Below are 113,036 nucleotides of genomic sequence, written 5' to 3'. Positions count from 1 at the left end.
AAAGAACATTAGCGAGGTAGGGTAGCCAGGCCTATCCCGTCGGGCTCATAACCCGAAGATCGGACGTTCAAATCGTCCCCTCGCTACCATTTTTACTAAATAGAAATACAAAGAATAACATAGAAATAAACAATAAAATAAAATAATACGAAATATAATACAAAAGAACATTAGCGAGGTAGGGTAGCCAGGCCTATCCCGTCGGGCTCATAACCCGAAGATCGGACGTTCAAATCGTCCCCTCGCTACCATTTTTATTTTAGGCAACTTAATTTGTACATTTCAATATATTAATATATTATTATATTATTTTAACACCAAAAATATGATTATATCAAAATATTATTTTTAAACTCTTAATATCTATATATTTAAATAAAACAATATAAAAAAGTAAAATAAAAAAAGTGGGAAAAATCCCACTTTTAATATTGGTTGAAAAATTATAGTTTGAATAATTCAAATTATAACATTTCGATTAATGCGTTAGCAGCTTCTGCTGTTGCAGCTCTGTCGCCACCAGCTACTACTAATACATCGTTACCGTTTGCAGCACCAGCTACTACAGCTAATGTTGCAGGTGATTCAACTGTCATTTCTATTTTTCCAGCGTCAGCTAATTCTTTTGTTAAAGCGTTAGCTACAGGACCACCAACTAAGATTAATTTTTTGTTAGCAGCATCTAATGATACTTCTGTATCTAATACAGCTAATGGTGCTTTGAATGCTACAGGAGCTTTAGCGTCAGCCATTACTTCTGATAAGGTAATGTCTGAGTTTAATACTGTAACTTTTTGACCAGCAGCTAATGTTGCTTCTTTGGTTTCATCCATTGAGAAGAACAAGTTTAATTTTGTATCTTCTTTGTCTTCATCATCTAATTCAAGTTCAGCGTATTTTGCAATTTTGATTGCTTTTCCTGATTTGAAGTTATCTTCTTCGTCACCAACATATTGTAAACCAATACCGTATGTATTATCTTTTGTGATTTTATCGTCAGAGAGTGTCATTTTTGAATCTTTGGTGTTATCTGTAGTTGTGTCTTTTTCAATTGTAACAACTTCCCAGTCTGGTATGTATTCTTCACCAAGTTCTAAAGCAATAACATCTTTTGTGATTAAGGTGCTTCCGTAACCATAGTCTTGACCAACGTTTTCCCATGCTTCGTTAACTACAATACCAATGTTTCCTGGTGTGTATATCATTTTCAATGCGCTTGTTGCACTAACTTTATCGAATTTTTCAGCAACTACTTTTCCATCTTTCATTAATTGTAAGCTGATTTTGTATTCGTCACCAGATTTTAAGATAGCTACAACTTTTAATTCGTAACCGTCACCGATGTTGTAGGTGTCGCCTTCTTTTAAAACTCCATCGAATACTTCTTTACCTAAGTATACAATGTCGTCATCTGTATCTAATTTAACTAAAGCGTATTCTTCACCTAAGAATGGTAATCTGTTACCTTCTTTTAAAACTTGTGTAGCTCTTTGGAAGTCTTCGTTATCGTCATCGTATGCAATTGAAGCATATAATACACCATCTTCATCAACGGTTAATGATTTACCGTCATCGTTTGAAGCAACTGTAGCCATTAACATCTCTACTGCGTCACCATCTTGGTCGTAGTAGTCTTTGGTTGCTACGTCTGCAGCTTTATTTTTATCAGCGTACCAGTCTGATGGGTCAATGTCTTTAACAACTGATAATGTGCTTAAGTCTCCTAATGAAACAGCAGCAGCTAATTTTGCCTGGTCGTATAATACGTTATCAGCAATGTTTGCAAATCCTGTTGTTGCGTTTATTAAAGCATCTGAATAATCACTATCAGCAGCAGCAACTACAAATGCTTCTTTACCTGCATCTAATTCCGTAAAGTCGTTTGTACCGTTTGTCAATAAGCTTTTTAAGTTAGCATCGTCTGATTCTGCTGATGCTTTAACTGTTAATTTTGCTGAACCTGAAGCAGCTTCTCCTTCTTTGAACATCATTGAGCCAACTTTTGCAGCTACGTTTGCAGCTGAAACAACGTCAGCAGCAGCAGCTGTTGAACCTACTACGATATCTGCGGTTGGTTCACCGTTGTCTATTACTTTAAATCCTTCTACGTCACCGATTTTTTCTACAGCGAAAACGCCTGTAGCTAATGCTGAAGCTACCATAGCGCTACCTGCAGCAATTGCACCGATTTTTTTTAAGCTCATTGCCATTGTAATGCACCTTTTGTTTTTATTTTTGTATTATTTTTTAGGTTTTGTATTTCCGGTAGTAATCAATAAGTTGTTAAACTTTTAAATTGTAATTAGTATTTAATTTAAAATTACTACCATAATACTAAATTTTTAGTATTTTTCTATATTTATAGTTATTTGTTGGTAACATACTCGAAAGTATATCTTCTTAAACGAGTAGTCAATACTCGTATAAATAATATATGATATTATTTTTATTACTTTCGAAATTGTTCTACCACTTTACAAACATATGGTATAAATATAGTCACAAATTGATAATTAATTTGATAAATTTATTAATAATTATAAATATAATCTATGTCATCGATAATGACTATTTTTGAAACTTTATACTTTTTGAAAGTAATTTAATAACTTACTTACAATTTTATAAGTTACAAGTTCACAAGTCACCACGTCTTCTGACAAATAGTACTATGCCTATCTTGATATATATACCTTACCATTTAATACGGTCTCTGAAACCGTTTCACGACGTATAAAACCCAAAAAAAACTAATTTTTAAAAAAGAGCGATAAAAAAAAGATTAGAACTATTAAAAAAAGGTTGCAAATTTTTGCAACTTTTTTAAACGATTTTAAAGATACATTGATTTATCCAAATATTTATAAAATTTTATAAAAATTTATAATATTCAATAATTAATTAAAGTTATTTTTAATAATTTTAATAATTAGTTTAATAACTTTTTAACATTTTCATAAATTTTTTACATAAATTGGTCGAGTTTAAACTGCTTACCTGAATTTTTCAATTCATCTTCCGAAATTCCCAAAGACTCCATAATCCTAATAACGGGTGGTAAAACCTGATTGTCAATGTAGTAATTAATATCATAATCGCCAGCATACTCTAATAGTTCAGCTCTTTCACTAATTGAACGGCTACCTTTGACAATTATATAACTTATAACATCCCCTACTCGGACTGAATCACCACGCTGCTTTATTTTTTTAGCTACTTCAATATGTGGTGCAGTTGACTTATATTCCTCAATATTTTTAGTTAATTGAGTATGTATAAGCAAATCATTTTTATCAATATTTCCTTTTTTCAAATTATCAATCGTATTTTTAATAATTTTTTTAGCTAAATTAACGTCACCATCTTCCAATAGTGCTCTAATAACGGCTTGTTGAGTATCTTTAGCAATGTTTGACCAATCTCGTCTTACAACTTCCAAACCTTTTACTACAATATGCCCGTCATCTTCGATTAACGCATATTTCTTTTTTGTAACGAATAACCCTCTTTTAAAATGTCCTTCAAATTCTAATTCCATACCTTCTGGTAATTCTTCATTAATTCCTTTTAAGAACTTTTTAGTTAATATTATCAATTCTTCTTTTGATAATTTAGGTAAATTAGATAATTTATCAGATTTATCATTTTCTTCTTTTTTACCTTTTTGAAGTTTATCATAATCCCATTTTGCATAAAAACCATCGGTATCTGCATAAATTACCTTAAATCCAAATTCTTCTGCTTTTTCAATGGTTTCTTGAATATATTTTCTACCAAGTCCTGTAACCATTTCCGCACATTTATCCGAGTACCAGCGAGCCATCGGGAATGCTAAATAACCATAATGGCTATTTGCAAGCACTTTAATGGATTTTTGCTCATGTTCTAATCTACTATATTCTTCATCAAACTCATTTTTTTGAATTTTATCTTTTAATAGCATTTTAATATGTTTTCTTCGACTTAATAATTCATTAAGGGTTTTAGGAATTATCCCAAGCTCCATATTTTCTCGTTCTTTTTCCTCGTAAATGACCGTTTCAGGGCTTATATTATGGCTTATCAATATTGAAGGATATAGACTCATAAAGTCAAGTGAAACGATATCTTCTTGAATACCTTTTAGTGGTTCTCTAACATAACCACCTTCGTAAGAGAATTTGGCACGTTCTCTGTAACTTGAACTTGAAGGACGGTTTGGAGAAATCATATTTTGTTCAAAAGACCGTTTAAGTAATAAAAATTCCACCATTTGGCTACTATTCATTCTACTAGTATCATACAAGGGCTGATTAACTATTCTAGAGAACATTATTTCAAGTGGTAAGAAGTAATTCCCCATTTTATAGGTATATAGTGCATCTTCATAGGCATATCTCAGCAATGTAGTATCTTCGGTTTCCCACATTTTTGGAATATCGCCATAATCGACAGCTTCTTTGTTTATTTTAAATAATTCCTGTACTACATTCTCTAATTTATATTTGGTAAGATTTAATAATTTTCTAGCTATTGGGTAGAGGTCAATGTGGATAATTCCTGGAATTTTACTCTTTCTATTGATTCCCCCTTTTGAAATTTTTATGATTTGAGGTTGTTGAGAATTCGAAGCATTGTCAAAATCTAATTCAATTTCATAAATGTTTGCTCTTTTCTTTAAATATGGGAAATCAAAATTATCTCCATTATACGTATATATTACGTCATATTGTTTCAAAATTTCAATTGTTTTTTGAATCAATTCTTTTTCATCTTTTACGTAATCCACACATCCATTATATTCCGAATTTTCAAATTTTTTATAGGTAATTACTTTTTGGTAGTCTTTAGAGAATAAATTAACCATTATAATAGGGTCTTTCTTTGCATTTGGTTCTTTTTTACAATATAGTTCCATATCAAAGGCGATACAATTTAATTCTGGAATACTGTTGTCTATCTTATTATCTTCGGAATATTTTGCCGATGGTACAATATCTTGGTCAATCATATATCTCCTTAAAAAAGGAATGTCAAATTCATAGGACTTTCCAAATTCTTTAAAGTATTCTCTTATTATTTTCACGTGATTAGGATATTTTACATAGACTTTACATATTTTTCGTTCTTTTTTATTTTTAAAATCACTTACTTCTGAAATATCCTTTCCATTCAAAATATAATCAGAATAAACAATTTTTTCAATAATTTCTATGTTTGTTATTAAATCCTGAACTTTTAAGGATGTATTATTTTCAAATTCAGGTTCTAATTTTTTTAAATCAATTTCTTGATTTAGGCCATCTAAATAATCGTAAATTTCTTTTGGTTCTGATGTATCTACATAGAAATAAGGTTTAAACTCACATTCTTTTTGTAAATTTATTTCGGGTTTTTTTAGTCCACAATTTTTGTAATACATATCAATACAAAGGTCTTTGGAATTATAATCTAAATCCATAAGTATTTTTTTAGATAATGTTTCTATTTCTTTTTCCATAAATTCACCAATAAATAAGATAATAAACAATAATAAACAATATACGCTGTAATAATGTGATAAACACAGCACGTATGTTAATTTGACAAGTCACAATTACAATAAATTTGCTACTTTTAACAATATTAATTATTAATAGTAGGAATTCATATTTTAGTATCAAAAATTAAAATTAAAATTAAAATCATAATTAACATAATAAAATCATATTATAATTATGCTTACAATCCTAATACAAATATACTAATTTATAATATCATGATAAATTATATTATTCTTACTTCTTTATTAATTGCTTATGTTCAATTTTGAACAAGATAACAATTAGTATTTGTATATATTATTACGCTCTAGTTTAGCACATATTTAGCACATATATTGTCAATAAACTAAATAACTAAATCATTAATTTCTAAATGTTTATTTTGGTGATTCTATGGAAAAAAATAGCACGTATAACAAACTTAAAAGCCAAAAAATAGAAGAATTATACGCTAATGGTTTACCTTCAAAGATAAGTGGGAAAGCACACATTTTTGGAGACGATGTCGATACCGACGCAATTATACCAGGCGCTTATTTAAGAACAACAGACCTCTACGAGTTGGCATTGCATTGCATGGCAGGTATTGATGAGGATTTTCCAAATAAAACCGCTAACGGTGATGTAATTATCGCAGGCGACAATTTTGGTTGCGGAAGTTCAAGAGAGCAAGCCCCTGTTGCAATAAAGTACTGTGGTATCCAAGCAATAATCGCAGAGAGTTTTGCAAGAATTTTCTATAGAAATTGTATAAATTTGGGAATAATTCCAATAGAATGCAAAGGAATTAAAAAAATCATGGACACTATAACTAATTTAAAAAAATCTAAAAACGAAAACGAAAGCCAAAAAGAAAATTCAAAAATGGATATATCAGTGGAAGTAGATTTTGAGAATAAAAAAATATATATAAATAATAAAGATATTGAAGAATATCCTATAAAAAACGAAGACTTTACGAAAGTAACTTGTATCTTTCCAAAAGGTAAAACAATGGATATATTGAGCAAAGGTGGACTTGTAGGTTACGCTAAATCTCAATAAATTAAAATAAATATCAAATTAAGTATTATTCTTTTATTAGTTTAATATAATTGAATATAATTTGATTTTAATACTTATCAAAGATTTTATGATTATAATTATAAACATAATCATAATTACAATGTAACTTAAAATGAACTATTATTTCATTATTATCATTATTATCATTATTATCATTATTATGGTGATTATATGTCAAGACTAGCGATATTAGATTATGATAGATGTCAACCAAGACGTTGTTCTATGGAATGTATGAAATACTGTCCAGGCGTTAGAATGGAAGAAGAAACTATCGTTATAGATGACGATACGGGAAAACCGGTAATTTCTGAACAATTGTGTAGCGGTTGTGGTATATGTACAAAGAGATGCCCATTTGGTTCGATTAAAATAATTGGTTTACCTGAAGAACTCTCAGACGATAAGATTATACACTCGTACGGTCAAAATAGATTTAGATTATACGGTTTAATCTCTCCAAGAAATGGTGTAACAGGTATTTTAGGACCTAACGGGGTAGGTAAATCTACCATCATAAAAATATTAAACGGCGAGATTGTACCTAATTTAAATGATTTGGAGAATCCTGCAAGCCTCGAAGATGTAGTTAAACATTTTTCGGGCACCGAATTGCAAAATTACTTCGAAAAACTCAAGGAAAAAAATATAAAACCAATTCACAAGCCACAATACGTCGATATATTGCCTAAAGTAGTTAAAGGTAAAGTAGGCGATATGTTAAGAAAAGTTGACGAAAAAGGTAAATTTGATGAATTAACCAAAGAATTAGAACTTACCAATTTGTTAAACAGAGAATTTACTCAATTAAGTGGTGGGGAGCTTCAAAGAGTGGCTATTGCTGCAGCTTGCTTAAGAGATGGTAGTATATACTATTTCGATGAACCTACATCTTGGTTAGATGTTAAGCAACGTTTTAGCGCTGCAAAAGTTATAAGGAAAGTTAGCGAAGACAAGAAAGTAGTAGCTGTTGAGCACGATTTAATCGTTTTGGATTACTTATCAGATAACATACACATTATGTATGGTGTACCGTCAGCTTACGGGGTTGTTACACACCCAAGAGGTACAAGAGTAGGTATTAACGCTTACCTAGATGGATTCTTAAAAGAAGAAAACATACGATTTAGGAAAAATTCCATTATCTTCGAAAAAAGACCACCTGCAGATAACTCAAACAGACCTATGCTCTTAGATTACACAGATATTGGTGTAAACTTAGGTGATTTCAAATTAAATGTTGAAGGTGGCGAAATATACCAAGGGGAAGTTGTAGGTATCTTAGGACCTAATGGTATTGGTAAAACAACTTTTGTAAAGGCATTAGCGGGAGTTATGAAACCAAACAGTGGTGAAATAAATGGCGATATTAAAGTAGCTTACAAACCACAGTATATATTAACAGACTTTGAAGGAACCGTAGAAGATTTATTAATGGGAATAACTGCGATACACACTTCATTCTATAAATCAGAGATTATAAAACCTTTAGCTCTTGAAAATTTAATGGAATCAAATGTAAAAGACCTTTCCGGTGGGGAGCTTCAAAGAGTTTCAATTGCAGCTTGTTTAAGTCACGACGCAGATTTATATCTTATTGACGAACCTTCAGCTTTCTTGGATGTAGAGCAAAGATTAAACGCTTCAAGAGTTATAAGACGTATGGCTGATGAAAAAGACGCGGCAATGTTTGTTGTTGACCACGATATATTATTCCAGGATTACATATCCGATAGATTTATCGTATTCGACGGTGAAGCTGGAATGAATGGTCAGGGTAGTGCGCCATTGAAAAAGAGAGACGGCGCAAACAAGTTTTTAAAACAAATGGGTATTACATTTAGAAGAGACCCTGAAACAGGCAGACCAAGAGTTAACAAAGAAGGAAGCCAAAGAGACATATATCAAAAAGAAATTGGAGAATATTATTACGTAGATGAATAATATTCCTAATTACATTAATTATTATTTTATTTTACATTTTTCTTTATTTTTAATTTTTATCGAATTTACCAAGTTTTTCGCCTTTCATTCCAATAATATGGCAATTAAATTTTATTTTATCCCATCTATATTCTAATCTTTCAACTACTCTTTTGCAAATTTCAGTATACACTGTTTCGAGAATTCCTATTTCTTTTAAATATCCATTTATTTCTTCAGTAGTATTTGCATATAAGATTTTACGAATAAGGGATTTATCTTCTATATATTGAGCAGAATAGGCCGTTAAAATTTCGTTTCTAGCATCAGAAACCTTAGAATGTGTATTGTAGATACCACCGGCTAATTTAACGATTTTACCCGAGTGACCATATATGGTTATTTCTTCAATACCTTTTTCAAGTGCCTTATCTAACATAAAATCCCAAAAATTAGACACTTCTATCACTTTATCTTCATCAAAGCCATTTTTGAAGTATTTATCGTAAATGTTAACGTCTGTATCCTTTTTCGCGTATTTGGTTCCGATATTACCTGCAACAAATATTACGCGCTTGTAATTTTTAGACAATGCAACATCGATTTGAGGAACAAGTGAATTTTTGTACGCATCGTTTGACATCGGTCTTACTATCCCGGTAGTTCCAAGAATTGATATGCCATCTATAATACCTAATTTTGGATTTAATGTTTTTTTAGCTAATTCTAGTCCATTAGGTACAGAAACAGTTACTTTAACTTTTTCAACGGGTTTTTGGCTTTTTTCATCTTTGTTTAATAATTTTAGGCAATTTTCTATTATCATTTCCCTAGGTTTTGGGTTTATTGCATAATCTCCAACCTGAATTTGTAATCCTTCTTTTGTTACAAACCCTACGCCCTTACCGCCAGTTATAATTATAAATTCGTTTTCATATTCTTTAATAGTGGAAACATCGTCCTTTTTTAAATTATCAAACTTATCAAACTTATCTGAATCATCATTTTTTAAAAGTTTTACATCTATTTCTATAAATTCTCCATTTGTAACATCGATATCTTCACCGGAAAATTTTTTTACAACGACCTTAACAGAATTAGCATTTTTTGAGTCAATTATAATTTTTTCAATTGGGATTATTAAAATTTCCCCATTGGGATTTTCAATTTCAACAAAATCTAAAATTTCCCCATTTTTTAGATAGTAAAGTCCAGAATAGGCGCCGGCACAAGCACAAGAACCAGTAGTATATCCGAGACTTTTTTCAGCCCTAAAGTCATATTTCATACGTACACCAAATAATTATAATTTTTATTATTTTTTATTATTTTTATCTTTTCAATTATTTTTAATATTATCTAGGACTTATAAAAAAGTAATGAATTGATTTGAATCTAAAATATATTAAAAATAATAATAATTATAATTATAATTATAATACTAAAAAAGTAATATTTAATTAAATCAACAAACAAGCACCTACACAGCAGGTAATTTGTGGTTCCTCTGATACATGCAATTTTTTGCCTATTTTAGTTTCAAATACTTCTCTAAGGACGGGATTTTTAGCAACCCCCCCACTAAATGCAATTTCATTTATTTTTAATCTATGAACCATGGGGATAGTTCTATTTGCAATACTTTCGTAAACTCCCATTAATATGTCTTCTTTAGGTGTTTTTTTAGATAATAACGATATTATCTCTGTTTCTGCAAAAACTGCACACATAGAAGATATTTTAGCCACATGCTCTGATTTGTATTTGTATAAGTCTTCGCTTTTATCAATTTTTAGTATGTCAAGTGATTTTTCTAGGAATTTTCCTGTTCCTGCAGCACATTTATCCGATAATATGAAATCAACTACTTTTCCATCTTTTCCTAATTTAATAACTTTACTATCCTGCCCACCTATATCAATAAGCCCATCTACGTTTGGGAAAAAATAATTAGCCCCTTTTCCAAGTGCAATTACTTCGGGTACTACTTTATCTACGCAGGATAATTTATGGCGCCCATAACCTGTAGCAACTATATTATCAACTGAATAATTTTTCTCATATTTTTTAACATAGTCCATAATCATTTCTTCTTCAATTATTACACCAATGTTATCGATACTATAATCAATAATTTTATTGTTATTTTCATCCATTAAAACAGTTTTAGTGGTTGTAGAACCAATATCAATTCCTAAAATCATAATCGCACCTAGTTTTATAAATACATACTAAAACATCATACTAGTGTATTTATTATCCTTATTAGATATTATAATATCTATTTTATAATATACAATAATTATACTATAAAATAACATCGATGTAATTTTGAAAAATATGATATATGCACAATTACGAAAATATGTTAAAAACTTAAAAAATCTTTAAAATCTATATGCATCTTAAATTGTTTTTAAAAAAATAAAAAAAGGGATAATTGGTATTAGCTTAATTAAATTAATAGTAAATATATCCTATTATATTATTAGTATGAAGTTATTTAACTTATTTAGTAAGCAATAATTTATAAATTATCAACTATCTTATTCTGGTTTTTCCATTAATTTTGATTTGTTTAAGATAGCACCAGCACCTGCGTGTGGTTTTCTGCTTACTGCATCTGTTGCTTTTTCTAATTCTCTAGCTTCGTCTACTAATTTAGCAGCGCATCTGATGGTTTCGTGTGCTGAAGCAACGATAGGGATGTATTTGTCCATTTCTTTGGTCATAAAGCATCCTTTTACGTCAATGTCAGCTACTTTTTCAGCCATTACGAAAGCAGCCATAGCTTTTGCTTTTGCGTATGGGTTTGAGAATTCAGCAGCAGCAACAGCTTTTGCATCTGTAACAATGATTTTTGGAAGTTCGATTTCTTTTCCTTCTTCAACTGCGTAAATCATAGCATCAACAGCGTTCTGAACTACTCTAGCAGCACCAGTTCCAGCTAATACTCTAACAACATCAGCGTTAAACATTGACATTTCAACAGGGTCTAAAAACTGTCTTCTTGCACCAATCATTGGGTCACATTTAATTAAAATGTATCCTAATCCTTGTTCTGCCATAGCGTCTTTGTCTTTAATACCTGGTGCATCACCAATGATTACAGCAGGGATGTCAGCAGCGCTTAATAATTCTCTTGCAACTTTTGGCCCAGGAGCAGCTGGGTTTGGTCCGATGTATAAAACAAAGTCTGGTTTTATATCTTCAATCATTTTTTTAGTAACTTCTTCAACTTGTTCAGGGCCCATTTTAGCCCCACTACCTATAACTCTCACGTCTATGTCGTTTCTGTCAGCTCTTTCATCGAGGCTAAGGTCGATTAAAGGGGACATTCCTATGTTACCACATTTTATGATACCTACTTTTACTACCATAATATCACCAGTTTGTTATTATGTTATTTAATATATTACCAATTTATTATATACTACCGTATTATCTTTAATGGTATTTTATATATATGAATTCCTATTTTAAAACCTTATTACGTATATTAATTATTCTAATATAGCATGTGTTAAAAATATCTTTTTAAACTAAGTTAAACTAAGTTAAACTGCAATAAATTTATTAAAATAGATTATGGCTCAAAAAATAAATAAAATAAGTTTTTAAAAGGTATTTAAGGACATAATATCATTTTTTAAATATTATTTAATCCTGTAAGTTTCTTTTTTTGATTTTTTTAGATTTTCATCTATATAGTAATATTCCATAATTTTTGAGACGTCAGGTTTATATATAATCACTGTTCCTTTTAATTTTTCCAAATCGTCGGCAGTATCTACATTATCATAACTATATTTTGCATTATTGGTGATAAATACCGCGGGATTTTGGAAGATGGCAGGTAAATTCCCAACAGCATTCCAATTTAAAATACCTTTATTGTTAGGATATGAGGGATTTGAAATACCTAGCATATTGTCATAAGGTGGTTTAGATAAGTTTTCAAGATGATTTTCCAATATCCTACTCCAAGAGTTGTTTGAGCCTGCATTATTCTTTGAATAAATAAGTTCAGAACCACTTAAAATACCGCTTTTGTTTATTTCATCAATTAAAGCATCTTTATTTGATTCCAGTGTTTTCTGTATTTCTGTAAGGTTTGTATTATTCAAGGCATCCTCTAATGTAATATTGGGTTTTGGAATATATGATTTAGGGTCAAAATCTAGCTCATCTAGAGGTTTAGCATAAGCGTCCCCTACATTTTTAATTCCATTTATATATCCAATCCCCACTATCGCAGATACTGCAAGTACTAATGCTATAAATATACCCAATTCTAGTGAAACTTGTCCTTTTTTTCTATTTTTTAATTTTAACATAAATATACCTTTTAAATTTGAATTATACTGATATAAAAGTGTATTAATTAAATAAGTAACTATACGATTGGTAAATATTTGGTAAGTAAACAAGTAATTAAATAGTTATATAAAGTTGCGTAATTTCTAACAATAATATTTGCCATTATATTTTTATTAGTTTTCTTTAAATATATATTTTTTTATAAATATTAATATACTATAAAAGTGATATTTATATTATTAATTAGTTTTAATATGTCATTTGATAAAAAATAAAAATTTGAGAGGGGTTTAATATGGCAGACGCTGAAAACCTTATAAATGCACTAGCTGACAAAGAGCTTGTAATTAGAATAGATTTAAAACAAGATATTAGATTAATTAAATTTAAAATAGGCTCTATGGATATAAATGGTGAGTTAGGAATTAGCTTTAAGTCACTTTCAAAAAATGCTGACATAGACGCTGAACCAGCAATAATAGCTGAAGAATATGTTACAGTTCCAGAAGATGACGAAAAGGAGCTTATTGAAGAGCCAATTAAAGAAGTATTTGAATAATTACTTAAAAATAATAAAATAACACTAAAATAACAATAAAATAGTAATAAAATAATAATAAATTAAAATAAAAATTATAAAATTTACAAATAAACTAATATTTTTCTATTTTTAATCTTTAGGTGTTAATTTAGCTTTTTTAACATAATATGTGCCACTAATACCGTCCCATTCAATTTCAGATTCAATTACTTCGATTTTTTCTTTAAAGAAGGGTGCATCAAAAACGAAAGTTTCAGCTTCTCCACCTTCGAAGGCTTTATTTATTTGATATTTGCTCATAATTTTAAGTAATTGTTCGATATTGCTAGCATCTATCTTTTTACCGAGCCATTCTTTACCAAGTCCATAGGCATAAACGCCAACTATTCTAACGTCAAACAATTTGGCAGTATCTCGTAATATAGTTTCTTGTTCAATATGCCAAAGTGGTGCTATTGATTCAATACCAAGTTCCTTACAAATTCTGTCAACACGTTCTTTTTGGTATTCACTGGCAAGTGCACCGCAAACTACTCCATCGATATCTAAGTTAGATAAGGCTTCTTTTAAATCTTCAACTTCTTTTTCTTTTTCGCCTTCTGTAAATACTTCTACAAGCGGAATACCTGTAGTTTCAGAAACTAGGCTAGTTAATTCCACATTTGGAATGTGAAACATATAACTTTCCTTATTTTTTGATTTTACATTTACTAAATATTTAACGTCATGACCATTTTGTAGTGCCCAATATAACGCATAGGTTGAGTCCTTTCCACCGGAATAAAGAGATGCAAGTTTCATAAGTTTCAATTCCATTATTTTTTATATAAAATATATTTTATGTTTTATTTTATTTTTAAAGTAAAAATATGCTTTATTCATTCATATAAATACATTATATAAAAATTTAATCACAAAATATCTATTTTTAAATAATATTATATAATCTCAAATAAAGTTACGTAACTTTAAATAATTCATTAGACGTCATAATATAATTGTTATTTATTTAGCTTATTAATTTATCTAATAGATATGTTTATAAAATATAAATATTAATATAGTTATTAATTTAATGAATAACTATCCTAATCTTAAATAAAATATTACCTAAAAATACTTCAAATATTCCAAAACTAACATTCTCATAAAATACTAATGTATCAATATATTAAAATCAAATATTACGAATATTAAACTAACTTTGGTGACAAAATGAATGAATTAAAATCAGTTGCAAAGTTAAATGAAGCTTTTGCAAACAGAAAAGATGAATTATACGCAGAAAAAGACGCCGGTAAAAAAGTATTCGGTTTATTCTGTACTTTTGTACCTACGGAATTAATACACGCATCAGGTAGCGTACCAGTTGGTTTATGTGGGGGTAAAGACTCAACAATCCCATCAGCTGAAGAAGATTTACCAAGAAACTTATGTCCATTAATCAAATCATCATACGGCTTTAAAAAAGATAAAGCTTGCCCTTACTTTGAAGCAGCAGACATCGTTGTAGGTGAAACAACTTGCGATGGTAAAAAGAAAATGTTCGAAAAAATGGAAGAAATGGCAAGAATGCACGTTATGCACTTACCTCATTTCAGAGATGAAGCTTCTAGAAAATTATGGGTCGATGAAGTTATTAAATTTAAGGAATTAATTGAAGAATTCACCGGTAACGAAATTACAGACGAAAAATTAGCTGAAGCTATTGCTTTAGAAAACAAAGAAAGAGAATTATTCTACAAAATTTACGAATTAAGAGCAAACGACCCAACCCCTATATCAGGTAAAGATGCTTTATCATTCTTCCAAAAATCATTCTTATTAAGCATACAGGACAGAATAGAAATTTTAACAGAATTGGTAGCGGAATTAGAAGAAAGAGTATCAAAAGGCGAAGGATATACAGGAAAAAGAATCTTAATCGCAGGTTGTCCAATGACCGCAGGAAATACCAAAATTGTAGACCTTGTTGAAGAAGTTGGCGGTATCGTTGTAGGGGAAGAAACCTGTACGGGTACAAGAAAATTCGAAAACTACGTTGAAGGTAACACAATTGAAGACGTAGCAAACAGATACTTCAAAATAAACTGTGCTGTAGCTTACAAAAATGATAAAAGAATAGATAGAATTAAAGAATTAGTAAAAGAACAAAAAGTAGATGGTGTAGTGTACTATACATTACAATTCTGCCACGACTTTAACATTGAAGGCGTTTTGGTTGAAGATGCACTTAAGGAAGCAGGAATTCCTATCATAAGGGTAGAAACAGACTACTCCGAAAGCGACAAAGAACAAATAAAAACAAGATTAGAAGCATTCGTTGAAATGATTTAATTCTAATCTAAATTAATTTATTTTTAATTTATCAATATTTTATTTTTATAATTTATAATTTATTTTTCTATTACCCTATTATTTCCAAACAATTTCATTACTGTCTTTTTTATATTTTTTATTCGAATTTTTTTTATATTTTTTATTTGTACCGCCTTTATTAATTCTTTTTTTAACCATCTTCCTAACTAGTTCACTTCCGCAAACTTCACATGTTTCACTTCCGCAATTTACATTATAAAGCTTTTTACAGCCTTTGCACATCTTACGCCAAATAAATTCCTTTTTAATTCCTTCCATACTGATGTTTTTAATTTTTGTTTCAAATTTTTTTGCAACATTTTGAATACCGTAGTCATCGGTGTAAAGTACGCCAGAAAGCTGAATTGCAAGGGCTAAAATTTCCATATCATTGTCTGAAACAGCATCACCTGTTTTTAAAGCTGTTTCTCTAACAATGTTTAGTATTTCGGTACTGGGTTCCATTACTTTAACACGGTTAGACTCTAAAGCCAAAAAAACAACATCTTCTTTTGTTTTTACTTCTTCAACAATGTTATTTGTAGCAAAATGCTCTCCGTCCTCTAACATTGGATTATACCCGTGTATAAAAGCTGAAGCATCAAGAATTTTTAAATTTTCATTAAAATTTTGTTTGTAATTTTCAATAATTTTATATAATTCTGAAGAATAATTTTCCATAATATCACACATAACATGTTATCTACACTATTCCTAAAATGTATTGTTTTTAATATATATTTTTCAATATATTTTAATATTAAATAATACTATATCTAATTTAAAACTTAGCGTATATAGTTATGTAATAATTTAAACAAGAAATCCATCAAGAATTTGAATTACTTAAGGGTTAATTATGGCAAAAGATAATAAAAAAAGGAAAAATAACAAACACGACGAAAATTTATCTACGGAAGCACCTCATATTTTAGATTTTTCAAATTATAAAATGATTACAAGTATTGAAGATAAAGCTGAAAATAAAAAATTTGAAATGTTAAAAATTGGCATAAATAAATATTATGAAGTAGAAATCCCAAAAAATGTTAAAAAATACGGTAATATAACAATACCTAATAATAGCGAAGACAAAGATGAAAAAGATGAAAAAGATGAAAGTTTCAATAAAAAGATAATTTTGGATGACTTTAAAGATGAAATGAGTAAATATGCTTTAAAGAATATAAATAATATTAAAAGTGATATATTAACTAATATATCTATGAATTTAGCATCAAATCTCAAAAATAAAGTTACAGGACGTAAAACAATATATGTAACTGAAAATATCCCCTTAATGGGACATACGGCTTTTGGAGTAATCGATAGGGGCACAAATATTATTCAAGTTAGGGGACATAGCGGTTGCAATATACGATGTCCATTCTGTTCTGTAGATGAAGGAACACCGTCCAAATCAAGAATAAACGATTATTATGTAGATATAGACCATTTAATAAATACTTTTGAACGTGTTGTAGGATATAAGGGAAATAATAAACTTGAAGCACACTTGGATGGTCAAGGTGAACCTATGTTATATCATCCGTTACCCGAGTTAGTAGAACGATTGAACGACGTTGTTAGTAAAGGAAGTGGAATTGTTTCAATTCAATCAAATGGGGTTAATTTATCTTACAAGTTAATTGATGAGTTAGAAGAAGCAGGTTTGCATAGAATAAATTTGTCAATAAACGCAATGGATGAAAAATTTTCAAAAGGTCTTTCGGGTAAAAAAACTTACAACATCGAAAAAATAAAAGAAATGGCAGAATACGTAAAGAATTCAAAAATTCACCTTTTAATAGCCCCTTTACTACTTCCTGGTTATAACGATGAAGAATTTAGAAAAGTAATCGATTATGCGGTTGATTTACAGAATAGGATTCCTCAAAATACAATAAACCCAATTACAAATAAGTTAAATCCAATTTTGGGCGTACAATTATGCTTAACATATCAATTTGGTAGAAAAGTACCAAATATGAAAATTTGGGACTTTAAGAAATTTTATGAATTACTAAATACCCTTGAAAATGAATATACGAAACAAGGATTTGACGTTCATTTAAAAACTCCTTTAAAATACTATGGTTCTAGACCTATGAGGCGGATACCGTGCCCATTTTCACTAAATGAGACTGTTGAAAATGTAAAAGTGGTGGCTGAAGGACGTATATTTGGAGAAGTTATCGGAATTGCTCGAGATAGGGTAATTCAGATAATAAACTGTAAAAATACGGAGAAATTACTTGGAAATACTGTAAATGTGAAAATTCACAGAGTAAAAGATAACGTAATTGTTGCTACGCTATGCTAATATTTAATTTTAACATGATAATATAACGTTATAACATAACTTTTTTTATTATTCTAATTTTATTTTTATTTTATTCGTTTTTCTTTCTTAATTTCCCAAAAATACACATAATAATATATACAAAAACATAATTTATTATGTATTAAGTTTACCAAAATTAAAATTATATTTTAACATATATATGTCTCATTTACATATACAAAGGTGTAAAAATGGTTGATACGAACGATTTGAAGTTTATTGAAGAGCAATTGGGCAGAAAGCCAAATGATGTAGAAATAGCAATGTTTGAAAACTTATGGAGTGAACATTGTGCATACAGAAGCTCTAAAAACCTTTTAAAAATGTTTGGAAGAACTGTAAAGGAAAACCCAAATATGATTGTAGGTCCTGGAGATGATGCAGCAATTATAAGACTAGATAAAGACATATGCGTAGCTATGGCAATGGAAAGCCACAACCACCCGTCATATATCGACCCATACAACGGCTCAGCAACAGGAGTTGGGGGAATTATAAGAGATATCATCTCAATGAATTCAAAGCCAATAGCTTTATTAGATGCACTTAGATTTGGTGACATCAAAGGAAATGAAAAAGATAAGGTAAAATGGCTCGTAGATGGAGTTATGAGCGGTATTGGTGACTATGGTAACAGAATCGGTGTCCCAACAGTTGGTGGAGAATGCGAATTCGATTCATCATATGACTACAATAACCTTGTAAATGTTGTGGCTATTGGTTTAGTCCACGAAGATGAAATTATTGAAGGTAAGGCAAAAGAAGAAGGCTTATCTATAATTTTAGTGGGCGATACTGGAAAAGATGGTATTGGGGGGGCTTCATTTGCTTCAAAAGACTTAACCAGTGAAAGTGAAGGCGACAGGCCAAGTGTTCAAATCGGCGACGCATTCAAAGAAAAGAAATTAATCGACGCAACATTAGAAGCTTGTAAAACCGGCAATGTAAAAGCAATGAAGGATTTAGGGGCAGCAGGTATAACCTCATCATGTTCCGAAATGTGCTTTAGTGGTGGCGTAGGTGCAGAATTACACCTTGAAAACGTATTTTTAAGGGAGCAAGGAATGACTCCTTACGAAATAATGATTTCAGAAAGTCAAGAGAGAAATTTATTTGCTGTTAAAGCAGGCTCTGAAGAAGAATTACTCAGTATTTTCGAAAAATATGAATTACCTTGCGCAGTAATCGGTAAGACAACAGATACCAAAAGATTAATTGCTTACCACAATGATGAATTAGTAGTTGATTTACCGCTCGAGTTATTATGTGAAGCTCCATTGTATGATTTGCCTGAAAAAGAAGATATAAAAGAAAAAGCAGAAGATACAGAGAAATTGGAAGCAGACGCAAAAACTCCAAAAACTAAGGAAGAGCACAACGAAACACTTAAAACTATGCTAGAAAGTCCAAACATATGTTCAAAATCAAACATATATGAAAGATACGACCACGAAGTTCAATTAAGAACCGTTGTAAAACCAGGAAAGGATGCAGCAGCTTTAAAAGTACAAGATATTTACCCAATGGGTGTAGCTTTAACAGCTGACTGTAACTCTACATTCTCAAAATTAAACCCTTACGAAGCAGCTAAAACCTTAGTATGTGAAAGCGTAAGAAATTTAGCGACTGTAGGTGCTAGACCTATTGGAATGTTGGACAACTTAAACTTTGGAAATCCTGAAAAGCCTGAAAGATACTGGCAACTTAAAAAGTCAATCGAAGGATTAACAGACGCAGCAGAGTTTTTAAACGTTCCTGTTGTGGGTGGAAACGTAAGTTTATACAACGAAACAATCATTGAAGGTAAAGATTACCCTATAAACCCAACACCTACAATAAGCATCATCGGAAAAATTAAAGACATCGAGTTAATACCTAATGTATTAGTGAAACCAAAAGAAAACGATGTTTTATTATTAATCGGTGAAACTAAGGAAGAAATGGGCGGTAGCGAATACCACAAAGTAATTCATAACACTGAAGATGGATTTATCCCAAAAGCGGACTTGAAAAAAGAAATGAATACATACAATATATTAGTTGATTTAATCGAAAATGGATTAATTAACGAAGCTGTTGACCTTTCGAGAGGAGGAATGGCTATTGCATTAAGCAAAATGGTAATGAATACTGATTTGGGTGTGGATATTGCTATCAACAGCAATTTATCAAATATAACAAATCTTTACTCTGAATCATCAGGTAGAATCTTAGTTGCAGTAACCCCTGAAATTATGGAGTACGTAATTTCAAAATTCAGTAGTAACGAGATATTTGCAACAAAATTGGGCAATTTAACAGCCGAAAAACAATTAAAAGTTGAATTAAACGGTCAAGAAATTGTAAACATTTCATCAGAAGAAATAAAAGAAAGTTATTATAATGGATTCCCTAAATTAATGGGAGAATTATAATACCAATATATTAATTATATATTATTTTTTTATATTATTATTTTACTATTTTATTTTACTTATTTTTCCTTTATATTCTAATTAAAAGTCAATTTCAATATTATAGCATTTTTCAACGTTATTTTTATGAATATTATAGCACATTTCCTCAGTCATTAAACCGTTTTGCAGGAGTTTCCTTGTACGTCTCGGAACGGTTTTTATACCTAATACCACACCAGGGCGCTTTAAATCATCTATATAGTCCGTTTCCATTAAAAAACGGTCAGATATAGCTATAGCTTCGTCACAAGGTGAAGATGCCACAATTGAAGGCATAATTCCATATTTGATACCTTCATTAACCCGATTATCACAATGATGTTTAATTACTTTTTCAGGATTTAAGCCCACCGATTTTGCCATTTCTGAAAATTCTTTAAACTGTGCATCTGAAGCACTTTCAGCATGTATTTGGATGGCACAATCAGCATCTTTTGCAAGTGCCATGCTATAAGTAAACAATTCGTTTGATGTAGCCCATAGTATTTCTGCATCATCGCCAGTTAATTCAAAATGTGGTCTACCAATTTCCCCAATCCCTACAATATTGTCATTTTCCATTACAATCTTTTGGCAATAGTCCAGTGCTTGAATAACTCTATTTTTGGCTTCTTCAATGCTCATACCATTTCTAACGAAGTTAATAAATTCTACCGGATGTACTCCCGCCATACCGAAAGCCTTTACATTTGTTTCCTCTTCAATTCTTTGTAATGACAAAAGTAATTCATCAATTGGTTTTTCCAATTCTAAACTAAAAGCAGGTTTATTGGGGATTATCATAGTTTTACCGCCTGCTTTTTCAAATACTTGGGCAACTTTTACCGAACCCATACCATTTTTTTCATCAATATGTATATGGTTATCAGTTATCGGAAGGTTCTTTAAAATTTCCATATTTTCACAATTTTATAAATTAAAATTTATTTTATTATTTTATTATTTTATTATTATTTTATTTACATCCATATTTATCGTAACTTTCAACTTTTTCGCCATATTTTTCAAAATTTAAAGAATTAGCGGATACTTTAATATCAATTAAAGGAGTTTCATCAAAAGCATCAATTTCCTCTTCAATATAAATTATACCTTTTTCAAAATCAATTTTTGATATGTTAACATCATATAAAGCGATAGGATTAGGTCTAACTGGGGAGTGAGTACCAAAAACTCCTCTTATTGGTATTTTCACATTTCCACGTGGGTGAACTTTCATAATACTTCTTTTTTCTTCGTTATCTGATTTATCAAACCAAAATAAAAGCATGATTTTGTTACCAACTGCTAAGCCTTCCATACAAGGAATGTATTCCTCATAGATTACAACGTGATTTTTATCCTCTGGCTTTTGACCTTTAAAATATTTTCCAATTTCGTAAATATTATATTTTTTTAAATTAGTATTACTCATAACCATCCCTCGTTAGTTTTGAAATAATTTTAGACTATATTAAAATAAGATATGAATTAAAAAATTAAATAAAATTATTTAGCAATTATTTGACATATCAAATATGATTAAGTTTTACAGTTAAGCCCTGTATTTAATTTAAATATTTTGATATTATCAAAGCACCAAATACTATAACAAAAGCACCAAACATTAAAAGTTGACTTCTTAACATTTTTTTTCTTCTTTTAGCATATTCTTCCTTACACTTTGTAGAACAAAAGTCTTCTTCTGGAGGTACTGATAATCCACAGTTTATACAATGTTTATGTTTTTCCATATTTTACACCCTAGTATGCTATATTTAATCATATAGTTTAATCATATATTTTAATTATTTTCTATTATTATATATTATCAAATTGTTATTTTTAAAATATATAGTTATGTAATAAATTTGTATATAACTCAATGTAATAAAATAATAATGTTAATAGTTTAAAATCGTTATCGTTAGTTAAAATAGTTAAAATAGTTAAAATAAAATAAATAATGATTATGGTAATATTGTGGTACCGTCGTGATTATCATTAATTGAACCAATGATTTCAGATGGAGTTCCTTTAACCACAATTGTTTTTAATTTTGCTCTATCGATTATTTTAGATGCTAATGGGTCCACAACACTTGAGGAACCTGCCGAAATTGAACAATTACCTGTAATTTCCAATAATTCTGAAATTGTCATTTCTTTTAGTTTTTTAGCGTTTGAATCGATACGTGGGTCGTTTGTATATACGCCATCCACATTTGTAGCAATTACTAATAAATCAGCATCTAAAAACTCCGCCAATGAAGCAGAAACCGCATCGGTTGTGTGTGCAGGATGAGTACCGCCCATAACGACAATTTTGTTTAAATTCAAAATAGTTTCAGCTTCTTTAAAGCTTGTAGGAACATTTTTGACAGCGTAATTACCTAACGCAGATATTAAAAGCATACTATTTAATCGAGTCGACATAATCCCTATTTCATCACAAAAGGCATCATTTGTAAATTCTCTTGCGATTGAAATGTATTGTCTAGCCGTGTTTCCTCCGCCAATGATAACGGAAATTTCGTGACCTTCATCTTTTAGTTTTTTGAAGGTTTCGGCATAAGATGCAATATTTTCTTTTGAAGCCCCTTCTTTGGGCATTAATACAGAACCGCCTAACGCAAATACAACTCTCATTTCAAAACCTCTTATTCTCGTATATCTTATTATTTTATACCATATTTGACATTTAATTTTAATTTCAATTTTAAATTTCAATTTTGGAAATTATTTACCATTCTATGTTATTCTTAAATTTCTTTTAATTTCTTTTAATTTCTTTTAAATTTACTTTTACTATTATTAAAATTAATCTAGCGAACTATTATAGTTCAGACTTTATGAATAAATTATTGGTAAAGTTACGGATAAAAATTCCTAAATATTATATTCATTCACTATATAAAAGTATAGCCCGAAATCCATATAAATACCGAAAATTAAAATGCAATTTTCACAATTTTTAGATATTTATACAATATATTAGGATACTAACTATATGTACAAAATAACACTGACAAGTATAACATAATAATACTAAAATAATCAACGATTCAACATGTCGATATAATAATTCAAAAATAGCAATTTAATAGCAATTCGAAAGTGGTATACTTTTATCATTTTATTAATTAAAAATGATAAAAATATTATAAATAAAAGTATATTGTAAATCAATACAGTGTTTTATAATATTTTTAAAAGTAATTAACAATATTTAAAACGAAAATATAAAGAATAACCGTTAAATTATCTTTTTAAAACCATTTTGATGTCTTCTACTTTAACGGTTTTTCTACCAGCATGTCTTGATAATTCTGCTGCTTCTTTTGCAATATCCATTGCAATTGATTCTAATTCTTCTACGAATAATTTTGCTGCACCTTCACTTACTCTTTCAGCGCCTGCTTTTTTTAATATTCTCACTACTGGAGCTACTGGAATTTCTGCCATGAAATCACCTCTGTCTTTTACATTTTTAACTTTGCAATTCAAACTATATAAATCTTTCGGAAATATCGCCGTATATGTATGCTATAGGCTATATGGATTATGGTTAATTTTAAAATAATGATTAGTAATATATATGAACTATGAATATAATATTAAAATGTAATAAGCAATTATATTAAATATTAATGGAGATGGTATTATTACTAAAAAATCCACTCGCAATAAAACCAACAATAAAGGTAATAATACATTTGAGATATCTGATTTGGATAATAAAGATAATAATCATAAGAAACCTAATAAAAATACTGAAACAAATAAAAAAAATAAAAAAATCAGTAGAAGTATTTTAGAATTTGTAATTTTCGTAGTACTGTTCTTTTTAATCTGGACACATGTTAATGTAGTTGTTTCCAATAGTATGTATCCAATAATGGAACGAGGGGACTTTGTTTTAGTTGAAAACGCCGGTTTTGAATTTGATTTAAACAATGTAAAGACTGGGGATGTAGTTATTTACGATGCGCACTGGGTTCCCGAATTGGGGAATTATCCTAACCAGTTAATAGTATATGAAAATTATAAGTATGGAATATACCCTGATAACGGAAATATTAGGCCTGTAATTCATAGGATTATTGGAAATTACACTGATAAAAATGGTAATATCTACTATATCATCAAAGGGGATAATAATCAGGATAGGGACCCCGAACTTGTCAAACCAGAGCAAATTAAGAAAAGAGCTTTATCTTGGAATGATAATTTATTTGTAATTCCTAAAGTGGGTTATTTATCAATATTTGTAAAAGAAAACGTTTTATTAGTTATATTCATTATTGGATTGTTATTTATTTACGAATATAGGAAAAGCATATTTAAAATGTTTAGTAAATAATAATATAATAAAATAATAAAATAATCAACAAAAAATAATTTAAAAAATAAATTAGACTAATTTAAATTAATTTAATTTTTATAATATCTCTTTTAAGTATTTCAATAATGACGGTGACTTTTTAACTGCCTTTAATGCTATTTTTGGAACATTCACATCATCTAAATCCCCTTCTATAGAATCTCCTATGGCGTTTAATTCTGTATCAGTTAATTGTTGAAGGATACTTTTATATTTTAAGTCATTATTGAGTAAATGTAAATATTTTTCGTGCCAAATTGTTTCATACTCTTTGATAGCTTCTTCGGACCAATTGTTCTGTTTAATACATTTTGCAGCTACTTCTCCAGCAATTAAACCGCAATCCATAGAAAGTGATATTCCACCACCAGTTAATGGACTAATCTGACCCGCAGCATCACCCACAACAATGAAACCTTCAGCATACGTTTTTTCAATAGGTCCTCCAACAGGTGCACCACCGCATTTAAATTCAACAGGTGTGGCATTTTCTAATCTTCCTTCAAGTATAGGATTAGTTATAAAATCATCTAAATACTCTAATGCACTCTTTTTACCCCCGATAATACCTAAACCTACGTTTACAGTATCTCCTTTTGGGAATATCCAGGCATAACCTTGTGGTGCAACGCCTCCAAAGTATAGCTCGAGCATTTTATCGTCAATACATTTTCCGTTTATCATTTCATATTCCGCACAAGAACATACTTCTTTAACATTCTTTTTAGATTTTAAACCAACCATCTCGGCCATGGAGCTTTCAACACCATCTGCAGCAATAACTATTTTGGTTCTTACTTTGTATTCTTCGCCCATATGATTGATAGTTATAACATATCCACTTCCTTCTTTTTCGATATTTGTAACTCTACTTTTTACGGCGATTTTAGTGCCTTGGTTTGCACTTCTGATTGCGAGGTGTTTATCGAATATTTTTCTTTCAACAACGTATCCATCAGTTTTTCCACCCCTAATTGCTATTACTTTACCGTTTGGTGCTATTATGTAACCACCGTCTAATGTGGTACGTACAAAACTTGGGTCTGCAGGTATCCCATATAATTCATCAATTTTAGGAACTGCTTCAGCACAACGTACTGGTTCACCTATTTCTTGTGATTTTTCTATTAATAGTGTTTTAGCTCCCATCTTTGAAGCATTATACGAAGCCATACTCCCCGCAGGTCCTGCGCCGATAACTACGACGTCGTAACTGTTAATTAGTGCCCTCATATTTATTCCTCCAAAGCATTTACTGGACATATTTCTTTACAAAGTTTACAACCTTTACACTTTTCGTTGTCGATTTCTATTTTATTTTCAATAAGTTCTATTGCATTCCTCGGACATATGCCAACGCATGCCCCACAGTAGCCACATTTTAAATTATTTACTTTCACAATATCCTCTCCCAATGTGAAAACAAAAATAACACATTATATATTAAATTAGATTATTATCGGTATTTAAGCTTATTCATATTTTTTCAATTTTCAATTTTCAATTTTCGTATTTTTTAATCTTAGTTTTTAAAAATGATAAATTGACACGAATACCCTGTTAGCTAAGCCAAGCAATATGTTGATGTAGTGAATTCAATAATACCTATTATTAAATGTCCTATATAATGTTTTATTTTTAATTTGAGTACTAATAAATTATAAATTTTATAAAATTTGTAGAATTCTTTAAATTACTTTTATATATTTATCCAACCTATGTTTTTATGCTTTTCTATTTTATTTAATAATTTAACCATTTAATTATATTTTATTTGTTAGAATATCCAAAATAATCTATTGTTTGTGGTTATAAGTGAAAATAAAAAAATAAAAAAATAAATCCTAATTAAAACAGTATTATAAATATAATTTAGAATTTAGTGGTCATATTCTGCGCTAATCTTGGTACTAACGCCATAGTAATGGCTTGCTTACATAAATCTTTCCTAACGATGTTTTCATCAGTAAGACGTCCTATTAAACCTATATTTTTACCTATTTCTGGATTATTGTATATTTTTCCTGCAATTTCTCCACATTCAACACCTTTTTCAATCCCTGAAAGTATTTCCTGAGGTATTTGAAATCCTGAAGATGTACCCACAGTATGTCTAAAACTATCGTAAATTACGCAAATATGGATGTCCAACTTTTTTTCACCAATTTCAACAATACCTGCTTCTAAACCTATACCATACATCGAAGAAGCTTTATCGTACGCTTCTTTTGCCCTATTGTACGCACCTTTAAATGTTTCATCGAATCCGATAGGCTGGTCAGATACTTTACTATCTGCATCTACTGAAGTTATCAAAACACTACCTACGGCACGACTTACGGCCTCCTGAGCTGCGCTAATTTTAACCGGATTCAAGGTACCTATAGAAGCCACTCTTAGCTGATGTCCTGCAGGACCTCCTCGTTGACTCATCGCCTTATTAAGGCATTCCTCATTTTCGCAGATTATAGCTCCAAATCGATATGTTTTTGCAGGTTTTCCACAAATTTCACAAACTTTATCCTCAAATGGACTTTTATTTTCTTCGTTTTTGTTCATTTTATCCCTCATACCTTGAATTATTAAATTATTATATTTTATAGGTATATCCTTATTATTTGACGTATTATTTGACATTTTATTTTAAATTTAGTTATGCTAATTATTATATAATAGTAATTAAAAAGGATATCGATAATAATATTGGATTATTTATATTTACTAATATTAGTATTCTAAAATTAGTGCCCTAAATATATTGTATTCTAAATAAATTAACTATTTATACTATTAAACAATGTAAAAATATGTATAATATATCAAAATATATAGAATATAGTTAAAATATAATAAAATAATTTATAAATAATTCCAAATAATAAACTAAAAAATAAAACAACAATATCCTCGAGGGATTTGATGAAATTGAATACTGAAAAGTTATTAATGATACCTGGACCTACAATGGTTCCAAACGAAGTTTTAAACACAATGTCCTTACCTATTATTGGGCATAGAACCGCAGATTATGGGGCACTTTTGGAAGATACAGTGGACAAAATGAAAAAAGTTTTCCAAACAAAACATGACGCTCACTTAATAACAGGTTCAGGAACTGCAGCAATGGATATGGCAATTTCAAACACCGTGGACAAAGGGGATAAAGTACTAAACATAGTAAATGGAAACTTTGGAGACAGGTTTTACAAAATTGCAAATACCTATAAAGCAAACACAATAAAGCTCGATAATGAATGGGGAGACATGGCAGATGTAGAAAAGGTTAAAGAAACACTCGAAGAAAACCCTGATACAAAAGTAGTTACCATCGTTCACAACGAGACATCAACGGGTGTAAAAAACCCTATCGAAGAGATTGGAAAAATAGTGAAAAAACACGACGCAATCTACATTGTAGATACAGTTTCTTCATTAGGTGGCGATTACGTAGATGTGGATAAATTTAACATCGACATTTGTGTAACAGGCTCCCAAAAATGTATTGCTGCACCTCCTGGAATGGCAGCTATCTCAGTAAATGACAAAGCTTGGGACGTTATCAATAATACCGAGACTAAATCATTCTATTTGGATATCAAAGCTTACCAGAAAAAATGGGACAGTAGTAAAGAAACACCTTACACACCATCAGTATCAATGACCTATTCAATGAATAAAGCTTTAGAGCTTGTACTTGACGAAGGTTTGGACAACAGATTCAAAAGACACGATAAATTCGCAGAAGCTACAAGAGCAGGTTTAGAAGCAATGGGTCTTGAATTATTCGCAAAAGAAAGAGCAAGGTCTGTAACAGTTACATCTGCTTTATACCCTGAAGGAATAAGTGACAAGGATTTCAGAGGAACTTTAAACAAAGATTACGACGTTTTAGTTGCAGGTGGTCAAGCTCACTTAAAAGGTAAAATCTTTAGAGTAGGACACATGGGTAGTGTAAAAGAGCACCATATATTAGGTACTTTAGCATTAATTGAAGCAGGTCTTAAAAAACTTGGATACAACGCAGGATGTGGCGTTGACGTAGCTAAAGATTACTTATTATAATAAATAAAATGATATGACCAATATATTAATTTATAAAAAAATAGAATTTAATTTTATTTTTTATTATATTATATTATATTATTTTTTTATTTCTTATTTTATTTTTATTTTATATTTACTTTTATTTTTATTTCTATTTTTAAATTAATTCTACAAAGTTTTCAATCATTTTTAAGCCGGATTTTCCACTTTTTTCAGGGTGAAACTGTGTAGCATATATATTATCTTTATTAACTGCACAGGTAAACTTTGTACCGTAATCACAAATACCTGCAATTATTTTTTCGTCAAAAGTTTTTACATAATATGAGTGGACAAAATAAAAGTAGTCATTGTCTTTTATTCCTTCAAATAATGGTATATCTTTGATTTGTTTGACGTTATTCCAACCCATATGTGGTATTTTTGGAACATTGGTAAATTTAACTACTTCTCCATTAAATACGCCTAATCCTGCTCCTTCACTTTCTTCACTTTTTTCAAATAATAACTGCATTCCAACACAGACGCCTAAAAAAGGTACTTTTCCAATATCTTGGGTAATTAACTCTTTTAAGTTTGAACAATTTGTATTTATTTTGTCACATACTTTTTCATCAAATTTAACAGCTTCTATATTCTTTACTGAATCTCCAAAGTTTCCTACGCCAGGTAATACAATTTTATCTGCGGATAATATAATTTCTGGGTCATTTGTAACTTTTACGTCCCTTTCGTAAATTGAAAATGCTTTTTCAATGCTTCTTAAGTTTCCTGCGTTATAATCGATAATGGCAATCATAATTTCACATGCACCTGTATAATTAGTTACTATATAATTTTCTAATAAATCAATAAAATAATGGACTTAACCTAAATTAAAATTAAATTACATAAAAAGTACACAATTATAGTATATATACATATTTTAATATCTCCCAATAATTGTTATTGTATTGATTTAATATGATGAAAATAAAAATTATTTAAAAAATATGCTGTAAAAATAAAAATATACAATTAGTAGTATGTTTTAAAAATGGATAAAATAGGTAATATGTATTAATATTTATTAGTAAAATTCTTCTTCAAGCTCTTTTAATGTAGTCAATATTTTGTTAAATGCAATATATGCGTCTTCAAATTTCTTCAAACCTGTTATAACAACTTTACCGCTACCAAATATTAATACTACAACTTTTGGGTCGCTTAATCTGTATACTAAACCCGGGAATTGCTCTGGTTCGTATTCAGTACATTCTAATGTCGAAATATCATCTAAGTTAGGTTCCATGCCCAATTCGGTTGTAGCAACCATGTTTTGAACGTTAACTTCTGGATTTTCAATTAATTCCATACCTGCTTCTTTAAGCTCTGCAATTATCTTTTTAATAGCTATTACTGCTTCTTCCTTATTTTTAGCACCAGTACAGTTTAATTTACCGCTTCTAAATATTAATAATGCAACTTTTGGGTCGCTTAATCTACAAACTAAACCCGGGAATTGCTCTGGCTCATATTCTGCGTTGTCTAAAACATCTGCAGCATATTCTAAGTCTATATCTGTTCCTATCTGTGTTGAAACTACCACATTAACAATTTTTATTTCAGGTTCCATAGCTCTCACCTATATTACATATAATATAAGTTTTATTTATATAGTATATAAAGGTATTTATATACTTTTTATAATTTATTAAATATAAGTCCCAATTATATTATATTATATTACACCCTATTCTATTATATTCTATTAAATATGCAGAAAATAGTTACTAAATATGTGATATATAACTATATTTAAATTTATAAATATATTTTTATATTAATATATATAATTATAATCTGTAAGATGATATAAAAAATAGTTTAATAATATTAAATGTTCCAAATTAACAAGTTTTATCATATGATTTATTAAAAAGAATAAGAGTATTCGGATTTAATTTAATTATCCGAATAAAGCGCCTAAACCAGCTGCTGCTGCAGCACCGTTGTCTTCTTTTTTCTCTTCTTTTTTCTCTTCTTTAGGAGCTTCAGCTGCTGCAGGAGCTGCTGCAACTGCAACAGGAGCTGCTGCTGCTTTTGCAATAGCTTCTTCAATGTCTACTCCTTCTAAAGCAGCAACTAATGCTTTAACTCTTGCATCGTCTGCTTCTACACCAGCAGCGGTTAAAACTGCTTTAACTGCATCTTCTGTGATTTCTTTATCTGCTGAGTTTAATAATAAAGCTGCGTATATGTATTCCATAAAGTACACCTCAAATACTAATAATTTACTTAGTTTTGTGTTTTTATAATTATTAGTTTTCAGATAATCTATTGAAGTATATATATTTTTTCAATATATACCTTAGATTTTTTTTAAATCGTTATTTTTCCTATAATTATATTTCTATAATCAAATATATTAAATTTATTCATATGATATACTAAAAAATTGAAGATTTTAGAATAATAATCCCATACCTACTGATGCAGGAGCTTCTTCTTTCTTCTCTTCTTCAGCTGCAGGAGCTTCTTCAGCTGCAGGAGCTGATTCTACTTCTGAACCACTTACCATTCCTTTTAATTCATCATCTAAAGCATCTTCACCAGCTAATTTAGCAACTGCTAACATTTGAGCGGTAGCTTTTCCTAATATAGCGTCTGAGGTTTCTGATGTTAAGAATGCGCCTTCAATTGATACAGCCTTAGCATTGGAGAATGCTTTTTGTACGATTGTTTCAATTGTAGCTGATGTTGGAATAACTGCATTAACGGATAAGTTAAATGCACCAGTGTAAGCACTTTGTAATTTAGCGAGGAATTCATCCTCATCAATTTTTAATATTTCAGGGTCGTATACAATTCCATCTTCGTAAACGCCTAATACATTTAAACCTACTTCCATAGGTTTAATATCTAATTTTGATAATACCACGGCTAATTTAGCGGATACTACATCTCCTTCTTTAGCAACGATTGTATCTTCTTTGATACCAATTTTACCTTTTTCGATTGCAGCAGGTAAACCTACAGCTTTCAATTCACTTAAAAATGGTCCTGGTGGCATACCTGTTGAACCAGCTTTAATTTCAATATCACAAGGTGCAGTAGCTCCAGCTTTAATTGGCGCAGGGCTTTTGCTCTCGTTAAGAGTCTTGTAGAGTTTGAATGGGTTCATTTCGGTTGCAATAAGTGCAGCACCTTTTTCCATACAATCAATTAATTTTGTGAATGAAGGATTACCTGTTTCCTCAGCGACTTCTTCAATCGCTCTTTTCATTAACGTATTTCTTGACATTTTCAAAGTCATTGAGTCTCTGATTGTGTCTCTAATTTCTTGAAGTTGAACTGAAGGAACTTCCATCATATCGATAAGAGCAATTACATTACCACTTTTAAGTAATTCTTTCAATGAGTTAACTTCATCTACTTTCCAAGAGGCAATCTTATGTTCAAATTTTACTTCACTCATAATCTCAACCCCTCTACTTTTCTATAGGCGCAGAAGCACCCATTGTAAGTTTTGTAAATGCGTTTTTAACGTGATAAAGTCCTTTTTCATACTTTCTAGCAACAGTATTTAATACTGCTTCAATATTTGCTGCAAGTTCTTCATCACTCATTGATTCTTTACCTACGTAAACCTGGAAAAATGCTTTATCCCTTGTGTTAATGCTAATGGTTTTACCAAATCTTTCAACCAAAGGTTTAAGGTTTGCATTAGCAGGAACAGGTTGTGGCATTTTACCTCTAGGACCTAAAACGGCACCTAATGATTTACCTACGATAGGCATCATATCAGCTTGTGCAATAAAGAACTGGTTTGCGTTAGCTAATTTCTTAGCTTGCTTTTTATTTTTTCCTAATTCTTCTAATTCTTCCTGTCTTATTACAGTGAGGCCCATGCTTTCAGCTTGAGCAGCTAAATCTCCTTTAGCAATCACAGCAATGTTGATTTCTTTTCCTAAACCACTTGGGAGAACGATTTGTTGTTTCATCCTGTTTTCAGGTCTTGACAAATCAAGCTCTTTAAGGTTTATGATAAGGTCAACAGACTGTGTGAAGTTTCGCGGCTTTGCTGAATTTCGAGCCTCCTTCACTGCGTTTATTATTTTTACACTGTCCATTGTGTAGCCTCCTGTAATTGTTATATGACTTCTCAGTCTTAACATGGAGCAAATCTAATATTGATTAACTATTATATAAATATTACTACGATAAAAATAAAATTTAAATGTTTTAAATGTTTTAAATGTTTTAAAAATTTTTAAAGAAATAATATTGTATAATGCTATTGTCGTTAAACTATATATAGAAATTTGTAGTATGGGTAATAAAAAATATTAAAAAATAAAAAAATATAAATTTAATTAATAAATATTTCGCCTTTATTTATTTTATCTGCAGTAGTGTAAGCGTCGTAAATCGCATATATGTAAACAATAGGTAATAATATAAATCCAATTAAGAAGAACAATAAAAATCCTGAGATTAAACCAGCTATAAGTAACAATATACCTTTTTTAATCTGGCCGTTGTACATTTGACCTGCACCAACAATTAAAAAGGACAAAATACCTGCTAAAATGGGATTTTTCTGGTTTATAACGTCTACCATTTTTTCACCAACAATGTTTAAAAATGTAAATATTTAACTATTTAATAGTACAAATTTATTTAATTTATGGATTAAATAGCTTTCTATTTAATATTTTTACATCACAATTTAATGTACAATATTATCATTTTAAAGACTTAATAAATTAAAAAAATAGTATATATGGAGAGTTATAACTCAATATATGTATTAAAATACGTGGATTATAAATTTTTTAATCCTTCATCACATAACTTGATTAAATCGCTTAAACTTTCTTTTAAAATCTCAACTGCACTAGTTCCTTCAGCAGTTTTTAAAACTAAAACTGGGTTTGAGATATATTTACCACTTTCAGGGTCTAAAACCGGGTGCTCAACGTTGTATGAAGCCATTATTACATTTTCTTTTACTAACATTATATCTTTTAATATGTTAGGTAACGAATGGTCTTCGTTTTTTAATTCAAATTCAAGGTAGTTTTCCGTTTGCTTTATAATTTTAATCATGTTTTCACCAATATGGTTTATGGTTATATAGCGTAATTATAAAAAATTTTAAAATTGTAATATAATACTTGTAATAATTACATTTTATACTTAATAAATAATTATTTATCATACTCATAATTTCGGTAGTTATAAGTATATAGGCCATATTTTATTTATATATTTTGTTATCTGCAGGATTTATATCTTAATTATATCAATATTTTAATTCTTTAATTCATTAATTCTTTAATTCATTGCATAATATAGTTTTTACTTTATTGATATCCATATTTAGCACAATTCTATCATCTTCTTCTCTAAAACAACCTTTTTCAAGCCCCAATTCCAATATATCTTCCATTTCAACACCTGAGATGTATACTCCAAGTACTACGGCATTTTTAACCGGTTTTGAACCGATAGGGTAATAAGATAAATCTACATAGATTTCTTGTAATTCTTTAAGTAAATCATCTAATTCTGGAGCGGTTATTTCTGCAAGTAACTCGTTTTCACTTTTTAAATACTCGCATTTTATTTTAGAGTATTTTAAAGCATCTATTATCAAGTCTTTGTTAACAGGTGTTTTTAAATCATTTAATTGATATGTAAACATTCCCTTTTTATTTGCATTATATTTGTTTTTAACGTCAGTTATTATTGCTAAAATATCTTTATGGTCTTCTTTTAATTTTATACGGTCATTACCATAAAGTTTTATCATAATACTTGAAATCGAGCCGTCAGTACTTTTAACCTTTGAATCAAAGGAACATTCCAAACCTAATTTAGCAACCTTTTCACATATTTCAACTGTTTCTTCTTCAGAACCACTAACTGATATAACTCTTTTCATAATTCACCTATTAATAAAATTTAACTATCTTATTACATAGTTGTTACATAATATATATAAATTATAGTAGCGATGATAGAAACTATAAAATTAATATTTAGTATTTAATAACTAAAATAATAACTATATTATTTGGATATTTTAATGGTACTATAAATTTATATACAGAAGTGTTTAATATATTAAACTCGTATTTATTTAATACTTTAATTCATATTTTAATTCATATTTTAATCTATATTTTAATTTTATAAATATGATTTTTCACAATATATAACTTTATAACCATATGCAATAGTATAAGATAAATTATACAATACATTATACAATACATTATAAGTATAATATTATAAATTATTGATTAATACATAATAGGTAGATAGAATGAACGCTAATGAGAAATTTGACCTTGTTAAAAGGAACAGTGTTGAAATTATCGGAGAAGACGAATTAAAAGAAATGTTATCCGACGAAACAAACAAAAGGGAAAAGATAGCATACATAGGTTTTGAACCAAGTGGTAAAATTCACATGGGTCATTACTTACAAATTAGAAAAATGATGGATTTACACAAAGCAGGCTTTAAAGTTGTAATTTTATTGGCAGACTTCCACGCTTACTTGAATCAAAAAGGTACCCTCGAAGAAATTAGGGAATTGGGTGAATACAATAGGTCAGTATTTGAAGCTATGGGACTTGAAGCAGATTACGTTTATGGCTCAGAATACCAATTAGGAGCCCAATATACAGAAGATGTTTACAAATTGGCTTTAAAAACTACATTAAAAAGAGCAAGAAGAAGTATGGAAGTTATCGCAAGAGAAGACGATAACCCAAAAGTAGCAGAAGTAGTTTACCCTTTAATGCAGGTAAACGATATAAAATACTTGAAAGTTGCAGTAGCTGTCGGTGGAATGGAACAAAGAAAAATACACGTTTTAGCTAGAGAATTATTGCCAAACATGGATTTTGAAACACCAATTTGTTTACATAATCCGGTTTTATCAGGATTAGACGGCGTTGGTAAAATGTCATCTTCAAAAGGAAATTTAATTGCTGCGGATGATGAAGATAGCGATATTAATAAAAAAATAAAAGAAGCATACTGTCCTATGAAAGAAGTTAGTGGAAATCCAATTTTAGAAATTGCACACTATTATTTAGATTATCCTGCAGAATTGAAAAGACCTGAAAAATACGGTGGAAATATCGTATTTAACACCTACGAAGAATTAGAAAAAGCATACGTGGAAGGATTACACCCAATGGACTTAAAAAATATGGTTGCAGAAGCAATGATTAAAATTGTGACCCCAATTAGGGAAAAAATGAAAGAAATGAACATTTAAATAATTTTAATATTTCTTTTTATCTTTAGTTTTACTTTTATTTTTATATTATTTTATTTTTATATTTTTATATTATTTTTTAGTTAAATCAAGTAATAAATAACATATATAATATTCGAATATGTTATAATATATTATAGATTTAAATGTATTTAATTAGCTATTATTAATTTTCTTTACATATTGTATTTTATAGGTAATTTTAACCAAGGGGGTTACTATAATGGAGTTTATAAACGATATGCTTTTTGGAAATCCAATATATAAGTATTTTTATTTTATAATTTACGTTTTATTGGGAATATTGGTTGCAAAATTAATAAAAAAATTATTAGAATATCGATTAAAAAACAAAATTAAAAATGGAAGGAATGGAATAGACTGTATTTTTATCGATTCAGCAATTACTCCAATTGTAATATTTATATTTACTAGTGCAGTCCGATATGCGTCTCTTTCTTTAACTTTAGAACCACACTGTAGAGTTTTGCTAAATGACGCAATATCAATTTCATATATTATTGCGATGGTATTGTTCACAATGTCATTTATTGACAAAATGTTTGTACATTATATCAACCCGAGAATTGAAGACTCTGACAATCGATTGCATGGTCATATATTGCCACCGGTTCGAAAATTATTAAAAATAATGATTATTTTGGGAGCTATAATTTTAGCACTGGAAAATATGGGTTTTAATATTGCCACAGTAGTTGCAGGTTTGGGTATTGGTGGTTTAGCTGTAGCTTTGGCTTCAAAACCTACTTTAGAAAATTTCATAGCGGGAATTATAATTTATACAGATAATACATTTATAACTCACGACTGGATAAAATGGGATACTGGGCAAGGTTTTGTTGAAGAAATAGGACTTAGAAGTACAAAAATACGTTCTTTTGATGATAGCTTGCTAATAATACCAAATATGGATATAATAAATTCGGAAATTGAAAATAAAAGTGCAAGAAGAAAAAGAAGGACAGTTGTAACACTGGGACTTACCTACGATACTTCAAAAGAAGAGATTATAAAAGCAACAAACATTGTAAAAAAGATATTAAATGACGAAGAAGGGGTTGTAGACCCCATAAGGGTTAATTTTACAAATTATGGGTCTTATTCTTTAGATATACGTGTAGAATATTACGTTAACAATCTAAGTTATGATTATTATTTAAATACTTGTGAAAACGTTAATTTAAAAATAAGGGAAGAATTTGAAAAGGAAAATTTGGATTTTGCATTCCCATCGCAAACATTGTATTTAAGCAAAGAAAATATTGAAAATACAAATTAAAGAAATTAGAATTTATTAAAGAATATTAAAAGAAATTATCTAATGTAATTTGACTTTTAGGCATATTTTTTAAATTATCCGAATTATCCTCTTTTTTTTCGATTTCAACTTCTGTTTCAACTTCTATTTCTATTTCTTTTTTCACTTTAGTAGGATTTAAGAATTTTTCTAAGCTATTTCCATTTTCTTTCGAAGAATTAGATGATTTATCTTTCTTACTTTTAGTTTTAGTAGTAGTTTTAGACTCGCCATTACTTTCTTTATTTGATTTTTTCATCTCTTTAAGTTCTTTTTTTCTTGCTTTGGCTTGTTCTTTTTCATCTTTTTGAATTTGCTTAAATATTTTGGTTGCAATAGTTTTTTTACTCAAAAATTCTACTTCATCCCTAGTTAATTCAAAATACTCAATTAATCCGATTGAAGCGTCTATATCATTCTCAAAAATTAAAGGTAATAGTCTCATGTATTCCATAGCACGTTTAGAGGATAAATGAACTTTTTGACCTATTTTTAAGGCTACTGCTTTAGTTTTCTGACGATGTACTTTAGACCTACTTAATTTAGTAAATATTGTAGGGGGCGAATATCGTATAAATCCTCGATACTTTTCGTCTTTGGATAATGCAACACCTGCAGTCATTAGTGCTGAAGCATATTTCCAAAATCCAAAATGTTGCCTACGGTAAACTCTACCGAGATAAATGTCTGATTTGGAAATATAGTCATAAGCTTTTGCTATTTCGTGTGGTTTTTGGTATTCCCTAGGTATGTTTTCAGCTAACCACTCTTGAACCGTTCCAATATCTTCCTTCAAGTCTCTACTCGTAGAAACTGCGATATCATAGTGTGTGGTTTTTAATGCAATCCTAACTGCATCAAATATATTTCCTTTACTATCTCGGTCTGCTAAGTTTCTTACGTCCTCGGTTTCCATTGGTGTAGTTCTTCCGATTAGTAATGATTCCAAATCATTTATGGCAGCCCTTAAATCACCACTAGCATGTGATGCTATCATTTTAATAGCTTTTGGGTCAACTTCATAGCCTTCTTGCAATGCTATTCTTCTAAGTACTGGCGGTATCGAGTTAGTATGTACTGAATTCACATTCACAAGATGAACGGAGTTTCTAAGAGAAGACAAGTTTAATTTATACGGGTCATTCGCTGTAAGTATTATCGGGTTTTTTGCAGTCTTAGCAACCTTTATAATTTCCGAAACCCCTCCCCTATCTTCATTACCTGACAAACCGTCCACTTCGTCTAAAATTATCAATGAGCGCCTACCGCTCAATGATTTTGAAACTGCAGCGGTACCTACAACCTGTTGAATTACGTTTTTATTCCTTTTATCGCTTGCATTTAATTCTATTACTTCAAAATTGTAATCATTTGCTAAAGCGTACGCTAAAGTGGTTTTTCCACAGCCTGGAGGTCCGGCAAGTAATAACGGTTTATGATATCCGCCGTTCTGAAGGTACTCTTCAATCCAATTTGTAAGCTCTTCTTTGATTTTATTTTGCCCTGCTACATCATTCATAGATTTAGGTCTATATTTCTCAACCCATTCCATTAAAACACCTTGTAAATTAGACATCTGAAAAAATTGACTAAATTATTTCTATTTTTTATTTTATAAATTTTTATACTTTTGTTTAAAATAATATGTTTTATGTTTATTATATCTTTGTATTAAATATTAGAAATATTAGAAATATAAAAAATAATCAATCCATGCGTAATCAAATAATTATTGTGCAATTATGCCATAATAATTTAAATTAATCGATATTTATATAAATAAACTTTAATTATATACTTATATTATTAAAATGGTCACAAAATAACTATTACGAGGGATTTTTTTGAAAAAAACACTTAAGGAACAAAAATTTTTAATGGGAAATGAAGCAATAGCTTTGGGTGCCATTCATTCAAATTTATCCGTAGCAACCGGTTATGCAGGAACCCCTTCCACAGAAGTTATGGAAACAATAATAAAAGAAGTTAACCGCATGGATAAAATTAGCGATGACACTACAATATATGTCGAATGGTCTACAAACGAAAAAGTAGCACTCGAAAACGCAATCGGGGCATCTTACTCTGGTGCCAATACCATCGTAACGATGAAACAAGTCGGTTTAAATGTAGCATCTGACCCTTTAATGAGTTTAACATATCTAGGAACGAATGGAGCGTTAGTAATTGTAGTTACTGATGACCCCACACCTCATTCTTCACAAACAGAGCAAGATACTAGATATTATGGTAGTTTTGCAAATGTACCAGTCTTTGACCCTTGCGATGCGCAAGAAGCATATGATTTAACCAAATATGCTTATGAAATCAGTAGGAAATATAAAACCCCAGTTATTTTACGGTCTACCACACGTTTATCACACGGCTATAACGACGTATTAATTGACAAAGTGATGGACAATGAGTTAATAGAACGCTTAAAAACTGAAAAGAGTAACATTGGATTTATAAAAGACCCAAATTGGGCAATAATGCCCAAATTAGTAAGTAAAAATCACCCTATACTCGAAGAAAAGCAATTGAAAATTGCAGAAGATTTTTCAAATTCGAATTTTAATAGTATAACGGTATTTAATAATGATAATAACGATAATAAAAAGAATAAAAAGAATTTGGGGATTATTACTTCCGGAGTTTCCTATTATTACACTTTAGAAGCGTTAAACATATTAAAAGAAGACAAAAAGGATAAAGAATTTCAAAACTTTTTAGATAATTATAATGTTGAAATTTTAAAAATAAGTATGCCTTACCCATTCCCGGAATCTAAGGTATTAGATTTTATAAAAAATAACAAAAAAGATATATTGGTTACAATAGAGGAACTTGACCCAGTTTTAGAAGATAATACGTTAAAATTAATTGGAAAATATAATAATAATAATAATAATAATAATAATTTAAACAATATTAAATTTTATGGAAAATACAATTTATTCCCAAAATGTGGGGAATATAACGTAGATATAGTTAAAACGTTACTATATAAAATAATTAAAGAAGATAATAGGTTAGAATGTAATAATAAAGATAATATGGATAATAAACATAATAATAATACTAGTAGTAAAATTAAAGATGAAGAAAATACCAAAAAAGAAATAACCTTACCTGTGAGGTTACCAACATTATGTGCAGGCTGTATGCACAGAATTGCATTTTATGCCTTTAAAAAAGTTGCAAGAGAATTTAAAAAGCAAAACATTGAAACAATATTTTCCGGAGATATAGGTTGTTACACACTCGGAGCGACCCCTCCTTTGAGTGCAACCGATACATGCTTATGTATGGGTGCAGGAATTAGCTTAGCAACCGGTTTAAGTAGGGTAAATTCAAATACTAAGAATATAGCATTTATAGGCGATTCTACATTCTTCCACTCTGGAATACCTGCAGTAGTGAACGCTGTTTATAATGAAGCAGACGTTACAATAGTTGTTTTAGATAACGAAACAACAGCAATGACTGGTCATCAACCGCATCCTGGAACTGGACAAAAAGCAAGAGGAAATGCGAAGATAATTGATATTGAAAAAGTTTTAAAGAGCTGTAATGTAGAAAACGTCCAAACAATAGATATAAGTAAATTTGCAAATATCGAACAGGAAGATATTTTTAAAGGTATTCTCAAAAAGTGTAAAAATGCAATGGACTACGAGGGAGTTTCCGCAATTATATTCAAGGGGGATTGCGTAACAAAGAAAAAAATAAAAACAACAAAATCTCAAAAGACCGACGCTCAAAACTTAAAAGTAGTCGTTGACGAGAATTTATGTAATTCCTGTAAGCTATGTATCAATGAAATAGGTTGTCCTGCACTGAGATATGATTCATTAAATAATCGCATAGAACTTTTAGATTCTTGTACAAATTGTGGTTTATGTATTAACATATGTCCAAAAGGTGCATTATCTAAAAAATTATGATTCTAAAAAATAATTTTATATGTCGACAATATTTGTGATATTCGGGTTTTCGAAGGATGTGATAAGTACAGATATGGATGAAATTAATCCAAAAGTGTACGAAATAAGTATTCGATGTACTTAAAAAATTAAAATAATGTAATAGAATAAAAAAATAATCTAATAAAAAAATAATAGTAAGAATAGTAAGAATAGTAATAAAAGGTGTAATCTATGGAAAAATGTGATATAATCATATCGGGCGTAGGAGGTCAAGGTATAGTTTTAGCATCACGTTTAATAGCAACCATGGCGTTAAGAAAAGGTTATAAAATAAGTACTGCAGAAACTATCGGAATGTCGCAAAGAGGTGGTAGTGTGGTAAGTAATTTAAGATTAGATAGTCATAGAAAAGGTTCTTTAATCCCAAAAGGGCAAGCAAACGTTATTATAGGTTTTGAACCTGCTGAAGCTTACCGATACAATGAGTATTTAAATAAGGATACTAAAGTATTATTAAATAGTAATCCAATATATTCAAGTTCTAAAACGCCAGAGAATGAAATATATTCTAAAAAGGAAGTTATTAAAATTATTGAACTATTTGATAAAAATAATACTTTAACAGCATGTAATTTTAATAAAATGGCTTTAGAATTTGGAAATTTAAAAACTATGAATATTATGATGATAGCAATCGCATGTTTTAATAATTATTTGCCTTTTTCAGTAGATGAATTAAATAGCACAATAAAAGAAGAAATGCCAAGCAAAATTAAGGATATAAATTTAAAAGCCGTAGAATTTGCAATTAATAATTTTGAAAAATATGCGAATATTAATTCTAACAATGTTATTAAAATTTAAAGGGATAATATGAGTAATAAAAATATTGATAATAATGGCAATAAGGATAAAAATAAAAATAAAAATAAAAACCATAAAAAGATTGATTTATTGATAGATTTGGTAAAAAGGGCTAAAAAAGGAACATTCTACAAAGAAAAATTAAAAGATATCGAAGTTTCAGAAATTAAGACACTCGAAGATATTCAAAAATTACCTTTCACTACAAAATCAGAATTAAGGAAAGCTTATCCCCTAGGACTGAGTGCAGTAGGTGAAGAAGAAATCGTTAGAATCCATTCAACGTCTGGAACAACTGGTGAACCGGTTATAATCCCTTATACGAAAAAAGATGTTGAAGTATTCACAGACATGATGTCAAGATGTTATGAGGTTGCAGGCGTCATAAGTACTGACAGAGTCCATATAACGCCAGGTTATGGATTATGGACTGCAGGGATTGGTTTCCAATTAGGTGCTGAAAAAATGGGGGCTATGACTATACCGATGGGTCCAGGAAACACGGAAAAACAATTAAAAATGATGGTTGATTTAAAATCAACAGTATTAACCTCTACTTCATCATATGCCTTACTTTTAGCAGAAGAAATTCACAAAAGAGGTATTTCTGATAAAATATGCCTTAGAAAAGGTATAATCGGTTCTGAAAGATGGAGCGAAAAAATGAGAAACAGGATAGAAAAAGAGCTAAATATGGAAACATATGATATTTATGGCTTAACCGAAGTTTACGGTCCTGGAATAGCTATAGACTGTGACGAACACGATGGATTACATTATTGGAATGATTATTTGTTATTCGAGATAATAGACCCGATAACAGGCAAAGTTTTGCCAGATGGAACAATTGGGGAGCTTGTAATAACAACACTCGTAAAAGAAGGTGCTCCACTTATTAGATATAGGACAGGGGATTTAACACAAATAATGACTGGAAAATGTAGCTGTGGTGCTAAATATCCAAAGATTTCAAGAATTTTGGGACGTTCGGACGATAGGATTAAAATTAAAGGAGTAAATATATTCCCTCAACAAATTGAAAAAGTAATTGAATGTCTAGACGAATTATGTAGCGAATACCAAGTAGTTCTCACAAAGAACGAAGGTAGGGACAATATGCTTTTGAGAGTGGAGTTGAAAAAAGAATTAATTATTGATTCAAAAGCTCTATTAAAATTAGAGCAAGAAGTCCAGAAGAAATTTAAAAACTTCATTGGTATTAAAATTGACGTAGAATGTGTAAATTCTGGAGAATTACCTCGTAGTGAGAAAAAAAGTAAAAGAATCATTGATAAAAGACTTTAAAAGACTTTAAAACATTTTTAAAATCTAGTTTTTAGCCTTTTTAGTTTTTGATGCATCATCTGATTTATATTCTTCTGCAATTTTTGCAAAAGAACCCACCGAAACCTTTTCAGACTTTTTAAGGGTTTTATCGTATTCTTCCATAACTTTCTTTTTTAATTCTTGAACATTTTCATAGGTAGATTTTTCAGATTCATACTCATCTAAACCTTCAGATATAGTTTTTAAAGCCCTATGCTCTGCTTCAAGTTGATGGAAACCTTCCCTAGGGCCTCCTTTCCTAAAAGCCCTACATCTACGTTTATCCCATATTGGAAAGCCCCTATCCTTACAAAATATTTTATTTTTTTCCAAATCTCGAACTTTATCTGCTATTTTATCAACTAATTCATCTTCTCCCTCTATAAAAGCACCAAAACAAGTTTCTTTTACGTTAATATCTTCTTCTAAAGAATTTAAGTACCTAAAAAGTTTAGAAGGTGAAGTTTTTGCATCATCTGCAAGCATTATAACTTTTGATTTCATATAGTCACCAAATAAAGTTTTAATAAAATTTTATACTATCGTATTTTAAATTATATTCTTATTTTTAATATAGTTATATGGTTTATCTTATCTATATTATCTAATTATGTAATCCATTTTTAAAATATTATCGCATTTCAATTGATATAAAATGATATATAACCTTAATTAGAATACAATTATATTATAATTACAATATTTCTTTATACCATTCATAATAATATTTTTCAATGTAATTCCTTATATCTTCCGGTTTTAATCCGTTTAAGTAAGCATATGTGGCCATAGCTCCAGCCCCTACTCCTTCTTTGACAGAACCAGAACAATAAGCCCTTAAACCTTCTATGGACGAATTTTCATAGCCAAATGTGGATATGTACGTAGGTATGGCATATATTTGGTTTAATATACCCTGTAAATCAGCATTGTGGTCATTATATACAAATTCTGTAGTACTTATACCTATTAATTCTTTTGTAAGTGTTTCTGGACTTATTTCTTTTATTACGGCAAGAACACCGGCCATTTGTCCACCACCTGCTAATAAAACAGGTATATTTCTCTCAACTAATGAAATACAAATACCTGCATTAATTGCCAACATGTTGTCGCCCACTGCATTTAAGATGTCATAAATAGAAGCTTTAATTTCTTTATTTTTATCTTCGGTTAATGTTCCATACATCATATTCAAACCATTTTGAATAACACTTACTTTTAAGTCTTTAGGGTTTGCAACAGAGCCTGAACTTATTTTATCCTTCACATCATAACCTAAACCAATTAAAACACCCATAGCAGTAGTAGTTCCACCAGGTACACTTTCTCCAAGTATCAATTTGTCACAAGTCAAATTTTTACCAATTAATTTACCCCGTTCTATCAAAAGCTTTGAATTTTTGATACCCTTACCTAAATTTATATCGCCAGTAGGCTCCTTTTCAGCAAGTATATATGGTATTTTAGGTTTTACATTACTACCTGCATCAATGGTAATACAAGGCATATTTAATAAATCTACAACTGCTCGAGTAATTGTAGCTGGACTAGGACAATTTGTAGCGTCTATCGGGGGATGAGATAGAGATATGCTTTTTCCTAATGTTACAAGCTCCATATCCGCTGCAGGTGTATAATCAATCACTTTTGCATTTACTCCAGAAATGGGTATAGTTTTCGTGGTCTCTATTGATGAAATAGTACACGCAAAAAGTGCATTTTTGGTGTTAGTAAATTTTTCAACGAAATTTTCGCTATTGTTTACTTTTAAAATGTTTTCGTTTAAATTATTGAAATTTTCCAAATTTTTTTTATTTTCCATAGTATCCCATAATTTTAATGTAATATCTTGATATTATAAATGGTTATTATAAGTATGAATAAATGATTTAATTTAATTCTATATAAAATAGTTGATTTCAAATTATTGTTTTAAAGTATTTTTTTAAAGTATATTCCTATAAAAAAGAAAAAATTATAATATAAATATATAATAAGATATGTGATAATTTAGTTTAGTATTTTATTAATTATTTTAAAACTGCTCCTTCGTCTGCAGATGAAACTAGCTTAGAGTATCGTTTTAAGTAACCTTTAACGTTTAACTCGGGTTTTTTCCAGTTCTTCAATCTTTTATCTAATTCTGCATCATCTACGAGTAAATCAATAGATTTTTCAATCATATCAATTTTTATAATGTCCCCATTTTCGATTAATGCAATAGGTCCGCCCGCTTGTGCCTCAGGTGAAATATGCCCGATACAAGGTCCTCTACTACCACCGCTAAATCTACCGTCAGTAATTAAAGCTACACTATCATCTAAGCCCATTCCACAAATTGCAGATGTTGGGGAAAGCATTTCTCTCATTCCAGGACCGCCCGCAGGACCTTCATATCTTATAATTACGACATCGCCTTTAACAATTTCATTATTGAATATAGCAGTAATTGCATCTTCTTCTGAATTGTAAACCTTTGCAGGTCCTTCATGTTTGTGCATTTTAGGGCTAACCGCACCGATTTTAACAACACACCCATTTGGAGCAAGATTTCCTTTTAAAACTCTCAAACCTGCGGTTTTGTGAACAGGTTCTTCAACACTTCTTATAACTGTTTTGTCAAAGTGTTTTACTTTTTCAGCTATTTCACGTGTAGTTTCCCCAGAAACGGTTTTAACATCCCTAATAGTGTCTTTTAAAACGTTTAAAACTGCAGGTATGCCTCCAGCCTTATGTAAATCTACCATATAGTGGCATCCACCCGGGCTAATGGACGTAATATGTGGTACAGCATCTGAAAGTCTGTCAAAATCATCTAATGTGATAAATTTCTCGCTTATTTCGTTTGCAATTGCGGGAATGTGTAATGTTGTATTTGTGGAGCCACCTAATGCAAGGTCAACAAGTATGGCATTTTCAAATGCTTCTTTTGTTAAAATGTCAGTAGGTTTTACGTCTTCTTTTACCAAATCTACAACTTTCATACCACTTTTTTTAGCCAATCTAACTTTTAAAGCATCTACTGCAGGAGTTGTGGCACACATTGGGAGTGAAAGACCCAAAGCTTCAGTTAAGCAAGCCATACTGTTTGCAGTGAATAATCCTGCACAGCTACCAGCTCCTGGACAAGCACAATCTTCAATTTCTAAAAGTTCTTTTTCGGTAATTTTTCCAACGTTGTATTCCCCTACGCCTTCAAATACGTTTATCAAGTCGTAGTTTTTACCTTTAAGTTCTCCAGGCATCATTGGGCCACCAGTAACAACTATGAATGGAATATCCAACCTTAAAGCACCCATAATCATTCCAGGTACTATTTTATCGCACGCAGGTATTAAAACTAAACCATCAAAGCCGTGAGCTTTTGCCATACTTTCAACAGTATCCGCAATTAACTCTCTTGATGGTAAGGAGTATTTCATACCCTCATGACCCATAGCAATACCGTCGCAAATCGCCATTGTATTAAACTCAAAAGGAGTACCGCCATTAGCGTAAATACCCTTTTTAACAGCTTCAGAAACCTTATTTAAATCAATATGCCCAGGTACAACCTCGGTAAAGCTGTTTACAACACCAATAAATGGTTTTTCGATTTCTTCATTAGTGTATCCGCAAGCTTTTAATAAACTTCTGTTAGGGGCTCTTGAAACACCTTTTTTAACATTGTCACTTCTCATATTCATCATAACACCGATTATAGTTGATTTAATTCATATTTGGTTACAATTTTATTTTAATAATTTAATAATTTAATTATTAATTAATTTACTTAGATATTTATATCTATCATTTTTAAATCTATCTTATTAATTATTCTTTTATTTTTTTGATAATTGCCAACGAAAGATATTCTTTAACTAAATTAAAATCTATTTCGTCCATTTTTCCAAAATCTATTTTTTGGTTATCACAAGTTACACGATTTACAATACCAATAATGTATTTTTCTTTATTATTCATTAATTCTTTACAATTTTTAAGTTTTTCTTCTAAATCATTGGTTTTCATAATGACTACAGTGTCAAAATGTTCTAGAGTATTTTCTAAATCTTTTCCTTGGGGCAATATTGCTAATTTTTCATCTCCTTCTACGAGGGGAATGTTTAAAGCACTAGCTGCAGCGAAAGGTGATGATATGCCGTTTAAAATCTCTACGTCAATATTATTATCTTTTAATCTATGCCAAACGTATGAGAGGGTACTGTATAATGTTACATCCCCAATAGTAATTATGGAGACTTCATCCTCTGAATTAATAATTTGCTCTGTTGCTTCATCCCAATGTTTTTTCAATAGCGTTTCATCTTTGCACATGGGGAAAAGTAATTCTACAACTTCAGTTTCAGGATTTAAAAATTCTTTAACTATTTCATAAGCTACTGAGGTTTTTCCGTGTTTAGAAATTGGCACAAATAATTTTTTAGTGTTTTTTAAAATTTTTTGAGCTTTTAATGTTATCATATCTTTAGAACCTGGGCCAACACCGATTCCATAAACTTTTTTTACAACCATAACTATCACATAGTACTTATTTTGTTTCTAATTTAGCAAATTTAATAATTTAATAAGTTAATAATAATTTTAAAATTATATTGTAAATTAAATTTAAATCGTATTTTTACATTCTATATAAAAATATACATAGTTTTCTATTTAACCCCTTAATTTTTATATTATATATACAGGCGACTAATAGACTATTGAACAATTTAATCCAATCGATATTCATAAATAAATATTCATAAATATGAACTCTAAAATAATCAATAAATTCATATTGGAATAAAGAAATAAATATATAATACTAAACTTATAAATTATTAAATAAATCTAACCAAAATCGACATTTGTGTGATATTATGGATTATTTGAATTTTATGCTTTTTGGAAATACGATATTTGAGTATGTCATGTTGATAGTGTACATTTTTTTGGGCGTAATTGCCGGAAAAGTCTTAAAAATATTAATTGAAAAATACGCTAAAAAATTAGTGGGAAAAACGAAAACCGTATGGGACGACGTTGTAATTGATGCTGTAAAATTACCACTTATGATTGTAGTATTTGCAATATTCTTTAGATATGGTATGTTAAGTCTTAATTTAACGCCAAATTTAATAACATTGGTAAATGAAAGTGTAAATGTAGTTTATATCTTAGCTTTATTAATATTTACTTTAAAATTTGTTGACGATGTTTTTATCTATTGGATTATTCCAAGGGCTGAAAAATCGGAAAGTAAATTAGATGACCAAATTATACCCCCTGTAAGGAAATTATTGAAAATCTTCATTGTTATCGGGGGTATTTTACTAATGCTAGCCAATTTACAGGTTGACATATCCGCACTACTAGCAGGTATCTGTATAGGTGGTTTGGCAGTAGCATTGGCTTCACAAGATACGCTTGAAAATTTTTTGGGCGGATTAATCATAATTTCCGATAAGACATTTTTAATACACGATTGGATAAAATGGGGCGGTGGAGAAGGTGTCGTTGAAGAAGTGGGTATTAGAAGTACCAAAGTTAGAACTTTTGGGGATACCATTATAACAGTGCCTAATGGTGATTTGGTAAAAACAGAGGTTGAAAACTATTCTGCAAGACGAAAAAGGCAGGTAAAAACCACAATTGGGGTTACTTACAGCACAACACCCGAAAAAATGGTAAAAGCTAAGGAAATTATTAAAGATATATTGGATGAGCATCATGGAGTAGTTGACCCAATCAGAGTTTCATTTACAGAATTTGGAAATTTCTCACTAAATATTAGGGTGGAGTACTTTGTCAGAGAATTTGGTTTTGATTACTTCCTTACAACCGTAGACGAAGTAAATACAAAAATAATGACTAAATTCAGAGACGCAGGAATAGACTTTGCATTCCCTACTCAGACATTACACTTAACAAATGATGACGATGCACTAAATGTTAATTTCATTGGTGAAAGGGAACAATAATTGAAATAAACTAATAAAATAATAAAGTAATATAATAAATAAATACTTAAATCTATTATTTTTTAAAATTATGCGATTATCAATTTATATATTAAAATACTTAAAATTTTAACGGGGCTAAGGTAAGATGGCATATAATAAATATCGAAAAGGTTCAACTTTTGAAAGAGAATTAAAAAAAAATTTAGAAAATAAAGGCTTTGCAGTTATCCGAAGTGCAGGAAGTCACGGTGTTGATTTGGTTGCAGGTAAAAGTGGAAAGCACTTTGTATTTGAGTGTAAATCAACTTCTAAAGAAAAAATGTATATACCTAACGAAGACGTTGAAAAATTAGTTGAATTTTCCGAAATTTTTGGAGGGGAGCCATATCTTGCCGTAAAAATTATGAACAAATGTTTATTTATAAATCCCGATGATATAGCTTCAGCAGGTAAAAATTACGCTTTGGATTATACAAAATTATGTCCTTTATCTAGAGATATTGACGAACTAGTTGGAAAAGATGTTCAAAAAAGATTGATTTAAATAATTTGTAAGTTATGCTATTTTTAAGTTATACTATAACTTATAATATTTTATTTTATAGTTATTTTATGATATATTATAGTATTTTATCGTATTAATATCTTATTTTATATTTTAGTAGTTATTTAATAGATTACTAAACTATTATTCAATTTCCATAGTTGCATTTTCCATTAACATTTTTAAAACTGTAAAACTAATAAATGAAGCTCTTTTAGGTTTAACAATCAATGCGTTATGCGTGTTTTCTTTATGTATTCCTATTAATATGGAAGCAGTCCTTTTTTCATCTGCAGGTAGTATCGCAATTGAAACTCTGCAATCATCCGCAAAACAAGTGCCTACGTCTTGTATTTTATGTAATCTAATCCCATCTTTTTTATATTTCCTATTTATTTCTTCGGATAACACCACACCTTGGTTTAAAAGAGTTATAAATAATGTAGCCGTTTCATCGTCCATAATTGCATTATCTAATAATTCTCCCTCTTCATTTATCAATTTTAGTATGGCATTATCCCCATACGTAATGTCAAGTTTTTTACCTTGTGCACCCATTACTGCCATATTTTCACCTTTCGGGCTTCTTTCATCTCTTCTACAATATATTATATTATCAATTTTTTGCAAGAGTGTTTTTAAATTTTAATACTGTATTTTTATATTTATGAATAATATTAGATGATATTTATTAAATGATATTAACTTGAAAAACATTAATTTGGCATTATTTAGGAGTTTTTTTATTAAGTTATATCTCGTTAAATTTATTATAATAAATATATTGATACCTTATTTAAAAAACTTGTTATTTATTCATAAAAACATATGACTATTAAATTTTTAATATACCCCATTAGCAGTATAAATATTATATGAAGTGCCGATAAACGCAATAAAAAAACTAAAAATAAAATAAAAAAAGAATTTTACAATATGGATATTACAATTCTTTTAGTTTCGGACTCTGGAATATGTACAAATTCCAATAAATCTTCTTCTACATCTTTTAAATCAAACTCTAATAGTCCCATACTATCGTGATGGGTATCTATTCTATAATGAGTATCTGTAATGGATTCAATAGTACCTTCAACATGTGCACGTCCAAAATAAACTTCAACGTAATCATCTTCATCAACATATTTTTTTACGTAATCAACTAATTCATCATAATCCATAGTTCTTTCAATAATTTCCATTCCTTCAATATCTTTTTCATAACTCATATAATCGCCTTTCCATTTTTTCATCAATAATTATTATCTTTACCTATTTAATTATATGATAGTTATTAATCTATTAATCTATTAAACACCCATAATAGTTCTAAATAAGTTTCTAAGACCTGGTGCTAGTCCCAATGATAATACCGCTATTTTTAAAATATTTCTAAGATTTTTATTTTCAACTTCCCTATTGAATAACTCTAATACTAGCACTACTACGATTAGTTTTAAAGGTATCATGGCATAAGGGCCAAGTAAATCCATAAAGAATCTTGGTACCGGGTGTTGTTCCCAATAACCATAAACTGCAATACCCACAGAAGTAGCAGAGGCGTCAACAAGTTGAGAAAATATTGTATACTTATCTAATTTTTCAATTTTTGATTTCTTAATCCTGGTTAGTAATAATATCGATAAAACATAGGATATTGCAAGTATCACTGCTACAAGTGTAAATGCTTCAATATGCACTATTCTTTGAGCAAATTCATATAAAAAATACAATATCGGGATTACCGCCATTACTATAGAGCCTAGGTAATATTTTTTCTTCAATAAAGCTCCCGAAATAATCAAGGAAAGTAAATAGTAAGCCCCAATTAATATCACAATTCCGGGAGTAACTGTATAGACTAATCTCTCAATAACGCCAGCATCAACTAATGCACGCATAAGTGTAATTAATATGATATAGAAGATTGTTACTTTCGCAAATTTCTCATCAATTTCTATTTGGAATCTTTGAGCTATTTTATAAAATAAATAAACCATTACAAATAATAATATCCCGTAAGTAAATTCTTGAACTAGATTGTAGCCTGTTCCTGCTTCTATTGGATAAATATAGTGTTCATATATAAAATTGTCGATAATCTGAATTATATCCATTTTTACACCGAATTAAATTATTATGACACATTATGTACATACCTTATAAAATACTTTTGAAATATTGTTACCTCAGATAAATATGTGTGATATTTCTTTATAATATATTTTAAAAAAAGTAATATATATTATTATATAAATTAAAAATAAATTAAAAATAAAAATATGTATTATCTAATTAGAATTTACTGACTTTTTTGATAATCATACCTTCAACATTCACTGGGTAAATACGTCTTGCTAAAGTAATGGCATTGGTAAGCATTTCTTCAGAATCTGAATAAACGGTATATAATATATCGCCCTTTTTGACATTATTTCCAATTTTAACATTTAACATAATACCCGCTTTTTTATCAAAAGGAGCTCCGGCCTCTTTTACAACATCTATCAATCCTTTGTTTGAAACTTTAGTAATGTAGCCTCTTGTAGGGGAAACGATATCGTAGCTATATTTGGCTATTTTTATATCTTCAGATTTCAAATTGTTTAATTTTTTTAAATATGTTTTTTCAATATTTTGGGCATCAATTTTATTTTTCTTGTCTTTTTTACCTTTTTTACTTAAGTTATCTTTTTTAGCGATATTTTCTGAATTTTCTTCATTTTTATCCTGAGAATCTGAATCAGAATCTAAATCTACACTTAAGTTTAAATTTTCAAATAATTTTTCACTTACGTTATAATTTTCATCAAAGCTTATATTTTCCGAATTTTCACTTTTCGACTTTATTTTCACTTTATTTTCATACTGTTTATAAATTATTTCTCTAAATTTGTCAAGAGCTTTGCCTGAATACAATATTTCTTTTGCAGCTTCCATTCCATCTCCTTTCATTGATGCCCCACTTAGTTCTAAAAGTATACCTGCAATAGATAACGATTTTTCAATTAAACTTTCTGGTGCTTCTTCTGGATGTTCAAGAGCTTCTAATGCTTCTTTCATTTCTAAAGCAGGACCTATTGCTCTACCTAGTGGCTGACCGCCGTATGTAATAATACACTCGACTTTTATTTTCAACAATTCTCCAAGTTCTATAAAACTACTTGCCAATTTCCTTGCTTCGGCTTCTGTTTTTACTTTGGCACCTTCTCCAATAGGTATGTCAATTACTAAACATTTTATACCCATTGCAACTTTTTTGGACATTACACTTGACAACATTAAGCATTTAGGATTAATAGAGAGCCTACTTTCCACATTTATAAACATATCGTCCACTGGTGCTAAACTCATACCTCCTGCCCAAATTAAGCAACCGCTAGTGTCTCTAATTAAGTCCATTATCTCGTTTTTAGTGAGGGTAACGTTTGTTACAACTTCGAGTACATCTGCAGTACCTGCACCACTAGTAATAGCTCGGGATGACGTTTTAGGTATTTTAACACCTGCAGCCGCTACAATAGGAACAACAAGCAACGCATATTTATTTCCAGCAATACCTCCAATACTGTGGACATCTACAACTGTATCTCTACCCCAGTCTAATAAATCACCGGTTGAAGCCATGCTTTTCGTCATATCAACAATTTCGTTCATATTCATATCATTTATATAGCTACCTGCTACAAATGATGATATTTCAGTGTTTGAAAGTCTACTAATCTTTAATTCTGCAATAAGTGTATTTATATCCGTGGTAGAAAGAATTTCCCCGTTAAGCTTCTTTTTAATGATTTTTATGGATTTTGGTACAATAGCCTGTTTTAGTTCTATATCGTGTCCTTCCTCTAATTTTAAAGTAATATGTCTAGTTATGCCCACTTCTCCAGGTTTTACAATAGTGCTTGTAGAGTGTATAACCACAACTAAAGAACTACCTTGTACTTCTAAAAATAGCCTGTCCCCTACTTTATAACCACTTTTCTTTAAATCTTCTTCATTAATTACAACAGAATTTTTTTCGATATCTAAATCAACATATTTTACTTTTAAAATCATTAAATCGCCTTTTAGATTGTATAATTTATGAAATTGTACAATAGGATAGTAAATTTTAGTAAAAATTTCTATAGATATTTATGAATATTGTATTATATTCATTTTTCTATCTAGTTTTTGAAAATAATAAAATAATAATAAAATAATAATAAAATAATATAAAAAAATAAAAATAAAGAAATAAGTTTATTTTATTTCATTTTATTTAGTGAATTTTTGAACCAAGGTCAATATCCCTATCTAAAGTTAATAAACTTACAAGTTTATCGTCTTCAGCAGCTAAAAGCATACCTTGTGATTCAACACCGCATAATTTTGCAGGCTGTAAATTACAGATAACTATGATTTTTTTACCAACTAAATCATCGATTTCGTAGTCTTCTTTTAAACCTGAAACAATTTGTCTTGTTTCTGTTCCAATGTCAACCATAATTTTGTATAACTTTTTTGACCTTTTAACTTCTTCAACTTCAACTATTTTACCGACTCTTAAGTCGATTTTTGCAAAGTCGTCAATACTGATGAGTGTATTTTCTTCGCACATGTTTTCACCATTTTTATTTTTAGTATCTTTTCCTTGACTACTTTTATTTTCATCTTTTTTATTATTATTGTTTTTTCCGTCTTCTTTTTTACTATTTTTATCTTTATTTTTATTTTTCTTTTCTTCCGCTTTTATCAATTTTTCAAGTTTTTTCTTCATCATCGCAATTGATTCATCGCTAATTTTTGAAAATAAAATTTTTGGCTTTTTAAGTTCGTTTCCTCTAACTTCTAAGTCATTTTCTTCATTCATTAAATCCAAGAGTGCAGAAGTTTTTTCAGGCATAAATGGGGATAACAAATAAGTAAGGCTTTTTACAACTTTACAGCAAGTATAAATCACTTGTTTAAGTCTTTCTTCATCTTCAATTGCCCAAGGTTCGTTTGATTGGAAGTATCCGTTTCCTTCTTTTCCTAAAAGGATAATTTCCATAAGCGCATCCTTAAAGTTAAATTTTCTTATCAATTCATCTACTTTAGAAACTGTTTCTTCAGCTTTTAAAAGTAAAGCTTTATCTACATCAAGTAAACCATTTTCATCAACTAAAGGTACTTTATCGAATTTTCTGTTTGCAAATACTAATGAACGGTGTGTAAAGTTACCGATATTATCAATTAATTCAGTATTAACTCTTTTTTGGAATTCATCCCAGGAGAAGTCTGTATCTCTATAAAGTGGTGCATTTGCAAGTAAGAAGTACCTTAAATAATCGGTGTTAAAGTTTTTAACAAAGTCAGAAACCCATACAACCCAATTTTTACTGGTACTCATTTTTCTACCTTCTAATGTAAGGTATCCACCACTTACAACCGCAGTAGGCATTTTATAGCCATTTACTTTATTAATTCCCTCTAACATTCCAGGCCAGAATACCGCATGGTGCACAGTAATATCTTTTCCAATAAAGTGAATTATTTCACTTTCTTTTTTATTTTCGCTTTCTTCATCTTCATTATTTTCTTTATTTTCTTTCCAAAGAATTTCCCATTTATCGCCTAAAGCTTTACTGAATGAAATATAACCTATAGGAGCTTCTAGCCATACATACATTACTTGGTCCTCACAACCCGGAATTGGTACGCCCCATTTTAAGTTCCTTGAAACGTCCCAGTCGTGTAATTCATTAACCCAGTTTAAAGCAAGGTTTTTAACATGTTCAGGCATTTTTTCAGCTGAATTAAGGTATTTAATTAATTCATCTTTTAAAGCGCTTAATTTAAAGAAGTAATGTGTCGACTTTTTTAATTCAGGTGTTGAATTACAATGTACGCAGTACGGTTCTTTTAATTCTGTAGGTTCAAGGTGCCTACCACAAACTTCACAGTGGTCACCTCTTGCTTCACCACCACAAAATGGGCACAATCCTTCTACATATCTATCTGCTAGGTATTTATCACATTTTGGACAGTAAAATTGTTCAATCTCTTTTTCATAGATGTATCCAGCTTCTTTTAATTCTTTGTAGAATTCTTGAGAAGTTTCAATATGTACATCACTATGTGTTTGTCCAAAGTTATCAAATTCTACGTTTAAAGTGTCCAAATCGGCTTTAATCGCATTATGATATCTTGTAACAATATCTAATGGCGTAACCCCTTCTTTTTCGGCAGTAAGGGTAATAGGGACGCCGTGATTATCGGTACCACCAATATGGTAGACCTCTTCACCTTTTAATTTTAAAAATCTTCTATATACATCCGCAGGAATGTATGTACTTCTTGCATGACCCAAATGTAACGGTCCGTTAGTGTATGCCAATGCAGTAGTTAATAAGTTTGCCTTTCTTTGCATTTTTTCCATAATATCACCATATAAGCTTAATAATAATTTACTATACAATCTATTACTATTTTTAATATATATAATTATTAGCCTATGAAATTTAAAATAGTTATTAGGTTTAAAACAGATAATAAATTGAATAATAAAAATAATAAGAAAATAATAATAAAATAATAAAATAATAATAATAAAATAATAAAAGTATATTAAATAAAATAAATAAAAAAGGTATTAACTTACTGTGGCAATATCCCTATAGCCGTGTTCTGACACAATACTTATTTTATCGGCAATATTTGCTTTAATGTCATATATAGTTATCTTTTCGCTTTCTTTTGGTGCAATATATCCACTACTTAGAGTAACAGTGTAATATATTCCATTTTTTAATACAGATAGCTTTTCAATTTCTATAACCGTATTTCCGGTATTTGTAATATTTACTACAAGATTATTGTTATCTCCAGAATCAATTTTAATACTGTTAATCAAGATTTTTTCATGATTTTTTATAATTATATTATCATAGTGTTCATTTTGCGAATTCATAACCTTTTCAAAATTATGGTCTGTTGTTATAAATATCATAGATAAAGAAGCTAATAATATAACAATAAGGCCAGAAATACCTACAACTTGCGAAAATCCCATAGTATCCTCTTAATTCCTTTCCTTTATTTCCTTTTAATATAACGTTATGACATGTTCTTAATATGCCAAAGATACATCAACAATATTATATAATTATAAAATAGCTTTTAAAATATAAAAATTTAATTAAAAAATTATTATAAAATAATTATAAAATAATTATAGATTTTATCAAAATACTCAAAATCTTTAAAAATAAAAAGTGAGTCTGGAGAGATTTGAACTCCCGATCCTCGCCGAGTCAAGGCGATGTCATAGCCAACTAGACCACAGACTCAATACACTAGTTATTAAATGTATTTTAGTTGACAAGATAATAAATCTAATATATATAAAATTTGATATAATATATAAATCTTTCGATATGTAAACTTATTAATATAAAAGTAATTTATCAAAATAAAAATAAAGTAAAATATTAAAATATTAAAATATTAAATTTTACTCGTTTTCTTTAGGGCAATACTGTTTTTTATCTTTATTCTTAAGGGTAGTTATATAGGCACTTAATCCACCTACAAGTGCTACAGTCTTTTTATCGTCCCTAAATACTTTTTCAATGAATCTTTTTTCTTCGTAGGCAATTTCAACTGCATAATCCAATGTTTTATCATGAAGTAATTTTTCATGCTCTGCAATGTAATGTGTTGATAAGTTACCATCTAAGAAATCTTGCTCTTCTAATACTGACTTATGGAATGGTATATTAGATATAATTCCAAATACCATGTATTCAGAAAGCGCCCTTCTCATTCTGACGATTGCTTCTTCTCTATTTTTACCAAAGGTTATTAATTTAGCAACCATTGAGTCATAATACGGAGGAATTTCTGCACCGCCGTACACACCACTATCAAGTCTTACACCCGGTCCACCTGGTGACCTGTAATGTTTGATTTTTCCTGGAGACGGAATGAAGTCGTTTACTGAATCTTCAGCATTAATTCTACACTCTATAGCGTGTCCATTAAATGTTATGTCCTTTTGTTCGTATGGAAGTTTGTTTCCATATGCTATTTTTATCTGTTCTTTGACAATATCTACGCCAGTGATAATTTCCGTGATAGGGTGCTCAACTTGAACACGCGTATTCATCTCTAAGAAATAGAATTCTCCGGCGTTGTATAAGAATTCAACAGTACCTGCACTGTAGTAGTCAATACATTTAGCAGCAATTTTTGCAGCTTCTCCCATTTTTTCTCTTAATTCTGGAGTCATAATTGGAGATGGTGCTTCTTCGATAACTTTTTGATGTCTTCTTTGGATGGAACATTCCCTATCTCCTAAGTGGATGACATTACCGTGTTTATCCGCTAATATCTGTATTTCGATGTGTCTTGGTTTTTCAAGATACTTTTCAATAAAGATTGTCGAATCTCCAAAAGCACTTTGAGCAATGGATTTTGTAGATTGTATGGTGTCAACTAATTCGCTTTCATCGTTGGCAACACTCATTCCTATACCCCCACCACCTGCAGAGGCTTTAATAATTACAGGATATCCAATTTCTTTTGCAATCTTTATTGCTTCTTGTTCGTCTTCAATAGGTTCTTCTCGACCTGGTAATACTGGAACGCCTGCTTTTTTCATGGTTTTTTTAGCATTAATTTTGCTACCCATAAGTTCAATAGCTCTTATAGGTGGTCCGATAAATTCAATGTTTCTATTGTCACACTCTTCGGCAAATTTTGAATTTTCGGATAAAAAACCATATCCCGGGTGAATAGCGTCAACACCAGCTTTTTCAGCAATTTTAAGAATTTTTTCATAATTTAAGTAACTCTTAGAAGCCGGAGCTTCTCCAATACTGTAACATTCGTCAGCAAGGGCAGTATATAATGAATGTTCATCAGCTTCGGAATAAACCGCAACAGTTTTAATATCCAATTCTTTACAGGCTCGGATAATTCTAACTGCTATCTCTCCCCTATTTGCAATAAGAATTTTTTTAAACATGATTTCACACAATTATAGAAAATTAAATAAGAATATATTGTTTTAATTTGAGATTATTATTTTATTATCCAATATATTCTATTTTACTTTAATTTAGTCTATTTTTATTATTAGTTTTACCATTATTTTATAAATTTAAATCAACGTCTTATTTATTTAACAACCATTAAAATATCGCCAACACTAACTGATTGACCTTCGTGTACGATAATTTTTTCAACTTTTCCATCAACAGGGCATTCAACAGGGTTTTCCATTTTCATAGCTTCTAAAGTTACAATTGTGTCGCCTGCTTTTACTTCTGCTCCTTCTTTAACGTTGATTTTAGTAACCATTCCTCTAAACGGTGAATTTACTGCGCCTTCTGTCTGAGAGTCTATTTTTTCTTCTTTAGGCTTATATTCTGTACCGTAAACAGGTTCTACCTTAACTTCGTAAGCTTCACCATCGACCTCTACAACATATTGGGTAGGTATTTCAGAGAATTTTGAAACTTCTTTTTCTTCAGGGATAGGCTCTTCCTTAGCTTCTCCTCTTAAGAATTTAATAGCAACTTGTGGATATAAGGTATAAGTCAATATATCTTCAATTGCATATTTTTCACTTCTGATAAGTCCTTTTTCTTTAGCTTCTTTAGCTCTTTTTTCGTATTCTGGTTCGAGTAAATCTGCAGGTCTACATTCGATTTGTTTTTCGCCGGTTTTTAATACTCTTTTAATTAAGTCCCTATCCATTGGCGCAGGAGCTTTTCCGTAGTATCCTCTAACGTAGTTGGATACCTCGTTTGTGATAATCCTGTATCTTTCCCCGGTTAAAACGTTCATAACAGCTTGTGTACCTACGATTTGAGAGGTAGGTGTTACTAATGGGGGATAACCTAAATCTTTTCTTACGTTCGGTATTTCGTTTAAAACTTCTTCGAACTTATCGATAGCACCTTGCTCTTTCAACTGTGAAACTAAGTTAGATAACATACCGCCTGGAACTTGGTATCTTAAGATTCTAGCGTCAACTCTCTCAGATATTGGGTTTATTAAATATTTGTATTTGTTCCTAATTTCATCAAAATAGTCTCTAATTTCTGTTAAAGCAACTAAATTTAATCCTGTATCATATTCGGTACCTTGTAACGATGCTACCATACTTTCAATAGGTGGTTGTGATGTACCCATCGATAAAGGTGAAATTGCACAGTTTAATATGTCAATGCCTGCTTCAACTGATGTAATGTAAGTCATTGGTGCAATACCTGCAGTACAGTGGCTGTGTAAGTCAATAGGTATTGATACTTCTTCTTTAAGTCTTTTAATTAATTCTTTTGCATCGAATGGAGTTAACAATCCTGCCATATCTTTAATACAAATTGAATCGCATTTAAGTTCTTCGAATTTTTTTGCAAGTTCTATGTATTGTTCGATAGTATGAACAGGGCTCGTAGTATATGATATAGCACCTTGAACAGTAGCACCACAATCAACTGCAACTTTTATTGGGTAATCTAAATTTCTTACGTCATTAAGTGCATCAAATATACGTATGATGTCGATACCATTTTCAACGGATTTTTGTACGAATTTTTCAACGACATCATCTGAATAATGTCTATATCCGACTAAATTCTGACCTCTTAATAACATCTGCAAGGGTGTTTCTGTTATTTTCTTTTTTAATTCTCGTAATCTTTCCCATGGGTCTTCATTTAAAAACCTTATACAAGAATCGAAGGTTGCCCCTCCCCAAACTTCCATTGAATAAAAGCCTATCTCATCCATTTTTTCAGCAATTGGCAACATATCAGCAAGTCTTAATCTGGTTGCCATTAAAGATTGGTGAGCATCTCTAAAAGTAGTGTCTGTTATTTTTACGGTTTTAACCATTTTATCCCTCTAAATATAATCTATTAGTAATAGGATTTAGTCGTCATTAATACAGATAATTAAGTCAAATTTCATTTCGATTAATTAAGTATAAATCAAATTGTAGTACTCAATAATGATATATTTTTAAATATAGTTATGGTTATGAACATATAATAAATGATTTGAACGTTATTATTAATATAATATTTTTATGATTTAAGTTATTATTTCATAATTTCTTATTATGCAAATTACAATTAACGACCAACTGCCTTAGCCCAACTGCCATTAAATAAACCTTCGGTTTATAGCTCGCCAACTACTTTGTCGATGAGCGGACGGCAGTAACAACTTCGTAATAAAATATAATTATTATCTAAATATATAGATTTAATGTATTTCTCTATGGAGTATATTAAATTTTATATTTATAGATTATTGTAAAATCATAAAATTTTTAAAAAAAATGCTAAAACCTAGTTAATTTTTGATTTATTGGTAAAATAAACATTGCTCATCAGATGAAAATTAATTCTAATAATATGTATTATGTCCTATGAATTACAATAATATTAAACTTATAATAAAATATATTATATTAAATAAAAAATAAAATATTTGAATATATCAATTTAAAAATCGTTTATAAAAAAAGTGCTCCAGCCGGGATTTGAACCCGAGTCGCGGGCTCGAAAGGCCCGCATGATTGGCCGGACTACACCACTGGAGCAAGATACTTTATCTTATTCATAGCGTTAGCTAAAAGTCCGTATTTGACATATTAATTTACAATTTATAATAGTTTCATATATATTTTATTTAATTAAAGAGCGGACCCGGAGGGATTCGAACCCCCGATCCCCGGCTTAGAAGGCCGGTGCCGTATCCAGACTAGGCCACGGGCCCATTTTAAAAATCGAACTAATTTCTAATTCGTTAGGGCATCTTGCTTTCTGTTTTACTTCACTAACTCACAAGAGCATACTATAGGATAGCACCCATAGTATATAAATGTTTCGTTGATTTATTTTCCTAAATATTTGAATTATCGGATATTTTTAATTTTCCTTTGACTTCATTTTTCAATATATTTTTAGGTATGTATTTATATATTATAAAATTATTATATAGTTATGATATTACCTGTGCTGTATTATCGATACTGTTTTATATTTAATTAATTAAATTAATTAAAGTTTATTGAATACATTTATTAACTATTAATCTTTAATCTTATATTTCATTATAACTTACTAGATTGTGAATTATAAACTTAAACTACAAATTGACGAATCTCAAAAATAATGCTCTTTATTTTATGCCCAGGCTTTTAGAAGAGAGAGGTGTTTACATGTACAAAATATTAACTATTGAAGATACAATAAGAATTCCTCCAAAAATGTTCGGAAAACCTTTGAAAGAAAATGTTCAAAAGGTTTTAATGGAAAAATACGAAGGAATATTGGACAAAGAACTTGGCTTCATTTTAGCAATTGAAGACATTGACCAGATATCCGAAGGAGATATTATATACGGTGATGGTGCAGCATACCACGATACCACATTTAATATCCTCACTTACGAACCAGAAGTTCACGAAATAATTGAGGGTGAAATTGTTGATATTGTTGAGTTTGGTGCTTTCATAAGACTTGGACCTTTGGATGGTTTAATACACATTTCCCAAGTTATGGATGATTATGTTGCATTTGACCCACAAAGAGAAGCTATTATCGGAAAAGAGACCGGAAAAGTTCTTGAAAAAGGTGACAAGGTAAGAGCAAGAATTGTTGCAGTCAGCTTGAAAGAGGACAGAAAAAGAGGTAGCAAAATAGCTTTAACTATGAGACAACCTGCACTTGGTAAATTAGAATGGCTCGAAGAACAGAAATTAGAAGCAATGGAAAATGCTGAATAAAATGTTAAATTAAATATTAAATTAAATATTAAATTAAATACTAAATTAGTAATAAATAAAATAAAACTAAAATAAAGAATAAAAATAATAAAAATAATAAAGCTAATAATAGAAATTTATATAGTGATTATTTAAAATAATGATTTAACTTTATATTAACTAATGATTTAAATAAATATAAAATTAATTTTTAATATACCTATAGAATTCTATGGATTATTATATCTTATTTTAAATATTTTACTACTAATTATTTTTATCTTTTACAATAATACTTATTAAACTTACCAATACTATCAATAATCAAAATTAGGAGGGCAAACATGGCAAGAAAAGGATTAAAAGCATGTACAAAATGTAATTATATCACTCATGACGATTTTTGTCCAATATGTCAGAATGAAACATCTGAGAATATCAGAGGTTTATTAATTATATTAGACCCGGTACATTCAGAAGTTGCTAAAATAGCTCAAAAAGATATTAAAGGCAAATATGCGTTATCCGTAAAATAATTACTAAAATTGATATATTTTAATATAAATTAATATAAATTAATATACTAAAGCTAATGATAATTAAATAAACTAACCAACCAACGAATAATATATAATATATAAAATATATTAACAATCTTGTGATTTTATGTGTAATTACATAGTAACTGAAGAAGTACAACCTTTACTGAAAAAGCCTTTAGGTAAATTATATCCTAATATTCCTGAAGTCTTTAAAAAAGATATATCTGTATCAGATAATAATTTAATAATTGCAATTGGTGACGTTACTACTAAAAACCTAGTAGAGTATGGGGTAATTCCTAATTTATCAATTTTGGATTTTAAAACTAAGAGGGATATACCGGTAGATATACCTCACACATTTAAAAAAGTATACAATGTTGATAACCCTGCAGGTACTATATCTCAAACATCAATGGAAATAATTAAATACTTATCTGACATAGATGATAGAGAAGTAGCTTTAATAGTTACAGGAGAAGAGGATTTATTAACAATTCCTGTAATAAAATACTTTCCAATAGGTTGCTATATATTCTATGGTCAACCGGATGAAGGAGTAGTAGTTGTTAAGATAACGGAAGAATTAAAACACTATGTTAATGAAATTCTTTTTAAATTTAGAAAAAGTCCTTTTTAATAATATTACTATTAATATTATTATTATTATTATTACATATTATAAAAATAGAAATAGTTGTAATAAAGGATTTTATATAATTTAAACAAGATATTGACATAAAAAATAATTTCATAAAGGAAGTAATCAATTATTGAATTGTAATATTTTTCCCATAATCAATAATAATCAATAAATAACTATAAATAATCGTATATTGTTATGGAATATGGATTACAATATATTATGATATAATAATTATGATGATATAATAATTTGATTATCCCACTATTCATCTATCGACTATTACGACTTAATATTTAAATATCTTAAGGTAGTATGTAGTACGTATGTAGTACTTATCATATGATATTGTTTTATATTATAATGCTAATTGATTAAGATATTTCGTATATTCTAAGCAAATGCTAATAAAATATAAAATATCTGTCTTATATAAAATTTAGAAAATTAGAAAATAAGATATATAAAAATAATTTATGGTGAAATCATGGAAATAAAAGTAGTTTCAGAGAAAAACAACCCTTTATTAGGTAGAAAAGAAGTAAAATTTGCATTAACATACGAAGGTGCTACACCTGCAGTAAAAGATGTTAAAATGAAATTAGTTGCTATTTTAAACGCAAACAAACAATTGTTAGTAATTGATGAATTAGCACAAGAATTCGGTACAATGGAAGCAAAAGGATATGCTAAAATTTACGAAAGCGAAGAAGCTATGAACTCAATCGAAAAGAAATCAATCATTGAGAAAAACAAGATTGTTGAAGAAGCAGAAGAAGCTCAAGAATAATTAAACTTAATAACTAAATATAACTAACTATAACTAATACTAATTAAAATTTAACTAAATATAATTACTTAAACTATTAATTTGGATAAAAACAACCAGTACTTAATTATGTATTTAAAGGAGGAATAATTATGGCACAAAAAACAAAAAAGTCAGATTACTACAAAATTGATGGCGAAAAAGTAGAAAGATTAAAAAAATCATGCCCTAAATGTGGAGAAGGAGTATTTATGGCAGAACACTTAAACAGATTCGCATGCGGTAAATGTGGATACATGGAATACAAGAAAAACGAAAAAGTAGAAAAAGAAGAATAATTATTAATTAAAATTTAATTAATTATTCAACTATATATTTATACTATTTTTCTTATTGTTATTATTAACATTATTGTTATTTTATTTTATTTTATTTTTGTCATATTTTATTTTTGTTTTCTTATTTAACGGAATTATCTTCAGATTTTGCATAGATTATTATTTTATTCAATATTTCAAGAGCATTTTCCATATCCTTATTATTGATGTAAACATCAAGCTCTAAGAATAAACTTTCTATATAAGAACCATAACGGTCTTGTAAAATAAGTAATTCTTTATACTCATAAATCAGTTTTCTAAATTTTTCAATTTTTATTTCATCCATGCTATCTTTAATGTTTTCCCAAACTGTGGTTTTTTTCATATTCATTATTTCCGCAGTTTTACGAACACTCTTTCCATCTACGAGAAGCTCTTTTATCCTGTATTTATCATATTTCGTAATTTTTTTAGGTCTACCAACGTTATCGGTAGTCTTTATGATAACTCCACATAATCTTAGCTTTTCCATAGAACTTTTATTTTTTTCATCCATTAGATTATATATCGATTGAGGCATAATTATTTCATCGTAGTCCTTTTGAATAATCTCTTCAACTTTTTTCTTTGTAAGATATTTAGATGTTTTATATACTTTATATTTGGAATTTAGATTATTTTTTAGCTTATCTAACTCATCCAACTGTGTTACCTGGTTTAAATCGCCTAAATCTTCCTTACTACTATCAATATTTTCATCATTTTTAGAAATATTTTCATCTATTTTGTCCGGATTTTTTAATTCGTTCAATTCGTTCATAATATCTTTATTTTACTTTAAATCTTCAAATTATTTATAATTTATAAATTATTTTATAATATTTTATAAGTCGTACCAATCATCAATTTTATCCAATTCCTGTTTTAAATCTACAACTGTTATTCTAATATAACTCATAGTAGTCCCAATTGACTTATGACGTAAATATTTACTAACCTTTTCAAGTGGTACGCCATCATTTAAGAGGTGTAGTGCCCTACTTCTCCTAAATGTATGGGTAGATATATCCTTGTCCAAGTCCGCTTTTTTTGAATACTTTTTGGCAAGTTCCCATACGTATTTGCGATTATTAAATCTAAATAATTCATCTTCGCCACTTAGGCCTTTAAGTACTATATACTCTTTAATGTCATTAATAAGCCAGTCGGGTATTAAACAAACTTGAAAATAATCCGTTTTTGTATCCCATAATTTACAAACTCCTTCTTTAAGTTGTAAATCTTGTACTTTTACTTTTAACAATTCTGAAACCCGTAAGGCCATTCCATATAGCATTTTAAAGAATAATCGATGTTCGCTATAGTCTATAGCATCTATGAAAACCTTAAGTTCTTCCTTAGTTAACCATTCTTTACAATAGTGTTTTTTAACCTTGTATTGTTTGTTTTGATTACCTTTAGAGTTATATTTAGAACCATTTTTCTGAACATTATGGCTATTAATTATATCCGTCCGCATATTTTCCCTTTGCCTTTTTAATTATCATATTACCTTTTATTTTTTATTAAATTTATAATTAACCTTTTTTAGTTTAAATATAATTACTTAAATACTTAAATAGTAAAATATTCAAATACTTATATATCTAAGTATTTAAGTAATTATATACTTAAATAGTCAAATTTTTAAATTACTTAATTGGGTAGTTTTGTCCGGAAATTTTTAACTGACAATTTCTATATTTTGTCTGCTTTATATACTAACGTCGAAAAACAATAAAATGTGCTTTTTTTAAAAATAATGGTTAAAATATAGATTTCAGAACACTATCATAATTCCGTAAAATACCGCAAATATCCTTAAAAAATATAATATTAAATATAAATATCAACTAATAACGTAAAAATAAATAAAAAAAAGAAAGGAATGACTTAATTCATGTCTTTAGTCCATTCAGCAACTGCTTCAGGATTGTTTTTAATCCATTCTTTTGCAATTTCTGAAGGGTCTTCATTTAAGTCACTGTATTTGTATACCCATTCGCTCTGAGTTGCAGAGGATATGTTGAATTTTTGGAAGAATGAATATACTTCAGGATTATCGTCCTTAAAGTCTTGTCTAACGATTGTGTACACTTGTTCTGTACCGCCGTAAACCTTTTTAGGGTCTTCCAACATTGTGATGTTGAATTTAACAAATGCGGATTGTGGTTCCCAAAGAGTAACTACAACAAATTTCTCGTTTTTAATTGCTTTATCCAATTCTGCAATCATAGCAGGTGTACTGCTAGTTTTTAATTTAAAGTCTGCTAATTCATAGTCTGTAAGTGCTTTTTCTGTATTAATTACAACACCTGCACCAGGTTCGATACCTACGATTGTACCGTCGAATTTTTCACCATTGCCTTTTAAATCAGCAACAGATTTTATTCCGCTATCATATACGTAAGTAGGTACTGCTAAACCAACACAAGCTACATCTAAGTTAGCATTTGCTTTATCTAGTTTATCGCCATACTGTTTCCAGTATTCGGCATGTGTAACAGGCATCCATGCTGCAACTGTACCATCTAATTCGCCATCTGCCATCTGAGCGTATACGATACCTGCATCTAATTTCATTAATTCAACAGTGTATCCTTTTGATTCAAGTATTTCTTTTACTACTTCTGATTTAACTGTAGCGCCAGGCCAAGGAGGTAATCCTAATTTTACGACTTTTTCGTCGCTTTTATCTGTCGAATCATCTGATCCGACACATCCTGCAAAAGTTACCATTAGTCCTAATAATGCAACTATCAATACTTTCGCAATGTTTGAACTTTTTAAATAATTCATTGGTTTAATGTCCAAATTAACACCTTTGAGTTTATTTTAATTTAAATAAATATTATTAATATTTGTAAGATTATTAATGAAAATTTAAATTAGCCAATGTAAATTAACTAATTACTTTATTTACTTGATTATTAACTATTTTTAACAAGATTTCTGGTAATTCTATCAAAAATCACAGCTAAAAATGTTACAGCAATGCCCGCTTCAAGTGCCGGGGCTAAACTATATCTCTGAATTCCAGAAATAATGGAATCTCCCAAACCACCTGAACCAATAAATCCAGAAATTACAACCATTGAGAAGGAAAGTAATATCGTTTGATTTATTCCCATGAGTATGGAGGGCATAGCTGTAGGTAATTCTATTTTGGTCAATATCTGCCAAGAAGTTGCCCCAAATGACTCACCAACTTCTACAAGCTGATTAGAAACTTGTTCAATACCTAATGCAGTTAACCTGATTGTAGGGGGCATCGCAAATATTACCGTTGATAATACCCCTGGCGCAACACCTGTTCCAAAGAAGAGCACCGCAGGTATTAAATAAGCCAAAGATGGCAAAGTTTGCATAAAATCAAGTAATGGATTTAGCAACAATTCAATCTTTTTACTACGAGCTTTTAATATTCCCAACGGTATACCAATAATTAAAGCGATTAAAGTCGAAGTTATTATCAAAGCAAGGGTATTCATTGAGATTTCCCAAAGTCCCATACTTATAATGGTTATTAAAAATACAATTGCAAAAGGAACTGTTTTTAAATTAACCACTTTCCAGACAATTAAAGCTATAATTGCTACAAATATTAATGGAGGGATTATTAAAAGTCCGTCGTTAAAAAGAGTTACAACATATTTTATAATTTCAGATAAACCATCAAAAAACCAAGAGTAGTTATCAACAAGGTAATTTATAAAATCTACAAGTAAATTACCTATTTCAATTTTAGGAATTATTTCTTCATACAAAATTTCACTCTCTAATTTATGTTTTTATATTATTATTTTGCCATTATTTTTACTATTTAACTAAATTAATTATTTTTTAGTCTTTAATTACTTCTACTACGTCCTTTAAATCCACATATCCCATAAATAAACCATCTATATCAACAACTGGTACAGGGTGTTCAGAAGTTATAAATACTGGTAATACTTGGTTTATTGTTTTAATATCTTCCACAGTTTTTGTTTTAATAATACAACCTGCAACTGATTTGCAAGCTTTTAACTGCTCTGTTTCAACAATACCTACGTATTTTCCACCATCTAAGACGTAAGCGTAATCCATTTCTAATTTTTCAAGAGTTTGAATAGCTGAAGAAATATCCGTATCAATTGTAATTGTCATTTTTGGTTTTTTCATTAACATTTCTACACGTATAACGGTAGTTTTGTCAACTTCTTTAACAAAAGACTCTACAAAATCGTTCGCAGGCTCTAAAAGTATCTTTTCGGGGGTACCCATTTGAACAAGTTCTCCCTGTTCATTTAATATCATAATTTTATCCCCAAGTTTAATAGCCTCATTTAAATCGTGGGTGATAAATATAATAGTCTTTTTCATTCTCTTTTGGATTTTAAGCAATAGTTCTTGCATTTCTACTCTTATAATAGGGTCTAACGCACTAAATGGCTCATCCATTAATAATATCTTAGGGTCGATTGACAAAGCTCTTGCAATACCAACACGTTGTTGCATACCGCCACTTAACTCTGTTATCTTACTCTGTTCCCAGCCTGATAAACCAACTAATTCAATAGCCTTTTCAGATTTTTCATAACGCTCATTTTGAGGCATTTTTTGAACTTCTAATCCTAAAGCTACGTTATCTAAAACAGTTCTATTTGGTAATAATCCGAATTTTTGAAAAACCATTCCAAAATATTTTGTTCTAATATCCCTTAGTTCTTTTTTTGATAGGTCGCAAATGTTTGTGCCGTCAATTAGTATCCTACCACTAGTTGTAGGAATTAATCTGTTTATACACCTCAAAAGAGTGGATTTACCACTCCCTGAAAGACCCATTACAACGAATATTTCGCCTGCCTTAACTTCAAAATTAATATTTCTAAGACCTACAACATTACCGACACGTTCTTTAATTTCGGTTCTATTCAGTCCTTCTTCGATTAATGGGTATGCTTTTTCAGGCTTTTTCCCAAAAATTTTATATAGATTATTTACTTCAATAAGTGTCATTAAATCTCCTCTAAAACAATCATATGGATTTTAAATTAACCATTAATTTTCCATATTTGTGTAAATTTAACTCATAAGTCAAAAACAATTTTAAATAATTAAATAATTAAATAATTAAATAATTTTAAATATAATTTTAAAAACGATTTTTTTTAAAATCACGATTAAAAACATAAACCTTATTTTATTTTTTACCATTTATATAACTATGGGAAAAAGTTTATATACTATTAATTTTTAAAACCCTTAAAAAGTCATATTTTTATATAATCTGCTTTATTTGCAAAGATTTACAAAATGAATATGAATACCCCTATAGAAGGTCGTATAGTATTTATAGCTAAAAAAGATAGGATTTAAAATTTTATACTATAATCCGGTATTAAAATTAGATTTATAGTCGATTTTATAAAAAATAAGATATAATAAATAAGATTAACCGCTAAAATCCTAGTTATATCCTTATAAAATAAAGAATACACTGGTTAAATGTTATTTTCCACATTTAAAACATTAAATTTAGTATCATTAGGAAATATGCCTTTTTTAGATAGATAGTTAGATTTTAAATACAATGTGCCGTTATTCTTATCTATTTGGACATTTATATCAATTCCTGAACCGTTATCTTTTAACAAATATGATATGATGTACATATTACTTTTATTTTCAAATTTATACGGTATTTGTATCTGGTTTGATTTATTCAACCCCAAATCTTTTAAATTTATATTAACTTTTTCGTTATCATAAAATGTTAAATTTAAAAAATAGTTCTTTTTAGTACTTTTTTCATCTATTAATTTTGAATCTGTTAAGTTAATTTCATAGGTATAACTAGATATCTTATTACTTGAATTATCTATACAACCACTACCTAATAATGAAAAATTTAAAGATAGAAATATTAAGAAAATGGATAAAAAACTATTTTTTAATGATTTTCCCTGTAATGGACCTTTTACCATAGTCTGTTACCTCAATATCGTAGTATTTTCCTATCTCTATAATATCCCTATCTTCTTTATTCGATGTATCTATACCAACAAGTAGCGGATAACTTCCAAATTGCCGACCAAAATACAAATTATCCCGTTCTTTAAGTTCTACAAATACATCCTTTAAAACTGTTCCTTTAGGAACCATTCGTTTTAATATTGGATTATCTATCTCATTCCTAATCTTTTCACGAAATGTCAAAAACTTATGCCTGAATTTCTGAGCCTTTTTAATATCTTTTTCTGTAATATTAGTTCCAAAGAATGGCACAACCTGACGTATATTTATTCTTCTTAACATATGCCCTGCATCGTATATTTCCATAAGATTTTCATAGTTTGTTTCAAAGGTATTTTTATTCTCTCCTTTAAGTCCAAATAATAGATTTATACCGGGTAATAGGTAAGGAAGACCGCTATCGCTTCTTTTTCCACCTTCTTCATTTAATATCTGAACAGCTTTAAAGACGTCTTCAGGTTCTGTAAGTAGGCAATTCTTTTCAATAACTTTTCTATCAAAGCTTTCAACCCCGAAAGCTGCAGTATTACCTCCCGTACAATATCTCACAAGTGTTTTAGCAATTGCTCTGCTTTCAACTTCGTGACGTGCAATAACTGAGGGATTTGCATTATCAATATGTAATACCTTAGGATTTGCAACACTATATATTCCTTTAAACAGTTTTTCAAGTGCTTCAGGATTTGGTTTGGGGATTTCATATTTCTCAGATTCTTCGCTCATATAAGAAAACATACACGGTTGACGACCTACCCTATAGTATTTAACGCCATTCTGTGCAAGTGCTTTTACTTCTTCAATTATATCGGAAATTACTCTAAACTTGGGACTTCCATATCTTTTAGGCTCTGTACAAAAACTACAACCACAATTATTGCCTTCATTTCCTTCGACACTTAAAGCACGGGAACAACCTCGGTATGTTTCAAGTTCTAATATAATATTTGGATAATTGGGGTGCATTTTTACAATATTTGCCCCCAATATTGCAAATTCTCTAATTTCATCATATTCACGTGTTTTCAAAGAATTAACCTTTGAATTAATTTTTGAAATAACATTCTTTTTGTTATTCGCACCGATTAAATTATTTTCTACAAATTCAGAAATTATATCGTTTAATACAATTTCAATATCTCCTTCAACTACAAAATCAAAGAAATATTTTAAATTATCATCGTTGTGAATTTTGCCCCCTTCCATCGAAGACCCAAATTTGGTGGCCACAGGGCCTCCAAGCATCTTATAACCCTTAAAGTTATGCATAATAGAAACAAACTCTCTAAGAGTTGCAGGATTTGCGTTTATGTATTTTCCAGGCGTATGGAATCCACAAATAGCGATTATTGCATCGTATCTGTTTAAATAATCTATTCCTTTACCATTATATTCTGTTAAATCTTCCCTAAGTTTATCGATAGTCGTGTAACTAACATCTTGTTTATATTTATACAATGCTCCTGCAACATATCTCGGGTAAGTGCCCAGGTATGGTGGAACTCCAAGCCCTGCAGGTTCGTCTGTATATCCATCGAGTATTAAAAATTTCATAATTTCCCTTATATTTTTATAATTTGTAATAAATAAGAACAATAAAATATGTTATTTATATTTTCTATAATATCTGTTAATTAAATCTACTAATTATATATATCTAAAATGAAAAATAAAATTAAATAATTAAATAATTAAATAAATATTGATAATTAAGCCGATGATGAATTAAGCTACCTGAATATTTTAAATTTAAAGATATTTTTAAATTTAAAGTATGTATGATGAACCGTATGAGCTCTGAGGCTTTAACCTTTTAGGTTAATTAATAAATGGTGATTATTCGAAATCATCACCAATAGTCTTTAAAGTAGATGATATAACCATTTCCCGAACATTTGGAATATTTTTTTCAAGGTCTTTTAATACAAAGTGAGCTCTTTTCCTAATTCCGTCACCGTTTGCCCTACTGTATGGACATTCGTCTTTATCTTTATAGTACCAAATGTCACATTCTTCAAGTGCCTTAACTATTTTCTCTTCTTTAATTGCTAATATCGGTCTTATAATCGTGCAAGGTTTTAAGTCCAAATTGAAACCAAATTCGTCAAAAGGCACATTCATAGGGGTAAATTCTTTAATAGGTGCTAAAGATTTTATCTTATCTCCTTTAAACATATTCGCAAGTATTGTATCGGAATTATCTTCAAGAGTATGACCAAAAGCTATCTTATAATTTTTATGGTTATTATAATTCTTAGAGTTATTTTTTTTATTTTCATCGGTTCCGTTTGTTTCAAAAGTTTCACAATTATCATGGATGTAATTCGTAATTATATGTCTTCTAGTAAGTGAACAAGAGAAGCAAGGTGAGTATTCTATACCTTTTACCTTTGCATTTTCTGTTAAATATCTTGACATTTCCACAACGTTACCACAATGACTAATTATTTTATGAGGTATTCGCAAGTGTTCACACTGTTCATGTACCTTTTTTAAATGAGTATTTTCTTCAATATTGCCCCAAGGTCTTTTACCATCAATGTTTAAATCGGCAGTAATGGCAGTTATGGATATACCAAACTTACGTCTATATGGTTCCAAAAGATGCAATAATGCAAGACTATCTTTTCCACCACTTAAACCAACGACAATGTTATTTCGAGGGTTTATAATGTTGTATTTTGCTACAAACCTACCCATTTTTTCAGAAATCTCCTCATAAACTCGTGAGTAAACAACAGGTATTCCAAAATCTTTTTCAATATTTTTCATTTTTTCTTTGGATAATTTTGCATATCTCTTATTTGAGACAATTAATTTATCATCCCTTATTACGACATAAGATGGATTGCAGTATTTTTTCAATTCCTTAACATCAATAGGGTAATCGATTTTATAATTTTCAGAACTTTTCATAAATTCACCAAATAATTAGTATTTTTTGTAAATATTAATTTTAAATTTTAAATTTTATATTATATACTTTACATATAAGTACATCTGTATCATTTCATCACGAATTAGTTAATTAATCAATTAATATATATAAATATATTGTTAAAATTCATATATAATCATAAATAATTATCGAATAAATGGCGTTAATTAAACATAATCCGATATTCGTTAATTTTTTTTTAAAAAAGACGAATTACACACCATAAATATAATATATAGGGTACATACATAGATATTATTTAGAAAATGGTTAGCACAATAAATTATTACAGTATTACAGTATTACAGTATTACAGTATTACAGTAATTTTATGATATATCAATAATCTATAAAAATTTGAGGTGAAGCGATTATGAAAGCAGACGCTTTTAAAATAGCAGATGGCACTTACTGGGTTGGTGTCATGGATTGGGATATAAGAATGTACCACGGTTACACGTTAAAAGGTACGACTTACAACGCTTTTTTGGTATTTGGCGAAGATAAAACCGTTTTGATAGATAACACATACCCTGGACAATCAGCGCAGATGTGGGGTAGAATCAAAGACGCATGTGAAAAAGAAGGAAAACCTTTCAAAATCGATGCAATTGTTCAAAATCACGTTGAAAAAGACCACAGTGGTGCATTAGTGGAAGCTCATAGAAAATTCCCTGAAGCACCGATTTACTGTACCGAAGTAGCAGTTAAAGGATTGTTAAAGCACTACCCTGCTTTAAAAGGTGCGGATTTCAAAGTTATAAAATCTCTTGAAACTTTAGATTTAGGCGGTAAAACATTAACATTCTTAGAAGCCCCATTATTACACTGGCCAGATAGTATGTTTACAATGTACAACGAAGAAGGAATTTTATTCTCAAATGACGCTTTCGGACAACACCTTTGTTTCTCTGAAAGATACGACAATGAAATACCTGAAAACATTTTACTCGATGCAAATAAGAAATTTTACGCTAACTTAATAACTCCACTATCTAAATTAGTACTTAAAAAGTTCAATGAAGTTATCGAATTAGGTTTACTCGATAAAATAACAATGATAGCTCCATCACATGGTCAAATTTGGACCGACCCAATGAAAGCTATTGGAGAATATCAAAAGTATGCAACCGGTCAATGTGAAAATAAGGCTACAATCGTATATGATACAATGCACGGCTCAACTCAAAAAATGGCACATGCTTTGGCAGAAGGTTTAATGAGTGAAGGTATCGACGTTGTTATGTATAATTTACATAATGATGAAAGAAGTGAAATCGTAAAAGATATGTTGGACAGTAAAGCAGTCTTATTCGGTATTCCTACAATTAATGACGTACCATACCCAAGTATTGGCGATTTAATGTACTACATTAAAGGTTTAAGATTTGCAAGAACAGGCTACAAAAAGAAATCCGTTGTATTTGGTTCAATGGGTGGAAGAGGGGGAGCTATTGAGTTCATTGCAGACGAATTAAAAGAAGCTGGGTTTGATGTTCTAGATAATTACGAATTATACTACATCCCTGACGAAGAAGAGTTAGTAAATTGCTACGATATTGGTAAAAAATTAGCAAATGCAATTAAATAATAAAATAACATAATAAAATATATTTAATATTTTAATAATTTTAAATTATATGATATTATATGCCCAATTTATGTTAAATAAAACATATGACAAATACCAATAATGGAATAATATGGATATAACCTCTATATATGTAATATTACCACTAAAATGCCCACAACTTTATTTTTTTTATTTTAATTAAATAATTCTTTTTTTAATCTTTTATCTTTTATCTTTTACCGATGTTTAAGATTTAGACTTTATTTTACGAAATTAATTCAATTAAATAAATCTTTATATATTTGATAATCCATTTTTATATTAATCTATTTTAAAAATTATTATAGTTATTATAATTTCTTAATTTAATTAATAATTGATATCACACAATAATACAAGTAATGCAATACTGATATAAGTTAGACTACAGGATGTGAAACATTGGATAGCAACACTCAAAAAAACCCTGAAGAACATGTGAAACAAGTAGAACAAATAAACCAAGTAAAGAAACAATCAACTCGACAAGAAATAAAAAAGCAACAAATAGATGAGTTAAATAAAAAAATAGATAATAATGATTTAAATTTAAATTATTTTATATTACGATACGGGGAAATTGGTACAAAGTCAAGACAAACCATGCACCGATTTGAGCGTTTACTTGCAAAAAATATAAAATCAGTCTGCGAAATGCACAATTTCAAGGTGAACGTGTATTTATTGCATACTAGATTGCTTGTAGCAACTGAAGAACAAAATACCGATAAATTAAAAGATTTGCTCGCTAGAACTCCAGGTATAGTTTCATTTAGCCCTTGTACTGTGATAATGGAGCCCACAATTGAGAAAATAAAGGAAAAAGCTTTTGAAGAAGTAGAAAAACGATTAAATGACAAAAATAATAATAATAATAAAAATAATAATAATAAAAATAATAATAATACTAAAGAGACAACTTTTAGAATTAAAACCCAAAGGATGCAAAAAAAGTTCCCTATGAATTCATTAGAAGTTAATATGGCAGTAGGTGGCGAAATGGGTGGTAAATATAACTTAAAAGTTGATTTAGTTAGCCCGGATATTTCAATTGATATAGAGTTATTAAACGATTATTCATTCATATTCAGTGAACGTTTTGAAGGTATCGGCGGTTTACCTGTGGGTACACAAGGAAAAGTGTTGGTTTTAACCTCTGACGGTATTGATAGCCCAGTTTCAGCATTTATGATGGCTAAAAGAGGCTGTAAATTAGTACTTTTACACATGAAAACTTCGGAAGAAGGTTCTGAAAAAGTTCAAAAATTGGTTGAAATTTTAAAAGATTACGACCCAAGCTTAAAGTATATTGAAGTAGATTTTAAAGAAACTTTAGGGGATATAAAAGATAATTTAATAGAATTGAAGAAAGAAAAATATACTTGTGTATTCTGTAAGAGAAAAATGTTAAAGATTGCCGAAAAATTTGCATACAAGTACAAATGCGACGCTGTAGTAAACGGAGATAATATGGGGCAGGTCGCTTCTCAAACACTTAAAAATTTAAGGGTAATCAGTAGTTGCACAAATTTGCAAGTTTTAAGACCGCTAATCGGTTTTGATAAAGTTGAAATAATGAGGTTAGCCGATAAAATAGGCACGCTTAAAATATCAACAAGTAAAGAATTACACTGTTTTGCAGTACCGAAATTCCCTGCAACTGATGCAAGAGAAAATGAAATTAATAATATTGAAGAATTATTATTAAAAAAGGAATCGGAACAAAAAGAACAAGAAGAAAATTAAAAATAAGATAAAATAAAAAATAAAAAAATAAAAAATAGTAACATAAAAATAAAAATAAAACTATAAAAATATGTAATATTTGGTAGTTATTTAATTATTTGGTGAATTTATGAAAACAGTTTTGGGAAAAATCCATTTAAGATGGTGTGAAACATGTAACGTACCAGTTTTGGATAAAGAATGTTCAAAATGTGGTAATAAAACATTTGAAGTAAAAGTAACCCCTCCAGCAGATGCAAGACCTGCATTTGAGAATGATATAATACTTATAAATGAAACATTACACAATCAATTTGGAATAACTGAAAATATCTTTGAAAATAAGGTAGCTTTAGTAAATAAGGTACCAGGCACCGAATATATGCAAGAGATAATTTTAGATGGTCAAGTAGTTGGTATTTTAAATTACAACGAAAAAAGCTGTCAATGGAAAGTTATTCCCACGATTGAAGGGGCAAGAAGGTTTATAGAAACCGTGAATAAAAAAATAATCGTTATTAAGAACGATGTACCCCCATATATTTTAAAAGGAGCTTCGATATTAAGACCAGGTTTAGCTTATGCGTCACCTGATATTAAAACAGATGACGATGTAATCATATTAGTTGAAAACGAAGAATTAATATCTAAATATGGGGATGTAAATGGAGTTTACACTGATTTGTTGGAAAAAACCCCGCTAGAAATAGATGCAAGTAAAATGGATATTTTAGGTGTCGGTAGGGCAAGAATGGACTATAAAGAAATGATAGACGCCCAAAAAGGAATGATTGCAAAAGTTAGGAAATCAGAAGAGCCAAGACCTGCAAATACGAATCCTGTAACTTCAGACTTTAAAACAATGGTGGAAGCAAATAAAACACCAATGGATAAATTTGAAACACAAGCAGTGGGTTTCATGAGAAATACTGCCGAAAAAATAAATTTACCTCCAACAGTTGCTTATTCTGGCGGTAAAGACAGTTTAGTAGTTTATTTACTTGCAAGAAACGCATTTAATAATGACCCCGAAATTGAAAAATCCCAAGCATCTTATGAAATACTCTTTAATGACACGGGTATCGAATTTGACGAGACGCTAGAAAACATTGATATAATGGAAAAACACTATGGTAAGGAAATATTGAGAACCAAATCAAGTGATTTCTGGGAATTAGTTAAAACATACGGTCCACCATCTAGAGATAATCGTTGGTGTAGTGAAGAATGTAAATTAAGACCTCTAGGTGATTTAATAGATGCCAAATACTCTAAAGGTTGCCTTACATTTGTGGGATTACGAAAATACGAGTCTATCAATCGTTCAAAGAAACCAAGAATTTGGCAAAGTCCAAATATTAAAAAACAAACATTAGCAGCTCCTATATTAGAGTGGACAGCTATGCACGTTTGGGTTTATATTTTAAGAAATGAAGCACCTTACAATGTACTTTATGAGCAGAATTTCGATAGGGTAGGTTGTTTTATGTGCCCCGCAATGGAAACTGGGGAAATTGAATTAATAAAACGTAATTATGCAGAATTATGGAATAAATGGGAAAGCTTCTTAAAACAATGGGCAGAAGAAAATAATTACGATGACGAATGGGTTAAAAAAGGTTGGAAATTGAAATATCCGAAAGATGGTAAAAAAAGAGACAATAGTGATTATACAAATTAATTCTTTAATTCTTATTTTTTACTCTTTTTTATTAGTTTAAATTTTATTATTTTAAATTTTATTTTTCTTTTTAATACATAATTTTACATATTTATCTTTAAATTTTACTTTTTATTTTTCATTATCTCTGAAATTACACCTTAATTATAAATAGTATATTTTTAATAAATTTATTAAATTATATTCATTAAAAAAGTAGTGATGTAGTGGAAAATATGGAAAGCGATTACAGAAAATTTATAAATTCATTGGATAAAGTAAAAATTGATTCAGCAAACAAAATATTTGAAATTTCAAAGGTTTTAAACGATAACGATAAAGGTAACGCCAATACAGTTATGATTGAAAATGTAAACGGTTATAAGGTAGTGGGTAACTTATGCACCCGTGAGAATGTTGCAAAAAGTTTGAATATAAAGCCCGAAGACTTGATGAATCACATGATTAAAGCAATGGAAAACGAGCCAAACGGGGAACTTGTATTGGATAAGGAATTAGAAAACCAATATGTAGACGATGAAGTGCAAAAAATAATCGAATATCCTATTCCTACATATTATGGTGAAGATGCAGGACCTTACTTGACTTCAGGTATCGTAATTGTTAAGGATAAAGACGAAGGCGTAAATGCTTCAATCCACAGAATTTTAATAAGACCAGATGGAAATTTGGTTATAAGAATGGTTGAACAAAGACACCTTCATTACATATATCATAAAAACATTGAAAACGCAATAAAAGAAGGCAAGGAAGGCATAGATGTTGCAATAGCAATTGGTGTAGAACCTGCTTTACTCTTGGCTGCATCAACTTCCGGAGATGTTTCTTTCAACGAATTAAAATACGCTTCTGCAATTATGAATAAGCCTATTAAAACTATAAGGGGTAAAACTGTTGATTTAGAAATCCCGGAAGCTGAGTTTATAATCGAAGGTAAAATAACAAATAAAAATGATGATGAAGGTCCATTTGTTGACATTACTGGAACATACGACGTTATAAGAAAGCAACCGGTTATAAAAGTAACAGGGCTTAGGACAAAAAAAGACCCGATATTCCACGCATTGCTCCCAGGTGGAACAGAGCATAAGATTTTGATGGGTTTACCTCAAGAACCTAGAATGTTTAAAGGAATTAGAAACACAGTTCCATCTGTTAAGAATGTAGCTTTAACCGAAGGTAGTTGCTGTTGGTTACATGCTGTTGTATCAATCGACAAAAAAACACAAGGCGATGGTAAAAATGCAATATTGGCAGCTTTGGCAGCACACCCAAGTTTAAAGCATGTTGTAATCGTAGATGATGATATAGATATATACAACCCAGTAGATGTCGAATATGCAATAGCTACAAGAGTTCAAAGTTCAAGAGATGTTATAATCATAGATGGTGCAAAAGGCTCTTCATTAGACCCCTCAGCAGACCATAAGATGAAATTAACTGCAAAAATGGGTATTGACGCTACAATGGATTTAACAAAAGGTAAAAAAGAGTTTATACGAGCAGTAGTTCCAGAATTTAAATAATAATATAATATAATATAATATATTGTATTTTTATTTTTATTTTTATTTTTAAATATATCACCCTATTTTTATTTTTCTTAAAATATAATATTTAATTGACATCTTAAATATATTACTTCTGAGTGTATTTTTCATAAAACGTTTTAATATATAAGATATGCTTAAATATGATTAATTTAAAAACAATATGATATCATAAGAATACTACTAAATGTATAAATAAAATTAACCCATAAGTAGTTACGATTATATATTTTTAGTATTTTTTATTTGTTTACTATATTATCATGGTGGTTAAATGCATAATGATGAATTAATTCAATTACATCAGCTTTTAGTATATATGAGAAAAGACCTCTACACTACTTTTGGTGAAGATACTTTAGGGGACAGTTTCGAGGAATACGATAACTTGAACATCAGGCCTCACCATATACACAGAACTAAATCAGAACATACTTACGCAATATTTTTATTGTCAAGTATCATAGGAAAGATATTATCTGAAAAAGGCGACGTTCCAAGAAGTGTGGCAAGTAGGTTAAAGGATACCGGGGAAAAAATTGGGAAAGAAATTGCACGGAAAAAAAGATAATTAAATTTGATAAAAAAATTAATAGATATTCTATTTTTATTTATTTTATTAGTTATTTTATGCTTTTAATTCATTGAATGAAAGTAATCTAAGTTCTGACGGTCTTTTTGACACATTAACGTTTTTACCGATAATTAATTTGGTTTTGTTATATAATTTATCAACAATTTGTTGATTTATAGGATAATCTAAAATTATAATGTCATTGTCTTTAATTTCTGGATTATCTACTAATTCTTCCATATTTATAAGCTTTTCTACGCCGTCATGTATTATACTAACCATTCCAGTTCCTTGAATTTTATCCACAATGGATTTTACACTGTTTATGTCGTTAATGTCGATTAATGGCGTTACTTCTATAGTAGATTCTATTTCTATTTTATCAACTAATTCTTTATTTTTTGAATCGTTACTTATAATATTTCCAATATTGCGTCCAAATTTATCTTCTTTTTCTTTAGATTCCTTGTATTCCTTAGATGCTTTGGTTTTACGTTTTTCCAATTCTTTAGCTTTAAATTCCGTAGATATTTTAGAATCTGTTAAAGGTTCATCTGCTTTTATTTTTTTATCTTTTTCATCATTTTTTTGTACGCGAGCTTCAATTGTTTTTCCAGATTTTTTATTTTCCATTTCTATTATCTTCTTTTTTGAAACTTCGGTTTTGGAACTATCTTTTTCCTTATTTCTTAAGTTTTCAGTTTTTACTTCGACATTCATACCTGCACTTTTTGAGGTCTTACCTAATATAGTGTCTTCGCTTTTTTTACTACTTTCACTTATTTTTGACTCTTCATTTAATTTGTCAACATCAATTATTCCTTCTCCTTTTAAGTAATCTTTTACAGGATGTGCCTTTTCAGATTTTTCAGATTTTTCATCCAATATTTGAGATTTCCCAAAATTTTCTTTAATATGCTCTAAATTAGAATTTAGCTCTTTTTTATATTTATGGTAGCCAAAACCTTCTTTATCTTTACTTTTATCTTTATCTTTTGAACCTTGAGGTATGAATTCTTCTATTTTTTTATTTTCTCTACTATTAATCCCATTACCGTTTCCATTGTTATTACTGGTTTTATACGTTTTTTCAGATTTTTCGTATTTATCAGTCTTACCTTCTTCCATATTTATATTATATTGTTCTATTGGTATTTTAGACCTTAAACATTTTAATATTTCTTTTTTAGAGGTTTCTTCAACTTCCTTACCATATGGAGCTCTTGCAACATAATCCACATCACAAGTTTGTAACAATTCTTTTAATATTAGCTCTCCGCCCCTATCTCCATCCGTAAATATCGTAGTAGTTTTTCTTTTGGTTAATTCGATAATTGATTTTGGAACAGACGTACCTTCGACAGCTACTGCATTCTTGATTCCGCATCTCAATAAATTTAAAACGTCTGCCCTACCTTCAACCACGATTACTGCATCAGAATGCACTACATTAGGTCCACAAGGTAAGTTTTCTTCACCATATTCCATAATTTCCTGTACTCTTAAGGATTCTTTTATTTCATCTGTTATTTCGTAAGAATCGACCATTTCATCCATTAATTTCTTAAGGATATTTTGAGCACGTTCGGTTATATAATGTCTTTTAGATATCCTAATATCTTCAACGTTTTTTATATTAACCGTGGCTAAACAAGGGCCTACCCTATCTATAGTCTCAAGTGTGGCGGCCAATATCGACGTTTCGACCTTATCTAAACTCGATGGTAACGTAATCTTTGCAAGAGACTTTCCGCCCATGTTCTCAAGTTCTACATCGATACGACCGATTCTTCCACTTTTTTGTAAGTCCCTTAAATCTAATTCGTTACTTAAAAGACCTTCCGTCTGACCAAATATTGCACCGATAACGTCGTGTTTTTCAACGTACCCGTCAGCCAATAATTCTGCATATATTATATATTTGCTTGTACCTAAATCCATAATAATCCTCTTGATAATTTTGATATTTTTGATAAATTTTGCTTTAAACTGTTAATATACTTACGTTATAGTTACTTTAATTTACTATATATTTGCATATAGTTATCTTATAATTTATATATTGTTATATTTGAATATTAATATATACTAATATTAAGTTAACCCATACATATTCTTTTTTATTTCGTCTTCCACAATATTTATTTACACCGTATTTGAGGTATTTCAATTTTTTAATCATATTTTACGAGTTATTAAATAATTGGGTATTATTTTACCAATATTTTTAACTTATATGCTGTTTCTTGTTTTATTCGTTTAAATTTTCAAATAGACTCTATATTATATACTATATATCCTATTTTATATTTCATTTTACTTTATTTTATTTTAGTCTAATTCATTTTATTTCATTTTCCGATTAATTTCATAAACTTTATAATAACGTGATGAGATAATAAATTAAATAAATGTCAGATGAAAATGTATAAATCATATTTTTCAATAATTTATACTAAATATGTTTTTATTGTTTTTTGTATATAAAGTATAATACAATGAATGGAAATTAAAATGTTCCAAAGCGATAAATCACATGAAATTACTGGGAATTATATAAAATTATATAAAATTATATAAAATTATATAAAAGTATATAGAATAATAAGCACATTTAATATATTTTATAAATCTAATTTAAATTAGACTATTTTAATTTTAGGACATAATAATGGGGCAAATTATGATATTAAAGAGTTTAGAGCTTCAAAATTTTAGAAGCCACAGGAATAGCAAAATTGAATTTAAAGAAGGTATCACCACAATTGTAGGAAAAAATGGCAGTGGTAAATCATCCATTTTTCAAGCAATCAACTATGCATTATTCGCCCCTTCGGGTAAAGACTACAGTTTGCAAAATATGATAAAAAATGAAGCTGATAGCTTTAGAATTTCATTTACTTTTGAAGTTAGGGGGAAAACTTACACCGTTATACGCCAAAGGAATCGAAAATCAACCAAATCTGAAAATATATTGTTTTTAAAAGACAATTTAAACGATAATATACTAGCAGATAACAATTCTAATGTTAACGCCAAGGTTCAAGAGATTTTAGAGATGGATAACAATGTTTTTGCAAATGCAATATACATTAAGCAAGGAGATATCGTAAATTTAGTTAATTTGGCTCCTAAGACTAGGAAAGATACCATAGATAAAATTTTGGGCGTGGAAAAATATGCAAAAGCCCACGAAAAAATGAAAGAGATAATAAATAGGTACGATGAAAAAATAAAGGTCTTAACTAACAATCTAACCGATGAAGAAGTTATTTACGAATCTATTTCAAAAAATAACGAATTAATTCAAAATTATAATAATTTAAAATCTGAAAACGCAAATAATTTAAAAAATCTCAAATCCAACGAAAAAGACGTTTTAGATAAATTAGATATTTTAAAAGCAAATAGTGAAAAAAATGAAGAATATAATTTAAATCTGCTAACAAATAATGGAAAAATCGATAAATTGAATAATAATATATCTAATTTATCAGACGATAAGAGCATATTAATTGATAATAAAACTAAAATATTTGAAAAAAAGGAAAATTACAAAAAATGTATGGTTTTAATGCAAAAAATGGATTTAGTAAATGAAAAACTGTATAATAAAGATAATAAAGAATTTTATAATAAATATAAAGAATTAAAATCCAATTTATCATACCTCATTAAATCTTATGGCGACTATAGGTGTGATAATATTGTTAAAAAGGACAATACTATAATTGACGTTCAAAAAAGCACTGAATTATTAAATATATCAAGCAATGAAATTTTAATTGCAGAAAACATTAACAAAATGGGCGAAATTGCAAAAAATACCAAATCTATTAAAAATTTTGATAAATCATTGGATATAATATCAAATGATTTAGAAGTTATTATAACTGAATTGGATGCAATAGCTACTCAAAAATCAAATATGGAAGAAAATAAAGGGTATTATATACAGTATGAACAATTATCTAATAAATTAGATGATTTAAACGAAAAAATAAATGTTTCAACAATTTTATCTGGACGTATCTCAGATATCCAAAAAGAAATTAAAAATTTAGAGAATACGTTAAAAGAGCATGCTAAACAAACAATAAAGATTAAAGAGATTGAAAAAAAATTAACTAACCTAGAAAACGTTGAGCAAGATATAAAACTAAATAATGAAAAGTTAAATAGCTTAAAATCTAACAAAATAAATCTCGAAACTAAAATAAATGAATTAATAACCTCAAACAATGAATTAAAAAGTATTTCTGATAAAAAAGTATGCCCTACTTGCAGAACTGAATTATCTGACGAAAAAAAGAACGAAATTATCTCAAACAATGACAAATTAATTGAAGATTACAAAGAAGCACTGGATAAGTGTATCAACAACATCGGAAACATTTCAAACGACTTAAAAGTAGCAACGGTTATATTAAACGAATTAAATAATTTAAAAACTCAATTGGTGTTATTAAATTCTAAAAAAGAGTCAGAAATTAATTTAAAATTAGAACTGGATGAAAAAATTAATAATTTACAAAATTTACAAAATGAAAATAGATTAAATGGCAAATTAGATGATTTAAAAGCTTTAAAAGCTGAATTAACTAGTAAACAACAGTATATAAAAGATGGATATACCAAATACGTTTATGCAGAAAATTATTTGAAAAATAACAATATGGGTAATGCCAAAACAAGCGAATTAGATGATAAAAAGAACGAAATAATCCAAAAATTTTTGGAAATACTAGAGAAATCAAATAAACTTTCTTTGATAAATTTTACATTAGATAGTGAGTTAATTAATACGAATACCTTAAAAAGTTTTAAAGTTGAGTTAGGGAATTCATTAGATACTTTAAAGGATAAAATGAAATATTTACAAGGATTAAATAAACTATTGTGCGATATTACGGATATATTAAAAGAAATAGCTTCAAAAGATTTGAAAACCAAATATTATGAATATGAAAATAATTTAAGTGATAAAAATAGTTTAGAATTAGAATTAAAAATATATAATCCTGATTATGAGCTTTATAAGAATTCTGAAGCAGTAATTAATACATATATTTCAAACTATGGTTCAAAAAATTCAAAGTACTATGAATATTTTGAAAATTCTGATTTAGAACAATTATTAAATAACAACAACGAAATAGATGTGAAAATAGCTAAATTTGAAGAATTAATCAATAAATTGCTAAATTTAACAAATGAATCTATAAGAAAGATAGAAACTAAAAATAACGAAATAATTTCCAAAATAAATGCTTTAAATTATTCGAAAGAAGAGCACGAACTTTTTAGGGGTAAAAATGAAGCACTAAAACAGCAAATATATGATATTAATTTAGAAATCCAAAAAATCCACTCAGAAATTGTCAACTTGGAAAATGAGAATAAACACTTTAAACAAAAATTAGAAGATAACAATCAAAAGAAAGACGAATTAAACAAATTAAAATACTTTAAAAACTATTTAACTAAAGTTAGGAAGGTATTTTCTAGAGATGGCGTTCAAAAACATATTAGAGAAATGTATATTCCTTTAATACAAAAACATGCAAATGCAATATTTTCAGAGTTTGGTATGCCCTATTCCCATATTCAAATAACACCAGATTGTGATTTAATAGTTGATGAAATACCTGTAAGTAATATGAGCGGTGGAGAACAAGTTGCCGTGGCTTTAGCGCTTAGATTAGGCATTGCAAATGCAATATGTGATAATATGGAATGTATTATCCTAGATGAGCCTACTGCTTACTTAGATGAGGATAGGAGGAGAAATTTGCTAACAATCTTTTCAAGCATAAAAAAGATAAATCAGATTGTTATAATCACACACCATCACGAAATGGAAGAAATTGCAAACGAAGTAATAAGACTTACTAAAAAAGGAGATGACTCTAAAATAACAATTTCCGAAGCAAATTAAATATTAATTATGCAGTATATACAAATATGTTATATATACAAAATGTATTTGATATATACTATTATAAATAGATTTTACATTTAAATTTAATTTAAAGTTTATAAATAACCTTGTAATTCATAATATTTTTGCTGTTTTATCAATATAATTGGAACTCCCAAGTCCATAATCGATTTTTTCAAAATTTTATCGTTTGTTCCAACAATACAGTTTTCATGGTTCTTAATATAGTTAACTATCATTTCATCGGCGTATTTTCCCTCATAATAATCTACAATTTTATATCTGCTAACCAACTTTAGAGCCAAATTAATTGCTAATTTCTCTTTTCCTTTCAATTCTTTTTTAAGTTTGTTCAATTCATCAATAACACATTTTAAAATTATTATTTCTCCATTAACAGGTATTACACGCTCTAATTCATAAGTTATATTTATACCCTGCTTAAATGAATATATTAAAAAATTTGTATCCAATAATATTGAATATTTTTTTAATTCTTTTTTTTTAATATCCTGATTATCGGAGTAATTTTGAATATTTTGACTATTTTCGGTTTTATCCATAATATCCCTTTAATTTTAATTTTAATTTTTATTACCTAGTTTCATTTGAGTCGTTTTTAGGTTACACTCTTCAATAGATTCATTATTATCTGCTTTGGCGTTTTCACTAGCATTTTCTTCAATAAATTTTTCAATAACACTATTTTTGAAATTAGCCGTATAATAGTCTTCTACATATTCCATATAATTTTCTTCTGCTGAATTCATTTTATGGTTTATATTATCGACAAAATTAACATCTAAACCTTTTGAATAAACATAATCCTCAAAAACCTTTTGAATGTTTGTTTCGTTTATATCTGATATATCCACTTCATAGTCAGATTTTCTAACGAGTCGATAGTATAATGTATATTCGTTTAATTTAGCTTTTAATGGTTCGTAAAGTTCTTCACAAACTTCTCCAATGGCAATAGCTTTTGGATTATACTTTTTTAAATTATTAACGAGTGTATTGTAATCAATTTGATTATATACTTCAATTTTTTCGAATTTCCTACATTTTATATCGATTTTCTCAATATTGTTTTTATCAAGGTCACAATTGTCAAAATCAACGTAGTAAAAGCCTTTTCCGTTTTTTTCATAATCATAATATTCTTTTTCAGATAACGAATCTATAGAGCCTGAATATGCTAGCAATGGATTTTTGGATTTAAATTTATGGTTGGAATCTTCATCATAAGACACAAGGCTTCTTTTATGAATATGACCACAAGCGATATAGTCCACTTCGGGAATATCGCCTATATTAACTTCGCATAACTCTTCAAGTGGTAAAAAACCATTAAAACCCTGATGCATTAGTAAAACGGACTTTTTAACCCCTTCATTACGTATATCGTTTATTTTTTTCTCGATACTTTCGAGTTTTTCATCAATAATAGATTTTTTGTTGACTGGATAGTAATCAAATCCATATATGCCCATATCTTCAAGTATATGACAATTATTTTTTCCAAAAGTCTTAAAAAATTCATTTCCTAAGACTCTTTTTAAAACTACGTATGGTTTACCTTTTGAAACATCTCGGGGCATATCGTGGTTACCCTGAATGGCATATATCGGTATTTTTTTCTCTTTTAATGCTTCAAATCCTTTAATGGCGGTTAGCATGGCGTTAACTGATGGATTAGACCTATCAAATAAATCACCGCTATGCACAACAAAGTCCGGTTCTAACTCTATTATTTTTTCAATACACTGATTAAATGAGTCGTATATATCTTTTTCCCGTTCATCGAGTCCGTACTGCCTATTACTCAAATGTGTATCTGCAATATGTACAAATCTCAAATTATCCCCTTTTTATAAATTTAATTCCATTTTGATTTATAACTACATTTCCAACGCAGTTTTCGGTAGTAGTCGGGTAATCGTCCCTATACTGTGCCCCCCTACTTTCTTTACGATACAAAGCAGATTTTATTACTAATTCAGATACTAAAACCATATTTTTAAATTCAAAGTATTTTTGTATATCATAAAGACCTTTAACGTTTAAATTTTTGGATTTTTCAATTAATACATCTAATTCAGCAAGTGCTTTGTATAATCCTTTTTCATTTTTTACAATTGAAACATATTGCCACATAATATTTCTTAATTCATTTATTAATTTGGAATAATTTAATTTTTCATCTTCATAGTCCTTTTTATAATCCTTTTGACACTCTTTTTTCAATTTAATCTCGTCATTGACTTTTTTCAATTCCAAATTTATTGTTTTATAATCTTCTTCTTTTTCTACATTGGATATAAAATTATCCTTTTTAATGTATTTTATAGCATTTTTACCGGCTATAGCACCAAAAACTTGAGTATCAGCAAGGGCATTGCCACCTAATCTATTGGCTCCGTGTATACCCCCCGCAATTTCACCACAAGCAAATAATCCGCCAATAGTTGTTTCACAATCTTTATTTATCACAATACCGCCCATAAAATGGTGTGCAGTAGGTGCAACAATCATTGGTTCTTTTCTAATATCAACACCTAAATTCATAAATTGTTTAAACATTGTTTCAAGTTTCTTTTCGATAACCTCTGAATCAAGATGCGTAACATCTAAATAAACTCCCCCATTATAGCCATTATCTAAATTTACTACTTCATTATAGATTGCTTTAGCTACAACGTCTCGAGTGGAAAGTTCCATTTTTTTAGGGTCGTATTTTTCCATAAATCTTTCATGGTTCTTGTTGTATAATATACCACCTTCTCCACGAACTGCCTCGGTTACAAGTGTACCTTTGCCTACAACTCCGGTTGGGTGAAATTGTACCATTTCCATGTCTATTAAATCCAAACCTATTTCATAAGCCATAGCGTAACCATCGCCAACTTTTTGGACAGGATTTGAGGTAATCGGGTATATTTGACCAGCCCCGCCCGTTGCAAGAATTACAGATTTAGCGTAAATTGGGAATATTTCGCCATTTATTAAATTTAAGAAGATTGCACCAATACAGGTTTTATTTTCATCGTCTAAAATAAGTTTTAAGGCCATAACTTCTTCCATAATGTTTACATTATTCAATTTGCCTATGAATTCCATTAAACCAGTCATTATTTCATGACCTGTCCTATCCCCTGCATAACAAGTTCTATTGAAACTTTGACCGCCAAAAGCCCTTTGTGCCTTTTTAAATCTATTATATGGGTTATTGTTAATGTATTCTTCATTTTCCTCATTTTTTTCATTTTTACGGTCAAATAAACATCCGAATTTTTCTAAATTTTTTAATTCTTTTGGTGAATTTTTTACAAGAATTTTAACGAGTTCAGAGTCATTTATATAAGCACCACCTTTCATTGTGTCCATGTAGTGCTTTTCATAGCTATCTTGTGCATTTAAAACAGCATTGTAGCCACCTTCTGCCATAACTGTACAACCACTTTTACCAAATAGTCCCTTTGAGGCTATTGTAATATCAACATTGGTTTTACTATCATTTAATATATTATCTGAGTCTTTATCGAGTTTAACTGAAGAAGCTTCAACACAAGCACGTGCAGCAGCACCTCCTCCACCAATTATCAAAATATCCGTTTTTATAATATTATTTTTTAATTCTTTATCTTTAATTTTATCTTTAATTTTATCTTTAATTTTATCTTTAATTTTATTTTCCGTATTTTTTAAATTCATTCCTTAACCACCTGAATGTTTTCCATAGTAATTAACCCATTTTCTCCAACAATTTTTGTTAATTCGGGAAGAACCTGTTCAAAAGTTGTTTCGTAATCTATACACTCTACAATAACCGGCAAATTCATAGAAAGTCTTAATATATCAAATCTAGAAACTCCACGCCTACCATAACCACATTGTGCTTTGAAAACTGTGGCGCCAGATATCCCATGACTTTTTAATAACTTTACAACAGTATGAGTCATATTTTGTCCGTTAAATTTGTCACTTTCTTTTAAATAAACCCTTAAAATTTTGCAATCTATAAATTTCATAATATCGCTCTATTACCTAAATTACTTGTAAATCCTAATAATGAATTAAATAATAACTATTATATCTATCATCTAATATCTATCAATTTCTATTAAAATATATGGATTAAAATAATAATACTAATAATAATAATAATAATAATAATAATTAAAGTAAAAATAACAATTAAAAAATAGTAAAGTAATGTATATAATAATAAATTAGTAATAAGGTTATTTATTCAAATTCAATGGTTGCAGGAGGTTTATCGGTAACATCGAGTACAACTCTTGTAACGTTTGGAATTTCTGAAGTAATTCTTTTACTAATTCTTTTAATAATGCTAAATGGTATTTCTGGAGCTGTCGCAGTCATTGCATCTAATGACTCAACAAATCTAAGAGCTACAAGCCAGTTGTAGTCCCTAATATCTCCTTTAACACCTGTAGCTTTTGTATCAAGAACTGCAGCAAAGTATTGCCATAATTCTTTATCGAGTCCTTCTTTTTCAATTTCTTCGCTTACAATAGCGTTTGCTTCCTTACAAATTTCTAATTTTTCTTCAGTAATTTCTCCGAGTATTCTTACAGCCAATCCTGGTCCTGGGAATGGTTGTCTGTATGCAACAGCGTCTGGTAAACCTAATTCTACAGCAACTTGTCTAACTTCGTCTTTGTATAAATCTCTAATAGGTTCTACAACATCTAAAACCATTCCTGATGGTAAAGCAATATTGTGGTGTGTTTTAATTTCTCCTTCACTTTCAATCCAGTCAGGAGCAATTGTTCCTTGAATTAAAACTTCTTCACCGTTTTCTTTTGCAACTTCTTCAAATATTTCAATGAATACTCTACCGATTATTTTTCTTTTTGTTTCAGGGTCGTCGACTCCTGCTAATTCGCCTAAAAACCTATCTTTAGCATAAACGATTTTTAAGTTTACGCCCATTTCATCCTGGAAAATCTTTTTGATTTCCTCAGTTTCGTTTTTTCTCATTAAACCAGTATCTACAAATACCGCTAATAAGTTCTCACCAACTGCTTTACTTACTAAAACAGAAGCTACGGAGCTATCAACACCGCCACTTAATGCGATAATGGTTTTTCTTCCGTTTATAGCTTTTTTTATTTCTTCAACGGTTTCCTCTATAAATATTTTTGAATTAAACATGTTTAATCCTCCAATTCATGATTAGGTATATTTAATGTGTTTAATGTATTTTATTTTGCCATATTCTTAATTTCGTATACTTTGTATAATGTTACATTATTATCATAAATTTTTATCATAATTTTACTAATAGTTTTTAATTATTATATATACTTTTAGATGACAAAAAATTCAATTATTTAATTATTTAATTATTTAATTATTTTATTAAATCTTACGAACAATAAAAAAATTAAAAAAGAGATATTTATGAATTATGTATGATGTATGCGGTATTAAATTTTATAATTTATACTTTTTTTCCATAGCAGCTTTAACTAATCCATAAAATAATGGGTGAGAAGCACTAAATCTTGATTTAAATTCTGGGTGTGCTTGTGTAGCTATAAAGTAGGGGTGATTTTTGAGTTCAACAAATTCTGCTAATTTTCCATCAGGTGAAGTCCCAGAGATTACAAGACCATTGTTTATAAGTGCCTCGTGGAATTCAGGGTTTACTTCGTATCTGTGTCTATGTCTTTCCCAAGCTGTATCTGTGCCGTAAAGTTCCTTGGCAAGTGTTCCGTCAGCTAAGCACGCTTCATAAGCACCTAATCTCATAGTACCGCCCATTTCGGTAATTTCACGCTGTTCAGGCAAGTAGTCTATAACTGGGTAAGGTGTAGTTTCATCGAATTCTGTTGAGTTAGCATATTCTAAACCACAAACATTTCTCGCATATTCAATAACAACGCACTGCATACCTAAGCAAATACCTAAGAATGGTACATTGTTTTCTCTTGCAAATTTAACTGCGTTAACTTTGCCATCTACACCCCTATCTCCAAATCCGCCAGGTATTAATATACCATCTAAGTTTCCATCCTCAACTAATGTTTCTAAAGCTTTTGATGGTTCCTTTTCTAATTCTTCAGAGTTTATCCATTTAATGTTTACTTTAGCATCGTTTTTGGCTCCAGCATGTATCAAAGCTTCTGTAATACTCATGTAAGCATCTTTCAATTGAATGTATTTTCCAACAATTCCGATGGTAACTTCATTCATTGGATTTACAATTCTATCAACAATAGCTCTCCATTCGTTTAATTCTGGTTTAACATCGTTTAACTTTAATTTTTCGCTTATTAATTTGCCAATTCCTTCCTTTTCAAGATTAAGAGGTACTTCATATATAGTTTTTGCATCTCTTGCTTCAACAACTGCTTCTTTTTCAACGTCACAGAATAAAGCTAATTTTTCCCTCATTTTCTCGCCCATTGGTATTTCAGTTCTACAAACTAAAATATCAGGCTGTAAACCAATTCCTCTTAATTCTTTAACACTGTGTTGGGTTGGTTTTGTTTTTAATTCACCAGCAGCTCTAATGTACGGCAATAGTGAAACGTGAATGTATAAAACGTTTTCTTTTCCGATATCTTTTCTAAATTGCCTAATAGCTTCTAAGAATGGTAAACTCTCTATGTCTCCTACAGTACCACCGATTTCAACGATGGTTATATCGCTTTCAGTACCCAATGCTTTAATCCTTTCTTTAATTTCATTTGTAATATGGGGTATTACCTGAACCGTTTTTCCAAGGTAGTCTCCTCTTCTTTCTTTTGAGAGTACGCTCCAGTAGACTTTTCCCGTGGTTATGTTATTGTCGGCTATTAAATCAAGGTCAACAAATCTTTCGTAATTTCCTAAATCAAGGTCTGTTTCTCCCCCATCTTCCGTAACATAAACTTCCCCGTGTTCGTAAGGTGACATAGTACCTGCATCAATTTGTAAGTAAGGGTCTATTTTTATCATATTAACCTTTAGACCTCTTGCTTTTAGTAATCTACCGATTGATGAAGAGGTAATCCCCTTTCCAAGGGAGGAAACTACACCACCAGTTACAAAAATATACTTCATTTTCTCACCAAAATAATTATAGTTATTATCAATATTTTAAAAATTTCAAAAGTTTAATAATTGCTATTTAGTAATTAATAATTATCAATCAATAATTTAATAGTTACTTTAATATTTATTATTTTATCACTATAAATTATATCAAAGTTATAATTAATAAGTATAGACTTATGGTATAAATGTTATAAAAACATAACTTATAATTTAATGTAATTATAAAATAATGTACCTATAAACATATTTAAATGAATATATTTATAAAATATAATAATTATTATCACATATGGGTTAAATTATCAAATACATTAAATAACATATGTTTCACCCAATATAATGATTATTGTTATTTATTAGGTAATTATATTAATGATTTAAAAATTAATTTAAAAATTAATTTAAAAATATAATGTAAAAAGTAATAAGATGTGATATTATGAGAATTTCCGCAATTGTAGATTTATCAAGTTTAGATTATCCAAAAGTACCTTCTTCCGTAGTTTTTTTTTCAGATTGTAATATGAAATGTGGTTACTGCCAAAATTATGATACTATGCAAGAGCGAATGCAGGAAATGACTGCAGAGCAAATTTTCAATGGAATGGATAGATTATTTTCGGAGGCCGTTGTAATAAGTGGTGGAGAGCCTACCTTACAATTAGATGGTGTAAAGGAGCTTTTAAATATTGCAAGGGAAAATAACTTAAAAACAAAGTTGGATACAAATGGTACAAATCCTAACGCCGTAAAAGAGTTACTAGACGAAAATTTATTGGATTACGTAGCAGTTGATGTAAAATGTGGATTTGGTAAATATCTAAAATTTACAAATTACGAAAATGAATTATTAACTAATAAATCAGAAGAAGAATTTAAAAAAGCTAATGATAAATTTAAGGAACAAATAAAAGAAAATATTTTAAAAATAATAAAATACTGTAATGACGCAGGCATATATATTGAGTGTAGGACAACGTATATACCACAGGAGATATCTGAAGATGATATTAAAGACATAGCAAAAACCGTAAAAGATGCAGATTTGTACGCAATACAACAATATGATAATGAACACGCTTGTTCGGAAGAATACAAGAAAATGAAACCTGCAACCGACGACGAGCTTTTAAAAATAGGAAATATGGCAAAAAAATATCATAAAAATGTTGTAATACGGGGATTAGCCGGCGAAATAGTAGATTTAGAATAATACTAATAGCAATATAACTGTAATAATATATAGAGACAATTGAGGATATTTTTATGTATGATAACTTATATATCCTATAATTATATTTTAATTAAATTATTTATTTTAATTCATTATAATGACGTATAATTTATTAATTAATCGTAAAAAGGGATAATTTGGATGAAATTACTTGGAATTCTTGGTATCATAGAATTATGGACGATTTAGGTTTTGATAAACAAAAAGATTTGGAATCAACCCAAGTTTTAAATAATTTATTGGAGAAACACGATAATAAATATGATATAAATAATTTAGAAGATATAATCCATAATAGGGAAATTTACGTTTTTGGAGCAGGGCCTTCTATAAATAAACATACTACAAAATTTAATGATTTAAAAAACTTAGAAAATGATAATAAAGATAAGATAAATAATAAAGATAAGATAAATAATAAAGATAAGATAAATAAAGGATATATCGTAATATCTGCAGATGGTGCAACAAAAGCACTTTTAGAGGATAATATACGCCCCGATATAATCATTACCGATTTAGATGGTCATATGAACGAAATTATAGAATGTTCGGAAAAAGGAACTGTAATAGTAGTTCATGCACACGGTGATAATACAGAAAATGTTAAAAAATATTTAAGTCAGCTCAAAAACGTTATCGGTAGTTCTCAAGTCCCAGACGTTTCAAAATTCGAAAATATCATAAATTACGGCGGTTTTACTGATGGAGACCGTTGCATTTTTTTAGCAAATGAATTTAAACCTTCAAAAATAATACTTTGTGGGATGGACTTCGGAACCAAGGTTACAAGCTATTCGAGACCTAATCTAAAAAATAAAATTGAAAATGCTGACGAAATAAAAATTAAAAAGTTAAAATATGCAGAAGAATTAACCAATTGGTTAATTGAACACGGAAATTGCAATATTGAATTTATGAATTAAAAAATAATAAAATAGTAAAATAATAAAATAATTTAAGTAAATTAGATAAATTAGATAAATTAAAATATTTAGTAACTAATCATAACACCAGGAATGAAATTTATGACATCCAAAATTACCTTAAGAAGTTTTAAAGAATGCGATTTAAATCGAGTGCTTGAAATTGAAAAACAATCGTTTGACTATGAATATCCCGATTTTTTGATAAAGAGTTTACACTCAAAATGTCCTGACGGTTTTTTGGTGGCTTTAGATGAAAATAACTACGTTTTAGGTTACATCATAACAGTTTTAGAATGGGGTAACGCACACGTGGTCTCTATTGCAGTTGATAAAGAGTACAGACACCAAGGAATAGGTAATTTACTATTAGACTCAATTGAAAACCATTTCTTCAAAGTTTACAATGCTAAACACATCGTCTTAGAGGTAAGATTTACAAATGCAGTTGCCAGGAAGTTTTACTACAAGCGAGGGTACAGCGACAGAAAAATATTGTACAATTACTACGAAGATGGTAGTGACGCCATTTTAATGATTAAAAAAAGAAAGGGATTACTTAAAGATTATCCGATTTACATAAATATGTGGTAATAAATGCAAAATATCCCTATATTATTTTTTCCTTTATTTTTGATTATTAAGATATTTAACTGCATTATAATATCTCAAATAATTTCCACTTCTACTAGTATCTATGAAATTTATGGGCTTTTTTGATACCAAAAGTGCCCCGCAACCTTCTAAACCACAAACTAAAGCTAATGAGCGAAATATTAGATTTCCAGAAATCCCATCAGGCGCTATAATAACGTCAAAACCTTTTTTTAAGTATTCTTCTATCAATATACCATCATGTATGACATCTACATTTTCCAAATTCTTCTTTAACTCCTTCTCTAAATTCTTTCTTTCGTTATATATATTTACAATTTCTTTACATTCACATATTGTATTGTCTATATGAGGGTCTCTACCTAAATCCGATAATCTACCGCCGGAAAGTAATCCTATCGTTATTTTACTATCTTCGTTATTGTTATTTGAAGAATATTTTAGGGTATCTTTTTTTAAATAATTTACCAGGTAGTCGATAAACTCTATTTTATCATCAATCCGTTTTTTATATTCAAAACTAAACTCATCTATTCCTACAGGTGCCAATATAAAATATTTATCCATAAATGGATTTTTTAATATGGATGCCCTATAGAATTTAGCATCGAAGGTTTTTTTAATTAAATTTTTTACTTCGGGCATTATTTTGGATGAGGATAAGTTACCCCTAACAAAACCGCTAATAACCTCAATTTCTTCGTTATTTTCATCTATTTTTAGTCCACTGTCTAAATCATTGGAAATATATTTTTTAAACAATTTTAAAAACTCTTGAGGGGATTCAACCAATTTTACATTTATGTCTTCAGAAATTAGCCTATTATAAGCTTCTAAAACTTGACTAGAACTTTCTATATCTTTATCATATCCTAAAATATACATAAAATCATCCGTTAATTTTTTTAAATTTCATAAATAATTCTATCGTTTAAAAAATAAATAATTAATTAAAAAAATGAAAGAATAAAAAATAAAAAAGATTATTATTCAATTAAGTCCAAATATTTACTAGGCATTGGAATTGGCAATGATTTGTGTTTATTTCTATCAATTCTAGTCATTATATTAATCATTTGTTCAGAACTAATATTTAATAGGTCTGCAGTATATTCTGGGTCCTTACCAATTTCCATTGCGTGTAATAACTTATCTAATATTTCATAAGTAATACCCATTTCTTTTTCATCGGTTTGACCTTCCCACAAGCCACCAGAAGGTGCTTTTGTGATTACATCTTCAGGTACACCAATATGCTTTGCAAGCTCCCTAACTTCGGTTTTAAATAGATGACCAATTGGTAATATATCACAGCCCAAATCACCGAATTTAGTGCCGTAACCCATATAAATTTCTGATTTATTACTAGTACCAAGCACTAAACTATTATTTTTATTTGCATGATAGTATAAGGTGCACATTCTAAATCTAGACTTTAAATTACCGTCTGATAATTTATCAAATTCCTTTAAGTTTCCTTCTTCATCTTTGGAATACCCTCCTGCTCTGAAAGCTTCCATTAGTGGCGTAATATCGCTTACATTGTAATTAATACCTAATAATTTAGCCACTAATTCACCATGTTCTCTATCTAACGGGTTAGAATTAGACTCTGGCATTATTATGCCGTGTACTTTATCCGCTCCTAGTGCATTTACTGCTAAATAAGCCACTAAAGTACTATCAATTCCCCCACTAAGTCCTAAAACTACACTTTTCACGTTTGTGATTTCATAGTACTCTTGTATGAATTCAGATATCATTTTTATTTTTTTATCCAAAATATTTGACACTTCACTTTTATCGTTATTTTCATTACACTTTGATTTTAAATCGGACTTTGTACACTTCATAATTTCACTTTTTAATCCATTTTAGGAATTTTAATTAAGTTATCTTAATTATATTATTATTTAATTTTAAATTAAAGTCTGTTGCAAGTTATATATAAATTTATAAATCTATCAATTTAATTATAATTAAAATTAATTGTTAAAATCTTTGTATATCAAATCTTTGTAGTTATATACTAAATTTGTAACGTTTCTTATATCATTTCCTTGAGTTTTTGCTTCATCCAAGTATATTTTCTTAATTTGAGCATTTGGAATTCTTGGAACAGAACGCCACATTTCAGCGTGCAATAGCAAATCAAAACATCTAGCTTCACTTTCTGTCAAATGTAACTTTCTATATATGCCATTATGTATTTTAAAGGTTGGGTTATCTTCTTTTTTAGTTTCAATCACTTTATTGCACAATCTTGTTTTTGGGATTGGTTCAGCACTGCTTACAAATATATCGTCAAGTTCTGCATCGACTAAAAAGTCCTTGGTCATTAAATAATCCACTTCTCGCTCTGTAGGGTAGCCCACAATAAAACTGCCACCTACCTTTACACCACAATCTTTTGCTAGTTTTATGGCATTTAAATTCTTTTCAGGGTTTGTACCTTTCTTCATATCACTTAATAATTTATTGCTTCCACTTTCTATACCGTAAAATACCCATCCTACAGTATTATTTTTTATAGCGTTTAAAATATCCGAATCAACGTAATCAACCCTCATATCAGGTACTGACAAATTTTTAGATCCGATTATATCAGAAACTTTTTCTATCATCTCAATAAATAAATTTCTATTAGATGACTTTTTAAAGTTGTAAAGGCTTCCCGTACCGCCACTAATTGCGATTCTTTTCACACCTCGTTTTTTAAGGTTTTCTACCTCTTTTAAAATTAATTCGAGAGGTTTACTTCTTATATCTCGCCCAAAAAACTCTGGAACTTGACAAAAAGTACAATTGCCCAAACAGCCCCTATGGGTTTCAATATATACGTTTGCGCCCCTTATGGTTTGCTTTTCAATATCTTTAGGAATTAAAAGGTCTGAAAAATCCAATTCAATATCTTTATTCTTTTTTGAGGCTTGAACTATTATTTTATTACCTATATTTGAATCTTCGGATTCTAATTTATATGCTATACCACCAATTTCTTTGAAATCTTCTAAATATTCTAAATTAGAATTATTTAAGTGATTTTCAGTCTGATTTTTAAAATATTTAATTAAATTAGGGGTAGTGTATTCCCCTTCACCCATAATTACTGCATCAACCGTATTTATTTCGTTCAGTATGATTTCAGGGTAAGCTGAAATTGCACCAGCGATAAAAATTTTTGTATTTGGTGATTTCCTTTTAATTTCCGCCATAGTTTCTTTTATTTCGCTGTTTAATATGTGAAGTGTCGAATAAAGGGCGAATATTACAAAATTTGACTTTGATAAAATTTTTTGACTATTTGGGCTTAAATTATTAATTAGATTAATTTTACTATCATTAAATTCTTTTTTTAATATCCCGCCCATCAACATTGCACCATATGTATAATGATTTGGAGAATAAATTGTTATTTCGGTTTTTTGGTTATTTGACATAATATCACTTGAATTTGAATAATTGTAACTTGTAATAACTGATTATAATCGTTTGAATATGCTATTTACTTATTTAAATTATAGCTTATAAAATTATCCTTTTGTAAATAATTAAAAAATAATAAAATAATAAACTAAAATAATAAACTAAAATAATAAAATAAAATAGTAGTAAATCAATACTAAAATAAAAAATAAAAAATAAAAATTAATATTTTAAATATTCATAATTTACATTGTCATCAATTGTCAATTTTAACCCTATTTTAGCAGGAATTGTTAAAATACCTGTTCTTTTAGTGATTAATTCCCCAAATTTATCCGGTTCCTTCATTTTAGTTCCCATATGGTAAATAACTACCAATTCAGGTTTTTCTGATTGTTCCATACTATTTAGTATTGAAATTATATCTTCTGAATACATGTGCCCAGGTACTTTAATATCCGCCCTTACAACATTTGCAATAAGTACTTTAACGCCGGAAAAATCTTTAATTAACGAAGAAATGTTTTCTGTATCTCCCGTATATCCGATAATCCCTTGAGGCGTTTCAAGTCTAAATCCAACTCCATAAGGGTCACCATGTTTAGTTTTAGTTCCTATAAAGCTTACATCATCGATATCTATGGATTTATCAACTTTAAGTATATGTTTTTCTAAAACTTTACTTTGGTGATATTTGGATATCTTTTTTTCAAATATCTCGTTCCCACATAGTACTGAGCTATTACCTATTATCCGACCCGCTATTTTGGTCATTCCAAATGTCATAGCTTCAATGATTAATTCAGAATCGGTATAATGGTCAGGGTGGCAATGAGAGACAACCAACAAGTTTGTGTCCCAAGGGTCAATATCCAACTGATTCATGCGAACTAAGGCTCCAGGTCCTGGGTCAACATGAGCATTCAGCTGTTCTGTGGTTATTCTGAAACCGCCAGTTCCTTTATTTTGTTTGATGGTTTCCCACCTACCGCCTCCTCCACCTAAAAATATTATTTCAACAGGTTTTGACAAATTAACACCCTTAAGATACTTATAAATTTTTAATGATTTTATCATATAATCATATTTTTTGTTAGTATTTTGATAGTAATACGTTTATTTTATTTGTTATGGACTAGATTATAAAGATATGTTGAATATCGAATATGATATCTGTCTACCAACATATATCATAAGTAAACAGCCAGCAACGTTTAAAAAAACGTTGTAAAATGCTTTAAGTAAGTAACCTTCATCCATTAAAGAAAATGTTTCATAACTAAATGTTGAGAACGTAGTTAAAGCGCCACAGAATCCCGTAGTTATTAAAATTTTCCATTCTACTGGAATATCGACTAATAAGCAAGAATAAAGCACAAAGCCCATTATTAAACTACCAATTAAATTAACTGTTAAAGTTCCCGAAGGTATTCCAAATTTTACAGGGATTATTCCACTTATCACATACCTTAAAACTGCACCCAAAAAACCGCCTATCCCAATAAGTAATAATTCTCGCAAATTTTCACGCTCTATGTATTAATTCTTATTTTTAATTTTTCCAGTTTATTAATCATATTAACCTATTTTATATTATATAAATATTTTTCAAATAAATAACGTTGTTATAAATTACTACAATCCATAATAAATTAAAATAGTATATATTATAATATATATTATAATAAATTAAAATAGTATATGAAATGTATAATAACCGCTAGTATACGCGATAAAATAAAAATAATAGTTACATTTATATATAATAAACTACAAATAACCGTTTTAGATTGTTTTAAATTTATTAATTCTATTATTTCCGCTATATGTAACAAGCCCAACAATGTGGCGTTATTTTACTATTATATGGGCCCGTGGTTTAGCTTGGATAGAATACAGGGCTTCGGACCCTGTGGTCGGGGGTTCAAATCCCTCCGGGCTCGTCCATTTAAACAAAATATTGATTTTAAAAAAGAATTTTTATTTATTCATATTATTTTTTATCTTTTTATTTTATATGTTCATTTATATCTATTTATATCTATTTATATCTATTTATATCTATTTATATCTATTTATATCTATTTATGTTCATTTATATTAATTTTATTTTATAATACATTATTATTTTTTAAATCTGCTACGTAACTAACGAAAGCACCAGAAGATATGGTATCTCCAAGTCCTACCGTACTTTTAGGGTTTTTTACAATTCTTGACGGAACAAGTACGATATTATACTCAGTAAATTCTGAAGAATTCGAAATATTGGAGACTAAATCTATCAATAAGTCTCCGTACTGATTATATGGGGTATCCAAACCCATTTTTAAATCTTCAATGCTAGTTATCAAACCATTTTTAGCTTTGGAGGACGCCAAAATTGTAGCAAATTCCAAAGATTTTTTCAATTGAGCAATTTTAATGTCGTTTTTAGCCTTGTCTTCAATTTTTTTACAAATAAACATAATATAGAAAATCGTGTGGATTTGTATCATTTCTAAATCATACTTTTCAAGAACTATTTTCGAAGCCTCTATTACATCCTCTATTCTGCTATCTTTTAGTATTTTTTCACTTAATTCAGAATAACCCAACGAATTCAATATATTGGCTATTTCTGTTTCATCTAATCCTGCACAATCTACAACAGGATACAGATATTCGACAATTTTCTTACGTAACAAAGGATTTTGAACGGAAGCAAATTCCAAATGTACCTTTAAATCCAGATTTTTGCTTTTTAATAATTTTATATCTTCAACTGCTCTTTTAAAGTAATATTCATCAGTTTTTCCGTCAGAGTATTTTTCTTTAATGCTTTGGTATCCTGAAACAATTGCACAATCAATATCTTTACCCATTTCGGGTAATTCCTTTTTTATATCCTCAGATATATCAATACGTAAATTTTCAGGACGAGAAGCAAGAATTAAACGATTTGCTCTAGGTATGTCGATTTTTTCGTTATTAAATTCAAAATCAAACTCTTTATATTCGAAAATTCTGTTTATTTTGGTTTCATCATCCTTATATGCGTTATTTATATTTGTTAGCGAGACTTTTCCATCCTTTTTTAAAACAGGATAGAATATATTGGCATGATTACCCTTATTTTCAAACATTTCACTTTGTTTTTTAGATAATAATGGCGTATAGGCTATTATTTTTTCCAAGTTTAATAGTGATAGCAAATTAGCAATAATTCCAACTTGCCCACCAATTCTCTTTTCATTAAATTTTAAATCTTCTAACCATTTTTTAAAATTCGGGGATAAATTTGCACTTATTAATGGTATTTCTACGGGTTTTCCTGATTTCATCGCTAAAATTAGACGAGCTAAGAATTCCTCGGGAGTTTTTATCTCTCGAGGGTAACTTGCCATATTTTCAATTACCTTATCAATATCAATTTTTACATCGCCAATATTGTTCTTTTCATCTAAAAGCTCGTATAAATCATTTTTACTGGATATATACTTCAAAGCATCTACGTTTGCATTATAACCTAAAAATATGGCTATATTTTCCAAATTTTCACAATGTTCCTTTACATCATTCAAATTTTTAAATGGCAATCTATCCCCTCAAATTTTTAAATCATTTCTTAAATCATTTCTTAAATCATTTTTGCTTTTAAATTTTTTAAATTACTCAATTTTTATTTCATTGTATGATTTTTCTTTAATACTTCCTTTAAGAACAGCGTGAGATAATTTTTTAGCATGCTCCACAGCCGGCTGATTAAAAGCATTTATACAGAATAATTCTCCACTATAAGCGGTTTGAAGTTCATATGCGTATGTTAACATTCCCAGAGTATATTCGTTTAATTCACTAAGGGTAATTTTTACATTTGGTATTCCTTTTTCAGTAATTGACTTTTCAGTACCCAATTGCTCTGAATTTATCAATTCAGATAGTTTATGTCCTTTAAGGTCTGAGTCGTAATCTGTTTCAATTGAATAATCCTGTTTAAAAGTATTTACTTTTAAAAATGTCATAATTTTGTCTTCTGGTCCATCCATATATAATTGTAGTTGCGAATGCTGGTCTGTAGCCCCTAAAGCTATAACGGGAGTTTGTCCATTACCGTCTTTTCCTAAGCTTTCCGCCCAAAGTTGTCTATACCACATTCCAAATTGATGTAATCTACCAATATATGGCATCATAAGTGATATTTTTTTACCTGTATTATCCATTTTGTAATGTATCAACGAATTCAATAGCGCGGGATTTCTAAATATATTGTCAGTCTGACAAATATCGTTCATTTTTTTAGCTCCTTTAACTAGATTGTGAATATCCACGTTTAAACAAGCTAATGGGGCAAGTCCTACCGCTGAAAGAACTGAAAACCTACCTCCAACGTTTTCAGGTACTTTGTAGCACATATAACCCTCTTTATCCGCTATTTTTTGCAAAAGACCGCCACCAGTTATTGCAACAAAATTCGGTTTCGCAGGCGTAATATTATTTTTATCCATGTGTTTTTTGATTACAAAGTAATTTGCGAGAGTTTCTACCGTATTACCTGACTTACTAATGACAAATATCAAAGTTTTTTCTAATTTTACCGCTTTTAAGGTTTCGTAAATCTTTTCAGGGTCTGAATTATCCAAATAAAAAACTTTTGGATGATATGTATTACTAGAACCATAGATACCTTGATGTATAGCTTTTGAACCTAAAATGGAACCCCCAATTCCAATGATTATTATGTAGTCAAATTCTTTTGATAATTCTTTTACTTCCTCATATATTTCTAAATCTTCATTTAAAACTTCAATAAACCCTAAGTCCCCTTTTTCATATTTTTTTGTTACATTTGCTTTTGCTAAATTTGTAAAATCTCTTAATTCGTCAATTTCATCGACAGATATTCCAGTTTCCCCAATCTTATCTTTAAGTACATTATCAAAATTGAACTTGTATATCCCTTTCATAATTTACCTCGCAGGCACATTTGAACTAAAATCAAATCTAAAATCTAAATACAGAATAGTTTTAATAATTACAGTTAATTTATCATCTTTTATTTTATCCTTCTTAATTTAATTTATATCTTCGTCATATATAATGTTAGCACTTATAAATCCCGCATTTATTTAAACGCATTTTAAAAAATGAAAAATATCGTTAATAATAAAAAGTTTTAATTAAAAAATATATAATGGGTTAATTTTAATTTATATTTTCAAAAATTCAAAAATTCAAAAATTTATCATTGGCTGATTAATAGTAAATTAATAAACTTACTAAAATTAGCTACTGAACTAAATAATCAATAAGCAATACATAATAATCAATAATTAACAAGTAATAACTAATTAAATTTAAAATTTAGGGATGGGATAGGATGAAAATAGCAATGTTAACGTGGGAATATCCCCCATTAATCGTAGGGGGTTTATCCATCCATTGTAAGAATTTAGCAGAGGCTTTGGTTAAAATGGGTCATGAAGTGGATGTTATAACTACTGGGGAAGTTATGTACAGTTCTAAACCTGAACTAGTAAACGGAGTTAACATTTACCGTGTAAAACCAATGATAAAAGAGGGAGAAGATTTCCTATCATGGTCACTACTAATGGCTAGTGAAATGGAGAAGAAATTAGGCGATTTAGAAATAGATAAATATGATTTAATTCACTGCCATGATTGGATGACATCGAAAGTCGGAATAAATTTAAAATACTTATTAAACAAACCTTATGTCCAATCAATACATAGCACAGAATATGGGCGTTGTAGTGGTATTAATTCAAAAATATCCGAAATAATAAACGAAATGGAGTTCCTAAGTGTTTTTGAAGCTGATGAAGTAATAACTGTAAGTAATGCTTCAAAAAAGGAATTATGTGGTATATTTAGCGCTCCCGATAATAAAATACATACAATTTATAATGGTATTAATCTCAGTGAATACTGTATTAACCAAGATTCTGATGAATTATCTGAATTTAGAGACGAATTAGGTATAAAAAATGACGATTATATGTTATTATACGTTGGTCGTTTAGAGCATCAAAAAGGAGTTAATTATCTTATACGCGCATTTAGGATATTAGCTGACAAATATAAAAATTTAAAGCTAGTATTGGTGGGTGAAGGCTCTCAACACGATTATTTAAAATCTCTTTCCGAAAATCTATGTTGTAATAACAATATGATATTCACGGGCTTTAAAAATGGGGACGAATTGAAGAAATTGTACTGTTGTGCGGATATTTGTGTAGTTCCTTCAATATATGAGCCTTTTGGTTTGGTTGCACTGGAATCCATGGCTTCAGAAACCCCAATCGTAGTTAGCAATACAGGTGGGCTCTCGGAAATTGTAAATTCAAAAAATGGAATCAAAGTTGAGCCAAAAAATCCTAAAAAGCTGGCAGTAGCAATATCTAAATTACTTGAAAATAATGAATTTAGAAATAATATAATTAATAATGCCAAAAACGATTTATTAAATTATAGCTGGGATAATATAGCGTATAATACTTCAAAAGTCTATAAAAAAGCTGTTAAAAATAAATTAGATTCTAAAAATGATAGTTCTTCAGAAATAATTGAAAGAATTTAATAATATTTGGAATAATTAGGATAACGAAAATACCAATAATGTCAATAATACCAATAATACCAATAATAATTTAAAATCAATAATTTAATTTTAACTACTTTATATTTTATTTTTATTTTTACTAAATACTATCAAATATTAAATTCAGGGGGCGAATTTAATGTATTTATCTTTTAATTTTGAAGTACACCAACCACATCGGTTGAATAAATTTATAAATAATGATATGGATTTATGGGGCAGGTATATGGATATAAATCTAAATAAAGAGCTTTTTAAGTCTGTATCTAAGAAATCATACTATCCTGCAAGTTATTTATTGTTAGATTTAATAGATGAGCATGATATAAAGGTTTCATTTAGTATAACTGGTACTTTTATAGAACAAGCTTTAGAATACGATAATTATCTTTTAGACATCTTTAAAGATTTGGTTGATACGAAAAACGTTGAATTAATGACTGAAACATATTATCACTCTTTAAGTTGTTTTATTTCCGAAGAGGAATTTACCGAAGAAATAAAAAAGCACCAACATATGACAAAGGATTTATTTAAATACGAGCCAAAAGTGTTTAGAAATACCGAATTAATTTATAATAACAGGGTTGCAAAAATAGTCGAGAATTTGGGCTTTAAAGGCATATTTACTGAAGGTGTTGACCGAGTTTTAGAATATGGCTCTCCAAACTATTTATATAAAACTCTTTCTGGTTTAAAAGTATTACTTAGAAACTACAGCTTAAGCGATGACATTGGATTTAGATTTTCATCAAATGATTGGTCTGAATATCCTTTAACAGCTGAAAAATATGCAAATTGGATAAATGGTTGCAATGGTGATTGTGTAAACCTTTATATGGATTATGAAACTATTGGGGAGCATCATACTAAAGAAAGTGGCATTTTTGACTTTTTGACTGCATTACCTGAACAATTAGCAATGTTGGAAAACATAGAATACGCTACTCCTTCTGATATATTAGATAATTGTAACCCTCGCGGTATTATAAATGTATTTGAGCATAATACCATTTCCTGGGCAGATATGGAGAGAGATGCAAGCGCTTGGTTAGGGAACAAAATGCAAGATTTAGCTTTTCAAAATTTAGAAAGTCTGAAAAATTATATAAATTTCTTCGAGTACTCTAAAGAATCTCAGGAATATTTACTGTATAAAAATTTACAAACTAGTGATAACTTCTATTATATGTGTAATAAATCTTCAAGTGATAAAGATGTTCACAACTATTTCAGCCATTTTCAAAGTCCTTATGACGCTTATGGTATTTATTTAAATGCCATACATGATTTTAAAAATTATATTATATTAAAATCAACAAATAATGAAATTATTGATGATATTTGGATAAAAAACTAAAATCTAATACTAAATATAAAAACTAAGAATTAAAAAATAATATAATAAAATAATATAATAAAATAATATAATAAAATAATATAATAAAATAAGAACTTAAAATAAATATAAGTTAAATTATTTTAATTTTGCACCACAGAATGGACAAACGAGCCATGTAGGGTCAACCTCTCTCCTACATTTTCTACATTTTGGAATGGTATTTTCTTTTTTCTTCAATTCAATACCACAATGTGCACAATGTACCCAATCTGGTAAAATAGGCTTTGAACAACCTTTACAGTATTCTACATCTTCAAATACCATATTTTCAGTACTGGTACCACAATGTATACAGTGTTCCCATCCTACATCAATGATATTGTTACATTTATTACACAATGTCAAACTGTTAAAGAATTTAATACCTAAAGTCCTTTTAACTTTTTCCAAAGTCACCATAGCTTCTCTTTTAATGACTTCATCCATATCATAGGCTATGATATATTCAATACTGGTTATAATTTCGTTTAGTGACCTTTTATCATACATATCCATGTATTGAAATGATTCAGGTCTAGCTTCAGTAAGGTCGACCAATCTTTTTAATGTAACTAATTTTGTAGCTGGAACGGCACTTCTAAGTCCTTTTATGACGCTTGCTTTTTCTTCTTCGTTTAGGGGTATAACGGTAACCATAATAAGCCTCCAATTTTCACGTTATGGTTATTTTATATTTTTACTACTTCTCTATTACGACATAATTATTTAAATATCTATTCAATTAAATTTATATGCCTTAAATTTACATTTCATGTATTTTTAATATATAATTCCGTAATTAACTATAATTGGTTATGCTTATCTATAGTATACCTCTAATTCTCCTAAACTCATAATTTTAGGGTAGTAGTATTCTAAATTTCCATAGTATTCGCTTTTTGAAATATTGTTTAATTTTAAAACTTCAAAATTTTGCCTTTCAATTTCAAATTTATAGTAATTAATCATCTTACCCGAGTTATTGTATTCCGACAATATGGTACATTTTTCAAGATTTTCAAATTCATTAGCTGAAAGCCAAACTATTTTACAAATATCTAATTTATTATTTCTATCTAATTCATCATGTAATCTATTTCCTAATTCTGAAACTACTTGATTACATGTTAAATATACTTTTCCATCACTTTCATAGGTTTCATAGGATACTACACTCAATTCTTTAAGTTTATAATCGTAAGTTTCGGTTTTAGACTTTTCAGTCATAAATATAAACGGAATAACGGTTAAAATTATAATAATTAGGCCTATGAATATTATTGGTATTTGAGAGTCTCTTGAAGCCATGGTTTCACAATCTGACTATTTTTTGGTTATACAATTAGTTATTACATAAGTTTATTACACAAATCTATTACACTTATTTATGATTTTTAACATATATAATACTTACCTCGTCAATAAGTCATAATATATGAGCAAATAAACAACTAAAAAATAAAAAAAAATAAGGATAAATTAAGATAAAATAAAAAATAACTAAAAAATAAATATAATATATAAATATAATATATGAAAGAAATCTAAAATTAAAAAAATATTTTATTAAAATTTATTAATATTATTGAATGTATTCGTACCCTTTTTCAAAGGCCAAGGTATTTTTCTTTTCCGTACCTTTTGGAACACTTTCTAAAAGGGCTTTTTTAACTATTTCTGGGTCTACATCCAATATTTTTGTTAAGGAGCCGAGCATAACAATATTTGCAACAATTCCCAAACCAATTTCTTTATTTGCAATTTCGGTAAATGGGATTTTGTAAACCTTGTTTTTTGATTCATATTCTTCAGAAACACTTACAAGGTCTTTATCGATTAAAATGGTAGCATTTTCTTTTATCTCTTCACCATATTTATCAAAAGCAGGCTGTGACATCGATATAAGTACATCAGGCAATATAACTTTTGGAAAATCTATTTCTTCTTCAGATATTACTACCTCGGACTTACTAGCCCCTCCCCTAGCTTCTGGACCGTAGGATTGTGTTTGAACTGCATTTTTACCGCCGTATAATGATATGGCTTTACCCAATATAACACCGGCTAATATGATACCTTGACCGCCAAATCCTGAAAATCTTACTTCTTTTCTCATAATTTCACTCAATAGCTTAGTTATATTATTTATTTAATATATTATTTATTTACTACTTTATTATTTTATTAATCTATTAATTTAATACACTAGTTATGCAAAATTACTTATAAATCTTGTAATTTTTTCAATTGTTCGATGTATTCTGGTTTTTCAATATCCTGGAATTCTCCGATAATTACTTTGTCAGTTAATTCCTCAGGACTCATTTTTTCAGCTTTAGCAGCTCTTAAACTACTATCTTTTAAGTAGGTCATCATTTCCGCAGGTTTTTTGGAAACGTTAAACCTACCGTAGTATGTAGGACATTGTGAAACGACTTCAATGAACGCAAAACCTTTCTTTTCCATTCCTTTTTTGATTGAATTAGCAAGCTGTATCGGATGAGCTGTTGTCCATCTAGCAACATATGAAGCACCCGCAGCTTTTGCAACATTGCATAAATCTAATGGATTTTCAGGGTTTCCGTAAGGTGCTGTAGTTGCCTTTTTTTCGTGTGGCGTTGTAGGTGAGCATTGCCCTCCTGTCATACCATATATATTGTTGTTAATGCAAATAACGGTCATATCGATATTTCTTCTACAACCGTGTAAAAAGTGATTTCCACCGATTGCAGACGTATCTCCGTCACCTGTAAATACAACTACTTTTTTGTCTTGTCTTGCTACTTTTGTCCCCAAAGCAAAAGCAATAGGTCTACCGTGGGTAGTGTGCAATGAATCACAGTTTAAATATCCTGGAACTCTAGAAGAGCACCCAATTCCTGAAATTGCTATTATATCATCGGTATCTAATTTCTGCCTTTCCATAGCATTTATAAAACAGTTTAATACAATCCCATTTCCACAACCTGCACAGAATATGTGCGGTAATCTATCTTCACGCATATGTTTTATTGAAGGATGCACTTTATCACCATATTATGAATTAATCACTAAATGATACGAATAATTGGTTTATACTTAAATTAATAATTGAAATTAATAATTATATTTATGATAATATCTAATATCATAACTTCCTTTAAATAATTAATTATCATAAAAAAGTAAATATTGGAAATAAAATATAATTTCATAACAATCGTATAACAATCGTATGGCAATTTTATATCTTACATATTTGCTGCAGCGTGGGACAATTCAAATATTGCACCACCCAAGTCATTTCCAATATCTTGTATTTCGTTAATTTCTAATTCTATATCTTTATCTTGGAATTTCACAGTAACAGGTAAGTATTTGTATGTAAATTCTACTATTTCAAAAGGTTTTCCAAATACTTCAAGTGCTATTAATCCAGAAAAGCCAGGTTTTGGCATATTTCCAACTGCACTGTTGTTTTCAAGTTCCATAGGTTGTGTAATAACTTTATTAACGTACATATCTTCGCTAATAGTTTTTAATATGTTGGATACGACTTCTTTTTCACTTTTTCCAAATCCTTTTAAAACAAATTTGGTGTCAATATATCCATCATCTATAAAGTCATATATGTCATCTTCATCGTAAATTCCTTCTTTTAACTCTTCGATAGTATATTCAATATCAGGTTTTGATTCAACAGAATAACTAATATCATATCGTGCTTGTATCTTGTTAAAAAATTCAATTATATATAATAACAATTCCCCGAACTCTTTTGAACTAATAGTTATTTTTGAAGGTTTCATTACTTCTAAATCAGCACCCTGCTCCATACAAAATTTTATATATTCCGTAAATGTTTCAAAAGTTAATTTCATTTCTAAGATTTTTGTATAAAATTTTGTTCCATTATTTTTATTTTCGTCAACTTCTTCGTCATAGTCTTCAGATATTATTTCCATTTTAGGGTATTTTTCTTTTAATTCTTTTAAAAATTTTTCATACATAACTTCTGTAATATGTTTGTCGTTACTTTTAACTTCTTGAAAGGTTATGATTTCTATCATAATATGCCCCCTATTTAAATTAATATTTTGTAAATTGTTTTAAAATAATTATTATATTGTTATTACTGTATTATTTCAGTATTATTTTTTATTATTTTTACGAATAGTTCATTATTTCATTATTAAATGATAATTACTTTTGGAAATTATATATAATTATCTATATATATTTAAAGCCACATACCTAAAAAACTAAAATAAATATATCATTATTATATAGATTTTATTATATGAATTTAATTAAACACGAGGTAGGTATCTTATGATAATCATGTTAATTTTGATATCAGGGGTATTGTTGGGATATATCTTTAGAAAACAATTAAAGGACAAAAATTTATCCAATATTATAAATTTAACCTTAATTTTATTGGTATTTTTCATAGGTGTTTCCACAGGAAAAATGGAGACAAATGCGATATCTACAGTTATAACTTCATTAGAGTTTTGTATTTTAACGATGTTTGTAACTCTTATAATTGCCACAGTTATA

The 113,036-nt window shown here is 29.1% G+C and carries 95 protein-coding genes, 5 tRNA genes and 1 pseudogene (1 of these 101 cut by a window edge); 35 read left to right on the top strand and 66 right to left on the bottom strand.

Going from position 1 to position 113,036, the window contains the following annotated elements:
- Window positions 1-10 precede the first annotated feature (10 nt).
- A tRNA-Met gene (locus M2325_RS05615) sits at window positions 11-89 on the top strand.
- Between the two features lie 83 nt (window positions 90-172).
- Window positions 173-251 (top strand) — tRNA-Met (locus M2325_RS05610).
- 213 nt (window positions 252-464) lie between these two features.
- On the opposite strand, the gene M2325_RS05605 is transcribed toward M2325_RS05610, so the two are convergent.
- Both M2325_RS05605 and M2325_RS05600 read right to left on the bottom strand, forming a co-directional pair.
- Complete coding sequence (locus M2325_RS05605; RefSeq protein ID WP_259051870.1) at window positions 465-2,210, bottom strand: S-layer protein; 1,746 nt, start codon at window positions 2,208-2,210, stop codon at window positions 465-467.
- Window positions 2,211-2,965: 755 nt separating this feature from the next.
- On the bottom strand, window positions 2,966-5,479 hold the full coding sequence (locus M2325_RS05600; RefSeq protein WP_259051868.1) for a DNA polymerase I: 2,514 nt from the start codon (window positions 5,477-5,479) through the stop codon (window positions 2,966-2,968).
- 436 nt (window positions 5,480-5,915) lie between these two features.
- On the opposite strand from M2325_RS05600, the gene M2325_RS05595 reads away from it, so the two are divergent.
- Together M2325_RS05595 and M2325_RS05590 are read left to right on the top strand one after the other, a co-directional pair.
- Window positions 5,916-6,566: a LeuD/DmdB family oxidoreductase small subunit gene (locus M2325_RS05595; protein ID WP_259051858.1), complete on the top strand. Its 651-nt coding sequence runs from the start codon at window positions 5,916-5,918 to the stop codon at window positions 6,564-6,566.
- Window positions 6,567-6,758: 192 nt separating this feature from the next.
- Entirely contained in the window at window positions 6,759-8,531 is a 1,773-nt protein-coding gene (locus tag M2325_RS05590) for a ribosome biogenesis/translation initiation ATPase RLI (protein ID WP_259051856.1), read from the top strand.
- Window positions 8,532-8,580: 49 nt separating this feature from the next.
- Here M2325_RS05590 and cbiD read toward each other — a convergent pair whose 3' ends face one another.
- The 4 genes from cbiD to M2325_RS05570 all read right to left on the bottom strand — a co-directional run bounded on the left by cbiD (window position 8,581) and on the right by M2325_RS05570 (window position 12,847).
- On the bottom strand, window positions 8,581-9,798 hold the full coding sequence (cbiD, locus tag M2325_RS05585; protein WP_259051853.1) for a cobalt-precorrin-5B (C(1))-methyltransferase CbiD: 1,218 nt from the start codon (window positions 9,796-9,798) through the stop codon (window positions 8,581-8,583).
- Between the two features lie 172 nt (window positions 9,799-9,970).
- A complete protein-coding gene (locus tag M2325_RS05580; protein WP_209591104.1) occupies window positions 9,971-10,714 on the bottom strand; it encodes an acyl-CoA dehydratase activase in 744 nt (247 codons plus the stop codon).
- A gap of 342 nt (window positions 10,715-11,056) precedes the next feature.
- Window positions 11,057-11,890 (bottom strand): F420-dependent methylenetetrahydromethanopterin dehydrogenase, encoded by an 834-nt coding sequence (locus M2325_RS05575; protein ID WP_209591103.1) that lies wholly within the window; start codon window positions 11,888-11,890, stop codon window positions 11,057-11,059.
- Between the two features lie 276 nt (window positions 11,891-12,166).
- The gene (locus M2325_RS05570) at window positions 12,167-12,847 is read right to left on the bottom strand and encodes a class III signal peptide-containing protein (protein WP_209591102.1); all 681 of its coding nucleotides are present in this window, start codon (window positions 12,845-12,847) and stop codon (window positions 12,167-12,169) included.
- A gap of 278 nt (window positions 12,848-13,125) precedes the next feature.
- Here M2325_RS05570 and M2325_RS05565 point away from each other — a divergent pair, with 278 nt between their 5' ends.
- A complete protein-coding gene (locus M2325_RS05565; protein WP_209591101.1) occupies window positions 13,126-13,389 on the top strand; it encodes a hypothetical protein in 264 nt (87 codons plus the stop codon).
- A gap of 111 nt (window positions 13,390-13,500) precedes the next feature.
- Here the strand turns inward: M2325_RS05565 and M2325_RS05560 are convergent, their stop codons facing one another.
- Window positions 13,501-14,172: a diphthine--ammonia ligase gene (locus M2325_RS05560; RefSeq protein WP_259051851.1), complete on the bottom strand. Its 672-nt coding sequence runs from the start codon at window positions 14,170-14,172 to the stop codon at window positions 13,501-13,503.
- A gap of 414 nt (window positions 14,173-14,586) precedes the next feature.
- Between M2325_RS05560 and M2325_RS05555 the strand changes: the two genes are divergently transcribed.
- Window positions 14,587-15,708, top strand: a complete 1,122-nt coding sequence (locus M2325_RS05555) for a double-cubane-cluster-containing anaerobic reductase (protein ID WP_209591099.1) — start codon at window positions 14,587-14,589, stop codon at window positions 15,706-15,708.
- A 78-nt stretch (window positions 15,709-15,786) separates the two neighbouring features.
- Here M2325_RS05555 and M2325_RS05550 read toward each other — a convergent pair whose 3' ends face one another.
- On the bottom strand, window positions 15,787-16,410 hold the full coding sequence (locus tag M2325_RS05550) for a PIN domain-containing protein (RefSeq protein WP_259051848.1): 624 nt from the start codon (window positions 16,408-16,410) through the stop codon (window positions 15,787-15,789).
- 178 nt (window positions 16,411-16,588) lie between these two features.
- Between M2325_RS05550 and M2325_RS05545 the strand changes: the two genes are divergently transcribed.
- Window positions 16,589-18,052 (top strand): radical SAM protein, encoded by a 1,464-nt coding sequence (locus M2325_RS05545; RefSeq protein ID WP_374759683.1) that lies wholly within the window; start codon window positions 16,589-16,591, stop codon window positions 18,050-18,052.
- A gap of 212 nt (window positions 18,053-18,264) precedes the next feature.
- On the top strand, window positions 18,265-20,487 hold the full coding sequence (purL, locus tag M2325_RS05540) for a phosphoribosylformylglycinamidine synthase subunit PurL (protein ID WP_259051846.1): 2,223 nt from the start codon (window positions 18,265-18,267) through the stop codon (window positions 20,485-20,487).
- Window positions 20,488-20,568: 81 nt separating this feature from the next.
- Here purL and M2325_RS05535 read toward each other — a convergent pair whose 3' ends face one another.
- The 5 genes from M2325_RS05535 to M2325_RS05515 form a co-directional block, all read right to left on the bottom strand.
- Window positions 20,569-21,426 (bottom strand): TatD family hydrolase, encoded by an 858-nt coding sequence (locus M2325_RS05535; RefSeq protein WP_209591095.1) that lies wholly within the window; start codon window positions 21,424-21,426, stop codon window positions 20,569-20,571.
- 58 nt (window positions 21,427-21,484) lie between these two features.
- Complete coding sequence (locus M2325_RS05530) at window positions 21,485-21,943, bottom strand: TrmO family methyltransferase domain-containing protein (RefSeq protein ID WP_209591094.1); 459 nt, start codon at window positions 21,941-21,943, stop codon at window positions 21,485-21,487.
- 133 nt (window positions 21,944-22,076) lie between these two features.
- Window positions 22,077-22,262 (bottom strand): DUF2116 family Zn-ribbon domain-containing protein, encoded by a 186-nt coding sequence (locus M2325_RS05525; protein WP_209591093.1) that lies wholly within the window; start codon window positions 22,260-22,262, stop codon window positions 22,077-22,079.
- Between the two features lie 216 nt (window positions 22,263-22,478).
- Window positions 22,479-23,156, bottom strand: a complete 678-nt coding sequence (gene pyrH, locus M2325_RS05520; protein WP_259051843.1) for a UMP kinase — start codon at window positions 23,154-23,156, stop codon at window positions 22,479-22,481.
- A 612-nt stretch (window positions 23,157-23,768) separates the two neighbouring features.
- Entirely contained in the window at window positions 23,769-23,972 is a 204-nt protein-coding gene (locus M2325_RS05515; protein WP_013181070.1) for a histone family protein, read from the bottom strand.
- A gap of 265 nt (window positions 23,973-24,237) precedes the next feature.
- Between M2325_RS05515 and M2325_RS05510 the strand changes: the two genes are divergently transcribed.
- A complete protein-coding gene (locus tag M2325_RS05510) occupies window positions 24,238-24,870 on the top strand; it encodes a S24/S26 family peptidase (RefSeq protein ID WP_259051841.1) in 633 nt (210 codons plus the stop codon).
- Between the two features lie 78 nt (window positions 24,871-24,948).
- On the opposite strand, the gene M2325_RS05505 is transcribed toward M2325_RS05510, so the two are convergent.
- The 3 genes from M2325_RS05505 to yjjX all read right to left on the bottom strand — a co-directional run bounded on the left by M2325_RS05505 (window position 24,949) and on the right by yjjX (window position 27,450).
- Window positions 24,949-26,124 carry a geranylgeranyl reductase family protein gene (locus M2325_RS05505; protein WP_259051839.1) on the bottom strand — a complete coding sequence of 392 codons (1,176 nt, stop codon included), beginning with the start codon at window positions 26,122-26,124 and terminating at the stop codon, window positions 24,949-24,951.
- A 2-nt stretch (window positions 26,125-26,126) separates the two neighbouring features.
- Window positions 26,127-26,291 (bottom strand): 4Fe-4S binding protein, encoded by a 165-nt coding sequence (locus M2325_RS05500; RefSeq protein WP_374759682.1) that lies wholly within the window; start codon window positions 26,289-26,291, stop codon window positions 26,127-26,129.
- 472 nt (window positions 26,292-26,763) lie between these two features.
- On the bottom strand, window positions 26,764-27,450 hold the full coding sequence (gene yjjX / locus M2325_RS05495) for an inosine/xanthosine triphosphatase (RefSeq protein WP_209591090.1): 687 nt from the start codon (window positions 27,448-27,450) through the stop codon (window positions 26,764-26,766).
- Window positions 27,451-27,810: 360 nt separating this feature from the next.
- On the opposite strand from yjjX, the gene M2325_RS05490 reads away from it, so the two are divergent.
- Window positions 27,811-28,953, top strand: a complete 1,143-nt coding sequence (locus tag M2325_RS05490; RefSeq protein WP_374759681.1) for a pyridoxal-phosphate-dependent aminotransferase family protein — start codon at window positions 27,811-27,813, stop codon at window positions 28,951-28,953.
- A gap of 139 nt (window positions 28,954-29,092) precedes the next feature.
- On the opposite strand, the gene hisH is transcribed toward M2325_RS05490, so the two are convergent.
- The 8 genes from hisH to M2325_RS05450 all read right to left on the bottom strand — a co-directional run bounded on the left by hisH (window position 29,093) and on the right by M2325_RS05450 (window position 34,864).
- The gene (hisH, locus tag M2325_RS05485) at window positions 29,093-29,734 is read right to left on the bottom strand and encodes an imidazole glycerol phosphate synthase subunit HisH (RefSeq protein ID WP_259051837.1); all 642 of its coding nucleotides are present in this window, start codon (window positions 29,732-29,734) and stop codon (window positions 29,093-29,095) included.
- Between the two features lie 270 nt (window positions 29,735-30,004).
- Window positions 30,005-30,550, bottom strand: a complete 546-nt coding sequence (locus tag M2325_RS05480) for a TATA-box-binding protein (RefSeq protein WP_209591087.1) — start codon at window positions 30,548-30,550, stop codon at window positions 30,005-30,007.
- 333 nt (window positions 30,551-30,883) lie between these two features.
- Window positions 30,884-31,183 carry a 50S ribosomal protein P1 gene (gene rpl12p, locus M2325_RS05475; RefSeq protein WP_209591086.1) on the bottom strand — a complete coding sequence of 100 codons (300 nt, stop codon included), beginning with the start codon at window positions 31,181-31,183 and terminating at the stop codon, window positions 30,884-30,886.
- A gap of 198 nt (window positions 31,184-31,381) precedes the next feature.
- Complete coding sequence (locus M2325_RS05470) at window positions 31,382-32,392, bottom strand: 50S ribosomal protein L10 (RefSeq protein WP_209591085.1); 1,011 nt, start codon at window positions 32,390-32,392, stop codon at window positions 31,382-31,384.
- A gap of 13 nt (window positions 32,393-32,405) precedes the next feature.
- Complete coding sequence (locus M2325_RS05465; RefSeq protein ID WP_209591135.1) at window positions 32,406-33,047, bottom strand: 50S ribosomal protein L1; 642 nt, start codon at window positions 33,045-33,047, stop codon at window positions 32,406-32,408.
- A gap of 239 nt (window positions 33,048-33,286) precedes the next feature.
- Entirely contained in the window at window positions 33,287-33,538 is a 252-nt protein-coding gene (locus tag M2325_RS05460) for a DUF4870 domain-containing protein (RefSeq protein ID WP_259051835.1), read from the bottom strand.
- Window positions 33,539-33,741: 203 nt separating this feature from the next.
- Entirely contained in the window at window positions 33,742-34,026 is a 285-nt protein-coding gene (locus tag M2325_RS05455; protein ID WP_259051833.1) for a DNA-directed RNA polymerase subunit L, read from the bottom strand.
- A 220-nt stretch (window positions 34,027-34,246) separates the two neighbouring features.
- Complete coding sequence (locus tag M2325_RS05450) at window positions 34,247-34,864, bottom strand: DUF2067 domain-containing protein (protein ID WP_209591081.1); 618 nt, start codon at window positions 34,862-34,864, stop codon at window positions 34,247-34,249.
- Between the two features lie 384 nt (window positions 34,865-35,248).
- Between M2325_RS05450 and M2325_RS05445 the strand changes: the two genes are divergently transcribed.
- Window positions 35,249-36,214, top strand: a complete 966-nt coding sequence (locus M2325_RS05445; RefSeq protein WP_259051831.1) for a tyrosine--tRNA ligase — start codon at window positions 35,249-35,251, stop codon at window positions 36,212-36,214.
- A gap of 223 nt (window positions 36,215-36,437) precedes the next feature.
- Window positions 36,438-37,514, top strand: a complete 1,077-nt coding sequence (locus tag M2325_RS05440) for a mechanosensitive ion channel family protein (protein ID WP_209591079.1) — start codon at window positions 36,438-36,440, stop codon at window positions 37,512-37,514.
- 25 nt (window positions 37,515-37,539) lie between these two features.
- Here the strand turns inward: M2325_RS05440 and M2325_RS05435 are convergent, their stop codons facing one another.
- Window positions 37,540-39,084, bottom strand: a complete 1,545-nt coding sequence (locus M2325_RS05435) for a replication factor C large subunit (protein ID WP_259051829.1) — start codon at window positions 39,082-39,084, stop codon at window positions 37,540-37,542.
- Window positions 39,085-39,409: 325 nt separating this feature from the next.
- Between M2325_RS05435 and M2325_RS05430 the strand changes: the two genes are divergently transcribed.
- The 3 genes from M2325_RS05430 to M2325_RS05420 all read left to right on the top strand — a co-directional run bounded on the left by M2325_RS05430 (window position 39,410) and on the right by M2325_RS05420 (window position 43,630).
- Window positions 39,410-41,479, top strand: a complete 2,070-nt coding sequence (locus tag M2325_RS05430; RefSeq protein WP_374759688.1) for a thiamine pyrophosphate-dependent enzyme — start codon at window positions 39,410-39,412, stop codon at window positions 41,477-41,479.
- A 213-nt stretch (window positions 41,480-41,692) separates the two neighbouring features.
- The gene (locus M2325_RS05425; protein ID WP_209591077.1) at window positions 41,693-42,325 is read left to right on the top strand and encodes a 2-oxoacid:acceptor oxidoreductase family protein; all 633 of its coding nucleotides are present in this window, start codon (window positions 41,693-41,695) and stop codon (window positions 42,323-42,325) included.
- Window positions 42,326-42,334: 9 nt separating this feature from the next.
- The gene (locus M2325_RS05420) at window positions 42,335-43,630 is read left to right on the top strand and encodes a phenylacetate--CoA ligase family protein (protein WP_259051822.1); all 1,296 of its coding nucleotides are present in this window, start codon (window positions 42,335-42,337) and stop codon (window positions 43,628-43,630) included.
- A 24-nt stretch (window positions 43,631-43,654) separates the two neighbouring features.
- Here M2325_RS05420 and M2325_RS05415 read toward each other — a convergent pair whose 3' ends face one another.
- From M2325_RS05415 to cobI, 4 genes are all read right to left on the bottom strand, one after another.
- Window positions 43,655-44,155, bottom strand: coding sequence for a methanogenesis marker 6 protein (locus tag M2325_RS05415; protein WP_209591075.1), 501 nt, complete (start codon window positions 44,153-44,155; stop codon window positions 43,655-43,657).
- A gap of 190 nt (window positions 44,156-44,345) precedes the next feature.
- A complete protein-coding gene (gene cobT / locus M2325_RS05410; protein WP_209591074.1) occupies window positions 44,346-45,476 on the bottom strand; it encodes a nicotinate mononucleotide-dependent phosphoribosyltransferase CobT in 1,131 nt (376 codons plus the stop codon).
- A 208-nt stretch (window positions 45,477-45,684) separates the two neighbouring features.
- Entirely contained in the window at window positions 45,685-47,334 is a 1,650-nt protein-coding gene (gene ilvD, locus M2325_RS05405; protein ID WP_259051957.1) for a dihydroxy-acid dehydratase, read from the bottom strand.
- A 133-nt stretch (window positions 47,335-47,467) separates the two neighbouring features.
- Window positions 47,468-48,169: a precorrin-2 C(20)-methyltransferase gene (cobI, locus tag M2325_RS05400; RefSeq protein ID WP_209591073.1), complete on the bottom strand. Its 702-nt coding sequence runs from the start codon at window positions 48,167-48,169 to the stop codon at window positions 47,468-47,470.
- Window positions 48,170-48,516: 347 nt separating this feature from the next.
- Here cobI and M2325_RS05395 point away from each other — a divergent pair, with 347 nt between their 5' ends.
- Both M2325_RS05395 and hjc read left to right on the top strand, forming a co-directional pair.
- A complete protein-coding gene (locus M2325_RS05395; RefSeq protein ID WP_259051819.1) occupies window positions 48,517-49,617 on the top strand; it encodes a mechanosensitive ion channel family protein in 1,101 nt (366 codons plus the stop codon).
- A 127-nt stretch (window positions 49,618-49,744) separates the two neighbouring features.
- Window positions 49,745-50,143, top strand: coding sequence for a Holliday junction resolvase Hjc (hjc, locus tag M2325_RS05390; protein WP_209591071.1), 399 nt, complete (start codon window positions 49,745-49,747; stop codon window positions 50,141-50,143).
- A gap of 144 nt (window positions 50,144-50,287) precedes the next feature.
- Here hjc and M2325_RS05385 read toward each other — a convergent pair whose 3' ends face one another.
- The 10 genes from M2325_RS05385 to M2325_RS05340 all read right to left on the bottom strand — a co-directional run bounded on the left by M2325_RS05385 (window position 50,288) and on the right by M2325_RS05340 (window position 61,900).
- Window positions 50,288-50,710 (bottom strand): hypothetical protein, encoded by a 423-nt coding sequence (locus M2325_RS05385; protein ID WP_209591070.1) that lies wholly within the window; start codon window positions 50,708-50,710, stop codon window positions 50,288-50,290.
- 362 nt (window positions 50,711-51,072) lie between these two features.
- The gene (locus M2325_RS05380) at window positions 51,073-51,372 is read right to left on the bottom strand and encodes a DUF2097 domain-containing protein (protein ID WP_209591069.1); all 300 of its coding nucleotides are present in this window, start codon (window positions 51,370-51,372) and stop codon (window positions 51,073-51,075) included.
- A gap of 81 nt (window positions 51,373-51,453) precedes the next feature.
- Window positions 51,454-52,260 carry a DUF63 family protein gene (locus M2325_RS05375; RefSeq protein ID WP_209591068.1) on the bottom strand — a complete coding sequence of 269 codons (807 nt, stop codon included), beginning with the start codon at window positions 52,258-52,260 and terminating at the stop codon, window positions 51,454-51,456.
- 178 nt (window positions 52,261-52,438) lie between these two features.
- On the bottom strand, window positions 52,439-54,202 hold the full coding sequence (locus tag M2325_RS05370; protein ID WP_245314127.1) for a thymidine phosphorylase: 1,764 nt from the start codon (window positions 54,200-54,202) through the stop codon (window positions 52,439-52,441).
- A 205-nt stretch (window positions 54,203-54,407) separates the two neighbouring features.
- Window positions 54,408-56,537 (bottom strand): methionine--tRNA ligase, encoded by a 2,130-nt coding sequence (metG, locus tag M2325_RS05365; RefSeq protein WP_259051955.1) that lies wholly within the window; start codon window positions 56,535-56,537, stop codon window positions 54,408-54,410.
- A gap of 222 nt (window positions 56,538-56,759) precedes the next feature.
- Window positions 56,760-57,179 (bottom strand): hypothetical protein, encoded by a 420-nt coding sequence (locus M2325_RS05360; protein ID WP_209591067.1) that lies wholly within the window; start codon window positions 57,177-57,179, stop codon window positions 56,760-56,762.
- Window positions 57,180-57,620: 441 nt separating this feature from the next.
- Window positions 57,621-59,135, bottom strand: coding sequence for an acetyl-CoA carboxylase biotin carboxylase subunit (locus M2325_RS05355; RefSeq protein WP_259051816.1), 1,515 nt, complete (start codon window positions 59,133-59,135; stop codon window positions 57,621-57,623).
- A gap of 152 nt (window positions 59,136-59,287) precedes the next feature.
- Window positions 59,288-61,012 carry a sodium-extruding oxaloacetate decarboxylase subunit alpha gene (gene oadA / locus M2325_RS05350; protein WP_209591065.1) on the bottom strand — a complete coding sequence of 575 codons (1,725 nt, stop codon included), beginning with the start codon at window positions 61,010-61,012 and terminating at the stop codon, window positions 59,288-59,290.
- 637 nt (window positions 61,013-61,649) lie between these two features.
- A tRNA-Glu gene (locus tag M2325_RS05345) sits at window positions 61,650-61,724 on the bottom strand.
- Window positions 61,725-61,825: 101 nt separating this feature from the next.
- Window positions 61,826-61,900 (bottom strand) — tRNA-Arg (locus M2325_RS05340).
- Window positions 61,901-62,345: 445 nt separating this feature from the next.
- Here M2325_RS05340 and M2325_RS05335 point away from each other — a divergent pair.
- From M2325_RS05335 to M2325_RS05315, 5 genes are all read left to right on the top strand, one after another.
- Window positions 62,346-62,912: a DNA-directed RNA polymerase gene (locus M2325_RS05335; protein WP_259051810.1), complete on the top strand. Its 567-nt coding sequence runs from the start codon at window positions 62,346-62,348 to the stop codon at window positions 62,910-62,912.
- A 323-nt stretch (window positions 62,913-63,235) separates the two neighbouring features.
- Window positions 63,236-63,427, top strand: a complete 192-nt coding sequence (gene spt4 / locus M2325_RS05330) for a transcription elongation factor subunit Spt4 (protein ID WP_209591063.1) — start codon at window positions 63,236-63,238, stop codon at window positions 63,425-63,427.
- 130 nt (window positions 63,428-63,557) lie between these two features.
- Window positions 63,558-64,073, top strand: a complete 516-nt coding sequence (locus tag M2325_RS05325) for a GTP-dependent dephospho-CoA kinase family protein (protein WP_209591062.1) — start codon at window positions 63,558-63,560, stop codon at window positions 64,071-64,073.
- A 490-nt stretch (window positions 64,074-64,563) separates the two neighbouring features.
- Window positions 64,564-64,866: a 30S ribosomal protein S24e gene (locus M2325_RS05320; RefSeq protein WP_209591061.1), complete on the top strand. Its 303-nt coding sequence runs from the start codon at window positions 64,564-64,566 to the stop codon at window positions 64,864-64,866.
- A gap of 131 nt (window positions 64,867-64,997) precedes the next feature.
- A complete protein-coding gene (locus M2325_RS05315) occupies window positions 64,998-65,183 on the top strand; it encodes a 30S ribosomal protein S27ae (protein ID WP_209591060.1) in 186 nt (61 codons plus the stop codon).
- Between the two features lie 121 nt (window positions 65,184-65,304).
- On the opposite strand, the gene M2325_RS05310 is transcribed toward M2325_RS05315, so the two are convergent.
- The 8 genes from M2325_RS05310 to M2325_RS05275 all read right to left on the bottom strand — a co-directional run bounded on the left by M2325_RS05310 (window position 65,305) and on the right by M2325_RS05275 (window position 74,135).
- Window positions 65,305-65,985 (bottom strand): helix-turn-helix domain-containing protein, encoded by a 681-nt coding sequence (locus tag M2325_RS05310; protein ID WP_259051798.1) that lies wholly within the window; start codon window positions 65,983-65,985, stop codon window positions 65,305-65,307.
- Window positions 65,986-66,048: 63 nt separating this feature from the next.
- Window positions 66,049-66,684 (bottom strand): tyrosine-type recombinase/integrase, encoded by a 636-nt coding sequence (locus M2325_RS05305; RefSeq protein ID WP_209591058.1) that lies wholly within the window; start codon window positions 66,682-66,684, stop codon window positions 66,049-66,051.
- A 413-nt stretch (window positions 66,685-67,097) separates the two neighbouring features.
- A complete protein-coding gene (locus tag M2325_RS05300; RefSeq protein WP_245314129.1) occupies window positions 67,098-68,018 on the bottom strand; it encodes a glycine betaine ABC transporter substrate-binding protein in 921 nt (306 codons plus the stop codon).
- 116 nt (window positions 68,019-68,134) lie between these two features.
- Window positions 68,135-68,971, bottom strand: coding sequence for an ABC transporter permease (locus tag M2325_RS05295; RefSeq protein ID WP_209591057.1), 837 nt, complete (start codon window positions 68,969-68,971; stop codon window positions 68,135-68,137).
- Window positions 68,972-69,047: 76 nt separating this feature from the next.
- Window positions 69,048-70,205 carry a quaternary amine ABC transporter ATP-binding protein gene (locus M2325_RS05290; protein ID WP_209591056.1) on the bottom strand — a complete coding sequence of 386 codons (1,158 nt, stop codon included), beginning with the start codon at window positions 70,203-70,205 and terminating at the stop codon, window positions 69,048-69,050.
- A 485-nt stretch (window positions 70,206-70,690) separates the two neighbouring features.
- Window positions 70,691-71,173 (bottom strand): hypothetical protein, encoded by a 483-nt coding sequence (locus tag M2325_RS05285; protein ID WP_259051796.1) that lies wholly within the window; start codon window positions 71,171-71,173, stop codon window positions 70,691-70,693.
- Window positions 71,133-72,773 carry a radical SAM protein gene (locus M2325_RS05280; protein ID WP_209631726.1) on the bottom strand — a complete coding sequence of 547 codons (1,641 nt, stop codon included), beginning with the start codon at window positions 72,771-72,773 and terminating at the stop codon, window positions 71,133-71,135. The genes M2325_RS05285 and M2325_RS05280 overlap by 41 nt, the downstream gene beginning before the upstream one ends.
- A gap of 282 nt (window positions 72,774-73,055) precedes the next feature.
- Entirely contained in the window at window positions 73,056-74,135 is a 1,080-nt protein-coding gene (locus M2325_RS05275) for a tRNA lysidine(34) synthetase (RefSeq protein ID WP_259051793.1), read from the bottom strand.
- A 395-nt stretch (window positions 74,136-74,530) separates the two neighbouring features.
- On the opposite strand from M2325_RS05275, the gene M2325_RS05270 reads away from it, so the two are divergent.
- The 5 genes from M2325_RS05270 to M2325_RS05250 all read left to right on the top strand — a co-directional run bounded on the left by M2325_RS05270 (window position 74,531) and on the right by M2325_RS05250 (window position 81,296).
- Complete coding sequence (locus M2325_RS05270) at window positions 74,531-75,748, top strand: FprA family A-type flavoprotein (RefSeq protein ID WP_259051791.1); 1,218 nt, start codon at window positions 74,531-74,533, stop codon at window positions 75,746-75,748.
- A gap of 528 nt (window positions 75,749-76,276) precedes the next feature.
- Complete coding sequence (gene thiI, locus M2325_RS05265; RefSeq protein WP_259051930.1) at window positions 76,277-77,515, top strand: tRNA uracil 4-sulfurtransferase ThiI; 1,239 nt, start codon at window positions 76,277-76,279, stop codon at window positions 77,513-77,515.
- Window positions 77,516-77,624: 109 nt separating this feature from the next.
- Complete coding sequence (locus M2325_RS05260; RefSeq protein WP_259051788.1) at window positions 77,625-79,175, top strand: phosphoadenosine phosphosulfate reductase domain-containing protein; 1,551 nt, start codon at window positions 77,625-77,627, stop codon at window positions 79,173-79,175.
- A 215-nt stretch (window positions 79,176-79,390) separates the two neighbouring features.
- Window positions 79,391-80,701, top strand: a complete 1,311-nt coding sequence (locus M2325_RS05255) for a UbiD family decarboxylase (protein ID WP_209591128.1) — start codon at window positions 79,391-79,393, stop codon at window positions 80,699-80,701.
- A gap of 298 nt (window positions 80,702-80,999) precedes the next feature.
- On the top strand, window positions 81,000-81,296 hold the full coding sequence (locus M2325_RS05250; RefSeq protein ID WP_259051786.1) for a UPF0058 family protein: 297 nt from the start codon (window positions 81,000-81,002) through the stop codon (window positions 81,294-81,296).
- Window positions 81,297-82,127: 831 nt separating this feature from the next.
- Here the strand turns inward: M2325_RS05250 and dnaG are convergent.
- Window positions 82,128-83,240 (bottom strand): annotated as a pseudogene (gene dnaG / locus M2325_RS08275) (DNA primase DnaG); the annotation flags it as partial.
- A 742-nt stretch (window positions 83,241-83,982) separates the two neighbouring features.
- On the opposite strand from dnaG, the gene M2325_RS05240 reads away from it, so the two are divergent.
- Entirely contained in the window at window positions 83,983-87,237 is a 3,255-nt protein-coding gene (locus tag M2325_RS05240; protein WP_259051779.1) for an AAA family ATPase, read from the top strand.
- Window positions 87,238-87,335: 98 nt separating this feature from the next.
- Here M2325_RS05240 and M2325_RS05235 read toward each other — a convergent pair whose 3' ends face one another.
- The 6 genes from M2325_RS05235 to pyrG all read right to left on the bottom strand — a co-directional run bounded on the left by M2325_RS05235 (window position 87,336) and on the right by pyrG (window position 94,317).
- Window positions 87,336-87,803, bottom strand: a complete 468-nt coding sequence (locus M2325_RS05235; RefSeq protein WP_259051777.1) for a type II toxin-antitoxin system VapC family toxin — start codon at window positions 87,801-87,803, stop codon at window positions 87,336-87,338.
- A gap of 21 nt (window positions 87,804-87,824) precedes the next feature.
- Window positions 87,825-89,099 carry a metallophosphoesterase family protein gene (locus M2325_RS05230; protein ID WP_259051776.1) on the bottom strand — a complete coding sequence of 425 codons (1,275 nt, stop codon included), beginning with the start codon at window positions 89,097-89,099 and terminating at the stop codon, window positions 87,825-87,827.
- Window position 89,100: 1 nt separating this feature from the next.
- Window positions 89,101-90,861, bottom strand: a complete 1,761-nt coding sequence (gene tfrA, locus M2325_RS05225; protein ID WP_209631797.1) for a fumarate reductase (CoM/CoB) subunit TfrA — start codon at window positions 90,859-90,861, stop codon at window positions 89,101-89,103.
- An 89-nt stretch (window positions 90,862-90,950) separates the two neighbouring features.
- A complete protein-coding gene (locus tag M2325_RS05220) occupies window positions 90,951-91,271 on the bottom strand; it encodes a DUF190 domain-containing protein (RefSeq protein ID WP_209631731.1) in 321 nt (106 codons plus the stop codon).
- Between the two features lie 217 nt (window positions 91,272-91,488).
- Complete coding sequence (guaA, locus tag M2325_RS05215) at window positions 91,489-92,421, bottom strand: glutamine-hydrolyzing GMP synthase (protein ID WP_209591044.1); 933 nt, start codon at window positions 92,419-92,421, stop codon at window positions 91,489-91,491.
- A 282-nt stretch (window positions 92,422-92,703) separates the two neighbouring features.
- Window positions 92,704-94,317: a glutamine hydrolyzing CTP synthase gene (pyrG, locus tag M2325_RS05210; RefSeq protein ID WP_209591043.1), complete on the bottom strand. Its 1,614-nt coding sequence runs from the start codon at window positions 94,315-94,317 to the stop codon at window positions 92,704-92,706.
- 433 nt (window positions 94,318-94,750) lie between these two features.
- On the opposite strand from pyrG, the gene M2325_RS05205 reads away from it, so the two are divergent.
- The 3 genes from M2325_RS05205 (at window position 94,751) to rimI (ending at window position 97,065) form a co-directional block, all read left to right on the top strand.
- Window positions 94,751-95,524, top strand: a complete 774-nt coding sequence (locus tag M2325_RS05205; RefSeq protein ID WP_259051774.1) for an anaerobic ribonucleoside-triphosphate reductase activating protein — start codon at window positions 94,751-94,753, stop codon at window positions 95,522-95,524.
- A 158-nt stretch (window positions 95,525-95,682) separates the two neighbouring features.
- Entirely contained in the window at window positions 95,683-96,471 is a 789-nt protein-coding gene (locus M2325_RS05200) for a 6-hydroxymethylpterin diphosphokinase MptE-like protein (RefSeq protein WP_209631732.1), read from the top strand.
- Window positions 96,472-96,573: 102 nt separating this feature from the next.
- The gene (gene rimI, locus M2325_RS05195; protein ID WP_209591040.1) at window positions 96,574-97,065 is read left to right on the top strand and encodes a ribosomal protein S18-alanine N-acetyltransferase; all 492 of its coding nucleotides are present in this window, start codon (window positions 96,574-96,576) and stop codon (window positions 97,063-97,065) included.
- A 33-nt stretch (window positions 97,066-97,098) separates the two neighbouring features.
- On the opposite strand, the gene mtxX is transcribed toward rimI, so the two are convergent.
- The 5 genes from mtxX to crcB form a co-directional block, all read right to left on the bottom strand.
- Complete coding sequence (mtxX, locus tag M2325_RS05190) at window positions 97,099-97,971, bottom strand: methanogenesis marker protein Mmp4/MtxX (protein WP_259051752.1); 873 nt, start codon at window positions 97,969-97,971, stop codon at window positions 97,099-97,101.
- 101 nt (window positions 97,972-98,072) lie between these two features.
- Window positions 98,073-98,849, bottom strand: coding sequence for an NAD+ synthase (locus tag M2325_RS05185; RefSeq protein WP_374759687.1), 777 nt, complete (start codon window positions 98,847-98,849; stop codon window positions 98,073-98,075).
- 222 nt (window positions 98,850-99,071) lie between these two features.
- Window positions 99,072-100,526 carry a methyl-coenzyme M reductase glutamine C-methyltransferase gene (locus M2325_RS05180; protein WP_259051749.1) on the bottom strand — a complete coding sequence of 485 codons (1,455 nt, stop codon included), beginning with the start codon at window positions 100,524-100,526 and terminating at the stop codon, window positions 99,072-99,074.
- Window positions 100,527-100,734: 208 nt separating this feature from the next.
- Window positions 100,735-101,544 (bottom strand): MBL fold metallo-hydrolase, encoded by an 810-nt coding sequence (locus M2325_RS05175; RefSeq protein ID WP_245314135.1) that lies wholly within the window; start codon window positions 101,542-101,544, stop codon window positions 100,735-100,737.
- A 108-nt stretch (window positions 101,545-101,652) separates the two neighbouring features.
- Window positions 101,653-102,033: a fluoride efflux transporter CrcB gene (gene crcB / locus M2325_RS05170; RefSeq protein WP_209591035.1), complete on the bottom strand. Its 381-nt coding sequence runs from the start codon at window positions 102,031-102,033 to the stop codon at window positions 101,653-101,655.
- A gap of 347 nt (window positions 102,034-102,380) precedes the next feature.
- Here crcB and M2325_RS05165 point away from each other — a divergent pair.
- A tRNA-Arg gene (locus M2325_RS05165) sits at window positions 102,381-102,455 on the top strand.
- 168 nt (window positions 102,456-102,623) lie between these two features.
- On the opposite strand, the gene pfkC is transcribed toward M2325_RS05165, so the two are convergent.
- Window positions 102,624-104,090 carry an ADP-specific phosphofructokinase gene (gene pfkC, locus M2325_RS05160; protein ID WP_209631733.1) on the bottom strand — a complete coding sequence of 489 codons (1,467 nt, stop codon included), beginning with the start codon at window positions 104,088-104,090 and terminating at the stop codon, window positions 102,624-102,626.
- A 72-nt stretch (window positions 104,091-104,162) separates the two neighbouring features.
- Window positions 104,163-105,458, bottom strand: a complete 1,296-nt coding sequence (gene pgi, locus M2325_RS05155) for a glucose-6-phosphate isomerase (RefSeq protein ID WP_259051747.1) — start codon at window positions 105,456-105,458, stop codon at window positions 104,163-104,165.
- A gap of 413 nt (window positions 105,459-105,871) precedes the next feature.
- Here pgi and M2325_RS05150 point away from each other — a divergent pair, with 413 nt between their 5' ends.
- Together M2325_RS05150 and M2325_RS05145 are read left to right on the top strand one after the other, a co-directional pair.
- Window positions 105,872-107,092 (top strand): glycosyltransferase family 4 protein, encoded by a 1,221-nt coding sequence (locus M2325_RS05150; protein ID WP_209591032.1) that lies wholly within the window; start codon window positions 105,872-105,874, stop codon window positions 107,090-107,092.
- 160 nt (window positions 107,093-107,252) lie between these two features.
- Entirely contained in the window at window positions 107,253-108,473 is a 1,221-nt protein-coding gene (locus M2325_RS05145) for a glycoside hydrolase family 57 protein (protein ID WP_209591031.1), read from the top strand.
- Window positions 108,474-108,590: 117 nt separating this feature from the next.
- Here the strand turns inward: M2325_RS05145 and M2325_RS05140 are convergent, their stop codons facing one another.
- The 5 genes from M2325_RS05140 to M2325_RS05120 all read right to left on the bottom strand — a co-directional run bounded on the left by M2325_RS05140 (window position 108,591) and on the right by M2325_RS05120 (window position 112,543).
- Window positions 108,591-109,151 carry a double zinc ribbon domain-containing protein gene (locus M2325_RS05140; RefSeq protein WP_209591030.1) on the bottom strand — a complete coding sequence of 187 codons (561 nt, stop codon included), beginning with the start codon at window positions 109,149-109,151 and terminating at the stop codon, window positions 108,591-108,593.
- Between the two features lie 162 nt (window positions 109,152-109,313).
- Window positions 109,314-109,802: a hypothetical protein gene (locus tag M2325_RS05135; RefSeq protein WP_259051738.1), complete on the bottom strand. Its 489-nt coding sequence runs from the start codon at window positions 109,800-109,802 to the stop codon at window positions 109,314-109,316.
- A gap of 274 nt (window positions 109,803-110,076) precedes the next feature.
- A complete protein-coding gene (locus M2325_RS05130) occupies window positions 110,077-110,610 on the bottom strand; it encodes a 2-oxoacid:ferredoxin oxidoreductase subunit gamma (RefSeq protein ID WP_209591028.1) in 534 nt (177 codons plus the stop codon).
- Between the two features lie 107 nt (window positions 110,611-110,717).
- Window positions 110,718-111,518 carry a 2-oxoacid:ferredoxin oxidoreductase subunit beta gene (locus M2325_RS05125; protein WP_209591027.1) on the bottom strand — a complete coding sequence of 267 codons (801 nt, stop codon included), beginning with the start codon at window positions 111,516-111,518 and terminating at the stop codon, window positions 110,718-110,720.
- A gap of 206 nt (window positions 111,519-111,724) precedes the next feature.
- Window positions 111,725-112,543: a hypothetical protein gene (locus M2325_RS05120; RefSeq protein WP_209591026.1), complete on the bottom strand. Its 819-nt coding sequence runs from the start codon at window positions 112,541-112,543 to the stop codon at window positions 111,725-111,727.
- A gap of 262 nt (window positions 112,544-112,805) precedes the next feature.
- Between M2325_RS05120 and M2325_RS05115 the strand changes: the two genes are divergently transcribed.
- Window positions 112,806-113,036 carry the 5' portion of a LysO family transporter gene (locus M2325_RS05115; protein WP_209591025.1) on the top strand. The gene runs 39 nt beyond the window's last position, so only the first 231 of its 270 coding nucleotides appear in the window; it begins with the start codon at window positions 112,806-112,808; its stop codon lies off the right edge, out of view.

Source organism: Methanococcus voltae PS (genome assembly GCF_024807035.1).
In the GTDB taxonomy this organism is placed as follows: domain Archaea; phylum AGJL01; class Methanococci; order Methanococcales; family Methanococcaceae; genus Methanococcus; species Methanococcus voltae.
The sequence above is the reverse complement of the archived record's forward strand: the minus strand, read 5'-3'. Positions and strand labels throughout refer to the sequence as shown.

Coding starts and splice junctions, on each gene's coding strand:
- M2325_RS05270 (WP_259051791.1), top strand. CDS start 74,531: ATGAAAGCAGACGCTTTTAAAATAGCAGATGGCACTTACTGGGTTGGT.
- guaA (WP_209591044.1), bottom strand. CDS start 92,421: ATGTTTAATTCAAAAATATTTATAGAGGAAACCGTTGAAGAAATAAAA.
- M2325_RS05530 (WP_209591094.1), bottom strand. CDS start 21,943: ATGAGTAATACTAATTTAAAAAAATATAATATTTACGAAATTGGAAAA.
- M2325_RS05360 (WP_209591067.1), bottom strand. CDS start 57,179: ATGGGATTTTCGCAAGTTGTAGGTATTTCTGGCCTTATTGTTATATTA.
- M2325_RS05535 (WP_209591095.1), bottom strand. CDS start 21,426: ATGGAAATTTTAAAGAACCTTCCGATAACTGATAACCATATACATATT.
- M2325_RS05310 (WP_259051798.1), bottom strand. CDS start 65,985: ATGAACGAATTGAACGAATTAAAAAATCCGGACAAAATAGATGAAAAT.
- M2325_RS05515 (WP_013181070.1), bottom strand. CDS start 23,972: ATGGCAGAAATTCCAGTAGCTCCAGTAGTGAGAATATTAAAAAAAGCA.
- hisH (WP_259051837.1), bottom strand. CDS start 29,734: ATGATTGCCATTATCGATTATAACGCAGGAAACTTAAGAAGCATTGAA.
- metG (WP_259051955.1), bottom strand. CDS start 56,537: ATGCAAAGAAAGGCAAACTTATTAACTACTGCATTGGCATACACTAAC.
- M2325_RS05260 (WP_259051788.1), top strand. CDS start 77,625: ATGAAAACAGTTTTGGGAAAAATCCATTTAAGATGGTGTGAAACATGT.
- M2325_RS05250 (WP_259051786.1), top strand. CDS start 81,000: ATGCATAATGATGAATTAATTCAATTACATCAGCTTTTAGTATATATG.
- ilvD (WP_259051957.1), bottom strand. CDS start 47,334: ATGAGAAGTGACAATGTTAAAAAAGGTGTTTCAAGAGCCCCTAACAGA.
- M2325_RS05315 (WP_209591060.1), top strand. CDS start 64,998: ATGGCACAAAAAACAAAAAAGTCAGATTACTACAAAATTGATGGCGAA.
- M2325_RS05570 (WP_209591102.1), bottom strand. CDS start 12,847: ATGTTAAAATTAAAAAATAGAAAAAAAGGACAAGTTTCACTAGAATTG.
- M2325_RS05470 (WP_209591085.1), bottom strand. CDS start 32,392: ATGAGTGAAGTAAAATTTGAACATAAGATTGCCTCTTGGAAAGTAGAT.
- M2325_RS05440 (WP_209591079.1), top strand. CDS start 36,438: ATGGAGTTTATAAACGATATGCTTTTTGGAAATCCAATATATAAGTAT.
- M2325_RS05120 (WP_209591026.1), bottom strand. CDS start 112,543: ATGATAGAAATCATAACCTTTCAAGAAGTTAAAAGTAACGACAAACAT.
- hjc (WP_209591071.1), top strand. CDS start 49,745: ATGGCATATAATAAATATCGAAAAGGTTCAACTTTTGAAAGAGAATTA.
- M2325_RS05575 (WP_209591103.1), bottom strand. CDS start 11,890: ATGGTAGTAAAAGTAGGTATCATAAAATGTGGTAACATAGGAATGTCC.
- M2325_RS05505 (WP_259051839.1), bottom strand. CDS start 26,124: ATGAGGGCACTAATTAACAGTTACGACGTCGTAGTTATCGGCGCAGGA.
- spt4 (WP_209591063.1), top strand. CDS start 63,236: ATGGCAAGAAAAGGATTAAAAGCATGTACAAAATGTAATTATATCACT.
- cbiD (WP_259051853.1), bottom strand. CDS start 9,798: ATGAAATATGACTTTAGGGCTGAAAAAAGTCTCGGATATACTACTGGT.
- M2325_RS05600 (WP_259051868.1), bottom strand. CDS start 5,479: ATGGAAAAAGAAATAGAAACATTATCTAAAAAAATACTTATGGATTTA.
- M2325_RS05565 (WP_209591101.1), top strand. CDS start 13,126: ATGGCAGACGCTGAAAACCTTATAAATGCACTAGCTGACAAAGAGCTT.
- M2325_RS05180 (WP_259051749.1), bottom strand. CDS start 100,526: ATGTCAAATAACCAAAAAACCGAAATAACAATTTATTCTCCAAATCAT.
- M2325_RS05275 (WP_259051793.1), bottom strand. CDS start 74,135: ATGAAAAGTTCTGAAAATTATAAAATCGATTACCCTATTGATGTTAAG.
- M2325_RS05235 (WP_259051777.1), bottom strand. CDS start 87,803: ATGGATAAAACCGAAAATAGTCAAAATATTCAAAATTACTCCGATAAT.
- cobT (WP_209591074.1), bottom strand. CDS start 45,476: ATGGAAAATAAAAAAAATTTGGAAAATTTCAATAATTTAAACGAAAAC.
- M2325_RS05205 (WP_259051774.1), top strand. CDS start 94,751: ATGAGAATTTCCGCAATTGTAGATTTATCAAGTTTAGATTATCCAAAA.
- M2325_RS05145 (WP_209591031.1), top strand. CDS start 107,253: ATGTATTTATCTTTTAATTTTGAAGTACACCAACCACATCGGTTGAAT.
- M2325_RS05305 (WP_209591058.1), bottom strand. CDS start 66,684: ATGCGGACGGATATAATTAATAGCCATAATGTTCAGAAAAATGGTTCT.
- M2325_RS05220 (WP_209631731.1), bottom strand. CDS start 91,271: ATGAAATTTATAGATTGCAAAATTTTAAGGGTTTATTTAAAAGAAAGT.
- M2325_RS05560 (WP_259051851.1), bottom strand. CDS start 14,172: ATGAAACTTGCATCTCTTTATTCCGGTGGAAAGGACTCAACCTATGCG.
- M2325_RS05490 (WP_374759681.1), top strand. CDS start 27,811: ATGAAATTGAATACTGAAAAGTTATTAATGATACCTGGACCTACAATG.
- M2325_RS05545 (WP_374759683.1), top strand. CDS start 16,589: ATGGCAAAAGATAATAAAAAAAGGAAAAATAACAAACACGACGAAAAT.
- M2325_RS05255 (WP_209591128.1), top strand. CDS start 79,391: ATGGAAAGCGATTACAGAAAATTTATAAATTCATTGGATAAAGTAAAA.
- purL (WP_259051846.1), top strand. CDS start 18,265: ATGGTTGATACGAACGATTTGAAGTTTATTGAAGAGCAATTGGGCAGA.
- M2325_RS05595 (WP_259051858.1), top strand. CDS start 5,916: ATGGAAAAAAATAGCACGTATAACAAACTTAAAAGCCAAAAAATAGAA.
- mtxX (WP_259051752.1), bottom strand. CDS start 97,971: ATGTATATTTTAGGATATGATAAAGATATAGAAAGTTCTAGTCAAGTT.
- M2325_RS05445 (WP_259051831.1), top strand. CDS start 35,249: ATGAACGCTAATGAGAAATTTGACCTTGTTAAAAGGAACAGTGTTGAA.
- M2325_RS05240 (WP_259051779.1), top strand. CDS start 83,983: ATGATATTAAAGAGTTTAGAGCTTCAAAATTTTAGAAGCCACAGGAAT.
- M2325_RS05450 (WP_209591081.1), bottom strand. CDS start 34,864: ATGAAAAGAGTTATATCAGTTAGTGGTTCTGAAGAAGAAACAGTTGAA.
- M2325_RS05370 (WP_245314127.1), bottom strand. CDS start 54,202: ATGATTTTAAAAGTAAAATATGTTGATTTAGATATCGAAAAAAATTCT.
- M2325_RS05355 (WP_259051816.1), bottom strand. CDS start 59,135: ATGTTTAAAAAAATTCTTATTGCAAATAGGGGAGAGATAGCAGTTAGA.
- M2325_RS05555 (WP_209591099.1), top strand. CDS start 14,587: ATGAATGAATTAAAATCAGTTGCAAAGTTAAATGAAGCTTTTGCAAAC.
- M2325_RS05140 (WP_209591030.1), bottom strand. CDS start 109,151: ATGGTTACCGTTATACCCCTAAACGAAGAAGAAAAAGCAAGCGTCATA.
- M2325_RS05385 (WP_209591070.1), bottom strand. CDS start 50,710: ATGGCAGTAATGGGTGCACAAGGTAAAAAACTTGACATTACGTATGGG.
- M2325_RS05335 (WP_259051810.1), top strand. CDS start 62,346: ATGTACAAAATATTAACTATTGAAGATACAATAAGAATTCCTCCAAAA.
- M2325_RS05285 (WP_259051796.1), bottom strand. CDS start 71,173: ATGGTAAAAGGTCCATTACAGGGAAAATCATTAAAAAATAGTTTTTTA.
- M2325_RS05525 (WP_209591093.1), bottom strand. CDS start 22,262: ATGGAAAAACATAAACATTGTATAAACTGTGGATTATCAGTACCTCCA.
- M2325_RS05465 (WP_209591135.1), bottom strand. CDS start 33,047: ATGGACAGTGTAAAAATAATAAACGCAGTGAAGGAGGCTCGAAATTCA.
- M2325_RS05135 (WP_259051738.1), bottom strand. CDS start 109,802: ATGGCTTCAAGAGACTCTCAAATACCAATAATATTCATAGGCCTAATT.
- M2325_RS05280 (WP_209631726.1), bottom strand. CDS start 72,773: ATGAAATTTTTAATACTCGATGGATATACAGACGAACCTGCAGGGCTT.
- M2325_RS05325 (WP_209591062.1), top strand. CDS start 63,558: ATGTGTAATTACATAGTAACTGAAGAAGTACAACCTTTACTGAAAAAG.
- M2325_RS05290 (WP_209591056.1), bottom strand. CDS start 70,205: ATGACACTTATTGAAGTAAATAATCTATATAAAATTTTTGGGAAAAAG.
- M2325_RS05480 (WP_209591087.1), bottom strand. CDS start 30,550: ATGGAACCTGAAATAAAAATTGTTAATGTGGTAGTTTCAACACAGATA.
- M2325_RS05605 (WP_259051870.1), bottom strand. CDS start 2,210: ATGGCAATGAGCTTAAAAAAAATCGGTGCAATTGCTGCAGGTAGCGCT.
- pyrH (WP_259051843.1), bottom strand. CDS start 23,156: ATGAGAGTTGTATTTGCGTTAGGCGGTTCTGTATTAATGCCCAAAGAA.
- M2325_RS05150 (WP_209591032.1), top strand. CDS start 105,872: ATGAAAATAGCAATGTTAACGTGGGAATATCCCCCATTAATCGTAGGG.
- M2325_RS05375 (WP_209591068.1), bottom strand. CDS start 52,260: ATGGATATAATTCAGATTATCGACAATTTTATATATGAACACTATATT.
- pgi (WP_259051747.1), bottom strand. CDS start 105,458: ATGAAAGGGATATACAAGTTCAATTTTGATAATGTACTTAAAGATAAG.
- M2325_RS05435 (WP_259051829.1), bottom strand. CDS start 39,084: ATGGAATGGGTTGAGAAATATAGACCTAAATCTATGAATGATGTAGCA.
- rimI (WP_209591040.1), top strand. CDS start 96,574: ATGACATCCAAAATTACCTTAAGAAGTTTTAAAGAATGCGATTTAAAT.
- M2325_RS05420 (WP_259051822.1), top strand. CDS start 42,335: ATGAGTAATAAAAATATTGATAATAATGGCAATAAGGATAAAAATAAA.
- M2325_RS05395 (WP_259051819.1), top strand. CDS start 48,517: ATGGATTATTTGAATTTTATGCTTTTTGGAAATACGATATTTGAGTAT.
- M2325_RS05430 (WP_374759688.1), top strand. CDS start 39,410: ATGGGAAATGAAGCAATAGCTTTGGGTGCCATTCATTCAAATTTATCC.
- cobI (WP_209591073.1), bottom strand. CDS start 48,169: ATGGTTGTAAAAAAAGTTTATGGAATCGGTGTTGGCCCAGGTTCTAAA.
- M2325_RS05380 (WP_209591069.1), bottom strand. CDS start 51,372: ATGAGTTATGAAAAAGATATTGAAGGAATGGAAATTATTGAAAGAACT.
- M2325_RS05320 (WP_209591061.1), top strand. CDS start 64,564: ATGGAAATAAAAGTAGTTTCAGAGAAAAACAACCCTTTATTAGGTAGA.
- M2325_RS05130 (WP_209591028.1), bottom strand. CDS start 110,610: ATGAGAAAAGAAGTAAGATTTTCAGGATTTGGCGGTCAAGGTATCATA.
- M2325_RS05415 (WP_209591075.1), bottom strand. CDS start 44,155: ATGAAATCAAAAGTTATAATGCTTGCAGATGATGCAAAAACTTCACCT.
- M2325_RS05455 (WP_259051833.1), bottom strand. CDS start 34,026: ATGATTAAAATTATAAAGCAAACGGAAAACTACCTTGAATTTGAATTA.
- M2325_RS05185 (WP_374759687.1), bottom strand. CDS start 98,849: ATGATATCTGAATTCATACAAGAGTACTATGAAATCACAAACGTGAAA.
- rpl12p (WP_209591086.1), bottom strand. CDS start 31,183: ATGGAATACATATACGCAGCTTTATTATTAAACTCAGCAGATAAAGAA.
- M2325_RS05550 (WP_259051848.1), bottom strand. CDS start 16,410: ATGGAAAATTATTCTTCAGAATTATATAAAATTATTGAAAATTACAAA.
- pyrG (WP_209591043.1), bottom strand. CDS start 94,317: ATGAAGTATATTTTTGTAACTGGTGGTGTAGTTTCCTCCCTTGGAAAG.
- M2325_RS05425 (WP_209591077.1), top strand. CDS start 41,693: ATGGAAAAATGTGATATAATCATATCGGGCGTAGGAGGTCAAGGTATA.
- yjjX (WP_209591090.1), bottom strand. CDS start 27,450: ATGAACAAAAACGAAGAAAATAAAAGTCCATTTGAGGATAAAGTTTGT.
- M2325_RS05460 (WP_259051835.1), bottom strand. CDS start 33,538: ATGGTAGACGTTATAAACCAGAAAAATCCCATTTTAGCAGGTATTTTG.
- M2325_RS05590 (WP_259051856.1), top strand. CDS start 6,759: ATGTCAAGACTAGCGATATTAGATTATGATAGATGTCAACCAAGACGT.
- oadA (WP_209591065.1), bottom strand. CDS start 61,012: ATGGTTAAAACCGTAAAAATAACAGACACTACTTTTAGAGATGCTCAC.
- M2325_RS05580 (WP_209591104.1), bottom strand. CDS start 10,714: ATGATTTTAGGAATTGATATTGGTTCTACAACCACTAAAACTGTTTTA.